This window comes from Marinobacter sediminicola, assembly GCF_031157525.1.
In the GTDB taxonomy this organism is placed as follows: domain Bacteria; phylum Pseudomonadota; class Gammaproteobacteria; order Pseudomonadales; family Oleiphilaceae; genus Marinobacter; species Marinobacter sediminicola.
In genome coordinates this window covers 400987-490916 of record NZ_JAVIXR010000002.1, presented here as the reverse complement: position 1 = coordinate 490916, position 89930 = coordinate 400987, and the positions used below count along the sequence as shown (strand labels likewise).

The 89930-nt window shown below is 54.8% G+C and carries 87 protein-coding genes and 2 other RNA genes (1 of these 89 running past the window's edge); 30 read left to right on the top strand and 59 right to left on the bottom strand.

What is annotated here, in order from left to right:
* Positions 1-236: 236 nt before the first annotated feature.
* From RG807_RS05000 to RG807_RS04990, 3 genes are all read right to left on the bottom strand, one after another.
* Positions 237-686, bottom strand: a complete 450-nt coding sequence (locus RG807_RS05000) for a hypothetical protein (protein ID WP_309043891.1) — start codon at positions 684-686, stop codon at positions 237-239.
* Positions 687-909: 223 nt separating this feature from the next.
* The gene (locus RG807_RS04995) at positions 910-1620 is read right to left on the bottom strand and encodes an SIMPL domain-containing protein (protein ID WP_309043890.1); all 711 of its coding nucleotides are present in this window, start codon (positions 1618-1620) and stop codon (positions 910-912) included.
* Complete coding sequence (locus RG807_RS04990) at positions 1617-2636, bottom strand: ChaN family lipoprotein (RefSeq protein ID WP_309043889.1); 1020 nt, start codon at positions 2634-2636, stop codon at positions 1617-1619. Before RG807_RS04990 ends, RG807_RS04995 begins: the two co-directional genes overlap by 4 nt.
* Positions 2637-2698: 62 nt before the next feature.
* Here RG807_RS04990 and dauA point away from each other — a divergent pair, with 62 nt between their 5' ends.
* The 5 genes from dauA (at position 2699) to senA (ending at position 11587) form a co-directional block, all read left to right on the top strand.
* Entirely contained in the window at positions 2699-4462 is a 1764-nt protein-coding gene (dauA, locus tag RG807_RS04985) for a C4-dicarboxylic acid transporter DauA (protein WP_309043888.1), read from the top strand.
* Between the two features lie 11 nt (positions 4463-4473).
* The gene (locus RG807_RS04980) at positions 4474-6420 is read left to right on the top strand and encodes a CASTOR/POLLUX-related putative ion channel (RefSeq protein ID WP_309043911.1); all 1947 of its coding nucleotides are present in this window, start codon (positions 4474-4476) and stop codon (positions 6418-6420) included.
* A gap of 181 nt (positions 6421-6601) precedes the next feature.
* On the top strand, positions 6602-8194 hold the full coding sequence (locus RG807_RS04975) for an isocitrate lyase (RefSeq protein ID WP_309043887.1): 1593 nt from the start codon (positions 6602-6604) through the stop codon (positions 8192-8194).
* 142 nt (positions 8195-8336) lie between these two features.
* Positions 8337-10202 (top strand): SLC13 family permease, encoded by a 1866-nt coding sequence (locus RG807_RS04970; protein WP_309043886.1) that lies wholly within the window; start codon positions 8337-8339, stop codon positions 10200-10202.
* Between the two features lie 35 nt (positions 10203-10237).
* Positions 10238-11587, top strand: coding sequence for a selenoneine synthase SenA (gene senA / locus RG807_RS04965; protein WP_309043885.1), 1350 nt, complete (start codon positions 10238-10240; stop codon positions 11585-11587).
* A gap of 8 nt (positions 11588-11595) precedes the next feature.
* Here senA and RG807_RS04960 read toward each other — a convergent pair whose 3' ends face one another.
* From RG807_RS04960 to RG807_RS04905, 12 genes are all read right to left on the bottom strand, one after another.
* Positions 11596-13176 carry a cation:proton antiporter domain-containing protein gene (locus tag RG807_RS04960; protein ID WP_309043884.1) on the bottom strand — a complete coding sequence of 527 codons (1581 nt, stop codon included), beginning with the start codon at positions 13174-13176 and terminating at the stop codon, positions 11596-11598.
* Positions 13177-13274: 98 nt separating this feature from the next.
* On the bottom strand, positions 13275-14222 hold the full coding sequence (locus RG807_RS04955) for an alpha/beta fold hydrolase (RefSeq protein WP_309043883.1): 948 nt from the start codon (positions 14220-14222) through the stop codon (positions 13275-13277).
* A gap of 108 nt (positions 14223-14330) precedes the next feature.
* The gene (gene purD / locus RG807_RS04950; RefSeq protein WP_309043882.1) at positions 14331-15623 is read right to left on the bottom strand and encodes a phosphoribosylamine--glycine ligase; all 1293 of its coding nucleotides are present in this window, start codon (positions 15621-15623) and stop codon (positions 14331-14333) included.
* A 48-nt stretch (positions 15624-15671) separates the two neighbouring features.
* Positions 15672-17252, bottom strand: coding sequence for a bifunctional phosphoribosylaminoimidazolecarboxamide formyltransferase/IMP cyclohydrolase (gene purH / locus RG807_RS04945; RefSeq protein ID WP_309043881.1), 1581 nt, complete (start codon positions 17250-17252; stop codon positions 15672-15674).
* An 86-nt stretch (positions 17253-17338) separates the two neighbouring features.
* Positions 17339-17656: a DNA-binding transcriptional regulator Fis gene (gene fis, locus RG807_RS04940; protein WP_200369728.1), complete on the bottom strand. Its 318-nt coding sequence runs from the start codon at positions 17654-17656 to the stop codon at positions 17339-17341.
* Positions 17653-18648 carry a tRNA dihydrouridine synthase DusB gene (dusB, locus tag RG807_RS04935; protein ID WP_309043910.1) on the bottom strand — a complete coding sequence of 332 codons (996 nt, stop codon included), beginning with the start codon at positions 18646-18648 and terminating at the stop codon, positions 17653-17655. The genes fis and dusB overlap by 4 nt, the downstream gene beginning before the upstream one ends.
* A gap of 227 nt (positions 18649-18875) precedes the next feature.
* Positions 18876-20102 carry a DUF3426 domain-containing protein gene (locus RG807_RS04930; RefSeq protein ID WP_309043880.1) on the bottom strand — a complete coding sequence of 409 codons (1227 nt, stop codon included), beginning with the start codon at positions 20100-20102 and terminating at the stop codon, positions 18876-18878.
* 73 nt (positions 20103-20175) lie between these two features.
* Positions 20176-21072, bottom strand: coding sequence for a 50S ribosomal protein L11 methyltransferase (prmA, locus tag RG807_RS04925; protein WP_309043879.1), 897 nt, complete (start codon positions 21070-21072; stop codon positions 20176-20178).
* A 28-nt stretch (positions 21073-21100) separates the two neighbouring features.
* Positions 21101-22447 carry an acetyl-CoA carboxylase biotin carboxylase subunit gene (gene accC / locus RG807_RS04920; RefSeq protein WP_309043878.1) on the bottom strand — a complete coding sequence of 449 codons (1347 nt, stop codon included), beginning with the start codon at positions 22445-22447 and terminating at the stop codon, positions 21101-21103.
* A gap of 18 nt (positions 22448-22465) precedes the next feature.
* Complete coding sequence (gene accB / locus RG807_RS04915) at positions 22466-22927, bottom strand: acetyl-CoA carboxylase biotin carboxyl carrier protein (RefSeq protein ID WP_298449413.1); 462 nt, start codon at positions 22925-22927, stop codon at positions 22466-22468.
* Between the two features lie 21 nt (positions 22928-22948).
* Positions 22949-23395, bottom strand: a complete 447-nt coding sequence (aroQ, locus tag RG807_RS04910) for a type II 3-dehydroquinate dehydratase (protein WP_309043877.1) — start codon at positions 23393-23395, stop codon at positions 22949-22951.
* Between the two features lie 267 nt (positions 23396-23662).
* Positions 23663-25276, bottom strand: a complete 1614-nt coding sequence (locus tag RG807_RS04905; protein ID WP_309043876.1) for a diguanylate cyclase — start codon at positions 25274-25276, stop codon at positions 23663-23665.
* Between the two features lie 223 nt (positions 25277-25499).
* Between RG807_RS04905 and RG807_RS04900 the strand changes: the two genes are divergently transcribed.
* A complete protein-coding gene (locus tag RG807_RS04900; protein WP_309043875.1) occupies positions 25500-26552 on the top strand; it encodes a DUF2333 family protein in 1053 nt (350 codons plus the stop codon).
* A 65-nt stretch (positions 26553-26617) separates the two neighbouring features.
* Here the strand turns inward: RG807_RS04900 and ppa are convergent, their stop codons facing one another.
* From ppa to rpiA, 3 genes are all read right to left on the bottom strand, one after another.
* Positions 26618-27145: an inorganic diphosphatase gene (ppa, locus tag RG807_RS04895; RefSeq protein ID WP_298449409.1), complete on the bottom strand. Its 528-nt coding sequence runs from the start codon at positions 27143-27145 to the stop codon at positions 26618-26620.
* A gap of 274 nt (positions 27146-27419) precedes the next feature.
* Positions 27420-28559 carry an acyl-CoA dehydrogenase family protein gene (locus RG807_RS04890; RefSeq protein WP_309043874.1) on the bottom strand — a complete coding sequence of 380 codons (1140 nt, stop codon included), beginning with the start codon at positions 28557-28559 and terminating at the stop codon, positions 27420-27422.
* Positions 28560-28706: 147 nt separating this feature from the next.
* Positions 28707-29387: a ribose-5-phosphate isomerase RpiA gene (gene rpiA / locus RG807_RS04885; RefSeq protein WP_309043873.1), complete on the bottom strand. Its 681-nt coding sequence runs from the start codon at positions 29385-29387 to the stop codon at positions 28707-28709.
* Between the two features lie 140 nt (positions 29388-29527).
* On the opposite strand from rpiA, the gene ilvA reads away from it, so the two are divergent.
* Positions 29528-31063, top strand: coding sequence for a threonine ammonia-lyase, biosynthetic (gene ilvA, locus RG807_RS04880; RefSeq protein WP_309043872.1), 1536 nt, complete (start codon positions 29528-29530; stop codon positions 31061-31063).
* A 202-nt stretch (positions 31064-31265) separates the two neighbouring features.
* Positions 31266-31439, top strand: coding sequence for a hypothetical protein (locus RG807_RS04875; protein WP_309043871.1), 174 nt, complete (start codon positions 31266-31268; stop codon positions 31437-31439).
* A gap of 19 nt (positions 31440-31458) precedes the next feature.
* On the opposite strand, the gene RG807_RS04870 is transcribed toward RG807_RS04875, so the two are convergent.
* The 6 genes from RG807_RS04870 to RG807_RS04845 form a co-directional block, all read right to left on the bottom strand.
* Positions 31459-32100 carry a 5-formyltetrahydrofolate cyclo-ligase gene (locus tag RG807_RS04870; protein ID WP_435404654.1) on the bottom strand — a complete coding sequence of 214 codons (642 nt, stop codon included), beginning with the start codon at positions 32098-32100 and terminating at the stop codon, positions 31459-31461.
* Position 32101: 1 nt separating this feature from the next.
* A non-coding RNA gene (gene ssrS / locus RG807_RS04865) (6S RNA) lies at positions 32102-32281 on the bottom strand.
* 61 nt (positions 32282-32342) lie between these two features.
* Entirely contained in the window at positions 32343-32639 is a 297-nt protein-coding gene (locus RG807_RS04860) for a cell division protein ZapA (protein ID WP_309043869.1), read from the bottom strand.
* Positions 32639-32845: a TIGR02449 family protein gene (locus RG807_RS04855; protein WP_309043868.1), complete on the bottom strand. Its 207-nt coding sequence runs from the start codon at positions 32843-32845 to the stop codon at positions 32639-32641. The genes RG807_RS04860 and RG807_RS04855 overlap by 1 nt, the downstream gene beginning before the upstream one ends.
* Positions 32846-32969: 124 nt before the next feature.
* On the bottom strand, positions 32970-34244 hold the full coding sequence (locus RG807_RS04850; protein ID WP_309043867.1) for an ABC transporter permease: 1275 nt from the start codon (positions 34242-34244) through the stop codon (positions 32970-32972).
* The gene (locus RG807_RS04845; RefSeq protein ID WP_309043866.1) at positions 34241-34957 is read right to left on the bottom strand and encodes an ABC transporter ATP-binding protein; all 717 of its coding nucleotides are present in this window, start codon (positions 34955-34957) and stop codon (positions 34241-34243) included. Before RG807_RS04845 ends, RG807_RS04850 begins: the two co-directional genes overlap by 4 nt.
* A gap of 173 nt (positions 34958-35130) precedes the next feature.
* Between RG807_RS04845 and RG807_RS04840 the strand changes: the two genes are divergently transcribed.
* Positions 35131-35577, top strand: a complete 447-nt coding sequence (locus RG807_RS04840) for a DUF3299 domain-containing protein (protein ID WP_410803583.1) — start codon at positions 35131-35133, stop codon at positions 35575-35577.
* Positions 35578-35579: 2 nt separating this feature from the next.
* Here the strand turns inward: RG807_RS04840 and RG807_RS04835 are convergent, their stop codons facing one another.
* Complete coding sequence (locus RG807_RS04835; protein WP_309043864.1) at positions 35580-36122, bottom strand: ZrgA family zinc uptake protein; 543 nt, start codon at positions 36120-36122, stop codon at positions 35580-35582.
* A gap of 138 nt (positions 36123-36260) precedes the next feature.
* Between RG807_RS04835 and RG807_RS04830 the strand changes: the two genes are divergently transcribed.
* From RG807_RS04830 to RG807_RS04810, 5 genes are read left to right on the top strand one after another with little or no spacing between them, the layout of a single operon-like run.
* Positions 36261-36860: a UPF0149 family protein gene (locus RG807_RS04830; RefSeq protein ID WP_309043863.1), complete on the top strand. Its 600-nt coding sequence runs from the start codon at positions 36261-36263 to the stop codon at positions 36858-36860.
* 26 nt (positions 36861-36886) lie between these two features.
* Complete coding sequence (gene pepP / locus RG807_RS04825; protein WP_309043862.1) at positions 36887-38206, top strand: Xaa-Pro aminopeptidase; 1320 nt, start codon at positions 36887-36889, stop codon at positions 38204-38206.
* Between the two features lie 4 nt (positions 38207-38210).
* The gene (gene ubiH, locus RG807_RS04820; RefSeq protein ID WP_309043861.1) at positions 38211-39476 is read left to right on the top strand and encodes a 2-octaprenyl-6-methoxyphenyl hydroxylase; all 1266 of its coding nucleotides are present in this window, start codon (positions 38211-38213) and stop codon (positions 39474-39476) included.
* Complete coding sequence (locus RG807_RS04815) at positions 39473-40696, top strand: UbiH/UbiF/VisC/COQ6 family ubiquinone biosynthesis hydroxylase (protein WP_309043860.1); 1224 nt, start codon at positions 39473-39475, stop codon at positions 40694-40696. Before ubiH ends, RG807_RS04815 begins: the two co-directional genes overlap by 4 nt.
* A 29-nt stretch (positions 40697-40725) precedes the next feature.
* Positions 40726-41652 carry a DUF808 domain-containing protein gene (locus RG807_RS04810; protein WP_309043859.1) on the top strand — a complete coding sequence of 309 codons (927 nt, stop codon included), beginning with the start codon at positions 40726-40728 and terminating at the stop codon, positions 41650-41652.
* On the opposite strand, the gene RG807_RS04805 is transcribed toward RG807_RS04810, so the two are convergent.
* The 8 genes from RG807_RS04805 to RG807_RS04770 form a co-directional block, all read right to left on the bottom strand.
* On the bottom strand, positions 41632-42351 hold the full coding sequence (locus RG807_RS04805; protein ID WP_309043858.1) for a 16S rRNA (uracil(1498)-N(3))-methyltransferase: 720 nt from the start codon (positions 42349-42351) through the stop codon (positions 41632-41634). The two genes, RG807_RS04810 and RG807_RS04805, sit on opposite strands and share 21 nt — an antisense overlap.
* Entirely contained in the window at positions 42348-43142 is a 795-nt protein-coding gene (gene tatC, locus RG807_RS04800; protein WP_298449378.1) for a twin-arginine translocase subunit TatC, read from the bottom strand. The genes RG807_RS04805 and tatC overlap by 4 nt, the downstream gene beginning before the upstream one ends.
* Positions 43139-43510 carry a Sec-independent protein translocase protein TatB gene (gene tatB / locus RG807_RS04795; RefSeq protein ID WP_309043857.1) on the bottom strand — a complete coding sequence of 124 codons (372 nt, stop codon included), beginning with the start codon at positions 43508-43510 and terminating at the stop codon, positions 43139-43141. The genes tatC and tatB overlap by 4 nt, the downstream gene beginning before the upstream one ends.
* An 11-nt stretch (positions 43511-43521) precedes the next feature.
* The gene (tatA, locus tag RG807_RS04790; protein WP_309043856.1) at positions 43522-43755 is read right to left on the bottom strand and encodes a Sec-independent protein translocase subunit TatA; all 234 of its coding nucleotides are present in this window, start codon (positions 43753-43755) and stop codon (positions 43522-43524) included.
* Positions 43756-43846: 91 nt separating this feature from the next.
* Positions 43847-44176 (bottom strand): phosphoribosyl-ATP diphosphatase, encoded by a 330-nt coding sequence (locus tag RG807_RS04785; RefSeq protein ID WP_309043855.1) that lies wholly within the window; start codon positions 44174-44176, stop codon positions 43847-43849.
* A gap of 12 nt (positions 44177-44188) precedes the next feature.
* On the bottom strand, positions 44189-44605 hold the full coding sequence (gene hisI, locus RG807_RS04780; protein WP_309043854.1) for a phosphoribosyl-AMP cyclohydrolase: 417 nt from the start codon (positions 44603-44605) through the stop codon (positions 44189-44191).
* A 2-nt stretch (positions 44606-44607) separates the two neighbouring features.
* Positions 44608-45015 carry a DUF3592 domain-containing protein gene (locus tag RG807_RS04775; RefSeq protein WP_309043853.1) on the bottom strand — a complete coding sequence of 136 codons (408 nt, stop codon included), beginning with the start codon at positions 45013-45015 and terminating at the stop codon, positions 44608-44610.
* 21 nt (positions 45016-45036) lie between these two features.
* Positions 45037-45663, bottom strand: a complete 627-nt coding sequence (locus tag RG807_RS04770; protein WP_309043852.1) for a LysE family translocator — start codon at positions 45661-45663, stop codon at positions 45037-45039.
* 200 nt (positions 45664-45863) lie between these two features.
* On the opposite strand from RG807_RS04770, the gene rlmF reads away from it, so the two are divergent.
* Positions 45864-46823, top strand: coding sequence for a 23S rRNA (adenine(1618)-N(6))-methyltransferase RlmF (gene rlmF, locus RG807_RS04765; protein ID WP_309043851.1), 960 nt, complete (start codon positions 45864-45866; stop codon positions 46821-46823).
* 1 nt (position 46824) lies between these two features.
* On the opposite strand, the gene RG807_RS04760 is transcribed toward rlmF, so the two are convergent.
* The gene (locus RG807_RS04760; protein ID WP_309043850.1) at positions 46825-47181 is read right to left on the bottom strand and encodes a potassium channel family protein; all 357 of its coding nucleotides are present in this window, start codon (positions 47179-47181) and stop codon (positions 46825-46827) included.
* 37 nt (positions 47182-47218) lie between these two features.
* Positions 47219-47680: a methyltransferase family protein gene (locus tag RG807_RS04755; protein ID WP_309043849.1), complete on the bottom strand. Its 462-nt coding sequence runs from the start codon at positions 47678-47680 to the stop codon at positions 47219-47221.
* Between the two features lie 87 nt (positions 47681-47767).
* On the opposite strand from RG807_RS04755, the gene RG807_RS04750 reads away from it, so the two are divergent.
* The gene (locus RG807_RS04750; RefSeq protein ID WP_309043848.1) at positions 47768-48784 is read left to right on the top strand and encodes a zinc-binding dehydrogenase; all 1017 of its coding nucleotides are present in this window, start codon (positions 47768-47770) and stop codon (positions 48782-48784) included.
* Between the two features lie 52 nt (positions 48785-48836).
* On the opposite strand, the gene RG807_RS04745 is transcribed toward RG807_RS04750, so the two are convergent.
* From RG807_RS04745 to ubiE, 5 genes are read right to left on the bottom strand one after another with little or no spacing between them, the layout of a single operon-like run.
* Entirely contained in the window at positions 48837-49457 is a 621-nt protein-coding gene (locus RG807_RS04745) for an HD domain-containing protein (RefSeq protein WP_309043847.1), read from the bottom strand.
* Positions 49458-49485: 28 nt separating this feature from the next.
* The gene (locus tag RG807_RS04740) at positions 49486-49815 is read right to left on the bottom strand and encodes a hypothetical protein (RefSeq protein ID WP_309043846.1); all 330 of its coding nucleotides are present in this window, start codon (positions 49813-49815) and stop codon (positions 49486-49488) included.
* Positions 49816-49823: 8 nt separating this feature from the next.
* On the bottom strand, positions 49824-51467 hold the full coding sequence (gene ubiB / locus RG807_RS04735) for a ubiquinone biosynthesis regulatory protein kinase UbiB (RefSeq protein WP_309043845.1): 1644 nt from the start codon (positions 51465-51467) through the stop codon (positions 49824-49826).
* Entirely contained in the window at positions 51464-52105 is a 642-nt protein-coding gene (locus RG807_RS04730) for a ubiquinone biosynthesis accessory factor UbiJ (RefSeq protein WP_309043844.1), read from the bottom strand. Before RG807_RS04730 ends, ubiB begins: the two co-directional genes overlap by 4 nt.
* Positions 52105-52887, bottom strand: a complete 783-nt coding sequence (gene ubiE, locus RG807_RS04725; protein ID WP_309043843.1) for a bifunctional demethylmenaquinone methyltransferase/2-methoxy-6-polyprenyl-1,4-benzoquinol methylase UbiE — start codon at positions 52885-52887, stop codon at positions 52105-52107. The genes RG807_RS04730 and ubiE overlap by 1 nt, the downstream gene beginning before the upstream one ends.
* 126 nt (positions 52888-53013) lie before the next feature.
* On the opposite strand from ubiE, the gene RG807_RS04720 reads away from it, so the two are divergent.
* A complete protein-coding gene (locus RG807_RS04720) occupies positions 53014-53292 on the top strand; it encodes a polyhydroxyalkanoic acid system family protein (protein ID WP_298449351.1) in 279 nt (92 codons plus the stop codon).
* A gap of 4 nt (positions 53293-53296) precedes the next feature.
* On the opposite strand, the gene RG807_RS04715 is transcribed toward RG807_RS04720, so the two are convergent.
* Both RG807_RS04715 and RG807_RS04710 read right to left on the bottom strand, forming a co-directional pair.
* A complete protein-coding gene (locus RG807_RS04715) occupies positions 53297-54046 on the bottom strand; it encodes a DUF8198 family protein (protein ID WP_309043842.1) in 750 nt (249 codons plus the stop codon).
* A gap of 110 nt (positions 54047-54156) precedes the next feature.
* On the bottom strand, positions 54157-55080 hold the full coding sequence (locus RG807_RS04710; RefSeq protein ID WP_309043841.1) for an alpha/beta hydrolase: 924 nt from the start codon (positions 55078-55080) through the stop codon (positions 54157-54159).
* Positions 55081-55411: 331 nt separating this feature from the next.
* On the opposite strand from RG807_RS04710, the gene RG807_RS04705 reads away from it, so the two are divergent.
* The 6 genes from RG807_RS04705 (at position 55412) to RG807_RS04680 (ending at position 62810) form a co-directional block, all read left to right on the top strand.
* Positions 55412-56827 carry a WS/DGAT domain-containing protein gene (locus RG807_RS04705; protein ID WP_309043840.1) on the top strand — a complete coding sequence of 472 codons (1416 nt, stop codon included), beginning with the start codon at positions 55412-55414 and terminating at the stop codon, positions 56825-56827.
* A 69-nt stretch (positions 56828-56896) separates the two neighbouring features.
* Complete coding sequence (gene exaC, locus RG807_RS04700; RefSeq protein WP_309043839.1) at positions 56897-58417, top strand: acetaldehyde dehydrogenase ExaC; 1521 nt, start codon at positions 56897-56899, stop codon at positions 58415-58417.
* A gap of 174 nt (positions 58418-58591) precedes the next feature.
* Entirely contained in the window at positions 58592-60373 is a 1782-nt protein-coding gene (locus RG807_RS04695; RefSeq protein WP_309043838.1) for a CotH kinase family protein, read from the top strand.
* Complete coding sequence (locus tag RG807_RS04690; protein WP_309043837.1) at positions 60370-61128, top strand: polyphosphate polymerase domain-containing protein; 759 nt, start codon at positions 60370-60372, stop codon at positions 61126-61128. Before RG807_RS04695 ends, RG807_RS04690 begins: the two co-directional genes overlap by 4 nt.
* On the top strand, positions 61112-61696 hold the full coding sequence (locus RG807_RS04685; RefSeq protein WP_309043836.1) for a DUF4956 domain-containing protein: 585 nt from the start codon (positions 61112-61114) through the stop codon (positions 61694-61696). Before RG807_RS04690 ends, RG807_RS04685 begins: the two co-directional genes overlap by 17 nt.
* Positions 61686-62810, top strand: a complete 1125-nt coding sequence (locus RG807_RS04680) for an OprO/OprP family phosphate-selective porin (protein WP_309043835.1) — start codon at positions 61686-61688, stop codon at positions 62808-62810. The genes RG807_RS04685 and RG807_RS04680 overlap by 11 nt, the downstream gene beginning before the upstream one ends.
* Here the strand turns inward: RG807_RS04680 and RG807_RS04675 are convergent.
* The 3 genes from RG807_RS04675 to RG807_RS04665 are packed head-to-tail and all read right to left on the bottom strand — an operon-like array spanning position 62807 to position 66299.
* Complete coding sequence (locus tag RG807_RS04675) at positions 62807-64165, bottom strand: sensor histidine kinase (RefSeq protein ID WP_309043834.1); 1359 nt, start codon at positions 64163-64165, stop codon at positions 62807-62809. The two genes, RG807_RS04680 and RG807_RS04675, sit on opposite strands and share 4 nt — an antisense overlap.
* A complete protein-coding gene (locus RG807_RS04670) occupies positions 64162-64809 on the bottom strand; it encodes a LuxR C-terminal-related transcriptional regulator (RefSeq protein ID WP_309043833.1) in 648 nt (215 codons plus the stop codon). Before RG807_RS04670 ends, RG807_RS04675 begins: the two co-directional genes overlap by 4 nt.
* Positions 64809-66299: a response regulator gene (locus RG807_RS04665; protein ID WP_309043832.1), complete on the bottom strand. Its 1491-nt coding sequence runs from the start codon at positions 66297-66299 to the stop codon at positions 64809-64811. Before RG807_RS04665 ends, RG807_RS04670 begins: the two co-directional genes overlap by 1 nt.
* A gap of 229 nt (positions 66300-66528) precedes the next feature.
* Here RG807_RS04665 and RG807_RS04660 point away from each other — a divergent pair, with 229 nt between their 5' ends.
* From RG807_RS04660 to msrB, 3 genes are all read left to right on the top strand, one after another.
* A complete protein-coding gene (locus tag RG807_RS04660; RefSeq protein ID WP_309043831.1) occupies positions 66529-67908 on the top strand; it encodes a class II fumarate hydratase in 1380 nt (459 codons plus the stop codon).
* An 81-nt stretch (positions 67909-67989) separates the two neighbouring features.
* Positions 67990-68640, top strand: coding sequence for a peptide-methionine (S)-S-oxide reductase MsrA (gene msrA, locus RG807_RS04655; RefSeq protein ID WP_309043830.1), 651 nt, complete (start codon positions 67990-67992; stop codon positions 68638-68640).
* 11 nt (positions 68641-68651) lie between these two features.
* Positions 68652-69077 (top strand): peptide-methionine (R)-S-oxide reductase MsrB, encoded by a 426-nt coding sequence (gene msrB, locus RG807_RS04650; protein WP_309043829.1) that lies wholly within the window; start codon positions 68652-68654, stop codon positions 69075-69077.
* 35 nt (positions 69078-69112) lie between these two features.
* On the opposite strand, the gene sorU is transcribed toward msrB, so the two are convergent.
* From sorU to RG807_RS04635, 3 genes are all read right to left on the bottom strand, one after another.
* Positions 69113-69433, bottom strand: coding sequence for a SorU family sulfite dehydrogenase c-type cytochrome subunit (sorU, locus tag RG807_RS04645; protein WP_309043828.1), 321 nt, complete (start codon positions 69431-69433; stop codon positions 69113-69115).
* 66 nt (positions 69434-69499) lie between these two features.
* Entirely contained in the window at positions 69500-70726 is a 1227-nt protein-coding gene (gene sorT, locus RG807_RS04640; protein WP_309043827.1) for a SorT family sulfite dehydrogenase catalytic subunit, read from the bottom strand.
* 107 nt (positions 70727-70833) lie between these two features.
* Entirely contained in the window at positions 70834-71817 is a 984-nt protein-coding gene (locus RG807_RS04635; protein WP_309043826.1) for a calcium/sodium antiporter, read from the bottom strand.
* Between the two features lie 438 nt (positions 71818-72255).
* Here RG807_RS04635 and mqo point away from each other — a divergent pair, with 438 nt between their 5' ends.
* Both mqo and RG807_RS04625 read left to right on the top strand, forming a co-directional pair.
* Entirely contained in the window at positions 72256-73740 is a 1485-nt protein-coding gene (gene mqo / locus RG807_RS04630; RefSeq protein WP_309043825.1) for a malate dehydrogenase (quinone), read from the top strand.
* 129 nt (positions 73741-73869) lie between these two features.
* Positions 73870-75858: a hypothetical protein gene (locus RG807_RS04625; protein WP_309043909.1), complete on the top strand. Its 1989-nt coding sequence runs from the start codon at positions 73870-73872 to the stop codon at positions 75856-75858.
* Positions 75859-75871: 13 nt separating this feature from the next.
* Here the strand turns inward: RG807_RS04625 and RG807_RS04620 are convergent, their stop codons facing one another.
* The 7 genes from RG807_RS04620 to RG807_RS04590 all read right to left on the bottom strand — a co-directional run bounded on the left by RG807_RS04620 (position 75872) and on the right by RG807_RS04590 (position 83929).
* Positions 75872-76759 carry a chemotaxis protein gene (locus tag RG807_RS04620; protein ID WP_309043824.1) on the bottom strand — a complete coding sequence of 296 codons (888 nt, stop codon included), beginning with the start codon at positions 76757-76759 and terminating at the stop codon, positions 75872-75874.
* Between the two features lie 145 nt (positions 76760-76904).
* Entirely contained in the window at positions 76905-77282 is a 378-nt protein-coding gene (locus RG807_RS04615) for a RidA family protein (protein WP_309043823.1), read from the bottom strand.
* 10 nt (positions 77283-77292) lie between these two features.
* Complete coding sequence (locus tag RG807_RS04610; protein ID WP_309043822.1) at positions 77293-78060, bottom strand: DUF3726 domain-containing protein; 768 nt, start codon at positions 78058-78060, stop codon at positions 77293-77295.
* Entirely contained in the window at positions 78057-79811 is a 1755-nt protein-coding gene (locus RG807_RS04605; RefSeq protein ID WP_309043821.1) for a hypothetical protein, read from the bottom strand. The genes RG807_RS04610 and RG807_RS04605 overlap by 4 nt, the downstream gene beginning before the upstream one ends.
* A 51-nt stretch (positions 79812-79862) precedes the next feature.
* Positions 79863-81419: a BCCT family transporter gene (locus RG807_RS04600; RefSeq protein WP_309043820.1), complete on the bottom strand. Its 1557-nt coding sequence runs from the start codon at positions 81417-81419 to the stop codon at positions 79863-79865.
* Between the two features lie 79 nt (positions 81420-81498).
* The gene (locus tag RG807_RS04595) at positions 81499-82482 is read right to left on the bottom strand and encodes a dipeptidase (protein ID WP_309043819.1); all 984 of its coding nucleotides are present in this window, start codon (positions 82480-82482) and stop codon (positions 81499-81501) included.
* Positions 82483-82489: 7 nt separating this feature from the next.
* On the bottom strand, positions 82490-83929 hold the full coding sequence (locus RG807_RS04590; protein WP_309043818.1) for an aldehyde dehydrogenase family protein: 1440 nt from the start codon (positions 83927-83929) through the stop codon (positions 82490-82492).
* Positions 83930-84033: 104 nt separating this feature from the next.
* Here RG807_RS04590 and RG807_RS04585 point away from each other — a divergent pair, with 104 nt between their 5' ends.
* Positions 84034-84918 (top strand): LysR family transcriptional regulator, encoded by an 885-nt coding sequence (locus tag RG807_RS04585; protein WP_309043908.1) that lies wholly within the window; start codon positions 84034-84036, stop codon positions 84916-84918.
* A 115-nt stretch (positions 84919-85033) separates the two neighbouring features.
* Here RG807_RS04585 and RG807_RS04580 read toward each other — a convergent pair whose 3' ends face one another.
* From RG807_RS04580 to RG807_RS04570, 3 genes are all read right to left on the bottom strand, one after another.
* A complete protein-coding gene (locus RG807_RS04580) occupies positions 85034-86593 on the bottom strand; it encodes a BCCT family transporter (protein ID WP_309043817.1) in 1560 nt (519 codons plus the stop codon).
* 114 nt (positions 86594-86707) lie between these two features.
* On the bottom strand, positions 86708-87763 hold the full coding sequence (locus RG807_RS04575; protein WP_309043816.1) for an MBL fold metallo-hydrolase: 1056 nt from the start codon (positions 87761-87763) through the stop codon (positions 86708-86710).
* A 19-nt stretch (positions 87764-87782) separates the two neighbouring features.
* Complete coding sequence (locus tag RG807_RS04570; protein ID WP_309043815.1) at positions 87783-88580, bottom strand: SDR family NAD(P)-dependent oxidoreductase; 798 nt, start codon at positions 88578-88580, stop codon at positions 87783-87785.
* Positions 88581-88720: 140 nt separating this feature from the next.
* On the opposite strand from RG807_RS04570, the gene RG807_RS04565 reads away from it, so the two are divergent.
* A complete protein-coding gene (locus RG807_RS04565; RefSeq protein WP_309043814.1) occupies positions 88721-89722 on the top strand; it encodes an AraC family transcriptional regulator in 1002 nt (333 codons plus the stop codon).
* Between the two features lie 58 nt (positions 89723-89780).
* Here the strand turns inward: RG807_RS04565 and ssrA are convergent.
* Positions 89781-89930: a transfer-messenger RNA gene (gene ssrA / locus RG807_RS04560) on the bottom strand (it continues 213 nt past the right edge of the window).

Here is an 89930-nt window from a genome sequence, read left to right as displayed (position 1 = left end):
GCCTACTTCCATTTCAATATCTCCGTAAATCTGGATGTTTTTTGACCATAGCAGATTTTCTTAACGGAGAATTTCGTGCTGGTAACTGTGCCGACTGACACCATTAATAAAATTTAACAAGAGCCAAGTGGTGACCACATAACGCCTTTGTTCAGCGGTGCCCTTGTAGCGCAGCGAAAAGGGCATCCGGTGGAGGGCCGCCAGGCCCGGAACGAACTGCAACAACTGGTTATATGTCAGTTCTGCCACTCGACTGCATATCGGTTCACCCGATCCAGATTCACAGCCCCCGCCAAGAAAAGCGGCCACATGATCCAGAGACCGATGACCATCCAAATACCAGCCTCTTGATACTTCCACGATGCGACACAAGCCGCAGCAAAAATGGCTCCAGAAACCACTTGAGTTAAGCAGGTAATTCCAGGGCCAACGCTGTTCACTACTGCATAGTAAAATCGAAATCTTTGATTCACCCCAGGCTTATAACCAGGCTTAAAATGTCCAAGACCTGACACGACAAGCTGAATCAGAAAAAGAGCCAGCAGGTAAAGAACTGTTGGGTCAGAAGCGTCGATAGAACCCACGAAATCGACCAGGCCTTTTGATCCGTTTTTGGCAACGGAGATGAAGCAAGGTACGCTCCCAAGTAGAAAGGAAGACGTGAAGACTGACAACTTTTGACTCAAACTCCGTGTCTCCCTGACATATAACAGTGGTTAGGTGGAAGTAACTTTCACGGCACAAACGTGACTTCCACAATTCATTCAGCCCCTTTCTGGCCGCTGCAAAAATAACATCTAATAACAATACCTTATGCGTGCTCAGGCTTTCAGGCTATGTAATCGCGTGACCTCTTCATTATTGCAATAACACCGAACCATGCGATCTTCCAGCTGGTCCGTGTGTAAGCTACCGCAAATAATACTCAACGGTAGAAACCACCCGCACGGTCTTTACCGGGTGCTGTTGCTCAGACACCCCTGGCGCTTGATCCCTGGCCAGTATCTGGAATACGCCCTGATTGGCCCTGCGAAGATCGCCCAGCTCGGTCTTTGCATCCTCGGCAAACTGGCTGGCGGCTTCGCGTGCGGAGGCCGTGGCTTCGGCAATCATGGCGGGTTTGATGTCGTTCAGGCCGTTGAACAGATAGGTTGGGCCACTTGGGCCGTAGTCTGAAGACAACACCACGCCGGAATCCACCAGCTCGCTTACGCCCTGTGCGGCCTGGCGAATCTTTTGAATGTCGTCGCTGCGCACCATCAGGGTTTGGCTGACGATGAATTTCTGTTCGTTATTGTTGTCCTGGTATGGGTTGGCGCGGGTGTCGGTTACATCAAGGCGCTGCAGCTCCACTGAGTTGTCACCGATGGCCTGCAGTTTCAGAAATGCCATGATGGCGTTGCGGCTGTTACGGGCTTTGTCCTGGGCCTCACTTAGGCTGGCGCCAGTCGCTACGAACCGAATTGGCCATAAGGCCAGATCGGCGTTCACTTCCCGTTCCGCCACGCCTTTCACGGTTACATAGCGATCACCGGTGCGCAGGTCTGTGAGGCCATCGCTGATGAGTGAGGCTGAAATAATGGCGCTAACACCCAAAATCAGGGCAACTAGAACTTTCATGGGGAATCTTCCTGACACGTTTCGTTGTTGGGGCGCTGGAACCTTGCGGACATCGCTTTGCGTTCGCGATCTTCATCAAGAAACTCCTGCGGCAAAGGCTGGATGAAGTAGAGGAAGTCGCCTTTATTCCTGAATTTTTCCACTGGCGCCTTTTCTGCATCCGCTGGCCATACTACCGGTGAAATCACTGCAACTGAAACATCCGGTGCCCGCTGGCGGAGAAGTGCAACGGTTCCCAGATGCTCTTCGCTGTGGAAGGTGCCGGTGGTGTGAATAATCTGTGCGTTGGGGTGCTCCTTGTGGGCACTTAATATGCGGCTGGCCATGGTGTTGTCGCGCAGTAATTGGGCCTTATAGGTGCTGAGCATACGCTCGCTCATGGCCTCGCCTGCAGCGCTGTGGCTGCTAGTAATAGCGGCGCTGAATTTGTCCCGGTAGGCAGGGGTGTCCATAAATGCATTGCCGGGCAACTGTGCGCGTTCGTTGGCTGGCAGCTTGTTCAGGTAGCCCGGCCCTGTGCGCCCGACGCAGCGCACTACGGCTGCAGGCGCATTGGCAGCCACTATGGGCAGGCCATGCTGCCGTGCGAACTCCACCAGCGGCCGGTAGGAGGCTCGATAATTATCCCAGGCACCGCTGTCTTCAAAGAATTCAGTTTCGCCGGTTTTACCATCGAGGTAGGCATCAACCGCGGTCTGGTTGTCCAGATTAAACTGTTCCATGGAGAGCACTTGTAGAGGTTGTTGGCGATAGAGGGCAGCCTGAATCCGCGATTGCAGCAAATGGGCTGCCTGATGGCCATGGTATTCGCCAATGACAATTACATCGGTATGGGCAAGCTTTTGAGCGAGGGCTTCAACGCTAAGCTGCATGCCGCTATTGGCATCTACCAAGCGAGTCTCGTAAAGAGTCTCTGGCCTCGTCTCTGTGCTGCTTTTGCTGGAATGGAATGTGGCTGCACACCCAGCCAGGGTGCCCGTTAGTAGTGCCAGTGCGGTGATGAACAAACTTTTCATGAAAAAATTATATATGATGTAAGGCCTCGCTACTTGTATGTATTTCCAGACTCGAGGCCAGTATGCCCCATCGCGCCCATCTTTTTTCTCTCCGGCTTGCCCATGCTTTCCGGGAGGCCTGCATTGACCAACCCTACAACAGCCGCCGGTTTCTGCGTGATCTCATGGCTGGCGTTACCGTGGGGATCATTGCCATACCCCTGGCCATGGCCTTGGCGATCGCCAGTGGCGTTGCGCCTCAGTACGGTCTTTATACGGCGTTCATTGCCGGTTTTATCATTGCCCTGACGGGTGGTAGCCGCTTCAGTGTCTCGGGCCCGACGGCGGCGTTTGTGGTTATTCTTTACCCCATTGCCCAAACCTATGGTCTTGGGGGACTTTTGCTCGCCACGCTGATGTCGGGTGTGCTGTTGGTGATCATGGCACTCATGCGGCTGGGTCGCTTCATAGAATACATTCCTGAATCCGTCACTCTTGGATTTACCAGCGGCATTGCCGTGGTGATTGCAACTCTGCAGGTGAGTGATTTTTTGGGCTTGCCTGTTGAGAGTATGCCGGAACATTATTGGGACAAGCTGGCGGTGCTGGCGCAGAGCTTTCCTGCTCTGGATAGCATGAGCGCTTTGGTGGCCTTGGTTACGCTTGCGATCATGCTGATCTGGCCACGGCTCAGAACCCCGGTTCCGCCGCACCTGCCAGCTGTGATTGTGGGTAGTCTCCTTGCCATATGGTTAAACGCCAATGGTGCCTCAGTGGATACGATTGGGTCGCGCTTCAGCTATTTATTGCCTGGTGGCGGCACGGGCGCGGGCATCCCGCCGTTTTTGCCGGAATTCGCCTGGCCCTGGCAGCAGGCAGATGCCAGTGGTAACGCCCTCGGCTTTTCCTGGGGCATGGTGAGGGAGCTCTTACCGGCTGCTTTCGCCATAGCCATGCTTGGCGCGATCGAATCCCTGCTCTGTGCTGTGGTGCTCGATGGCATGACCGGTAAGCGCCACAGCGCCAACAGCGAACTGATGGGGCAGGGGTTGGGTAATATTATTGTGCCGTTTTTCGGGGGTATAACTGCAACAGCTGCCATTGCACGCTCTGCCGCCAATTACCGTGCTGGTGCTGAATCACCGGTCGCCGCCATGATCCATGCCATTGTGGTACTACTGGCCCTGGTGTCGCTGGCGGGTATTTTGGCTTACCTACCTATGCCCGCCATGGCCGCTTTGTTGATTATGGTGGCCTGGAATATGAGCGAAGCACCCAAGGCGGTGCGCCTGCTGAAAACCGCGCCGCGCAGCGATGTGTGGGTATTCCTCACCTGTTTTACCCTCACTGTGGCACTGGACATGGTTATTGCCATTACCACCGGCGTTCTGCTGGCGGCGGTGCTATTCATGCGTGAAATGGCAGAAATGACCAAGGTTACAGACATCACTACCGGTAACCGGGTCAGTGATGAAAACCTGCCGGCAGGCTGGCGGGTGTTTAAAATCAATGGTCCGCTGTTTTTCGCAGCGGCGGACCGTATTTTTGGAGAGCTTGCTGAGCTGTCCCGCAATGTTGAGGGGATTATTCTGTACATGGATGGCGTTACGGTTCTGGATGCGGGTGGCCTGTCGGCCCTCAACAAACTGGTTGGCACCTGCAGGAACGACGGCACCCGTATTGTGATTGCTGATTTGCAGTCCCAGCCCCAGCGCGCGCTCGCACGCAGCGGCCTTGGGCCGGTGGAGGGCGTTTTGCAGTTTACGCCCACTCTGCGGGAAGCCCTTGAGCTGCCTTTGCTACCCATGGCTAAGCAGAACCCAACGCTCACCGGAGCCCAGACATGAAAAAAACCGCCATATTGCCGTTTCGCGTGGTTGATCGAGTAAAATTTATTGTTGAGCGGCAGTTGGTGAAGGGTGCAGGCTTCCAGCTGTTGGTGGTGGGTATTTTTATCGGTTTGATCTCGTTGATCGGTGGGCTTCTGGTGGTCCCCCAAGGCGGTGACTTCGATGATCCTGGCTCGGCCGTCTGGTGGGCGTTTCTGCGCCTGACGGACCCCGGTTATCTGGGAGATGATGTAGGTACGTGGCAACGCTTTGTCTCAACGCTACTGACCATCAGCGGATACGTGGTGTTCATGGGCACCCTGGTGGCTATTTTGACCCGCTGGCTGATTGCCAAAATGGCAGAGCTTGAGCGCGGTCTTACGCCAGTTACCCTGAAGGCGCACGTGGTTGTGCTGGGCTGGACCAGCCAAACCTTGCCTTTGCTCTCAGAGCTGCTGGGCTCATCCGGGCGTATGCGCCGGTTTCTCGAGAAGCATGACACCCAAAAATTGAATCTGGTGGTGCTATCGGAAGAAGCCTCTGCGGAACAGGTCCATGAACTGCGCAATGAACCCGGCATCGGGCGCCGTGCCCGGCAGGTTATCCTGCGCTCCGGTTCTGCCATTCAACCGGATGCCTTGCACCGGGTCGCCTGCCTTGATGCAGCGGCAGTGATAGTGCCCAGCGCGGTTTACGAAGCGGGAAGCTTGATCACCTCGGATGTGGAAACCGTTAAGGCCCTGCTGTCGATTGCCGCTCAGGCAAGGCAGTACCAGGCGCCCCTGCCTTTTGTAGTCGCAGAGATTCAGGATGTCCGCAAGCTTCCCGTGGTTGAGCGCGCCTATCCCGGTCCCATCGAAGTGGTCGCAGGTAATGCGACGATCAGCCGCCTGATGGTGCAAAACGTAATGCATCCGGGGTTGTCTGAAATATACAACGAGTTGCTCACGGCGGGCGAAGGTAACGAGATCTACGTTCGGGGTGGCGAAACAGTGGCGGGCCTGTCCCTCGGAGAGCTGGCAGCTGAGCGCCCGAATGTGATCATTCTTGGACTGCTTCGCAGCAGTGAGCAGGGTTGGGATATCCGTTTGGCAGCGCCGTCTGATACACGAATAGAGGCTGAGGATAGGGTTGTCATGATGGCCCGAGATTATTCTGAAACGGATGCGAATCCGAAAGCCGAGGCATTACCCCGGATAAATCGTGGGGAAGCGAAACGCTCTGTGCGCGGCGAAGGTCTGGAGGGGCATCGTGTTCTGTTGCTTGGCTGGAATCGAAGAGTACCCAGTCTGATGGCCGAGTTTGCCAGTTATGGCTCCGGACAACCTGTGCTGGATATTGTTTCCGCTGTACCAGTATCTGAGCGTGAACAGGCGCTCAGCCGTTATGCCAAAGGCAAACTTCTGGATGCGTACAGTCATATCGAAGCGGACTACATGGTTGAGGATGAATTGCGCCTGATCAACCCTGCCAGCTACGACACGATTATACTGCTTAGTAGTGATCGGTTGGCTTCTGGAGAAGAGGCAGATGCACGGACCATGGTTGGCTATCTTCAGCTCGAAGACATACTGGCAGAGTCGCCCGGGCGCCCTCAGTTGATTATGGAACTGAGTGATCCGGACAACCGCCAACTGCTTTATGGTCACCAGAGTGAAGTGCTCATCAGCCCGATGATACTCAGCCATATCCTTGCGCAGGTAGCACTGCGTCGGGAACTCAGAGCGGTACTGGACGAGCTGTTTACGGTAGGTGGCGGTGAGATCCGGTTCAGTAATCCTGATGATTATCCGCTGCCAGCGAGCGCCGACTTCCACGTGCTGGAAAAGGTGCTGGCTGCTGAGGGTGAAGTGGCCCTTGGCGTATTCCGCGCCACTGCAGATGCTCGTGGCAGGCATCTACTGCTGAATCCTCCACGCAGGCAGTATCTTGAGTTGCAGCCTGGGGATCGGCTGGTTGTGCTGTGCCAGTCCTGACCGCTTGTTTGGAAAAATGATCGCATCAGTCATTCATGGGGTGAATGCTGAAAATAGATCATATAAATTTCAATTATAAGATCTGAGGCATTAAAGTACTGCCAACACTGATATCCAGCCCGGTGATCTGCCCGGGCTAAAGTCATCAACCCCATTCATCAACACACCAAGGATCGAGACCATGCCATACGCAAAAGACGTCGATACTATTGCTTCAGTACTGAAGCAAAACCCGACCTGGCACGCGATTAACCCTAAGCACGCTGCTCGCATGCGCGCCCAGAACAAATTCAAGACTGGTCTGGACATCGCCAAGTACACTGCGAAGGTCATGCGTGAAGATATGGCTGCTTATGACGCCGACTCTTCCAAGTACACCCAGTCTCTGGGTTGCTGGCACGGTTTTATCGGCCAGCAGAAGCTGATCGCTATCAAGAAGCACTTCGGTTCCACCAAGCGTCGTTACCTGTACCTGTCTGGTTGGATGGTTGCTGCTCTGCGTTCTGAGTTCGGGCCTCTGCCTGACCAGTCCATGCATGAGAAAACGGCTGTTTCCAGCCTGATCGAAGAGCTGTACACCTTCCTGCGTCAGGCTGATGCATGGGAACTGAACCACCTGTTCCGTGATCTGGAAGCTGCTGAAAATGCAGGCGACACTGCCAAGGCAGAAGAGCTGATCAAGCAGATCGACAATCACGAAACTCACGTTGTGCCGATCATTGCCGACATCGATGCCGGTTTCGGTAACGACGAAGCGACCTACCTGCTGGCCAAGCAGATGATCGAAGCGGGCGCTTGCGCAATCCAGATCGAAAACCAGGTATCTGACGAGAAGCAGTGTGGCCACCAGGACGGTAAAGTAACCGTTCCTCACGCCGACTTCCTGTCCAAGATCAACGCTGTACGTTTGGCGTTCCTTGAGCTGGGTGTTGACGACGGTGTTATCGTTGCACGTACTGACTCACTGGGTGCTGGCCTGACCAAGCAGATCGCTGTAACCAACGAGCCAGGCGACCTGGGTGACCAGTACAACAGCTTCATCGATGGCGACATTATCGAGAAGGCTGAAGACATCAACAACGGCGACGTTGTGATCAAGCAGAACGGCAAGCTGGTTAAGCCCAAGCGTCTGGCATCTGGCCTGTTCCAGTTCAAGGAAGGCTCTGGTGAAGACCGCGTTGTTATGGACTGTATCGCCAGCCTGCAGAACGGCGCCGACATGCTGTGGATCGAGACTGAGAAGCCTCACGTTGGTCAGATCGCTGCCATGGTAAACCGCATCAAGGAAGTTGTTCCCGATGCCAAGCTGGTTTACAACAACAGCCCGTCCTTCAACTGGACTCTGAACTTCCGTCAGCAGGTATTCGACGCAATGAAGGAAGAAGGCAAGGATGTATCTGCCTACGACCGCGCCAAGCTGATGAGCGTAGAGTACGACAACACTGAACTGGGCAAGCAGGCTGACGAGTGGACTGCTAACTTCCAGCGCGACGCAGCCCGTGAAGCTGGTGTATTCCACCACCTGATCACTCTGCCGACTTACCACACTGCGGCCCTGTCTACCGACAACCTGGCCAAAGGCTACTTCGGTGCTGAAGGCATGCTGGCTTACGTTAAAGGCGTACAGCGTGAAGAAATCCGTCAGGGCATCGCGACTGTTAAGCACCAGGATATGGCTGGTTCTAACATTGGTGATGACCACAAGGAATTCTTCGCAGGTGATGCTGCGCTGAAAGCCGGTGGTTCTGACAACACTATGAACCAGTTCGGTTAATCGAACGGTTTACGGCTTGAGATAGACCGCTCCCGGACTTGTTCCGGGAGCATGAAAACCCCGTAACTGGAGACAGTTTGCGGGGTTTTTGTTTTTGGGCTTTGCTATATTCTGGTACCAGCCCAGTAATAGGAGAGCGCCCTTGAGTATCGAGCAAGGCATTGTGTTTGCGGTGCTCGGAATCACCCTTGCCATGTTTGTTTGGAACCGCATCCGTTTTGATGTGGTGGCTATGCTTGCCTTGCTGGCGGTTGCCATATCCGGGCTGGTCCCAACTGAAGAGTTGTTTGCGGGGTTTGGTCATCCGGCGGTGATCACTGTGGCTGCTGTTCTCGTGATCAGCCAGGGGCTCGTGAATGGCGGTGTGGTGGATAATATCGCTCGGCTTCTGGGAAAGATCGGCCATCGGCCTACACTTCAGGTGTTCACGTTGACCAGTGTAGTCGCGCTATGCTCCGGCTTTATTAACAACGTGGGCGCGTTGGCGTTACTGATGCCGGTGGCTATCTGGATGTCCCGGGAGGCAGGGCGCTCGCCCTCACTGCTGCTAATGCCCCTGGCCTTCGGGTCCTTGCTGGGCGGCACCATGACCCTAATCGGCACGCCGCCCAACATCATCATTGCCTCCTACCGTGAAGGCGGTACCTTCGGATTGTTTGACTTTGCTCCGGTTGGCGTGGCGATTACGTTGGCGGGGATCGCCTTTATTACTCTGGTAGGTTGGCGACTCACACCTCGTCGGGAAGAAAACTCTGCGAATGCCAAACTGTTCAGCGTTGGCGAATATCTGACTGAGCTTCGTCTGCCGAAAGACTCAAACCACGCGGGTTCGACGTTGCACAGTCTGCTGGAAACCGCAGGAGACGAAGTGGATATTGTTGTTCTCGCCCTGATTCGTGATGAGAACTTACACGCGGTTCCGTCCACCTATAAAATTCTGCGTGAGGGGGATGTGCTGTTGGTTGAAGCCGACACCTCCAGCTTGCAGGTGTTTCTGGACAAAACGAAGCTTGAGCTGGCGAATCAGGCTGTCGAAGATGAAGAAATAAACGACGATAAAAACAGCGAAGAACAAAGCGTTAGCGATGTGAGCGATAGCGCTGGCAAGAGCAACGGGAAGGACGACAAAAATGCGGCAGCACGGATAGAGAAAGGCGAGCTGTATCTGGTGGAAGCCGTTATTGCTCCGGAGTCGTCGTTGGTAGGGCAGACCGCCAACCGGCTGAGATTGCGGGAGCGCAATCAGCTCAACATCGTTGCCGTAGCACGATTGGGCCAACGGCTTAAGCGTCGCATTGGCGATATAAGGTTCAATGCGGGTGATATATTGCTGGTGCAGGGCTTTGAGGATTCTCTGAGCGGCACGTTGGCAGAACTCGGGTGCCTGCCACTGGCGGAGCGAGGGTTAAAACTGGGTTCTCCTCGCAACACGGTGATGGCTTCTGGCATCTTTCTCGTCAGTATTGCGGTTATTGTCTCAGGCCTTCTCTCTGCTCCCGTTGCACTGGTGGCAGCCGCCGTGGCAATGGTGCTGGTGAAGCTGATGTCTGCTTCTGAAGCTTACAAGGCGATTGACTGGTCGGTGATCGTTTTGCTGGCGGCCATGATACCTGTCGGCCAGGCGATGGAATCGACGGGTGGCGCAGCGCTGATAGCGTCACAAATGCTGGTATTAGGTGAACATCTCTCGATTGCTTCTGTCCTGGTAATGATACTGGTGGGCACTTCGCTGTTATCCAACGTAGTAAACAACGCAGCGGCTGCGATTGTGGTTGCGCCGATTGCTCTCAGCCTGGCCAGCGAATTGCAGATGCCCTCTGATGCGGTGTTGATGGCGGTGGCGGTTGGTGCCTCCTGTGCCTTTATGACGCCGATAGGGCACCAGTCCAACGCGCTGGTTATGGAGCCGGGGGGCTACGAATTTGGTGATTACTGGCGCCTGGGCTTGCCCCTGACGATCATCGTAACCATCGTTGCCGTGCCAATGATTATGCTGGTCTGGACCTGACCCTACGAAAACGAATCAAGATGGAGGCAAAGCCGATGCACAAAGCTGAATTGCTGACAGAGCTTGAGAACACGCGAAAGCGAACGCGGGACCTCATTACATCGTTAGGTGAACACCAGCTTGACGTGCCTTACCATCCTGGTGTGAATCCACCGCTTTGGGAAATGGGCCACGCTGCTTTTTTCTATGAAGTGTTTGTGTTCAGTCTTTTGGACGGCGATGCCAGCTTTGATCCTTCCATGGACGATCTGTGGGATTCGTTCCATATTGATCATCAGGATCGCTGGCGCCGGGACATGTTTCCCGGCCTCGAAAAAACGTTAAATTACTTCGATCACGTCTACGAAAAAATGGCGCATCGTATTAAAAGCTCTCAACTGAGCGATCAGGAACTCTACCTCTTCCGCTACGCCATCTATCACCAGAATATGCACATAGAGTCGTTGGTTTGGTGCCGTCAGACAGTTGGGTACGGGCCACCACCCGGAACAAAGTTCGAGCGTCCTGCGCCAGGTAACAAACCAGACGACTCATTAGGGGGTGATGCCAGGATTCCTGCGGGTGACTGGTTGATCGGCATGCCGGGCGATTCCGAACAGTATGCCGCTGAGGATTTTGCTTTCGATGCTGAAAAACCCCGCCATGCGGTGACACTGAGCGAGTTTTCGATGTCCAGATACCTGGTCAGTAACCGTGAGTTCGCGGAGTTTGTTGATGATGGCGGCTATGAAGCGCCGGATCTATGGTCCTTCGGGGGGCAGAAATGGCTGCGAACCGAAGCTGATATTGCGCTGGCTCAAGGTAGGTCGGAACCCATGCTGCAAACACCAAAGCACCCCGTGTATTGGCGACGGCATGAAGGCCAGTGGCAGGAGCGCGTGTTCGATCAGTGGCAATCACTGAGCCTCGACGCACCCGTTACCCATGTGAGCTACTGGGAAGCCGAAGCCTATTGCCGTTGGGCAGGACGGCGTTTGCCTACCGAGCAGGAGTGGGAGGTGGCTGCGCTTGGCAACCGCAAAAATGAGCCATTCCGTAAATTCCCATGGGGTAACGGACTGCCGGATACCATGCGCGCCGATATGAATGCCAGTGCCATGGCCCAGAACCCGGTGACCGATTACCAGGAGGGAGCCAGTCCGTTTGGTTGTCGGCAGATGATCGGTACCGTATGGGAATGGACCAGCAGCCAGTTTCTGCCCTATGATGGCTTCCGCACCGACATGTACCCGTTCATGTCTACGCTCCAGTTCGGAGATCACAAGGTCAGCCGTGGAGGCAGTTGCGCCACCTCATCCTGCTTGATTCGAGGAACCTATCGTCAGGCGTATCTGCCACAGAGGAACGATGTGTATACAGGCTTTCGGACCTGTGCACTGGCCTGACGTTGCGCTCAGCCTGCCTTCTCTGGCGGCAGCTGGGCCGGGCCCGGGCATTTGTCCAGAAGGTGACTGGCCAGGGCAACACCCGTTTCGCTCATGGTGAGATAGGCTTCGTCGGCACCGGCTTCGCAAATGCTCTTGGCTTCATCTGCGAACATAGTGTGTGCAACAATATAGCCTGTGAAACCATATTTCCGTAACTTTTGTGCCGCGATGAGTTTCGCCTCTATGTCGCTCATTGCCAGAATGACAGCATCCAGCGTTGGCATATGGAGCGCTTCCCAAAAGGTTTTGTCTTCGGCGTCGGCATAAACTACGTTTCGCCCCTCCTTCTGGTGCCGCATGACTTTCGCAAGGTCAGAATCCAGCCCCATCAGCCTTGCCTCTTTAACTTTTAGCCAGTCATAGGAGGCTGTGCCTGTGCGGCCCATGCCCATTACCAGAACCCGGGTGTCACCCAGAGAAATTGGTAACTCATCGGGGTGTCGTTGCTTGCTCTCGAAGGGGACAAGTCGATTGCTCAAGCGATCATACAGTGGGTGCGCAAGCCGGTTCAGTGGAGCAGAGATAAGGAAAGAGAGGGCAACTGTAATGGCCAGAGGCACCAGCCACTCCGGCAGCGCAATACTGGCTACGATCAGCCCGAATTCACTGTAGTTGGTGAGTGCCAGTGCGGTCAGAAAACCACTGCGGGCGCGCAGGCGGAACAGCAACATCAGGAAGAAGAACAAAATGCCCTTTATGGGCAGCACCAAAGCGGCCACCACGGCAAAAATAATCGCATTGGTATCCGGCAGGCCGCCTATGCCGATTTGCAGAAAGAAGCCGACCAGGAATATTTCCTTCACGCTCCACAGAGACTTCGCCAACTCCTGGCTGCGGGGGTGATTTGCAAGAATGGCGCCGAATACCAGGGCGCCCAGTTCCGAGCTAAGCCCGACCGACTGAAAGCCCAAGCCACCGATAACCAGAGCCAGCAGTAATCCCAGAAGCACCAACAATTCATCGTGCCCACTGGCGTCCAGCAATTTGTATAACAACGGCCGCAGCAGCGGTAAGCCAAAGACGATCAATGCCCACTCTGAAGGTGTCTGGCCTGCTGCCAGGCTCATCACCAGCAGTGCGATCAAATCCTGCATGATCAGAATGCCGATGGCTACCCGGCCGTGAAAGGCTCTGAGCTCGCGCTTGTTTTCCAACACCTTGGCGGCCAGTACAGTCGATGAGAAAGACAGGGCAACAGCCAGCATAAATGCTACGTACCAGCTTATGTCCATCAGCAAATAAAGGCCCGGGGTAAACACGAAACAGGTGATGGCAAAGTGCAGAAGACTGCCGCCGATGACTTCGGGGCTGATAACCGACTTGAGTTTAAGCTTGAGGCCCACAGTGAACAGCATGAGCAATACGCCCAGGTGAGCGATATGTGCCAGTACCGCTGTGGGTTCTGCAGAAATACCAATAGAAGGGCTGGCGGCGAGACCACTGAGCACAAAGCCTGCCGCCAGATACCCAACCAGTGGTGGCAGACCGATGGATTTGATCAGGAGGCCAAGGCCGAATGCAAAAGAAATCCAGATAGCTTCAGGCATGGGAGGTTCTTTAAGGGGAAAATTAGCTTCCGTGTAAGGCTACCTTGTTTTCCCTGACCGTTGAAAACAATAACGGTGGAACCTCCTGCCCAATTGACTTAGTCGACTTTTGATAGGAAGGGTTCGGCAAATTCAAGGAATAGGCGAGCAGATTCTTCTGGTGCCTCAATCATCGGTGCGTGGCCGATGCCGTCCAGTATCTCCAGCTGTGAACCGGGGATGGTCTTTTGAAAGATGGCACCGTTACGGTAGTCCAGTATGCGGTCTTCTTTGCCCCAGACGATAAGAACAGGATCTTCGATCCGTTTGATGGCGTCGCGAAAGTCCGTTGTAAAGCCAACCTCTTTAATGGCTTCAAAGATCACGTTGTTCACTTCCTGATTGGCGATGGCTTTTTCTTCCATAACCCCCAGAATCGGCCAGGGAACAAAGGGCCGTTCTTCCAGGGCAAAATCCATCAGGCGTTCGAAATCTCCGGGCTTGCTGGGGATGAGAGGGTTGTCACCTGCCAGCACCATGTCGACCATGTCGTTTTCAAAATCCAGGATGCCGGCTGGGTCGAACAGCACCGCGGTTTTAATTTGTTCTGGATGGGTAGCCGTGTAAAGGGCGGTAATGCCGCCGCCCATGGAGTTGCCCATCATATGCATCTCGCTGATCCCCAAGGCTTCAATAATGCCGGCAAGGTGGGCGACCTGCTCTTCAAAACGGTATCCAAGATCCAGTGGTTTGCTGCTTTCGCCGTGGCCTGGAAGGTCTATGGCGTAGACATTGAAATCATCTGTGAGCTCTCGGGCAATGCGTGTCCAGTTGTCTTTGTTGGCCCCAAAACCGTGTACCAGAACAATGGTGTCGCCGTTGTTTGCTTCGGTATTTCGCAGGTACGCGATTTCGAGATTACCCACGGTGATATTGTCTGCTTCGAGGCCGGCAGAGGAGCGTTCATAACCAATGGCGGTTTCATATATGCCTTGGCGGGAGCAGGCACTTAGCAACAGAACAGTAAATAGTAAAAAAACGGCAGTAAACGGGGGCGTTCTCAACATTTGGGGCGAATCCTGATTGTTTGTGTTTCTTGCCCGCTGGGCGAGTGCGTTTACACTACCCTATAAAAAAGCCCGGGCATTGGCCGGGCTTTCATCTTCAGTGTGTCGTCACGATCCTTCACGCGCGATCGCACGGTAGGCAATGTCCTTGCGATAAAAAACACCGTCCCAGCGTATTCTTTCCGCGAGAGCATAAGCCCTCTGTTGAGCTTCAGTAACGCTATGGCCCAGCGCGGTTGCGCAGAGTACCCGGCCGCCATTGGTAACGACATCGTCACCATCCTGGCTCAAGCTGGTACCGGCATGGAATGCTTTCTCACCGTCGGTATCCGTTTCCGGCAGGCCGGAAATAACATCGCCTTTGTTGTAGCTGCCAGGGTAGCCCCCCGCTGCAAGCACAATGCCCACGGCTGCGCGCTCGTCCCAGTCAGAGCTGCACTCATCCAGTTTGCCATCAATCGCCGCCTGGCAGAGCGCAACAATGTCTGACTTCATGCGCAGCAGGATTGGCTGGGTTTCCGGATCGCCAAAACGGCAGTTGAATTCGATAACCTTCGGGGCACCGCTGGTGTCTATCATCAGGCCGGCGTACAGGAAGCCTTTGTAAGGAAGGCCTTCAGAGGCCATGCCGCGCACCGTTGGGTAGATAACCTCGTCCATAATGCGTTTGTGCACCTCAGCGGTGACCACGGGGGCCGGGGAGTAGGCTCCCATGCCGCCGGTGTTGGGGCCGGTGTCGCCGTCACCTACGCGCTTGTGGTCTTGTGAGGTGGCCATGGGCAGAACATTCTCGCCATCCACCATAACAATAAAACTGGCTTCCTCGCCTTCCAGGAATTCCTCAACTACCACACGGCTGCCAGCCTCACCAAAGGCATTGCCTGCGAGCATGTCGCGGATGGCGTTTTCAGCTTCTTCCAGAGTCATGGCCACAATAACGCCTTTGCCAGCGGCAAGGCCGTCAGCTTTTACGACAATGGGCGCACCCTGCTTGCGAACATAGGCCAAGGCTTCATCTACATCGGTGAAGTTTCCGTAGGCGGCGGAAGGGATGTTCTGGCGAGCCAGGAAATCCTTGGTGAAGGCTTTGGAGCCTTCCAGTTGTGCGGCGCTGGCGCTGGGGCCGAATACGCGCAGGCCACGCTCTTCAAACAAATCTACAATGCCGGCTACCAACGGTGCTTCCGGGCCAACTATGGTGAGGCCAACGTTGTTGTCGGAGGCAAATTTGGCCAAGCGCTCAATATCCAGAGCATCAATCTTGACGTTTTCAACGCCCGGCTCGCGAGCAGTGCCCGCATTGCCAGGCGCTACAAAAACAGTGCCCACACCCGGAGACTGAGCTGCTTTCCATGCCAGGGCGTGTTCACGACCGCCGCTGCCAATTACCAGAATATTCATATCTTATTGCCCCGTATGTTTAAAAAGAGCTGTCATAAAGAATTGTAATCAGTGCCGGAAATGGCGCATGCCGGTGAAGACCATGGCAATGCCGTGTTCGTTGGCGGCGTCGATGACTTCCTGGTCCCGCATGGAGCCGCCGGGCTGAATGACCGCAGTAATGCCTGCTTCAGCGGCGGCATCAATGCCATCCCGGAACGGGAAGAATGCATCAGAAGCCATAACCGAACCCTTTACTTCCAGGTTCTCATCGGCGGCTTTGATGCCGGCAATCCGGGCGCTGTATACGCGGCTCATCTGGCCTGCACCCACGCCGATCGTGCGGCCTGAGCGGGCATAAACAATGGCATTGGACTTCACGTACTTCGCTACTTCCCAAGCAAACAGCAGGTCGTTCAGTTCGTGTTCTGTTGGCTGGCGGGTGGTGACGACTTTTACATCGGCCATGGCCACCATACCCAGGTCACGATCCTGTACCAGAAGGCCGCCAGTTACGCGCTTGTAGTCCATGGATTGGGCGCGCTCACCATCCAGATCACCACAGGCCAGTAGCCGGACGTTCTTTTTGGTTGCAACCAGCTCTACCGCTTCCGGAGCGATGGTGGGGGCAATGATGACCTCAACAAACTGGCGATCAATAATTGCCTTGGCGGTTTCTGCATCCAGTTCCCGGTTAAAGGCAATAATGCCGCCGAATGCGGAGGTGGGGTCTGTTGCAAAGGCCAGATCATAGGCCTGGAGAATATCCGCACCGATCGCCACGCCGCAGGGATTGGCGTGTTTGACGATTACACAGGCCGGATCTGCGAACGGCTTGACGCATTCCAGGGCCGCGTCAGTATCCGCCACGTTGTTGTAGGAAAGCTCTTTACCCTGAAGCTGTTTTGCGGTGGCAACACTGGCTTCCTTCGGGTTGCGCTCGGCATAGAAGGCCGCGCGCTGGTGCGGGTTTTCGCCGTAGCGCATGTCCTGCACTTTCACGTACTGGGCATTAAACGTGCGGGGGAAATCGGCGTTGTCGTTATCAGCGGTGCGGCCACCGAGGTAATTGGCAATGGCGCCGTCGTAACCTGCGGTGTGTTCGAAGGCTTTAACCGCCAGATCAAAGCGTGTGGCATGGCTGAGTTGACCATCGTTGTTATCCAGCTCTTGCAGAACGCGGCTGTAATCCGATGCATTGACCACAATGGCGACATCGTTGTGGTTCTTGGCAGCGGCGCGAACCATGGTTGGGCCGCCGATGTCGATGTTCTCAATGGCGGTAGCAAGGTCGCAATCCGGATCGGCAACGGTGGATTCGAACGGGTAGAGGTTCACCACAACCATGTCAATCGGGTGTATGCCATGCTCACCCATGATGGCGTCGTCGGTGCCTCTGCGGCCTAAAATGCCACCGTGGATTTTCGGATGCAGGGTTTTTACCCGGCCGTCCATCATCTCCGGGAACCCGGTGTAGTCGGAGACTTCAGTAACGGGAACACTGTTGTCTTTCAGGAGGCGGAAAGTCCCTCCGGTGGAGAGCAGTTCGATGCCGCGGTCGGTGAGGGCACGGCCGAATTCGACGATGCCGGATTTATCACTAACGCTGATCAGTGCGCGACGGACGGGGGTATTAGCCTGGTTTGCCATGGGGTCACATTCTTCACTTGGGGTGAACGAACAAGGGCCTCGCGAAGGGTGTCCGGGAGGCCCTCTTTCAAGTCAGGGTGTCTCGATTATAGCAGTCCGTACTGCTTGAGCTTCTTGCGCAGGGTTCCGCGGTTCAGACCGAGCATGGTGGATGCCTTGGTCTGGTTGTTGCGGGTGTATTTCATTACCTGCTCCAGCAGCGGCGCTTCCACTTCCGAGAGCACCAGCTGGTAAACCTCTGTAACGGGGGCGCCATCAAGTTGGGCGAAGTAGTTCTTCAGAGCCACTTCAACGTTGTCGCGCAGGGTAACGGTGTTGCCGCTGCTATTCACCGTTTGTAGCTGGTGAAGATCATCGTTGGCTGGGGTGTTCAAGGTGTTCTGTACCAAAGTCTCAGCGGTCATGCTGCGAATTCCTCTCCGTTTCGTAAGCCTGAAAAATACTGTTGGATACTGTCTTTCTGCTCCAGCGCGGTGTCGAACGCGTTGAAGCGACTGCGGAACTGTTTGTCCGGGTCGTGGGACTGCAGGTACCAGCCCACGTGTTTTCTGGCAATACGCACGCCCATGAGTTCGCCGTAAAAGCTGTGCAGGGCAACCAGGTGTTCGCTTAAAATCTTTTCCACTTCATTTAGCGGGGGTGCTGGCAAGTGTTGTCCGGTTTCAAGGAAATGCAGTATTTCCCTGAAAATCCAGGGGCTACCTTGAGCCGCGCGCCCAATAAGCAGGCCATCGGCACCGGTATATGCCAAAACTTCACGAGCCTTTTCCGGTGACGTGATGTCACCATTGGCGAAAACCGGAATGCCAACACTGGCTTTAACTTCAGCGATGGTGTCGTATTCGGCGTCACCGTTGTACTTGTCGGCTCGGGTGCGGCCATGAACGGCCAGCGCCTGAATGCCGATATCTTCTGCCATGCGCGCTATTGCTGGTGCGTTACGGTAGCTTTGGTCCCACCCGGTACGCATTTTCAGGGTAACGGGTATGTCCACTGCACTGACCACCGCTTCCAGAATATCTCTAACCAGGCGCTCATCTTTCATCAACGCGGAGCCGGCGGCTTTGTTGCACACCTTTTTAGCCGGGCAGCCCATGTTGATGTCGATTATCTGGGCACCGGATTCGGCATTAAGCCGCGCCGCATTGGCCAGCATTTCCGGGTCGCCACCCGCGATCTGCACAGACCTAGGTTCGGGTTCCCCTGCATGATCCATGCGGGTTCTGGATTTGCGCGTATGCCATAGCTTGCTGTCTGCTATCACCATTTCCGATACCGCCAGACCCGCGCCCATCTTTCGGCAAAGCAGCCGGAATGGACGATCTGTTACACCGGCCATGGGCGCAACAATCAGCGGATTGGGCAGCGTGTACGGCCCGATTTTTGCCGTCGGCAACATGGTTTGAACCCGTATCACAGCAGAGAATGCAAAAGTCGGAGTGGTGCGGTTGTTTAATAAATAACCGATGCCAGTTCCGAAGGGCGCTAATGATACCGCTGGGGGCACTTTGATTGAAGGGGCAAGGGAGCGAAAAAACTGATTATTTTTCGCTCTTTTTGGTTGACTTTTGTTCTACGGGGTGACGAGTGGAGTACCTGCCGGGTGGTCTACGGCAGGTTCGCTCAGGGGGTGTAGGGGCGGAAAATTATGTTGTAATTGACCGCGTCCCGGCCCGGATCACGGATGCTGATAGCAAAGCGCACGGGGGTTTCCACGGGCATTATGTCGAGTCCTTCTGCTTCGCCAGCAAGATAGTCCGAGGGGGCGAAAATACTCTGGGCAACGACATCTCCGTTCAGGTTGGAGAATGTCAGGGCAATGGCTGGGAAGGGTTGCTGAAATACTGCCCGGTTGATGATAACTGCGTCTACCACCAGCTGGTTTCGGTTGTCCGGATCGGTGCGAACGACCAACTTGCGGCTCTGAATAGCCTCAACGTCGATCAAAGGCTTCAGCTCACAACCTGCCAGCTCGCAGCCCTTTTCATAAAACGGCCGTAGTTCCGGTATTGCCGACAGCCGGTCAAACTGAAACCAGGTGACTTGCGCAACCAGCACGCCGATAAGGCCCAGCACAACCACAGTCCAAGTCAGGGTGCGTAGCCAGCTTCTATTGCTGCCACCCATGGATATCGGCTCGTATCTGAGGTCGCCAAAGGGGGCACCCGCTTCAAAGGGTTGTTTTTCAGGCTGGTGTTCGAGTTCGGGGTCGGGGTCGGGCTCGGGCTCAGCGTCTGCCTTATGCTCGTTGGCAAAGGATTCGAATGCCGGGTCAGCCTGCTCATCGACGAAAAAGCCCGGTGTTTCGTCCTGTTGCGATTCCGAAGGGCTTTCGGTTGGGGTTGCGCTGGCGTCTTCTGCCTCTGGAGTGCTCTCGGCGGTATCGGCCGGCGCGTCGTCTTCCCAAAGAATCGCTTCGGCCCAGCTTTCATCAACGTCCTCAGTCAGGTCGTCGGCGTTGGATTCATCGAGAGCTGAGGGATTTCGGTCGTCGAAACTGCGGAAGCTGTCACTCAGTTCGTCATCCGAGAACGTCAGTTTTGTTCCGGCATAGCGGCCTTCTTGAGCATCTTCCTCGGGGTTATCCGCGAAGACGAAATCGTCTCCCGATGCATCGCTTTCGAAACCGCTGGCGGACTGTCCAGTTGAAGCGCCCTCTGAGGGCATTTTGCTGCCCTTGTCAGAGGGGGCTTTCTGAGCAACGCTTGCTATCTCGTGTTCGATTGCGTTGAAAACAGCCATGCAATGACCACAGCGCACCTTTCCCTTGGCAAGGCCAAGTTGCTCATCGGTCACCCGAAAGCGGGTATGACATTTTGGGCATTCGGTTTGCAGACTACTCTGGGTCATGCTTTGTTCCTGAAAGCGACGGAGCTATGAACTGAAATACGAGTTGGGAGTTTAGTCTTTAAGACAGCCTCCGTCATCTGTCGTTGCGTCGTCCTGTGAGGCGTACCCACTCTTCACGCTGTGCCGGCTCATCCATAATAAACCAGGGCTCATAGGCAGCCATTACCGAACGGGCCTGGTAAGAAAGAATGCCCGAAAGCACCAGGTCACCCCCAGGGTTTGTAAGCTTTGCCAGATGAGGCGCGAGGCCTATTAGCGGCTGTGCGAGAATGTTTGCCAACATTACATCGGCTTTGCCGTCTGGCTCATTTTCCGGAAGGTACAGATCCAGCCTGGCCTCATCCACACCGTTGCGACGGGCGTTCTCACGACTTGCTTCCAGAGCCTGAGGATCGGTGTCTACGCCGGTAACATGGTCGGCGCCAAGAAGCAGGGCTGCCAAACCGAGTATGCCGGAGCCGCAGCCATAGTCGATTACCTGCTTGTCTGTAACATCCGCGCCATCCAGCCATTCCAGGCAAAGAGCTGTGGTGGGGTGTGTGCCTGTGCCGAAGGCCAGGCCAGGATCGAGCATCAAGTTGGCGGCATCCGGATCCGGCGCTTCATGCCAGCTTGGCACTATCCACAAGCGCTCTCCGAATTGCAGAGGATGAAAATCGTCCATCCAGGCTCGCTCCCAGTCTTTGTCTTCTACCAGGGTGACGTCTATATCAGTAAGCGATTGCTGGGTTTGCTGGTGCCAGGCATTGCGGATGTCTGAGCACAGCTGATCTATATCGCGGTCGGCCTGAAAAAGCCCGGTTACGGTGGTCTGGCTCCACAAAGGCGTGGTGCCATGGTCTGGTTCGTAGAGGGGTTGATCGGCTGCGTCTTCCATGGAGACGGCATCAGCGCCTATCTCCATAAGCAGATCTTCAAGCTGATCCGCGGTATCGGGATCAGCTGGGATCTGAAGTTGTATCCAGGGCATAGCTCTTCCTGCATTGCGATGCAGGAGGTTAGTCCCGCATCAGTTTTTCAAGGTAATGAATAGTGAAGTCTACCGTTTTAAAGCCGCCATCGCGCACCAGTTTCCGATGCAGAGGCTGATTGGTTTTAATGCCCTCAATCAGCAACTCATCCAGAGCGATTTTCATGCGCCGGCGTGCCACCTGTCTATCGTCACCCCAGGTGATCAGTTTGGCAATCAGGGAGTCGTAAAACGGTGGAACGGTATAGCCACTATACAGGTGAGAATCCACCCGCACACCGTATCCTCCAGGGGCGTGAAAATACTTCACTTTTCCTGGGCTTGGCACGAAGGTATCCGGGTCTTCTGCGTTGATGCGGCATTCCATCGCATGGCCCCGGATCTGGATATCTTCCTGTTTGTACGTGAGGGGTAAGCCGCTGGCAATGCGCAGCTGTTCACGAACAATATCGACACCTGTCACCATTTCTGTGATTGGGTGTTCCACCTGAACCCGGGTATTCATTTCAATGAAGAAGAATTCGCCGTCCTGATACAGAAACTCGAAGGTGCCGGCACCCACGTAACCGATCTCTTTACAGGCATCCACACAGGCTTTCAGGGTGCGTTCGCGAGCTTCCGGATTGATATTGGGCGCAGGTGCCTCTTCAATTACCTTCTGGTTTCGACGCTGCAGGGAGCAGTCTCGGTCGCCCAGGTGAATGCAGTTCCCGTGCATATCGGCGAGAATCTGAACTTCAACGTGGCGCGGCGTTTCAAGGAACTTTTCCAGATAAACCGTGGGGTCGCCAAAGGCATTTTTAGCCTCGGTCTGGGTGATCTGCACAGCCTTGAGCAGCGCTGCTTCAGAATGAACCACCTGCATGCCCCGGCCACCACCGCCTGAAGCCGCCTTGATCATTACCGGGTATCCGATTTTGCGCGCCACTTGCAGGGTGCGCTCGTCGTCTTCGGTCAGCGGGCCGTCTGAGCCCGGCACGGTGGGAACGCCGGCACGAATCATCGCGTTAATTGCAGAAACCTTGTTGCCCATCAGGCGGATAGTTTCTGCACTGGGCCCGATAAAACGGAAACCGCTTTTTTCGACCTGCTCGGCAAAATCAGCGTTTTCAGCAAGAAAGCCGTAACCAGGGTGTATGCCTACGGAGTCTGTGACTTCAGCAGCACTGATAATGGTTGGAATGTTGAGGTAACTTTCCAAAGGGCTGTTGGGGCCGATACAGACAGATTCATCGGCGAGGCGCACGTGCATCAAGTCGCGGTCAACCTGTGAGTGAACCGCTACAGTCTTGATGCCGAGCTCTTTGCAGGCACGCAAAATCCGGAGGGCTATTTCACCCCGGTTTGCGATCAGAACTTTTTCTAACATGGCCATGAGTAGCTATCACCGAGTTCAGGAAATGATTAACAGCGGCTGGTCAAACTCTACGGGCTGACCGTTTTCAACCAGAATTTCAGTAATCGTACCGCTCTTGTCGGCTTCGATCTGGTTCATCATCTTCATGGCTTCTACAATGCAAACAATATCGCCCGCTTTTACCTGCTGGCCGATTTCGGCGAACGAATCGGCAGTGGGCGATGGCGCACGGTAGAAGGTTCCAACCATCGGAGAACGCAGCGCGTGCCCGTTGTGGACCGGTTGCTGCGGGCTATCGTCCTGCACGGGCCCAGGTGTTTCTGGTGCCGGCGCATATTGCGGTGCGGGTGGCGCGTATTGGCTAATGTATTGGGTGCCGGAGGCTTGTTCACGACGTCTGGAGATGCGAACAGAGTCATCTCCCTCATGAATCTCAATCTCTTCGACGTCAGATTCTTCAATCAGTTCGATCAACTTCTTGATTTTGCGAATATCCATGGTCAGTCCAATCCCGTTGTGTCAGGTCTGTCGGTGAATTCGTTGCATGGCGGCCTGAAGGGCGAGTTCATACCCCTGGCTGCCTAATCCGCAGATAACGCCCACGGCGATATCAGAAAAGTACGAATGATGGCGGAAGGCTTCCCGCGCATGCACGTTGGAAAGATGTACTTCAATAAACGGAATGCCTGAAGCTAATAGGGCATCCCGCAGAGCAACACTGGTGTGCGTGAAAGCTGCCGGATTAATAATAATAAAATCTACGCCCTCTGCTCGAGCTTCATGGATTCTATCAATCAATTCGTATTCAGCGTTTGACTGTAGGTGTAACAAGTGATGACCGCGTTCTTCTGCTTGTTCCCTTAATCGCGCATCAATGTCCGCTAATGTCTCGTGGCCATAGACCTCAGGCTCGCGGGTGCCGAGCATGTTCAGGTTGGGGCCATGGAGCACAAGAATTGTAGACATGGTTGCGTCTGCCTTTGTCACTTTAGAAACAGGATCGCCGAATATATCGGCATTTTCCACCCATGGTGTGTGCTTTTATTCTTCAGATCAACACTTATTGACAATGTTGCATGCCAGCTGCTGGCTGCAACCAGAGAAGCCAGAAGCGCCAGCAAGATCTTTTTGCTGATACTAATCATTGTCGTTAACAGGGAGAGGGACTTCTATACGACGATGGTTTCATACGGGCAGCTCTGCGGGAGCTGCCCGGTCAGTTGGCTGGGGGGATCAGCTGTCTGCCAGAGTGACGCAATTGCGCCCGTGATCCTTGGAGGCATAGAGTGCGCGGTCGGCGCGTTCGCACAGGGTATGGGAGGGTTCATTATCCCAGGAAGCCACGCCGCAACTGAAGGTTACATTAAACTCCCGGTCACCGGCAGGCTGCTGGAGTTCGCCGAAACGCTCCCGAATTTCATTCAGAACATTGCGGGCATCGCTTGGCCGTGTATTGGGAAGAATGATTGCGAACTCTTCGCCACCGAAACGGCCAATGTGATCGGTTTTGCGTAGGCGCTGCTTGAGAAACATAGAAAGACTGCGAATAACACGATCGCCGATCGGGTGCCCGTAGGTGTCGTTCACCTTCTTGAAGTAGTCAATATCGATCATCGCAAAGCACAGTGGCTGGTTTTTCTGCCGTGCACGCACGATTTCCTGGTCCAGCAAGTATAGCGTATGAGTATGGTTGTAGAGCCCGGTGAGGCTGTCGCGGATCATCAGTGCCAGGAGTGAGCGTGCGCGCCGGCCACGGTTATGGAGTGTGGCAATCAGGTGCTTGGGGTCTACAGGCTTGGTCAGGAAGTCGTCGCCGCCCAGGCTCATGGCGTGCAATTGTTTGGTGACATCCTCCTCACCTGAAAGATAGATAATCGGCACGCTGTGAAACCGGTCCTGCTGCCGAATTACTCGCGCAATCTCCATGCCTGTGCAACCCGGCATGTACATGTCGAGGATGATGATCTCTGGTGAGAAGGTGTCCAGCGCGTGAATGATTTCCATGGGGTCGGTGATGATGTGGGCAGTCATACCCGCTTTCTTGAGAACCGTTTCCATGAACTTGGCCTGCGCTCTGGAATCGTCCAGTACAAGCACCCGGTATGGCTCCACAGTATTGCCGTGGGTGTAGGTTTCAATTTTTTCGATGAGCTGGCCGGGATCAACCGCAGGGTAAAAAAATTCTTCGCCGCCGCAGCGGGAAGCGCGGAGGCGGGTTTCAATAGTGCCGTCTTCGTCGCTCATGAAAATAATTGGAACGGGCGTGTCGTGCCTTTCTTGCAGCCGCTCAATGGTGGCTATGCCGGTGTTTGGGCCGCCGCCAAAGTTCACATCCATAAGGATTGTTTCGGGCTTATGCAGGGCGCAGGCCTCCGACAGTTCCTGTGCGGAATCAAATGCGGCAGCACGGAAGCCGAAAAATTCAAGCTGGCGGATTAGCCGGTTCGCCATCTCGGAGTTGGTGAGTGCGATATACACCGGGGTGCGCCGGAACTGGTGGGGTGTTTCTGTGTCGCTCTGGTCGGTTCGTCTCTGGGTGCTTCGTGCAAGTGCGTCGATGGCATCCTGAAGCTGCAGTTCGGTAGCGTCGTTTGGAGCGGCGTCGGCTGACCAGTTGTTTACAGCAGTGAGGATCTTGTTGCCCGCCTCGGCATGGTCTGCCATCTCGAATCTTTGTGCGTACCGCACCAGCTTTTCGGAAGCGCCGAGGAGTTCCTCCCGGAGCGCGGGAAACGACCCGCTGTTGGAATTAATTTTCTGCCAAGTGTCCAGTACAACCCGTGCCTGAGTTGTCACGCGGCGTGCAAAATGCTGCCTGAGTTTTTCTTTCTGGCTTGCGTCGCTCATTATTCTCCGGGCTGCCTCTTTTCATTATGGGCCGTCCTTAGGGGCGAGGACGTTTTTCCCAACTTTAGTCTGTTTCTGGAGTCTATAGTGTTTAGAGTTGTCGGCGTAGGTTGCACCGTGTAATTGTTTGTGAATTCTGAGGTGTGTATATAGAAAGCGCCATGGGTTAGGATCCATACAGACGGTAAAGCAGTCAATTAACAGATAAGGGGCTTAACGTAATATGCCAGGCAAAATCAGACAGTATTTCAGAGACAAGAAAGAAGACGCCCAGGATTATGCCGGCAACAACGGCGTGATAGGCAAGTTTGTAGCTGTTGTCTTGCTGGTGTATTTGCTGGTGACGATTGTGCTGGGGATCTATTGGAGCAGTGAACCCGAGGCCTTTTCAGTGCGCGAGCACACGCGGGCCGTTGCCAATGAGATGCAACGGGAGCCAATCACCGGTTTTGCCACAACGGTAACCATGATCCGCATAGCCGAAACGCTTTTGGATAAGCCCGGAGGCTATCTGTCCAACGATATTTTCCCTCCCGGGCTTTGGCTGGATAACCAGCCAAACTGGGAATACGGCGTACTGGTGCAGCTTCGTGACCTTTCAAGGGCCATGCGTAAGGATATAAGCCGCTCCCAGAGCCAATCTGCGGAAGATCCCGATTTGATCATAGCGGAGCCGCAGTTTCACTTTGATAGCGGAAGCTGGGCTATTCCGTCCACCGAGGCAGAGTATCGTCGTGGTATTGCAGCGCTGAAGCGTTACCTTAATCGTCTGTCCAGCCCCGAGCAGGCAAACGCCCAGTTCTTTGCCAGAGCTGATAACCTGAGCAACTGGCTTGGTGATCTGGAAACCCGCCTGGGCAGCCTTTCGCGTACCCTTGGCGAGAGCGTTGGTAAGGCATCGGTTTCGGAAGCTGTGGCCAATGTGGATGCCGACAATCCGCTAAATGAAGAAACCGGTGGCGGTGATATTAAAACCGACTGGACCAAGATTGACGATGTGTTTTACGAGGCCCGGGGCAGTTCGTGGGCCTTGCTGCATATCTTCCGCGCTATTGAAGTGGATTTCCGTAAGGTGCTACAGGACAAGAATGCTATTTCCAGCGTGAAGCAGGTAATCATTGAACTGGAAGGTGCTCAGGGTAAAATGTGGAGCCCGGTTATCCTTAATGGTAGCGGGTTTGGCGTTCTGGCTAACCACTCGCTGACGATGGCGGCCTATCTCTCGCGGGCCAATGCGGCCATTAGCGACATGCGGGATCTTCTGTCCCGGGGTTGAGGGCTTCATTCAGACATAAAAAAAAACCGGGCATGGCCCGGTTTTTTTATGTTCAATCAGGCAGATTAGTTGGAATAAGCCTTGATCGAATCAACAATGGCTTGCTTGGCTTCGGCAGCGCTGCCCCAGCCTTGTACTTTGACCCACTTGCCTTTCTCGAGAGTCTTGTAGTTTTCGAAAAAGTGCTTGATCTGCGCACGCAGCAATTCCGGCAGGTCTTCGAGCTCTTTTACGTGGTCGTATACAGAGGTCAGTTTGCTGTGGGGGACAGCAAGCAGCTTAACGTCACCGCCAGCTTCGTCTTCCATATTCAGCACGCCCACAGGCCGGCAGCGGATAATAGAGCCTGGCTCCACCGGGTGCGGGGTAACAACGAGCACGTCGATCGGGTCGCCATCGTCAGCCAACGTGTGCGGAATAAACCCGTAGTTTGCGGGGTAGAACATGGGGGTGGCCATGAAGCGGTCTACCAGCAGGGCGCCCATGTCTTTGTCCAGTTCATACTTGACCGGGGAGCTGAAGGCCGGAATTTCAATGGCAACGTAAATGTCTTCCGGCGGGTTTTTGCCAGCGGGGATGTTGTCGAATTGCATGAGACGTCCTTCCTGATCTGTGGGATTCGTTAACTGCGCTTAAAAAGTGAGCGCGATTATACGGGACTCTGCTGCTATTCGAAACTAAACCTTGGTGGGTGAGATCCATCGCCTTGATTGCAGGTTGCCCTGTGGCGGTGCTGTCTGAAAACGTGGAGCGCCAGGGATGGCGCGACCGAGCCCTACAGGGATGTATTTACGGGCGTTTTTCAGACAGCACCGCCAGAGGGCAACCGGACTCCGAAGTAGGCGGTACTGAAGGCATGCAGAAAACTTATAGTTTGATCTGCTTCGCAATCAGTTCCTTCATGATTTCCGTAGTACCCCCGCCAATCGACAGGATTTTCGTATCTCGATAAAGCCGGTCCACCACGGATTCCCGCATGAAGCCCATGCCGCCAAAAAGCTGCACCGCTTCCCGCGTGACTTTTTCGCAGATGTCCACTGAGAAGTTTTTCGCCATGGCCACTTGTTTGATGGGGTTTTTGCCAGCCTGCATCAATGCTGCACAGCGGTAGGTGTATTCACGAGCCACGTCGATTTGGGTAGCCATGTCGACCAGCTTGTGGCGAGTCACCTGGAAACCGGAAACCGGTCGGCCAAATGCCTGGCGCTGTTTTACGTACTCTATGGCAGCTTCGTACGCGAGTTGTGCGGTCATGTAAGCCATGATGGACAGGCTGAGGCGCTCCGCCAGGAAGTTGCTCATGATAGCGATAAAGCCGGCGTTCTCTGCGCCGATCAGGCGGTCTGCAGGTACCCGGCAGTCTTCAAAGAACAGCTCGGCTGTATCGCTGGCCCACCAGCCCATCTTTTTGAGTTTGTTGCCATTGGAGAAACCGGGCATGTCGCGGTCGATGAGTAGCAAGCTGATGCCAGCATGGCCTTCGCCCCCGGTTCTTACGGCTACGGTGAAGTGGTCGGCCCGTGTGCCGCTGGTAATGAAGGTTTTGCTGCCGTTCACGATGTAGTGATCGCCGTCTTTTACGGCGCGGGTTTTCAGGTTGGCTACGTCGGAACCGCCGCCCGGCTCAGTGATCGCCAGCGCAGAAATTTTATCACCACTCAGAACCGAGGGCACAATCTGCTCCCGAATCTCTTTCTTGGCCCACTTGGCAACGGGTGGCAAGCCAATGTCGAGAGAGCCAATGCTGGCAACAAAACCGCCGGATGTGGAACGCATCAGTTCTTCAGACACCGCTACTTTCAGGAAAATGTCGCCTTCACTCACTCCGCCCAAAGCCTCAGGGAAACCAATGCCCAGCAGGCCGGCGTCCCCGGCTTTTTTGTAGATTTCCCGGGGAAACTCACCGTCTTCTTCCCATTCGTCGATGTATGGGCGCACGTGGGTTTCAATGAATTTGCGGGCGGTCAAGCGGGCCTGTTCATGGGTATCGTTGAAGTAATCAGACACTGAAAGCACCTCTACATTGGCTATATAAATTGTTGATGCCGTCAGTGTTACTGATTTCCATGCCCCAAGCAAGCGCTTGGTTTGGTGTGCGCCACAATAAAAACCGGCAGAAGGTGCCGGCAGTTATTGTGGGTTGGTGCTTGGGTTTCATGTACCTGCGCGGGCGATGCTTTGCACTCCGGAGTCGGTGCCCAGAAGTAATAAGTCTGCAGGGCGCCGGGCAAACAGGCCGTTGGTCACAACGCCGACAATGTTATTCAACCGCTCTTCCACCTGAATGGGGCGAGACAGATCCATGTTGTAGATATCGAGAATGATATTGCCATTGTCGGTTGTAAAACCGTCGCGATAGACCGGGTCGCCCCCCAGCTTGACGATTTCCCGGCCGACCAGACTGCGTGCCATTGGCAGTACTTCTACCGGGAGGGGAAAGTCTCCCAGAATGTCGACTTTTTTCGAGCCGTCGGCGATGCAAATGAAGGTTTTGGCCACCTCGGCCACAATTTTTTCACGGGTCAACGCGCCGCCGCCGCCTTTAATCAGCTCAAGCTGTCCATTGGTTTCGTCTGCGCCATCTACATAAAACTCCAGCTCACCGGCGCTGTTCAGGTCGTATACAGGAATGCCGTGTCTTTTCAGGCGCTCTGCCGTTGCTTCCGAGCTCGCTACAGCACCGTCAAAATCGTTTTTCAGATCTGCGAGCATGTCGATAAAGAAGTTGGCGGTGCTTCCTGTGCCTACGCCAATAATACTGTCACGCTCCAGGCGCGGCGCGATGTAATCCACAGCCGCTTTGGCAACGGCTTTCTTGAGTTCGTCCTGGGTCATTAGGCGCTCCGGGTGCAAATCGTGTGAGTTCGGGGCCATTATAGCGCTTAAGAGGCGCCTGCTTATAGACGACCGTGGTGCAAACTTCCTACACTGTGGGTTTTCCTCGACCATTCATCCCATCAGCAACCGGAACCAACATGCCGCAACGCTACATCAAGAAGATTCTCGATGCGCGCGTCTATGACGTGGCCATCGAAACACCCCTAACTGAAGCCCGCAGCCTGTCCAAGCGCTTTGGCAACAACATTATGCTCAAGCGGGAAGACCTTCAGCCGGTGTTTTCTTTCAAGATTCGCGGCGCGTATAACCGGCTTGTTCAGTTGTCGGAAGAGCAGAAGTCCAAAGGGGTTATCTGTGCTTCCGCGGGCAATCATGCGCAGGGTGTAGCGCTTGCTGCCAAAGAGCTGGGTATCAAGGCTGTTATCGTGATGCCTCAGACCACGCCGGAGATCAAAGTGCGTTCTGTCCGGGATCATGGAGCGCGGGTAGTGCTCAGGGGTGATGCCTTTGATGAAGCCGCTACCCATGCCCAGGAGCTGGTCGCAAAGCATGGTTATACCTACATTCCGCCCTATGACGACCCCGATGTGATTGCCGGGCAGGGCACGGTCGCCATGGAGATGCTTTGGCAGTTCAGCAAGCCTATCCACGCGGTATTTATCTGTGTGGGCGGTGGTGGCCTGATTGCCGGCATGGCTGCTTACATCAAATACCTGCGCCCTGAAATCAAGGTGATCGGTGTGGAGCCGGAAGACTCCAATTGCCTGCAAGCGGCCATGAAGGCCGGCAAGCGCGTGGTTCTGGACGAGGTGGGCATCTTTGCTGACGGTGTGGCAGTAAAGCAGATTGGCAAGTATCCATGGGAAATCTGCAAGGATCACGTGGATGAGGTCATTACCGTCTCTACCGATGAGATCTGCGCTGCTATCAAGGACATTTTTGAAGATACCCGCTCGATCGCCGAACCCGCGGGTGCGTTGGGCGTTGCCGGTATCAAGAAGTACATCGAGCGGGAAAAGATCGAGAATGAAAACCTGGTTGCCACCTTGAGCGGCGCCAACATGAACTTCGATCGCCTGCGGTACGTTTCAGAGCGCACGGAAATCGGTGAGAAGCGCGAGGCCATCCTTGCGGTGACCATTCCAGAGAAGCCGGGGGCTTTCAAAACATTCATTAACGCCTTGCACAAGCGCAGCATTACTGAGTTTAACTATCGCTACGCTGATGCAGGCAAGGCAACGATTTTTGTGGGTGTTCAGGTTCAGGCCGGCGGCCTGGGCAGAGACGAGTTGGTGCAGGATCTTCGCGAAAACGGCTATTCCGTTCTCGACCTCACAGACAGTGACATGGCCAAGCAGCATATTCGCCATATGGTGGGTGGCCACGCGCCCACCATCACCAATGAGAAGGTGTTCCAGTTCGAATTCCCGGAGCGCCCGGGGGCGCTTTTGAAACTCCTGATGTCGCTGGGAACGCGCTGGAATATTTCGATGTTCCACTACCGCAACCACGGCGCCGCATATAGCCGTGTGCTGTTGGGTGCGCAAGTAGAGGATGATGAGGTAAAAGACTTTGAAGCCATGCTGGGCAAAGTAGGTTTCCGTTATGAAAACATGACGGACAACGAGGCTTACCAGTTGTTTTTGGGTGCCGGTAACGGAAAGGCATCCTGATTCTATTGATTAGCTGGTCCGGGCGATAGCTCCCGGGCTGGCTCCTCTTTATCCGCACGCCCCTGTTTTTCTTACTGAACTTTAACCTGTCAAAAATTGTAAAATTCAGAATGCGTGTTAGTCTTTCGAGCAATTCTTGGAAACAAGAATAGAGGGCTGATTTCTCGCAGATTTAACATTATTTGGAACAGGAATAAGTGTCATGGGTGGCAAGCCTGATATTATCCGGGCCATTGTGCTGATCTTTGCTGTCGGCCTTGTAATTACAGGGTTTACGTCGCTACAGGCATCGGAAGGCAGGCCCGCGACTGCAACGAAAAATTCTGTTGAGCCAGTTTCCGCGTATTCGGCCACTACCCGGTCAGAGTTCCGCTGACCCCTTAACGCACTCCGCATTACTTTACCCGATACACCTGCGAGTCCGTCACCACGCTATGCAGTGGTACGTCCCAGGGCTCAATGGGTAGCTTGTCTACCTTCTGGAAGTTGTGAGCCAGGCCTATGAGCTTCGGTGCCAGCCGCGGGCGCAGGCGGGTGAACGCGAACGTGCGATCGTAAAATCCGCCTCCCATTCCCAGTCGTCCGCCGTTTGCATCAAATCCCACCAATGGAAACATCACCGCGTCTAGCGCCCATGCTGGTCGTCTGAGCCCTTTGCTGAAAGCTGGTTCGGGGATGCCAAAGCGATTGGCCGTCAGTTCGATGCCATCGTAGTAGGGGCTGAAAACCAGCCTGCCAGGATGGATCGGGTGCAGTACCGGCAGGTAAAAGTGAACTTCTTTGCTACGGGCCCTAGCCATGGCCATGTAAGGATGTGGATCAATCTCGCCATCGTTGGGCAGATAGATGGCAATGTGCTTGGCTCTGTATAGGTCCGGATTTTTCAGCAGATTCAGAGCAAGAGAAGCCGAGGCCTGTTCCTGGTCCCGTGCTGACAGTGCACACCTGAGTTGGCGCAAATGCTTTCGTAATGCGTTGCGGGACGAGGGGGGTAAATCGAATTCGGAGGGGTGTGAGTCGGTAGTCTGGCTCAAAATAAAGCTTCCCGAGCTGCCGTTATCGAACGTGGCCCTTGAACCCAAAGTTCAAGGTCGGCGGCCGCTGTGACATATTAGGCTTTCCCCCTGCGGGGACATGCTCACAATGCCCTAGAGTAGCCACCTGGGTAAAGCGCATCGGCTCGAGGACGAGTTCGACCAGCGAACAGCCCAGGAAGTGAATCCATTATAGGGCCAGATCCGGGTGCGATTGCAACACCTATCGGGGAAACAACCATAAATCAGTGGTTTGAAGGCTCGCCGAGGGCGTTTTCCAGCTTGCTGTCCATGGCTTTCAGGAGCGTGCTGGTGGCTTCTGACATGGTGTCCCGTTCTAGCAAATCGTGGGTCATGTTCAGTGCGGCCATCACGGCGATGCGCTCGGTGCCGAATACCTTGCCGCCGGTACGAATTTCCCGCATCTTGCTGTCGAGGTGTCTGGCTGCCCGAATCAGTGCCTCCTGTGCTTCAGGAGGGCAGGCGACCAGATATTCCTTGTCGAGAATTTTCACCTCAACGGTAGTAGGTTGCTTGGACATCAATGGTGCTCCAGTGCCCGAAGGCGACCGATCATGGCTTCGATCTTGTTTTTGGCAAGATCATTTTTTTGCATAAGCTGGGCCCGTTCCCGGTTCCAGTCATCCTGCAACTGCCTCAGAGCAGCGTTATTCTGCTCCAGTTTTTGGCAGTGTTCGATCAGCTTGTCCAGCTTGTCCGCTAATGCTTGTACTTCGGACTGTTCCATGACGTGCCCAGCATAGGTTGAAGTTATTGCGACTAACTATAAGTGCGTGTGGCATAGCGGTCAATTTACACGCGTGTCATAAGTTGAAGCCTTCCGTTCTTTGACGCTTCTGCGCACGATTTTGTCACGTCTCACCGGGGCTTCCAAAGCCCTGAGAACGGCTTTGCCGCCAAGCGCTGAAGGCCGGAATAAGCGCTACTAACAGCGCGGCCAGCGGCACGGATATCAGTAGAGACCATTCTTCGAAGGTTAATGGGCGTAATTGAAGCTGAATTCCATAATTTGTCAGCAGCCAGGGGCCAAACATTGAAATCGCCAAAGCACCCAATGCCAGCGAAATTACACAGGCTCCAAGGGCAAGTGCCAGGCACTCGATAAGGTAGAGGCTTGCAATCAGGCCGGGAGAGGCACCTGTAGCACGCAAAATTGCGATTTCGTGGGCGCGTTGGGTTTGCAGTGTGAGCAGTACCGCAATCAGACCGATCAGGCTCGTCACCACTACGAATCCGGTGATGCCAAGCAGTGCCTGCTCAAACTGGCTCATCAGTCGCCACAGTTCACTCAAGGCCACGCCGGGCAACATGGCCGAGAGTGGTTCGCCCGCGTACTGGTTCAGATCACGCTGCACGCGAAACGTGAGGATCTTGCGATCCAGACCGGCAAAAACAGCGGTAATAGTTTTGGGTGTTAAGTCCCGGTTTTGTGCCTTCTCCGGGGTGAGCGTGCGACCGGGAATGGCGATACCCGATTCCCAGCCAACGTGTATAGCCTCCATGCCTTGCAGGCTGATATAGACCGCCTGATCAACCGGTGTGCCCGTGGCCTCAAGAATGCCGGTCACGGTGAAGGGGGTGTCTTTGTGATTCGAGAAGCTTGTGCGCCCGCCGCCATGGGACAGTATGATTTTATCTCCGAGGCCATGGGTCAGGGTTCTGGCAACGCCGGCACCCAGTACCACATCGAAAATTCCGTCAAACCAATGGCCGGCAGCAAGGTTCAGAGGCTGGCCCCTGCCAAACCGGAAATGCTCGGCAAAACCTTTGTCTGTGCCGACAACCCGAAAGCCCTTGTAGCTGTCGCCCAGAGAAATGGGAATCAACCAATCAATGCGCGCGTCCTGTTTAAGATCCTGAAATGTGGACCAGCGGATGTTGTTGGTGGCATCGCCGATATGGAACACCGTGTACATCAGCAGGTTAAGCTGGCCACTGCGGGCGCCGATAATCAGATCGGTATCGCTGATGGTGCTGGTAAAGGACTGCTTCACTTCCGTGCGCAGATACTGGATTCCGAGCAGAAGGGTGACGCTCAAGGTGAGGGTGAGGCACACCAGGGCCAGCACTTTGCGCCGGTGCCACAGGCTGGCACTTGCCAGTGATAATGCGAGACGAGCCTTCATGCGGTTACCTGCCCGAGTTCTAGCTGGTGATGAAAGTGCTGGGCCAGCGAGCGATCATGGCTGACGAACAGCACGGACGTGTTGCGTTGTTCAGCCATGGTTAGCAATAGCTGAATAAAGCGGTCGCGATTATCACTGTCCAACGCGGATGTGGGCTCATCCGCCAGAATAATCTCCGGCGCACCGATCAGCGCCCGTGCAGCGGCAATGCGCTGCTGCTGACCAATGCTGAGCTGAGTAACCTTGCGTTGCCAGTGGCTCTGTGGAATGGCCAGAGCCGCCAGTAACCTCTGAGCGGCGGCAGCTGGCGCCTCGCCGGTGGCAGCCTTGCGCCGATGTGACAGCCTGCAGGGCAGGGTCACATTGGCCTCGGCTGTGAGGTAGGGCACCAGGTTGAACTGCTGGAATATAACGCCCATGTGGTCTGCCCGGAAGCGGTCACGCTTGCCCGCACCCAGTTGGTGGATGTCAGTGCCCAGCAGTTTGATGGCGCCCGCAGCTGGTGCGAGCATGCCGGCAAGAAGGCTCAGAAACGTACTTTTCCCCGTGCCGCTCGGGCCATGAAGAAAGAGGTGTTCGCCCTGAGGTAGTGTGAGATCAGGGAACAGCAGTGTCGGCTGTTGGTTACCCCAGCAAAAGCTAAGATTTTTGACGTCGATCGCCGCTGGCGCATGTTCAGGAGAGTGCGCGCTGGATTCTGACTGGCTGTTCATGTTGATCGCTATCTGCCCCGTGTATTATGTCTGGCTACTATTCATGTGCACTGAAATCGTGTGCACTATAATGGCTGTTGGTTTTCCGGAGAGCTTTGTTAATGATCTCTACTTCACGTTCCTCTGCCTGGGCTCCGGTTTCGGCGGTGTTGATTCTCTTGCTGAGCTTTCCCATGCCAGCATACTCAGAGCTCCGGGAAATCGACTGGCTGGAGCTCATGCCAGCAGAAGATCTGGCCCTGCTGGAAAATATGCCCGAACTGGAGCATGAGGGCGACGGCCCCGCCTTGCTGCCAGACGAAATCATGACCGGCAGGGTTGTCCCCGAGATGGCCAGTGTTAAAGGCCGTATACCGGGTTTTGTGGTGCCCCTAAAAACCACCAACGATATGCGCATTCTGGAGTTCTTTCTGGTGCCCTATTACGGTGCCTGCATCCACGTGCCGCCTCCGCCGCCCAATCAGATCATCCACATTAAATACAAACAGGGGTTCAAGCTCGAGGCTCTCTACGATCCTGTCTGGATTGAAGGCACGCTGGTTATCGACCGAACAGAAACAGGTGTTGGTACGTCATCCTATTCAATGGTGGCGGAGGCGGTTGAGCCCTATGAGGAGTAGGGTCAGCGCCCGACCCTGAAAGAACTCTCACCTTGCCCTAAGCGAGCTGCACCCTGGCCATCCGGGCCGGCCCAGGCAATATCAAGATGCTCCAGAGCCGGGAAGTGGGCGATGAGTGGTGTGGTCAGAGAAGTTGAATTATCCAGCCCGGTGCAGTTCAGAATCTGGGTGACAGTGATATCAGCGTGCTGGCTCTCGTCCCCGTGGCTGTGCCCCCCATGATCGTGACCGCCTGCAACCTCATGCTGAACCGTGGTGGCCTGTATCTGGCAGGTTGACTCCGGAGTATTAACTAGCGGATTTTCGCCTAACCAATGAGTGACACGCTCTTCAGTCTGGTGCTGCTCAGGTGTGCGAGGGTGGTGCTCGAACCCCAGCATGTTGCCAGCCGGGGATGTGAGTAGTATTTCAACCTGGTTATCCGCGAATGCGAGTTGCATTTGCGCATGGCCGTGTTGGTGTGAGCCTGGGTTGTCTGCGGCCATCAATGGCGCGCTGGACAGTATCAAGGTGAAGGAAAGTGCGTGGTATTTTTTTGAGAACATGCCTATGTCCATTAGTGGTTAGTGTTATGTTATAACATGGTGATCTGTTGCTTCGCGAAAATCAACCAGTCAGTGCCTTGAAGACGCCTGAATGCTAGGATAGTGCCCTAACTTCTCAATACAGGATGGTTCAGGTCCATGTCAGAAACCGACACTGCGGGCGCGCCCCACGCTGCTGAATTCGAACGCTGGGCGAACGTTTTTACCGCTCACAAAGCGTTCAGTCATCCCTCCGAGCTTCATGGCGCCCTTTGTGGGCGACTGGCTGCCGGTTCCCGCATTGAGGAAGATGAGTGGCTAGCTATGGTTTGCGAACACATGGGGTTGCCTGAAAGTGCAGCCGCGGAGGCTGATGATCTGTCCGTGTTCATGAATCAAGCCTACGAACAGACCTTGGCGTTTTTAAAGTCGGCGGATATGAGCTTTCATCCTTTGCTGCCTGATGATGATTATGCAATCGATCAGCGTCTTGAAGCCCTTGTAGCTTGGGTGCGTGGCTTTCTGGAGGGCATGGCCTTGTCTGCCGGAGAGTCTCTGGGTGAAGCGCCGGAGGAAATCCGCGAGCTTATCGAGGACATGGTGGCCATCAGCCAGGTGTCTGAAGATCAGGAATCGGATCAGGAAAGCGAACAGCAGCTGGTGGAAATAACCGAATACATCCGGCTTGGAGCTCTGGCCGTGTTTACCGAGTTCAATCCGCCGGAACGGCCGGCGTCACAAGCATCAACGCTGCATTGATCATGTCTCACACTGCGGGAGAACCTATGTCGTCCATTATACCCGTCAAGGAATTTTCCGAGCGCCGACGCAAACTGATGGAGCGCATGGCGCCAGACAGTATTGCCATTATTCCAGCTGCGCCGGAACGAGTTCGTAACCGCGACGTATTGCACCCGTTTCGGCAGGATAGTGATTTCCAGTACCTGACCGGCTTCGGGGAGCCCGAGGCTGTTCTGGCGCTGATTCCGGGCCGTGAACACGGCGAGTCAGTGCTGTTCTGCAAAGAGAAAAATCCCGAAAAAGAATTGTGGGATGGGTTTCTTGTGGGGCCTGAGGGCGCGATAGAGCGTTACGGGCTGGACGATGCGTTCCCGATTGCCGATATCGACGACATTCTGCCCGGCATGATTGAAGGCCGCAGCCGGGTGTATTACCCGCTGGGCAAAGATCAGGGATTCGATACCCGGGTAATGGACTGGGTGAAGGTTATCCGCAGCAAGGTCAAAAGCGGTGCGCACCCGCCCGGTGAGCTTGTGGCGCTGGAGCACCTGTTGCATGACCTTCGGCTTTTCAAAAGCGCAAACGAAATCAAAGCTATGGCCAAGGCGGGTCAGATCAGTTCAGACGCCCATTGCCGTGCCATGAAGCGCGCCCGTAAGGGCGGTTACGAATACAACCTTGAAGCCGAGCTGATTCATACGTTTATGGATCATGGCGCCCGTTCCACGGCTTATCCGTCTATCGTCGGCGGCGGTGCGAATGGCTGTATTTTGCACTACATTGAGAACACAGCGCCGTTGAAAGATGGCGACCTGGTGCTGATTGATGCGGGCTGTGAAGTGGAATGCTACGCCTCTGATATAACTCGCACTTTTCCGGTCAGTGGCAAGTTCAGCCCTGAGCAGCGGGCAGTCTACGAAGTAGTGCTGGAAGCCCAGTACGCGGCCATTGATGCGGTTCGCCCGGGCAATCACTGGAATCACCCCCACGAAGCCGCGTTGAGAGTGCTGACCGGCGGCTTGATTGATCTAGGGCTCTTGTCTGGCACTGTTGACGATGCCATTGCAAACGAAGCCTTCAAGCCCTTCTTCATGCACCGCACCGGCCACTGGTTAGGCCTTGATGTGCACGATGTAGGCGACTACAAAATTGGCGACGCATGGCGGTTGCTCGAGCCGGGGATGGCGCTGACGGTTGAGCCTGGCTTGTATATCTCGCCGAGCAATACCGATGTGGATGAAAAGTGGCGTGGTATCGGCATTCGTATCGAAGATGACGTAGTGGTGACCAAGGATGGCTGCCGGGTGCTGACAAACGGCGTACCCAAAACCATTGATGAGATCGAAGCCCTGATGGCGGAATGAGCCTGTGAAACACTCTGATACCGATGTGATCATTGCGGGCGGCGGGCTGGCTGGCGCAACGCTCGCCCTGGCACTGGCCAAGGTTGCTCCCACGTTGAGGGTAACCGTGGTTGAGGCGTTTCCGCTGTCTGCGGATGCCTTGCCGGATGCGTATCAGCCCAGCTACGACGCGCGCTCCACAGCGTTGGCTTGGGGTTCCCGGCTAATCTTTGACGAGCTTGGGCTGTGGCCGCGGATATCGGAGCATGCGACGCCCATCCAGCACATTCATGTGTCTGACAGGGGCCGGTTCGGCGCGACCCGTCTGAAGGCCAGAGAGTTCCAGCAGCAAGCCTTGGGCTATGTGGTCGATAACCGCTGGATGGGGCTCTGCTTGATGCGGGAGCTGCTTGAAACCAATACCCAGTGGCAGGCGCCCGCCGAAGTGATTGATATGGTGCCTTCCGAGCAGGGCGTAAGCGTTGAGATAAAAGCTGGCAACGAGGCCAGCACCCTGAAGGCCAAATGCCTGATTGTTGCAGACGGCGGTCGTTCCGTGCTGAGAGAAAAACTCGGCTTCCAGACAAATCACCACGGCTATGATCAGAATGCGCTGATCGCAAACGTTTCCACCAGCGACAGCCACGAATTCACTGCTTTCGAGCGTTTTACCGATGCCGGCCCTATGGCATTGTTGCCCCATGGTTCACCTTCCCGCGCAGGCCATCAGTCTGCACTGGTTTGGACTCTGAACGATAAGGAGCTTGAAGAGGTTCTGGGCATGCCCGATAGCGATAAGTGCCAGCGGCTTCAGGAGCGCTTTGGTTGGCGCCTGGGGCGGTTTACCCGCATAGGTGAGTGCAACCACTACCCGCTGACACTGACCACTGTAAATGAGCCAATAAGGCCGGGCGTTGCACTCGTAGGCAATGCTGCCCATGCCTTGCACCCGGTGGCGGGGCAGGGCTTCAACCTGGCGCTGCGGGGTTTGATGACTCTGGTAGAACAGTTCCGGTGGGCTATTGAGCAAGGGCGATCGCCGGGCGACTTCCAGATTTTGCGCCGCTATCACGAGTTGCATAAGCCGGATTGGCAGCAAACCGTGCAGTTCTCGGATTCATTGATCCGCATTTTTGGTCACTCACTGGCGCCCGTTGCCGCAGCGCGGGATGCCGGGTTGGTGGGGCTGGATTTGCTCCCCGGTGCAAAGCGTTTGTTTGCCCGAAAAGCGATGGGCACCGCCGGTCGCCGTGCTGTCATCCATGGGCCTGTAGCGAGCGATAAGCAATGAGCGATACCAGGGTGTTCGATATTCTTGTGGTTGGCGGCGGCATGACCGGCACAGCTCTGGCGCTTGGCCTGTCACAGCAGGGTTGGCATGTGGGCTTGGTAGAGGCCGGTGAACGCGCTGCTTTGTTGCAGGCCCCGGTGACGGTCAAAAGCGTGGCAGATTTTGAGCCACGCGTCAGTGCTATCTCCATGGCCAGCCAGCAGTTGCTCGAGTCACTAGGCGCCTGGCAAGGTGTTGTAGCCGGCCGCCATTGCCCTTATCAGGGCATGACTGTGTGGGACGGCGATGGCACTGGGCGTATTCACTTCGATGCTGCCGAACTACAAGTCCGCGCTCTGGGCACGATCGTTGAAAACCGCAGCCTGGTTCGGGCGCTGTTCGAGGTTGTGGAAACCAGTGGCGTTGAGCTGATTGATGGTGTGCAGGTTGCCGGCTGCTCCCAGGATGGCGACCAGCGCAGCATTGAGCTTGCCGATGGTCGCACACTCGGGGCTCGTCTGGTTATTGCGGCCGATGGCGCCAACTCCCGGTTACGCCAGTGGGTAGGCTTGCCAACCCGTGAATGGGATTATGATCAGCAGGCCATCGTATGTACCGTGCGTACGGCTCAAAGCCATGGATACACAGCCTGGCAGAGATTTTCCCAAACCGGGCCCTTGGCGTTTTTGCCACTGGCAACGGAAAGCAATGATGAGCACTTCTGTTCTATTGTTTGGTCGCAGGACACCGAAGAAGCCCGCCGCCTGATGGCTCTGGATGATGCAGCCTTTACTGCGGAACTGGAACGGGCAATCGAAAGAGAACTGGGTGTCCTTGGGGCAGTGTCCAAACGCTTTGCCTTTCCTCTGCGGCAACGCCATGCCAAAGATTATATTGCGCCCGGTTTTGCATTGGTGGGCGATGCGGCCCACACCATTCATCCGCTTGCGGGGCAGGGTGCCAACCTCGGGTATGGGGATGTTCGGGTGTTGCTGGAGGAGCTATCCAAGGCTAAGCGCACGGGTTTGAATCCAGCTCATGAGCTGGTTCTTGCGCGCTATCAGCGCCGCCGCAAAGGCGAAAACCTGGCCATGATGGTTGCCATGGAAGGCTTCAAGCAGCTGTTTGGTCGTGATGAGTTGCCACTGAGATGGCTGAGAAACACTGGAATGCGCTGGCTTGACGGCCGGGGCCCGGTAAAGAACCGTATTGCTGCGGAGGCCATGGGCCTTGATATTTAAACGATCAACACACTAAAGGATTTACACTTATGGCAGGAACCAGTCTTCTCGCACTCTTCGACGACATTGCCACGATCCTCGACGACATCTCCATGATGACCAAAGCGGCGGCCAAAAAAACTGCCGGGGTATTAGGAGATGATCTGGCACTGAATGCCCAACAGGTAACTGGCGTGCGAGCGGCGAGAGAATTGCCTGTAGTCTGGTCTGTTGCCAAAGGCTCATTCGCGAACAAAGCCATACTGGTGCCGGCTGCTGTCGCAATCAGTTTTTTTGTGCCTTGGTTGGTTACGCCCCTGTTGATGCTTGGCGGTGCGTTTTTGTGTTTTGAGGGTGCTGAAAAAATCATTCACAAATTCTTCCACTCAGAGGAAGAGGCGCAACGGAAAGAAAAGTTGCTGAAGGCATTGAAGAAACCCGAAGTGGATTTGAGGGTTGTAGAAAGGCAAAAAATTAAAGGCGCGATACGCACCGATTTCATTCTGTCGGCAGAAATAATCGCCATCACGCTCGGAGTGGTAACGGCTGAGAGCATAGGTATACAGTTTGCGGTGCTGGCAGTGGTCGCTGTGCTGATTACCGTCGGTGTATACGGTTTGGTGGCCGGAATAGTGAAGCTGGATGACGGCGGGCTTTATCTCACCCAACAAGAGAGCGCAGTAGCCCAGAAGATAGGCCATGGCATACTCTGGTTTGCGCCTTACTTGATGAAAACCCTGTCCATTGTCGGCACCATTGCCATGTTTTTAGTGGGTGGCGGTATTTTGGTGCACGGCGTAACCCCACTTTATAACGCCATCGAGAACTTCGCTGCAGGGTTTGGTGGTGTTTCTGCAGTGCTGCTCACTACGGTTGCTAATGGGCTGATTGGATTGCTGGCGGGGGCATTGTTGGTGGCCGTACTTACACCACTGATTCGGATGTGGGCATCCAGATCAGAGACAAGCGTCGAATAAACGGCTTACGAGAACGGGAACGGCTGTTTCCACCCGAAGAATGCGAGGCCCAAGGTGAACGCTTTGGCAGCCGGCCTCTTCAAGTTTACCTACTTCGTAGGGTGTGAATCCGCCCTCAGGGCCTATGCACAGCGCTGTTGGCCTGTTCAGGTGGGTAGGGCAAGGGGTGGCCGTGCCAGGGTGCGCAACCAGGGCCACCTTGCCTTGCAGCAAGGCAGGCAGTTCATCTTCCACGAAGGGTTTGAACAGCTTGCGGATATGCACCTTCGGCATCGTTGTGTCTTTTGCCTGCTCCAGGCCGAGAGTAAGGTTTTCCCGCAGATTCTCATCTGACATCCAAGGCGTTTGCCAGAAGCTTTTTTCCACCTTATAGCTGTTGATCAGCCAGATATCCTTGACCCCCAGTGTGGCGCTGGTTTGCAGAACCCGGCGGAACATTTTTGGCCGTGGCATGGCCAGAATGAGTGTAAAGGGGAGTGGTGAGGGTGGTGCCTGATCCAGAGTGACAAGCAACTCAGCTTCCGAATCAGTGAGCGTTACAACGACTCCCTGCCCCATCAGACCGTTTACACGGCCAACTGGCAGTTGGTCACCTTGGGTAGCGCCCAGCACAGATCGGATGTGCTCGAGCCTGCGGCCCCGCAGCACAACACGGTTGGGCGCAATAAAATCCTCATCAAACAATAAGGCGAGATTCATTGAGAGGAAGACTCGTCCGTCTCTACTACTTCGCGCACCGCCAGCCTGCCAAACAAAATGCCCAGCTCGAACAGTATCCACATAGGAACCGCGAGAAGTGTCTGGGAAATGATATCCGGGGGTGTCAGCATCATGCCGATTACAAAACAGCCCACCACTACGTAGGGGCGTTTTGCAGCAAGGTCTGACGGCGTAGTCACGCCACTGAGAATCAGCAAAATCGTCGCGATGGGGATTTCAAAAGCAATCCCGAATGCAAAGAACATTTTCAGCACGAAGTTCAGGTAACTGCTGATGTCTGGCAGCTCAACGATGCCCTCCGGGCCGATCGCTGTAAAAAAGCCGAACACCAGCGGGAATACCACGTAATACGCAAACGCCGCACCGAGATAGAACAGGATTACTGAAGTAAACAGCAGTGGAAACGCCAGGCGCTTTTCATGGGCATAGAGCCCGGGCGCAACGAAACTCCACAGCTGGTAAAGAATCACAGGGATAGCGGCGAATACCGATAAAAACAGGGCCAGCTTCAGGGGCGCGAAAAACGGCGAGGTGATATCCGTTGCGATCATGGTCTGGCCTACGGGCAACAGTGATCGGATAGGCTCGGATAACCAGAGATATAGCTCATTGGCGAATGGATAAATGACGGCAAAACAGATCACTACCGCCAAAACCATCTTCAGTAATCGGTCGCGAAGTTCCAACAGGTGCGCAACCAGAGGCATCTCCGGTTGTTCAGGTGTGGTGTTCTGATGACCCGGCTGTTCTCCATCTGTTTTTGAATTCATGAAGGCTTATCCGACGGTTTTGGTGCGGCGTCTGGCTGATCTGGCACGCTCTTTTGCTCGCCCGCTGATTTGCCGGCAGGTTTATCCGACAGGATCATGTGCTCGTACTTTTTGGCTTCGTCCAGAGCGCCGCGCACGGTCTTCTTTACGTCATCAAGGCCCACATCACCAGCTTCGCTCAGTTCTTTTCTCAGCTCTTCGGCTTTCAGTTGGCGGTCCAGCTCAGAGGTAAACTGGGTGACCATACGGCGTGCACCGCCAACCCAGCGCCCAGCCGCTCTTGCAGCCGTGGGGAGCCGTTCGGGGCCAAGCACCAGTAGAGCTATAACGCCGCAAATCAGCAGCTCAAGAAAGCCGATATCAAACATGGTGTCTGGTCTCAGCTTTTGGTTTTTTCCCTGGGCTTATCTTCAGTCGCCTGACGCGCCTGTTCTTCCTGAGTACCTTCCAGCGAATCCGGGTCGCCTGGTTTGCTGTCTTCGTCATTCATGGATTTTTTGAAGCCACGAATGGCTCCACCAAGATCGGTGCCAATGTTGCGAAGCTTCTTGGTTCCGAACAGCAGAATCACAATGCCCAGAACAATAAGAAGTTGCCAGATGCTGATGCCCATTACGGGATCCTCGTTTCGATGTTTTCGTAGATTAACATTATACGTTACCAGAGCAGGGTGGCGGAAACCCCCCGTTAGGGGTATTACCTGCTCACTTGCTCCTGGACGCCTTTTCTTCCAGCCCGGAAAGGTCGAACCGGCTGCTCAACTCATCCAGTATATCCTTGGAGCTCAGGCCCAGGTTGGAGAGCATAACCATGCAGTGAAACCAGAGATCCGCTGTTTCGCTGATGACTGCGCGAGTTTCCCCCGAGTGTTCCGCATCCTTGGCTGCCAGCAGTGTTTCTGTACACTCTTCGCCGACCTTTTCCAGAATCTTGTTCAGACCTTTGGAGTGGAGGCTGGCGACGTAGGATTTCTCAGGGTCGGCTGATTTACGGGCTTCGAGAACCCGTGTCAGATTTTCCAGAACATCACTCAATACATCCACTCCTCAGTTGCTGCCATAAATGGCATCCGGATCTTTAATGACGGGTTCAACGCCCACCCACTGGTCGCCCTTCAATGAGCGGTAAAAACAGCTACGCCGGCCAGTGTGGCATGCAATGCCGCCTTTTTGCTCTACTTTTAGCAGGATAACGTCCTCATCACAGTCGAGGCGGATATCCTTGACCACTTGTTGGTGTCCGGAAGTTTCGCCCTTGCGCCAGAGTTTACCCCGTGAACGTGACCAGTAAACCGCTTGACCCTCTTCGGCCGTGAGGCGAAGGGATTCCCGGTTCATCCAGGCCATCATCAGGATATCGCCCGTGGCTGCATCCTGTGCAATCGCAGGAACCAGACCGTCCGCAGTCCAGCGAATGGTATCGAGCCAATCGAGGGTGCCTAGATTATCAGATAAGTCTTTCATTTTTATGAATCCTGAGCATTTTGTCGCCGCAAACCCGACACCATGGCCGTCGCAGCGAACACGAGCGTGAGCGCGACAAAGGTAATGGTAATTTGATACCGGCCATTCAGAGTGTTGATCACGGCCTCGTAGGGGGGCTTCGGGTTGACCAACAATGGCACCTCGTCTCCTGTTTGTAGTGATTTAAGGCGCCCGAGAAAGTCCAGAATCCCTCGTCTTGTCGCAAACTGATGGGTCTGGCCCTGAACACTATAACTGATAGTGTAATCCCTGTACTGATGGGCGGTTACATGGCCAATAGTCGGCTGCGATTCAAAATGCTTTGAGGTTTCCCACACAAAAGACAGGGTACAGACAAACAGTAGAAGGACGAATATCCGGGTCAGCGCAGCTCGTGGGGATGCGTTCATGGAGTTTTGGCCTTGTATGATTTATAGCTTTGCACGAAGCAGGTTCAAACCAAGCCCGATGTACACAAGCCCAGTGACTTTGCTTATCACTTCAAACAGACGCGAGTCCGACCTGGCTGCGTTTAAAAAGCTGGCAGTAAACGCGACGAGAAAAAGACACCACAAAGTGCCGCCCAGCACAAAAACACCGCCTAAAAACAGAAATACAGTGGCGCTGTTGTTGGCCCCGGACGCCACAAACTGCGGCAGGAACGCGAGAAAGAAGATAGCGATCTTCGGGTTCAACAGGTTGGTCAAGAAGCCTTGGTAAAAAAGCTGTGAACGCTTCTGGGTAGCTGTTTCAGAGGATGTTGCCAGCTCGTTCTGACGGCGGCAGGCTTGGACGCCAAGATAGATCAGGTACCCGGCACCGATAACTTTAACTGCTGTAAATGCCAGTGCAGAAGTTGCCAACAGCGCGGAAAGCCCGATTGCCGCAAACAGGGTGTGCGCCAGTATGCCAGTGCTTACACCGAATACCGATAACAGCCCGGCAACGCGCCCCTGGGATAGGGTTCTGGCTAAAATGTACACGGTGTCTGGCCCTGGCGTTATCCAGAGCAAAAAGCTCGCGCTAAAAAACAACCAGAACTCATGGGCCTGCAACATCCAAGGCTCCTGCCGGAATCTGTGACTTTACCGCCAATATACCCGCTAAAACGACAATCTATCCAGAGCGGAGCGTATTCATTGAAAGAGTGGAGGGAACTCATTCATTCCTGAGCATCCTCAGCTGTTATAATCTCCGAAGCCGGTACCTGCATAGACACAGGCACCGGCTTTGATTTACACATCCCGGAAATAAAACTGTGAGCAGTTCCCAGCGAAGTAACAGGCATCAGGCTAAGCCTGGTGGAAAAGGTTTACACCCCAGAAATCTGCACAAGCAAGGCTACGATTTTCCATCCCTCATAAAAAGTCACCCGGCAATAGCGCCCTACGTTAAAGCAAACGCCTACGGTAACCTCTCCATAGAGTTCGCAGATCCACAGGCAGTAAAATTGCTGAACGCAGCCCTGTTGAAGCACTACTACGGCATTGTTGATTGGGATATCCCGGAAGGGGCACTTTGCCCACCCATTCCGGGGCGAGCAGACTACATCCATCACGTAGCTGAGCTCCTGGGAGAGTTCGAGCCTTTTGCGAATCGGGTCAGCACCCAGCCGGAAATCACCTTGCTCGATATAGGCACCGGGGCCAATGGTGTATATCCGATACTGGCATGCCAAATGTACCGATGGCATTGCGTTGGCAGTGATATAAACGCCCGGTCGCTTGAAAACGTGGCCGGGATTATCGCCAAGAACCCTACGCTAAAAGACCGTTTCACCCTGCGCATGCAAAACGACAGACATAAAATCTTCGACGGGGTTATTCGAAAAGGGGAGCTTTTTGATGTCAGTGTGTGCAATCCCCCCTTCCATGCTTCACAAGATGAGGCGCTCAAGAGTAGTCAGTTAAAGTTGCAAAACCTTGCCCGTAATCGCGGTGAAAAAAGGCCCGTGGCTGCCTCACAAGCTCTGAACTTTGGGGGGCAGGAAGCGGAGCTCTGGTGCAAAGGTGGCGAACAGATGTTCCTCAAAAAGCTCATAAAGGAAAGCCGGGTATTTGCAACTCAATGCCGCTGGTTTACCAGCCTGGTGTCGAAAGCTGATAACGTAAAGCCTTCCACGAAATTGATTCGTAAACTCGGGGCGACCGATGTGCGAGAAATAGAAATGAAACAGGGGAACAAGGTCACGAGGGTGTTGGCCTGGACATACACCTAGATTATCCGGCAAACCCTTGGCCGACACTTCTCAAGACTTCAGGGTCAATATGGATCTCAAATGCAGTAGAGGCTGTCTTTACCGCAATCGCCACAAATAGACCTGTGAGCATAATTCCGCACCAGGCAATGACTATCGAGAGGATTTTCGACGATTTTCGTAACGGGCGAATGTCCCCGTAGCCTACGGTAAACGCTGTTATAAACGCCCAATAAAGCGCATCGAACCTCCCCCATGATTCCAGGCGGCCTACAACCAACCCGAAACCAACGATAAATACGCAGATCGAAAGTAAAATCGGGAGTGAAAAGTACATTCCCCAAAGAAACAACTTAAAAAATGTGATCGAAAAATCCATAGTTTATCTGCTTTGATTAAAGTCATTGGGCTGCAAATCAAATCCAGCGCCGAACACGTGCTTTGTAAGAAGTATATTCGGATCCGAAGATCGCATCGAGGGCGCGTTCTTCCGGAATGATTTGAAATCGGGTTATATAAAGCGTAAATGCGATAGGACCGAGTAAGGCCCAAGGAGAAGAAAGAAATATTGCCCACCCAAACAGCACCAGCACCATGCCCACGTACATGGGGTTGCGCGTAACCTTGAATACTCCGGATGCTACCAGGAGAGACGCCTTTTCGGGTCTGGTTGGGTTGATGGTGGTTTTCATTCTGCGAAAAGAGATTACGCCAACCAAGCTGATGCAGCCGCCGAGTAATGCGACTGAGATGGCTGCGACTACTCGAGTAGTGTCGTGAAATTGAAGTGACGGCGTCACCACATTTATGCCCCACATGATAAACGCCACAATGGCGGTAACTGCGGGAGGGGGGATTCTCAGCTCTAATGACGACATGCTTGTGATATAACTCCTAGCGTTTGCTCGAACTATGTCATATCCGATGAACAAAGATAATACTTGGAATACGATACCGGAGCCTCTATGAAGCGCGTGATCATACCTAAAGCTGGAAACAGCAGCGTACTGACACTCAAGGAGTTTCCAAGCCTGGCGGTTGGCCCAGGTGAGGTGCGAATTTCGGTTAAAGCCTCGGGGCTGAACTTTGCCGATATTATGGCGCGCCAAGGTTTGTATCAGGATGCCCCAAGCTTTCCCTTTACGGCCGGGTATGAAGTGTCAGGTGTGATCGACTCCGTTGGCGACGGTGTCGAAGAAAAGTGGATGGGTAAGCCTGTAATGGCTTTGACCCGGTTTGGCGGCCATGCCTCTCAGGTAGTTGTTTCGCTCAACCAGATCTTCGAGAAACCAGGCCGGCTCTCCTACGCGCAAGCGGCAGCTATCCCCGTGAACTATCTGACCGCCTGGCAAGCGCTTGTTATTTGTGGCGCGCTGCAACCGGAAGACACAGTTTTGATTCACAACGTTGGGGGCGGGGTAGGCCTTGCTGCCCTGGATATTGCGCAACACATTGGTGCCACTACCATTGGGACAGCGAGCCCTGGAAAACATGAATACTTACTGTCTCGCGGGCTTAACCACGCCATAGATTACCGAAATAGCGACTGGTACACAGAGCTGATGCACCTGACCGATGGGAAAGGCGCTGAGCTGATTCTCGACCCGTTGGGTGGAGAGAGCTGGCGTAAGAGTTACAAGGCTTTGCGCGCGTCCGGGCGCTTGGCGATGTTCGGAATTTCGGCTGCATCTGGCAATGGCATTGGCAGCAAATTGGCGCTGGCGAAAACCGCAGTGATGATGCCCATATTCCACCCCATCAGTTTGATGAACGAAAACAGGTCTGTGTTCGGTATCAATATGGGGCGGCTTTGGCATGAGCCTGAAAAAATCCGCGTGTGGATGAATAAAATCATTGCCGGTGTGGAGGAGGGTTGGATCAATCCCACCGTCGCCGAGTCCTTCAGCTTTGAGGATGCCGCATTGGCCCACGACTATATCGAAAACCGTGCCAATATCGGCAAGGTGGTGTTAACACCCTAGTTTTGGAGGCAGGATTGAAGCGTGCCTTTGATCACCAGAGGGAATGCCGGGACTATGCGCGCCCTTCCAGCTTGGACACCGCATTTGAAAGGTTCTCTCTGGCTTGGCGCTCACTCGCTTCCGGGAATATCCCTGACGTGTAAATCTGCGGGCGCTCTATAAATCCCCGGAGCACAGCGGCACGCTTCTTTCGGTAGATGAACGCCGGGACGAGCCTGTATTCCTTGCGTACCCCTTGCTCGAAAATCTCGTAGCGTTCCGGAGCGGCCCCCAGAATTGACAGGTCTATATCCACAAGAATCGATTCGTCACGGGATTGGGTAGGAACATCATGCTCCGTGACGATAATGAGCCTGTGAACACGATCGATTTCTTCAGCGCTTGCGCCGGACTCTGCCAAAAACGAAGCTGCCCAATCGGCGCTTTCCAGTTCATTTTTGCTGGATAAAGGCTTGTAAATGGCATCATGGAACCAAAGTGCAAGCTCTACCTCCCGCGGATGCTCAATCTTGGCCGAGCAGTTATCCAAATGCCGAAGGCACGCAGAAACATGCTCCAGCGTGTGGTAGTGCCGGCCCTTCTCAGAATAGGCGTTGATCAGGGAGTCGTAGGTTTCCTGATGCGAAGAAAACCGCCAAGCAGCCATCAGTTGCGTCCACCGATCAGTATTCATTGTTGCTCCTCGGAGAAAAAGCTCGTGGCTATTGGGCACAGGGCTGCAAAGAAAACAGGAAAAGCCCGAACCAGACATTCGCGAGCAAGATCAAAACTTTAATCGCATCTCTGGCGAATGACGGGATGTCGCTGGATTGATAAAGATAGCCGATGACGACCCACTGAATAAACAGCCACACATATGTGAGGTAGAGAAAACCCGTGTGGCATGCTGCATTTGGCGATGTGTAATAGGTGTAAATCCAGGCAGCCGCTGTTCCTGTGACCATAATCAGGAAAGCCGCGGTAGAGAGCAGGTTTCGCCATTGTGGATAGTCGGTGCTTAATAGCTTCTCTTTGACCTGCTTGAGTCCCATGGTCGCTCTCAGCGGCTACCACGCCAAACCAACGCCCCGGCTGCTGCAAGCAACACCCAAGACCACACTGGCGCGTGTTCTGCCCACTCACGGGCTTCTGGCTGGGTTCCGATAACAGCTGCGGCAACCAGTGCTATCGCTGCAATCCCGCGGCGCCAGCGGCGGTCGCTTCTGAGCTGTTGTTCGCGGAGCAGTGCCAGGGTGTCCTGGTTCTGTTTCTCGGTGGGGCCGGCGCTGCGGAGTTGTAGTAATGCGTCGTGAACCAGTTGGGGCATTTCAGGGGACTGTTCCAGCCACGAGGGCAGGTGGGTTTGCAGGGATTTTATCAGGCCGCTTGGCCCTATCCGCTTGCGCATCCAGCCTTCCAGATAAGGTTGGGCCGTGCTCCAAAGATCCAGTTCCGGGTACAACTGGCGGCCAAGGCCCTCTACGTTCAGCAGGGTTTTTTGTAATAGAACCAGCTGCGGCTGTACTTCCATGTTGAACCGGCGCGCAGTCTGGAACAGGCGTAGCAGGAAGTGACCGAAGGAAATGTCTTTCAGGGGCTTCTCAAAAATCGGTTCGCATACGGTGCGGATAGCCGCCTCGAATTCATTTACCCGTGTATCGGGTGGTACCCAGCCAGATTGGATGTGAAGCTGCGCCACTTGCCTGTAATCCCGGCGGAAGAAGGCCAACAGGTTGCGCGCGAGATAGCTTTGATCGTCTGGCGCGAGGGTGCCCACAATGCCAAAGTCGATGGCGATGTATTTCGGGTCTGCGGGGTTGGAAACGTCTACAAAAATGTTTCCCGGGTGCATATCGGCGTGGAAGAAGCTGTCCCGGAATACCTGGGTAAAGAAGATCTCGACACCTTTTTCAGCCAGCACTTTCAGGTTTACGCCCGCCGCTTCCAGTGCAGGAACGTCTGCAATGGGGATGCCGTAGATGCGTTCCATTACCATGACGTTCTTGCGGGTGTAGTCCCAGTCGATAAAGGGAATGTAGATCAGCGAGGAGCCTTCAAAATTACGGCGTAGCTGGCTCGCGTTGGCGGCTTCCCGCTGCAAATCCAGCTCGTCGTGGATGGTTGAGTCGTAATCTGCAACGACTTCTACCGGGTGCAGTCGCTTGCCTTCGGTCCAGTATTTCTCAAGGAGGTTGGCCATAAAGTACATCAGGGCAAGGTCTTGCCGGATTACTTTGTTGATGCCTGGGCGCAGTACTTTGACCACCACATCTTGGCCGTTCAACAGTGTCGCGGCATGAACTTGTGCGACGGAGGCCGAGGCTAGAGGCTCTGCACTGAATTCCTTGAATAGCTCCGCTACTGGTGCTCCAAGGGAGGACTCAATAATGTTGCGGGCCACGTCGCTGGAGAAGGGCGGAACGCGATCCTGGAGATGTTTGAGGGATTCCGCCATGTCGTCTGGCAGTAGGTCGCGGCGGGTAGAGAGTATCTGGCCGAACTTGACGAAAACCGGGCCAAGTTCTTCCAGAGCCAAGCGCAGGCGATCACCGCGGCTGAGCTTTGGTTGCGGAAAAAGATGCCAGGGCGCCAGCAGAAAAAACACCTTTAAAGGTGCGGGAAGCTCCGCGATTGGCAAAAATGTGTCCAGCCGGTAGCGGCAGAATACCCAGGAAATGCGAATCAGGCGTTGCAGGCGGGTCACGGAGTCTCCGGTTTGTCAGTAGTGCCGCGGCTTTCGATCTGGCTTATGCGTGCTGCCAGGCGTTCAGTGCGAAGGTTCAAGGCATCTATGTCCTCGAACGTGGCTTCCAGTTCGCGGCGGCCGGGCAGGGCGCGGCTTTCCTCGTGCACATACTCTTCAATGTTGGCGTTCAGGGAGGTGAAGGCCTGGCGGCTCCAGCTCACTGAGCTGCGAATACGCTTGCCGATGAAGTGGGCTGGCACATCGCCTATGTGCCTTGCCATGGCAGCTTCCCAGTCCGGGTTTAGCTTATCCAATGCTCGTTGGAATTGGTGTGCCAAAGCAGTGTCACCGTTAACGCTCAACCGGTTGTCGGTGAATACACGGTCATCGCCTGTGGCCAGTGCAGCAAACGCCAGGGGCTTGCCGCTGATTTCCAGTGCGGGGTCTTCGACTGGCTGGCTGCGTACCTGCACTTGATTGCCCATTCTGTGCAGTGAGCAGGTAAGGGAAATCGGGTGGGTGATGCGGAACTGTACCGGCCCTTCAAGAGCGCCCAGCAGCGCCTGCTGACCAGCAGGATCCAGTTCAAGCGCCTGGTTCAGTGCCCGCTCGATTATGGCGGTGAGCGCCGTAAGCAGGGTCGGGCCGGGAAACATCAGGGTTTGGTTCCCACGTGCAGGGCAACAATACCGCCAGTCATGTTGTAGTACTTGCAGTTCACCATGCCTGCGCTTTCCATCATGCCTTTGAGCGTGTCCTGGTCCGGATGCATACGGATGGATTCAGCCAGATACTTGTAGCTCTCGCTGTCGCCGGCAATGAGCTGGCCCATCAGGGGCAGAGCTGTAAACGAGTAGGTGTCGTAGGCTTTACTGAGCAGCGGGTTGGTGGGCTTGGAGAACTCCAGCACCATCAGCTTGCCGCCGGGTTTGAGGACTCGCATCATGTCCCGCAGAGCCTGATCCTTGTCGGTTACGTTGCGCAGACCAAAGGCGATGGATACGGCGTTGAAACTGTTATCCGGGAAGGGCAAGTGTTCCGCATCGGCTTGCACGTACTCAATGTTTCCGGCGTAACCACGGTCGGTCAGGCGGCTGCGCCCAACCTGCAGCATGGAGGCGTTGATGTCGGCTAGAACCACCTTGCCGTCGCGCCCAACCAGGTCAGAAAACTTCATGGTGAGATCACCGGTGCCACCGGCAATGTCCAGAACCTGATGCCCCGGGCGAACACCGGAAAGCTCAATGGTAAAGCGCTTCCACAACCGATGAACGCCCATGGACATTAGGTCGTTCATAAGGTCGTATTTTCCCGCCACGCTGTGAAACACTTCAGCTACCTGGCTGGCTTTCTGGCTCTTGGCCACATTGCTGAAGCCAAAATGGGTAACCTCGTCCTGGCCGTTGCCGGCGGTGGCTGGCGTTTGTTGCTCACTCATGGGGCATGTCCTGTCAGAATCTGAACTCCGTATTCTAACGCTTGACGGAGTTGCTACAAGGGTAGCTACACGTTTAATACCGCCTTACACTGTAAAACCGTTCAATTTTGAAGAGAAAACTGATTCATGTCTGTAATTGATGTACATCGCGCTCACACTCTTGATAAAGAACATGCTCGTGAAGCTGCAGAAGCGCTTGCCAAGGATCTATCCAGCAAGTTCGAACTTGATTACCAGTGGGAAGGTGATCAGCTCAAGTTCAAGCGTTCGGGCGTTAAAGGGCATCTGAACATTACCAATGACGACCTCAACGTGCGTTTGGAGCTGGGCATGTTGCTGCGACCATTCAAATCAAGGATTGAGCAGGAGATTCACAGCCAGCTGGATCAAATTCTGAAGGCCTGATGCTTCAAAGGTCACCCGGGAGTGTAAAGGGTTCGGGGTGGCCGTTGAGAATGTTGTCCATCACCCGCTGCTCACGGGTTACCAGCCGCTCAATCAGCAAGTCCACCTTGTCCATTTTGCGAAATGCAGAGTAACCCCGATGCAGGAAATTGTGCAGATCACTCAGATCGGCCATCTCCGCGGGCGCCCGGCTCATTGAAAGTAACCAGCCTAAGGTTCGGTTGCGCACATAACGATCCAGCTGCTGCCCGACGTCGGCGACTAACATAACCTGTCTTCTGCGCTGCTCCAGCTTTTGGCTGGCGCGGTAAACGTCGCAGTATTGCTCAGCGGTGATCGTGTGTGCAGGTATCTGGCGTTCATCAAGCAGCTCAGCCAGCTCAAGATCCAGCTGCTGGGTAATCAGATTCAGTTCGACCAGCCCGGCAAGTACTTCAAGTTGCTGGTCTGGCAGCCACTTAACCATCTTCGGGAATACCCGATCAATGTTGTCGTCCCGGCGGGTCATGCCGGTGGGTGCGTAAAGGTCGGTGAGCAGAAATTCCAGGCCGTCGTGATAGCCAGGGTGCTGGTACAAGTCCTGATGAGTTGCCTTCAGGCGCTCTGCCTGCCAGTCGGCGACAACGAAGGTGTTATCGAACAGCCGATGGCCTGCCTTATGGTGGCGAAAGTCGTGATATTCCAGCAAAAGCTGTTGCAGGCGGCGGGCGCTTTCTGAGCGCGCGTCTGTGCCAACAAGGCGCTCACGATACATGGTGCCAACTCCGGTGGATCTGCGTAAAGACGATTAGTTTACCGGAGGGGATGCCCAAGTGCAGCAAGCCCGACCGGTTGCCGGGCGCCAGTTCATGGGGTTGTCTGGTGTTAGCCTTGGGCGGCTGAAGGCAGAGACTCAAAGCCCGGTAGCCATTCCTTGCTGTCGAGAGTGACGAAGTGGCTGGGTGCCTCGGTTTCAATGATGCGCATGGTGGTTGGGCTACTCCGCGCGCTGGCAAGCATGGCCTGCCGATCCAGAATGCGATCCACTCCTGGTATCAGGAAGGTTCCGTGGCGTACATGCTTGTACACATCGGTGTCGGTGCGCTGCATCCAGTCAAATATGTTCTCTATGTTGCGCACAATGGTCAGGTGGTCGCGGGTTGAGTAAAACAGCTTGCTTAGCAGCTGCTTTTTGCGCGGATTCATTTTTCCGAAGAAGGTTTGGCCGTAAGCAGATGAAGGCGCACTGTTAATCAGGCGGATCAGCCAAGGCCACATGCCGTGGCTGACGGGCTCGAGCAGGGTGGTTACCAGAGGGTGAATTTTGCCCTGCGGCAGCGCTGGAGCTTCAAGAACGACTTCAACGTCTTCGTATAGCTCGGGGCGTTGTTTTATTGCCTCAAGCGTGACTGCTCCTCCCCGGGAATGGCCGTGAATACGTACATTTCGGGTGCTGGGCAGGTTCGAAAGTGCCTGGTTCAAGATGCAGGCATCATATTCAATGGTGCCTTCCAGGTGCTTGATCGGCACTTCCCATTCCGGGGTTTCCGGTGTTACGCCGTTTACCGGAATGTGGTAGTTACTGCAGGTAAGCAGAATCAATTCTGTAGTTGGTGCGTCGTAGGTCTGGGTGAAATAGCAATGATTTTCCAGAAAGCCATGCACGCCGATAACGGTGTGCTCTGCTTCGCCACTGTGATTGCGAACAGAAACCGCCCCTTCGCCAACGCGGTATACGCGCCCTGAGAACATCTCTGAATAGGCGCTGTCGATTGGCCTTATGAGCTTGCGAATGTGGCTTGCTTTCATACTGCATCTCCTCCCAGCACGGCGGTTGCCTGTTTTTAGAGCTTGGTCATTGGACCTAGGTTGCGCTGGTAACCTTGTTGTACATGGGTTTGCTTTGATCTTTATTGGCACTGTTACCGCAGTTTTTGCATGCTTTCGGCCAATAGACAGTTGAAACCTAATATTAATAACTATTACATCAAGCCTTATAACCAGTATAGGGTGAAGGTATGTATCTGTGTAATATTTTGTAATCTTGAGCGGCGTGCAGCTTTGTGGAGCCAGTAGTGCATGTCTGGCACAATGCCTGACTCTGTGTTTTTCACTTCACCACTTCCGGGGATGTTCGGGTTTGAGTCACGAGCAAACGCATCTCATGCTGCCTGCGGATTCCGCCTGGCTGGCCTTGGAGTCCCCCAAAAACCCCATGACCATCACCGTCATGTTTCGGGTCGAAGGCCTGACTGCGCCCAGGCTCCGGGAGTTTTTGCAGGTTTACTGGATGGCGTGGGAGCGTTTCAGGTACATGCCGGTCAAGCGTACACCAGCCTGGTACTGGGTGCCCGACCCGGTGTTTGACCTTCAACACCATCTGGATGTGGTACTTGATCGCTTCACGGAATCGGATCTTCAGGAGTGGGTTTCCGAGCGTCTTAATCAGCCTCTTCCTGCCTATCGCCCCATCTGGAAATTCTGGTTGGTACCGAATGCCGAAGGTGGCGCTGCATTACTTCTTCGAATACACCACTGCTACGCCGATGGGGTTTCGCTCACGGGCATTTTCGACCACCTGTGTTCGGCCTCGCCACAGCAATACCCTGCAATATACGGAGCCCGGCACACGGAAGGTTTTTCCCCCTGGGTATCGGCCGCCAAAAGCCGGCTTGAACAGTTAGTTGGCGGGGGCAGGGCGCCCGAGGCGGACATGGAAAACCAGAGCCCTGAGCTTGGCAGCAATGAGGCCGGCTACGGGGACTTATTGGAGAAACTGGCGCACAACGGGCTGAAACTGATTAACGAACTGAGTGATTTTCTGGCGGAGCCGGAGGATACACCATCGGATCTGAAACGCCCGCTGCTGGGTCAGCGCCATTGCCGGTGGTCCGAGCCGGTACCCTTCGACCAGTTCCGGTCAATCGCCAAGGCGACGAACGTCACCATTAACGATGTTCTGCTTAGTTGCGTAGCAGCTGCGGTTCGCCCCCGTCTTGGGCTTTTGGGGCCGGCGCTGGAAGACGCCATATTGCACGTAGCTGTTCCCGTGGATATTCGTAATCGCCTGCCGGACGATTTACAGCCAGAGCAGGGTGCCCTTGGCAATTATTTCGGCACGGTGTTTGTGCCTCTGCCCATTGATGGCGAGAGTGCACTGGAGCGGCTTTATCGCATCAAACAGGAAACCCGCCGCCTTAAAAAGAGTTGGCAGCCCGGCATAGCCTGGGGATTGTCTTCCTGCGCCCCTCTTATACCAGACGTATTGCGACAGCCACTGTCAGATATGTTCTATCGCAAGGCCAGCGCTGTGGTATCCAATGTTCCCGGCACCCCCGAGGCGCGCTACATTGCCGGTTGCCGCATTAAAGAACAGATGTTCTGGGTGCCCCAGGCCGGGGATATCGGGCTGGGAGTCAGCATTGTCAGCTATGCCGGGCAGGTTCAGTTCGGGGTAGTTGCAGATGAAGCGGTGTTGTCAGACCCCCAGGGGTTTCTTGACGACTGTGTGCAGGAGCTGTCGGAATTCCCCGGAGGTTCACCTATTGTTGTTTGAGGTCTACAGTGAATGAGTAAACGCGCATGACCGCGTTGTCATTCACAACCACAACAAAAGGTGACGACCATGATTTATGCACAACCAGGAAAAGACGGTTCCGTCGTTTCATTCAAATCCCGTTACGGAAACTACATTGGTGGTGAGTGGGTTGCTCCGGTTAAAGGGGAGTATTTTGAAAACATAACCCCCGTGACTGGCGCGACTATCTGCGAAATTCCCCGCTCTACCGCTGAAGATATTGATCTGGCTCTCGATGCGGCGCACAAGGCTGCACCGGCCTGGGGCAAAACGTCTCCGGCTGAGCGCTCCAATATCATGCTCAAGATAGCCGATCGCATTGAAGCCAACCTGGAGACCTTGGCGGTTGCAGAAACCTGGGATAACGGCAAGGCCATTCGCGAAACCCTGAATGCTGATATCCCTCTGGCCGCAGATCACTTCCGCTATTTTGCTGGCTGCATCCGTGCCCAGGAAGGGCAAATGAGCCAGATTGACCAACATACAGTGGCCTATCATTTTAACGAGCCCCTCGGGGTGGTTGGTCAGATCATTCCCTGGAACTTCCCGATACTGATGGCCGCCTGGAAGCTTGGGCCTTGCCTTGCTGCCGGCAACTGCACCGTACTTAAACCGGCAGAACAGACACCGGCCAGTATTTTGGTACTGATGGAAATCATTGGGGACCTGCTACCGCCTGGTGTGATCAATATTGTGAATGGTTACGGCATTGAAGCAGGTGAGGCGTTGGCCACCAGCAAGCGCATCGCCAAAATCGCGTTCACAGGCTCTACACCGGTGGGCTCGCACATTCTCAAGTGCGCAGCTGAGAATATCATTCCGTCAACGGTGGAGCTGGGTGGCAAGTCCCCCAACCTCTATTTCTCGGATGTTATGCAAGCCGAGCCCGAGTTCATCGATAAATGCGTGGAAGGCCTGGTGCTGGGCTTCTTCAACCAGGGCGAAGTATGCACCTGCCCATCCCGGGCCTTGGTGCAGGAGGATATGTTCGACGAATTTATGCAGAAGGTGGTTGAGCGCACCAAGGCCATCAAACGGGGCAACCCGCTGGATACCGATGTGCAGGTAGGTGCACAAGCCAGCAAGGAGCAGTACGACAAGATCATGTCCTACCTGGATATAGGTAAGCAGGAGGGCGCGACGGTGCTCACCGGGGGCTTCAAGGAAGAAATGGAAGGCGAATTCAAAGACGGCTTCTACATTCAGCCCACCCTGTTCAAGGGTGACAACGACATGCGGGTATTCCAGGAAGAAATCTTCGGCCCGGTTGTGGGTGTAACCACATTTAAAACCGAAGAAGAAGCCGTGGCGATAGCCAATGATACCGAATTCGGGCTGGGGGCTGGTGTGTGGACCCGCGACACCAATCGCGCCTTCCGTGTGGGGCGTAACATTCAGGCTGGTCGGGTCTGGATGAACTGCTACCACGCCTACCCGGCACACGCTGCCTTTGGCGGTTACAAGAAATCCGGGGTTGGCCGTGAAACCCACAAAATGGCGCTGGAGCACTATCAGCAGACCAAGTGTATGCTGACCAGTTACGACATCAATCCGCTTGGCTTTTTCTGAGCCAGCAATAGCAAACAGGCCCATACACAGGTGTGGGCCTCGGTTGCGCTGACCATCCTGCCCTGAAACGCCCCACGTAAGACATTCTTACAGACACCTGCACTCCCGCCGGGGAATACTTCTCCTAACCGGCCCTGATACCGGATTGATTACAAACATCTGAGGGAGAAGCAGATGAAAACAAGAACGAGTATGCGCGGCAATGGCTGTAAACCGACCCGGCACCTGGTGGTGGCCATGTTCGCGTTGTTTTTTGCCGGATGCGGGGGTGACACAGAGGTGTCCAGCCCATCCGGTTTCGAGGCACCGAGAGAGCCAGTAAACCTGGGCGGCGATGGGGATCTTTACGCGCCGAACCGGTTGCTGGAAGTGAATATATCCATGGCCACCAGCGAGTTTGAACAGCTCCGTGCGGAAGGCCGCACACTGGCCAGTACAGCACGGGAATGCCTGAGCGATTACGAATACACCGAGTTTTCAGCCAGCGTCACCATCGATGGTGTTGCTATGAAGGATGTGGTGGTTCGCAAGAAAGGCTATATAGGCTCGCTGAGCCCAAGCATTCCCTCCCTCAAGCTGGATTTCAATGATCTTTGGGATGGCAGGACGTATCAGAACAGCTCCCGGATGACCCTTAACAACAATCGCCAGGATCCATCCAATGCCCGGCAATGCCTGGCTTATGAGCAGTTTAACCAGGCTGGCATTGCTGCCCCTCGGTGTAATTACGCCCGGGTTCGGGTAAATGGCGAGGATCTGGGCATCTTCACCAACGTAGAGCCCATCAAAAAGCCATTTCTTGCGCGCGCCTTTGGCAACGATGAAGGTAATCAGTATGAAGCACAGACGTCGGATTTTGGTACCTGGCTGAGCCAGAGGTTCGAGAAGAAGACCAACAAGACAGAAAACGACCGCAGTGATTTGCAATCGGTTACCGATGCGCTGGCGCTACCAGACGACCAACTGATGAATGTGCTGCCGCAACTGGTGGACGTGGATGAGTTTATCCGTTTCTGGGCAGTGGAAACCCTCATCGGCGCCTGGGACTCTGCTACAGGCAATGCCAATAACTTTCATATCTATCGATCCCCGGCTGACGGTCGCTTCCATTTCATTCCCTGGGGTGCAGATACCGCCTTTCGTGGAGAGCACCCGCTGAAACCGGGCACCGGGGTGCTGTACAGAAACTTTTCTCTGGCCGACCGCCTGTTTAATCTTCCGCAATACCGGGCTCAATACGAAGCTGAATTGGAGGATTTGCTTGCCAGCCAATGGAACGAGAGTCAATTGCTGCAGGATCTGGAGCAGATCCGGGCCCTGACGGGTTCCTCTGAGGCCAGTGTGGCCAGCCTCAAAGCATTTATAGCGGGCAAGGGCGAGCCTGCCGATGACAGTTATCGCATGCCACGCAGAGTTGCACTGGAGCAGGCGCTGGCGGAAGACCCACCTTCTGGCACGGTATACCGGCTTGCGGATACCCGGCCCGATTGCAGTGCGCCGGGTACCACACCTTTAACCGGCAGAGTGGCTGCGTTGAATGGCACGGACACTGGAGCTTTCCAGTTCAATCTGCCGAGTGGGCAACCTGTAACGGCCAGCCTGACCTTTGCGTCCTTCGGTGTGGATAGTCTGGTTTACTCCGTGGACACTGAGTCCTCACCGGAAGTTATTAGCTTGTTGCTTATTGGTGTGGATGCAAGCAACGCCTATAAGCCCTACGTTCTGCAACTGTTTATCGAAGCATCAGACTATGTGCCAGGCACCCATGAATTTCATGGTTTTGCCACCAACGCCTTGCTGTTCGAAGTGGATGAGAGTCTGCCTGGCGATGTGCGCACCTTGGCTCTTGGGGCAAAGGGCAAGGTCACTTTCATCAAGGTTGGCACAGGTGCCAGCGCAGGCGATGTTGAGTTGACGCTGGATGCGACACTTGAGTATGGGCCTGATGTGCAATGAATATGGCTGTTCTCAATCCTCTGGCAGGCTTTTGTGGCCACGGCCTGGCCGACCAGATGCGGGTTGCGTTGATGGACCGGGTCGATGCCAAGTTTGTGGTGCGGCCTGGGGCTCTGGAGCAGTGCCTGCAGGGCCTACCAGGTGCCTACACGATCCTGGATATGGATGGATGCCGGCGCTTTGGCTACGACACCCTGTATTTTGATAGCCCGGACCGGCACCTGTTTCTGGACCACCATAATGGCAAGCTCAATCGGCTCAAGGTTCGGCTAAGGCACTATCGCCATAGCAAGATCATGTTTCTGGAAGTGAAAAAGAAAACCAATCGCCAGCGCACGGTAAAAACACGGGTGCCGGTTACGTTTGAATCCTTCGTGGATGGCTCGGCCACAAGGTTTCTGAAAGAGCAATCAGGCCTGCCGGTTGCAGGGATGCAGCCGGCTCTTTTTGTGTCCTATCAGCGCATTACCCTTATTAGCACCCAGAACCCTGAGCGGATCACGATAGACACTCAGCTTGCCTTCCACTCCCCCGACCGAACCCTGTCTGTTGACCTGCCTGGCGTGGCCATTGTGGAAGTAAAGCATGATCGTCACTCAGGGTGCTCCCCCATGCTGCAAAGCCTGACCAGGCAGGGCTGCCGCCCGGTGGCATTCAGCAAATACTGCGTGGGCAGCAGCCTGCTCTATGGGTCTCAATTGAAAACCAATCGCTTCAAGCCGTTGCTAAGGAGTCTTTATGGAATCTGCAGTTGATCTCCATTTTGTGATCCGGCTGATCATCAACACGGGTTCAGTATTTGTTCTGATTCGGTGCTATTACGCCTTTTCTCGTCACAGGGAGAACGCGGCCTCTTTCATTCTGTTTGGGGTGGGTGTTTTCCTTGTTACCTCGCTACTGCACTCGGTTACGGTGACCATGGGCTTTGCGTTCGGTCTGTTCGCAGTGTTTTCAATGCTGCGCTATCGAACGGAAGCGCTGGGCATCAAGGAAATGACCTATCTCTTTCTGGTGATTGCCATGGCGCTGCTGGCAGCCGTAGGCAGTATGCAGCACTACGAACTGGCGGGGCTGAACCTGCTGATTATTCTTTTGGCACGGCTGCTTGAAACCCGGGTGTTACTGCCCAGGCACGGCGAGAAGGAGGTTGAGTACGAAAAAATTGAGAATGTGCACGCCAGACAGCAGGCAGTGTTGATTGCAGATTTGCGCGAGCGCACCGGGCTGGATGTGTTTCGGGTGGATGTGGTGTCCATCAGCTATCTGCGGGATACCGCTATGCTCCGGATGCATTTTCGTCTGGAAGGGCGCAATGCTTGCTGACCTCCGCCGGACCTGGCTGATAGCAGGGTTGACGTTGGTTGTTTTGCTTCCGCCACCAACGTTGAGGGCTGACCCGCTGGAACTGGATCTTGGTGGGTATATCGCCGCCGGAGTTGACCGGTTTGGGCCTTTTTATAATGAGGAGGGTGACCCTGACACCACCAGGGGCATCGTGCGAAATGCCAAACTGGAACTCGAGATGGAGTGGGGGAGCAATTGGGCAGCAGAAATAGACGGAAGCTATAAGGCTCGGGGTGATCGCGAGGAAACCGAGCTGGGTGATGCCTATGTGCAATACCAGGGCGCAAATGGGTTTGAGGCAACGCTGGGCCGCTTCAAAGAGCCGTTCGGGCTTGAGCGTCTTACTGGTTATACCAACATCAGCACCAGTGAGCGCTCGATGGTGACATCGGCTTTTGCGCCAGGCCGTTCGCAAGGCCTGGCGATTGGGCAATTGAATAAAGCCAACACCTGGGTCTTCGGCGTGTTCACCAAAGAGCCGGAAGGGGAGCAGACCCATTCAGTGACGGGCCGCTACACCGTTGCTCCCGTTCAGAATAATCGGCGCACATTGCATTTCGGCATCGCCGCATCCTGGCGCGATTTGAATGGCGCTCGGTTTCAGGTCAAGGATAGAGGCGAGGTGTTCAGTGCTGACAATATCCTGCGCAGTCCGCGCTTTGATGCCCGGCACACTGCCGTGGGAGGGCTGGAAGCAGCCTGGTCGTCAGGGCGGTTAACTGTGGTGAGTGAGGCGATGGCGCAGCAGGTTGAACGTGAGAACGGAGAGCGCTGGCGGTTTAGCGGTGCTTACCTGCAAGCAGGTTTTTTCCTCACCAATGACCACCGCCGATACAAATACGGTGAGTTCAAGGGCCCCGATTCGCCGGGGCCGGCGGGGGCCGTTGAATTGGTGGCTCGCTATAGTGCGGTCGACTTGCAGGACCGGGATTTAGGCGCGCGAGCGGCGATTGCGCTGGTCGGGGCAAACTATTACCTGGGTAACCAGTTTCAGCTTCGGCTGAACTGGCTGGTACCAAAGGTGGAGGGCACTATCCTCGCACCAGACCCGACAGGCAATGCGTTCACGCTGAGAGTGCTTTTCCGGTATTAGTGTGGTGACTGAGGCAGAGTAAGGATAACTTCTGTCCACTCACCCGGCTCGCTGCAAATTTCCATCTGGCCGTTATGATGGCGCATGATGGTCTGACAGATACTTAGCCCGAGGCCAAGATTGTCCGGTGTCCTGTTGGTGGAGTAGAAGGGGTCTGTCAGCCGTTTGATGTCTTCGGGTGCTATGCCATGGCCATTGTCCCGTATGCCTATAGTCAGGTTCTCACCCTTTGACGTAGCCGTTATGTCGATGCGCCGCGACGCCCGCCCCTTTTCCAGTGCGGATGCCGAATTCAGCAACAGGTTTACAAAAACCTGGGTCAGCGCCGACGGATAACAGGCTATGGGCATATTTTCCGGAATGCCAAGACGCACATCCGTGCCCCTGAGTTGGTGTTTGCATAAGCGCAGAGCCGTTTCAAAGAGAGCGCCCAAACCGGCTGTCTCTATACTGTGATCCGGCTCAGGCCGCGAGAAATCGATCAAATCAGACACTATGTCAGCGATGCGTTTCTGGTGCAGCGCTGCGTCGTCCAGTGCTTCTGACAAGTCGCTGTCCCGGTTGATGGCACTGGCGTAGTCCACGGCCTGGCTGGCGCAGTTCAACGGGTTCATGATTTCATGCAGAAGGCCTTTTGCCATATGGCTCAGGGCCTGATGCTTTTGTTCCTGGGCCAGCCTGCCTTCGGTTATCTCCAGCGCATGCAAGGTCCGAGATAGTGTGCGGTTGCGATCTTTGAGCAGGAATTGCAGGGCTAAAAGATTGCGCAAGAACATGCGAAAAAAGTGAGCCGATACCGGGGCAATGAGTAGGCACATCAACACCAGCCAGTTGGTGAGTATTGCTGTTAGCGCGCAGCCAAACTCACTGGCCGGCACAGCCAGTGCGGTAGCCGCCGTCAACAGGCCCAGGTTAGCCGCCAGTATGATGATGGTATGGACCATGGACAGGGTGATGATCCCTACGGAGCTTATGAAGAGAAGCAGGCCTACGATAGGGGGCAGCGAAGCACCGGTTACGATGTAACCCAGATAGCTGAATAGTGCCATGTGGAAAAACACCAGATAGACAATCAGAGGCGAGGTTCGCCTTAGCCGTGTAAAACGGTGGACGGCTATCAGCCCCGCAAGCACTGCGGTGTAAAACAGGTGGGTACCGTTAATGCCCGGCGCTGTGGGCGATAGGGCAAGCCCAGACAGGAATATGAGAGTCCCGATGAAGGTGATGCCCAGAGACACATCCGCAAAAAGTGGCAGCACCCGGAACCTGGACTGGCTGCGATAGAAGCGCTCGTAACGTCGCTGTTGGTGTGCTGGCAACTGTCGAACCTGATCCATGCCGGAGAGCAGTGTCATGCCGCGGCTCCATTGTGGTGGCGTTTCATGAACAGGATCAGTTCTGGCAGGCGCTCGAACCCGAGCTTGACGAAAATTCTGTCCTTGTAGGAGTGCACCGTCTTGCAGGACACCCCTAACTGTTCGGCGATATCCTTGATGGGAATCCGGCTGGCTATCAACCGGGCGACCTCTCGTTCACGGCCTGACAACGCATTGTAGGCATTCAACATTCCTTGCGATGGCGCGTCCGGCTTTTGCCAAGCCCCCACGTACACTTGCCCGTTGCGGATGTAGAACAGGGTTTTAACCAGATCCTGAATGGGCTGATGTTTCGATACAACCGCCTTGATGCCAGCTTCGAGATAAATCGCCAGCCGGTTGGCGCTGACCGGGGTATCTGAAATCAGCAACACCGCAAGGGCGGGGTGTTCGCTCAGTGCATGTTCCGCAATGGTCAGGCCATCGTTGTCTGGCAAATTCTCTTCAATAATCAAGACGCCAGGGCGGGCAGATTCCAGGCTTTTCAAGGTGTCGATTCCGGTTTCGGATTCACCCACCAGATCAATTTCGTTGTGCAACAGGAGCTGGAATAGCAGGCTGTCCCGAAACAGCCGCTGGCCGATGGTTACGTAGAGTCTTAGCTTGCGGTTACCCTGCGACATCAGGCCACCGTTGCTTTAGCCAGCGGCAAGGAAAGCACAAGCTCGTAGGATTGGGCAGCGCCGTTGATTTGTAGCTCACCGCCCAGCTGGTGCGTGGTTACGAAAAGCAGGAGAAGCGCCACCTGTTGCTCCAGTAATGGTCGGGATAGCCTGGTCAGTGGTGCTAGCAGGTGTGCATAGAGCTTCAGCGGAGCTGTGCTGGCCAGTACCAGTTGATTGTCCGAGGGCTGGCTCAGTTGCAGAGTGCGCCAGTCCTGCCCGGAAGCAGCTAAAAGCGTTGTGAGCGTCTGGCAGAGCACCGACAGTGTTGACGTTGCGTTGTGGTGTTCATCTTTGGCCAGCCCGGCGCTTTGCAGTGCCGCGAGAACAGACGTTTCATCAAGCTTCGTGCTGGCAGAGGCTGTTACTTGCAATCGTGTTAGTTGCTGCTGTACCTGTTCACCAAATTGCTGAACCAGGTCCTTCTCAAGGCTGGTTTCCAGGCTAGCTCTCAGGTGTGATGAGTTGGCCGCCAGGCAAGGGATGGCATCCACCGCCTGTAAAAAAAGCGACATGGCCGGTGCGCCAGCGGCGGAATTTACAGGGGCTGAAAGATTTTCCAGAAGCCGTGCACGGCGCTGTCTGCGTAGCTCCGAAAATTGGCGTTCCAGTTGAGAGAGCGTGTTTTCCCTCGCCGACGCCAAGGTCAGGTGTCGCGATACGGCCTCTTGAAAAAGGGGTAGCAATTCCGTCGCGCGCCAGGGTTTTTTCTGGTAGCGGAAAATCTCCCCCTCGTTCACAGCATCAAGCGCCACGTGTACTTCGCCGTAGGCCGAGGTGAGGATGCGGATCGTTGCCGGGTGTGATTGTTTGAGTTCATCAATGAGTTCCTTGCCCTGCATGCCCGGCATTCGCTGGTCTGTCATTACGACAGCCACTGTTCCGCTTTGTGAGCGGATGGTTTCCAGGGCCTGCTCGGCACTGTCGGCGCACAGCACGCGAAAATCGTTCTGCATGCGCTCCAACTGGCGGGCAAGGTACTTTGTGGCCGTCGATTCATCATCCACGATCAGGACGATCGGTGCTTCAGCAGCAGGCACTGAAACCACGCCCTGCAAACTGGGTTTACTGGCCAGCGCAGAGGTCAGAACGTGGGAACGTATGAGGTCCGGGTCCACCGGCTGTTCAAAGCAGCGATCTACCAGCCGCTGTTCCAGCAAAGAAACCAGCATATCCAGCGGAACAGTGTCGCTGATCAGGATTTTCAACAGGTCGGGGTGTGTATCTCGCGCATGCACCAGCAGCGGGGGGCTGGCTTGGATCGGCGACTGGCTTGCTAAAACGAACAATGCGTTTGGTGGCGTTGGGCAGTGTTCCAGGGCCGAGATAGCGGCTTGATCCGTTGGAAATGCATCAATGCGCAGGTCGTTGCCGAGCTCGTCTTCAAACGTTCTGCGCGCATTTTCGCAGTCGTAACGAAGGAAAATGTGTGGTTCTTCCGTAATGGCCATCGTGGGTACTGTCCTGAGATCTCACCTGACAAGAAGATTAGCAATCTCAGCAGGCTTTGCTGTAGGAAATTCCTACAAACGTGCCGGGAGTCCGCTGGTCGTCGGGGTTATGTGACCGCATCGGCGTTTTTATCGTGAGAAAATATGCCGAGCTTTAGTTGATACACTGACCCGGTCGTGCCATACAGATGCATAACCTGATGCGTAAACGGATGGATAGGAGGGAGTGATGAGCGAGTACAGAACAGAAACCGACAGCTTGGGCGATGTCCACGTGCCGGCTGACGCTCTTTGGGGCGCCCAGACTCAGCGTGCCGTTGATAACTTCCCGGTTAGTGGCCAGCCCATGCCACCGGCTTTTATTGCGGCGGTCGCCCGCGTTAAACAGGCCGCCGCAGAAGCCAATGCCAGCCTGGGGCTTCTCGACAATAGCCCTTGCGATGCGATTACCGACGCATGCCAAGCGCTCATTCGTGGAGAATTTGCCGACCAGTTCCCGATTGACCGTTACCAAACTGGCTCGGGTACCAGTACCAATATGAATGTGAATGAGGTGATTGCGGCTATCGCCGGCAGAAATGGCGTGGAGGTGCACCCTAACGATCATGTGAACATGAGCCAGAGCTCTAATGATGTGATCCCGACGGCTATTCACGTGAGTTCAGTGATAGGCATTCGTGAGCGGCTCATTCCCGCACTCACGCACATGTGCGGCGTTATCTACGAACGGGAAGCCCAGTTCTGTGAACAGGTGAAAACAGGCCGTACCCACCTTATGGATGCCATGCCGATTACACTCGGGCAGGAGTTGCGCACGTGGCGCGAGCAGCTACTGGCGGTGGAAAAGCGCCTGGATGGCGCAGCAAATGAACTGCTTGCGGTACCTCAGGGTGGCACTGCCGTAGGTACCGGCGTGAATGCCTTGTCGGAGTTTTCGGGGCAGTTTGTGAAATTCCTCAAGGCCAACACCGGATACTCGTTCCGCTCTATGGAACACAAGTTTGTAGGTATAAGCGCAGTGGATGGTCCGGTTGCGCTGTCCGCCCAATTGCGCGGGCTGGGCATTGTGCTCACCAAGATTGCCAATGATTTACGCTGGATGAATAGCGGCCCGATTCATGGGTTGGCGGAAATCAGCCTTCCAGCCCTGCAGCCGGGTAGCAGTATTATGCCAGGCAAGGTAAACCCGGTGGTGCCCGAATCAGTAGCCATGGTTGGCGCGCAGGTGATCGGGCTCGACAGCGCCAATGCGATTGCAGGGCAGTCTGGCAACTTTCAGCTCAACGTTATGCTGCCACTTGTGGGAGCCAACTTGCTGGATATGATCCGCTTGCTCACAAATGCAATGAACATGCTGGCGGACAAAAGCATCCGGGGCTTTACTGCTAACGCCGGCACGCTCGACGCCAGCGTTGGCCGCAACCCGGTGCTGGTAACAGCACTGAATCCGGAGATTGGTTATAGCCTGGCGTCGGAGATTGCCAAAGAAGCGTACAAAACGGGCCGCCCGGTTATTGATGTAGCCGAGGAGAGAAGTGGTCTTGATCGAAAGCACCTGGAAGAGCTTATGGACCCACTTAAACTGACGCGCGGCGGAGGCGATGATTGATGGTAAAATCATTGATAAACTGATCCATTTGCGTCCACAATCGGTACACTAAAGACATGTACACTCCTAGCAGAGGTCCTTATGACATCATCTTGCAGCATTCCAGGCCTGACGGTACCCCGTAGCCGTTTTCCTGAGCCGGAGCAGGATCTGCCAGCTGGAGACAGTGAGCAACGAGTGGTTCTTGCCGGTGGCTGCTTCTGGTGTGTGGAAGCTGTGGTTCTGGCACTGGATGGCGTTACGCGGGTTGAGTCCGGCTATGCTGGCGGATCGGCAGGTACAGCTAACTACGACGCCGTGTGCTCTGGCACCACTGGGCATGCAGAAGTTGTGAGCGTGCATTACGACCCCGGCCGGATCAGCTTCGGAGAGATACTCAGAGTGTTTTTCTCGGTGGCTCATGATCCAACCCAGCTGAATCGACAGGGTAACGACCGAGGTACGCAATACCGCTCTGCAGTTTTTTATGAAACACCGGAGCAAAGGCGAGTAGTGGAAGCCTACATTCGCCAGCTTGATGAAGCCGGGGTGTATCCTGATCCTGTTGTAACAACCCTGGAGCCACTGGAGGCATTTTATCCGGCTGAGGCACATCATCAGAATTTTGCGGCGAGGAATCCGTACCAGCCTTACATCATGGCTGTAGCCGCACCTAAACTGGAAAAGCTGGTTGATGGTTTCAGTGATCGACTAAAACCGGAGTACACCGATTCCAACGACAACCTGGCTTGAGGAGATAGGTAATGAGCAGTTCTGCTGCAGGTTATGACCTGACACCTCTCACAGAGGCACAGATTCAAGAGAAAGCCGCGAGCCTGACACCGGAAGAGCGTCAAGTATTGCTGGATCATGGAACAGAACACCCGTTTTGTGGCACCTTGCTGGATAACAAATTGGTGGGGGTTTATCACTGCCGGCTGTGTGATCTTCCGCTGTTCAGTTCAAACGCGAAGTTTGATTCCGGAACCGGCTGGCCCAGCTTTTTTCAGCCATTCGATAAGGAACACATCCGCTACATTGAGGATACAAGTCTGGGAATGTCTCGCACGGAAGTGCGCTGCCCCCGTTGCGACAGCCACCTTGGGCACGTATTCCCGGATGGTCCACCTCCAACCGGGCAACGCTATTGCCTGAACTCCATTGCCATGGTGTTCCAAGAAAACGCCTGAGTACTAAGAGGCAGGGGTAATCCCTGCCTCGGATTCTATTTTCCCCCGCCTGTTACGGTGGATACATAGTGTGCCACCGCTTTTATCTGTTCTGTCGATAATGACTCATTGAAGGCTGGCATAACGCCAACACCACTGGTAACCGCATTGATAACCTGCTCCCGCGACGGTTTCAGGTCGTCCAGATCTGGCCCGATAGCACCTGCTGAACCCGCGTCTGCCAAGGTGTGGCAAATAGTGCAGGACGGCTGCGCCACCTGAGTAAATATCTCCTTTCCTCTTTTAGTCTCGTCGGCGTACGCCAACGATGCAAAGCCCATAAATGCCAGGGCCAATAATACGGCAGGTTCTCTCATATATTGAATCCCGTAGAAACCGGGCTACCGTTTATCCCGGGCAGCCCGTATGCAATTAGCTGCGAACTAACTGAGAGTGACGGTAACCCCGTGGTCGCTCCAACCATTGTGGCCATAGCCACGTTCGTTTTCGGTACGGCCCTCAGGTTGTGTGTTGCCATCTACATCACTAGCCTTGCTGACAACACGGTGTTTGCCGGCTGGCAGATCAGCTGCAATTACGAAGGGGCGCCAGGCATAGGGGCCAAGATCTGGGCCCAGGAAGCGTGCTTGCTTCCAGGTTTTGCCACCATCTACGGACACATCCACTTTTTTCAATGACACGGTGCCGCCAAAAGCTACACCATAGATCATGGTCCGCCCGCTGCGCCCATCTTCCAGAGGTGAAGTTACCCAGGATTTGACGTTCATCTCCCACATGGAAGGCTGATCGGCTGCGCCTTTTACACCTACATCCCGAATGCGGTAGCCAGAGGCTTGAATCTTGGCATCGGTTTGGTTTTCGCTAAGGGCGACATTTTTCACATACTTGACGTTATTCACACCGTAGTAGCCCGGTACCACCATTCGCAGTGGGCCGCCGTGGGTGTGGGTCAGCGGTTCGTCGTTCATTTCCCATGCTAAAAGCGCACTGTTCATTGCTTTGGTGGGCACCGAACGCTCAACAATGATGGTTTTAGGATCCAGGCCGTCCGGCAGGGATTCCCCGCCGCTGCTGGTGATGTATTTTGCGCCATCTGCAGGGCCGCCCAAAGCTTCTACCACATCCTTCAGAGGCACTCCCGTCCACATTACGCAACCTGCAGCACCGACAGACCATTGAGTGCCGCTGGCACCGTGAGGGAAGAAGGCGCGGCCGTTACCGGAACATTGAAGCACTGACGCGACAGTGGTAACACCCATTTTTTTCAGCTCACCCACCGTTAAGGTGCGAGGGTTTTTGACACCCTCTATGTGCACCTCCCAGGCATCCGGGTCGTCAGTGATTGAGGCAGGAGGGGCGGGAAGGTTGTTGCGAACAAACAGGCGGTCGCTAGGTGTAATCACTCCATTACCAATAGCACCACGCTCGGTCTCCATAGTGTTGGCGCTATGTACTATCAGTGCATTGCGCTCTTTCCAGGCTGCGTAATCTGGCAGTGATTTCGGTTCGTCTGCCTTGGCGAGGGGGGAGAAACCAAGCAGGCTTACGGCGGCCATGGCGCCGGCGCTCCCGAGTAGAAGCGTTCTGCGGGTTGGGTTTTCAAGACCTGATTTGGTGAGGGGAGGTTGTAGAGCTGCTTCCTGTTTCATGGTCCGTCTCCGATTAGGGATTGTTGTTGGACGGTGGGGACTGCTCTTGTGAGGGGGTATCACCTATAAGTTATAGGTGATGGCTAATAAATGAGCAAATGTTGCAGTCAGCTTGTACTGGCAGCAACCACTGTAGAGAGCAGGTAGCCGGTATAGGCAACGTAAACCAGCAGAAGAATGGAACCATCGAAGCGGCTGATAAGCTTACGCCAGCCTGTCATACCGAAGCCCATAAGCAGCAAGCCAACCGTTAGGGCCAACATCAGAGTCCAATCCCGATAAAGCACTTCGGGGGCTACTGACAGCGGCTGAATGACCGCAGCCAACCCGACAACGGCAAGCGTATTGAAGATGCCAGAGCCTAGAATGTTTCCCAAAATCAGATCGTGTTCGTTCTTTCGCACGGCGGCCAGGGCCGAGGCCAATTCCGGCAAAGATGTGCCAATTGCTACGATGGTCAGGCCGATCACCAGATCGCTGACCCCGAGACTTTGAGCAATAGTAACAGCGCCCCAAACCAGCAGGCGCGAACTGACAACAAGAAGGATGAGGCCAACGATTAACCAGATGATGGCTGATTTCATCGCCATCAGATCATCGGTCAGTTGAGCGTCGGTTTCGCCAGCCAGAGTGTCGCCTTTGCCTCGTAAGCCCTGAAAGATCGACCAGCCCATTACTACCGCAAATACACCCAACAGCACCCAGCCATCAAGCCGCGAGAGTTCGCCGTCCAGTAATTGCGCACCGGCAATCAGGGTGAGAATCACCAGCAAGGGAAGTTCTTTGCGGATAACCTGGGAGTGCACAGCAATAGGTGCGATGACGGCCGTAAGGCCAACAATCAATGCAATATTGGTGATGTTGGAGCCATAACCATTACCCAGAGCGAGTCCTGGGTTGCCATCAGCCGCAGCCATGGCGGATACGGCCAGCTCGGGTGCCGAGGTGCCAAACCCTATGATTACCATACCAATAAGCAGCGCGGGCATGCCCAGATGCTTAGCAACTGCTGCAGCCCCTTCAACAAACTTGTCTGCACTCCAGACCAGTAACACAAGGCCGGCGATAATAGCGCCAATAGCCATAACCATAGATAAGCCCCAGTCATGTTGCATCTGAAAAAAGCAGGCACTTGAGCCCTCCATGGAACAGGAGACACAAGCACCAGAACGGTGTGCAAGATACCGCATATAGGCAGTTGAGGTCAGCCCCTTTCTGTTGGAATAGCGTGATCACAGGTGCACAGCGGCATGCTGCGAGCTGCATCAGGATTATTACCTATGATTCAGCGCAAGCCACCGTTCGTATGCAGGGCAAACAACCGTTAAACTAACGTGCAGTTTACGCACAGGTCCGGGTTCCTTAATAATCGCAATTTATATTTTTGCGAAAACCCGGATAATTACGCGCTCATTCAAAACGGACGCACAAGGCAGCGCCATATACCTCGCGACTTGCCTGCGCCTGTTAGATCCCTTCTTTGATCTTGAAGGGGTGAAAAGCTCAATACTAGCTAGGATGAAAAGCCAATGGCCGCTAAACAGGCAGACGTAGTGCTGGTCGGGGGTGGCGTCATGAGCGCCACTCTCGGCGTAATGCTCAGGCAGCTGGATCCGTCCCTGAAAATTATCATGCTGGAGCGTTTAGACCACGTTGCCCATGAAAGCACAGACGGGTGGAACAACGCAGGAACCGGGCACGCAGGATACTGCGAGCTGAACTACACGCCCGAGACCGAAGATGGCGATGTAACGATCGAACGTGCGCTTCAGATCAACGCGCAATACGAGGTTTCCCTTCAGCTTTGGTCGCATCTCGTAGAGCAGGGCCTGTTGCCCGAGCCCTCAAAGTTCATAAACCGCACGCCGCACCAGAGTTTCGTTTGGGGCGAAAAAGATGTCTCTTTCCTTAAGCGCCGTTATGAGCTTCTGAGCGGTCACCACCTGTTCCGCGAAATGGAATACACAGAGTCCCCGCGCGAGCTGGAAAACTGGATGCCCCTGGTTGTTGAAGGCAGAGACCCAATGCAGCGGGTTGCCGCAACGCGTATCCGTCATGGCTCAGATGTGGATTTTGGCTCGCTTACCCGCAGCATGGTTGAGTACCTGCAAAGCCAGCCTAACTTCGAGCTGATGCTTGGTTGTCCTGTGCATTACATAGACCAGCGCGACAATGGCCGTTGGAAAGTTCGAGTTAAAAACCAGCACACCGGTGAGCTGACCAAACTGGAAACCGGGTTTGTATTCCTGGGTGCCGGCGGTGGCGCACTGCCGCTGCTGCAGAAATCCGGAATTGCCGAAGCTCGAGGCTATGGTGGTTTCCCGGTTAGTGGCCAGTGGTTGGTATGCCGCAAGCCTGATGTTGTAAAACAGCACCATGCCAAGGTGTACGGTAAGGCACCCATTGGTGCGCCGCCCATGTCGGTACCGCATCTGGATACTCGTATTATCAATGGCGAACCAGCGCTGCTGTTTGGCCCGTTTGCCGGCTTTACTACCCGTTTCCTCAAACAGGGCTCTATCTTCGATCTGTTTGGCTCGGTGCGCACCAGCAACCTCAAACCCATGTTGTCGGTGAGTAAGAGCAACATGGATCTGACCCGTTATTTGATTGGTGAGGTGTTTCAGTCTCACAGCGATCGGGTAGAAGCGCTCCGTAACTTCTTCCCCGAAGCTGAGGAAGAAAACTGGGAGTTGCGCAATGCTGGACAGCGCGTGCAGATAATCAAGCAGGCGGAAGGCGGCGGCGGAAAACTGGAGTTCGGGACTGAAATCGTGGCCTCGAAAGACGGTACCCTGGCGGCCCTTCTTGGAGCATCTCCGGGTGCGTCTACAGCCGCAAACGCAATGATCAGCGTTATTGAGCGCTGCTTCCCGAAGAGCATTCAGACGCCTGAATGGCAGGAGCGTATGAAGGTGATGGTGCCTTCCTACGGTCAGTCGTTGGTGAATGATGGGGCGTTGCTGGCGAAGGTGCGAGAAAGAACACTCTCTACCTTGAAGCTGAACGGATAATCGCTGAAACATCCGGACGATCGGGATATCTATGTATAATCGGGCGATGCACTAATATCTAAGAGGTTTGGTGCAAGCCTCGAGGAACATCGTTTGAACGATCACCCATCGAACCATGCAGACCCCGCAATGGATCTGCATGATTTGGCGCACAAGCTGGATGACGCTGTCCGTGCCATGGACAAAAGCGAGGGTTTAGCCAAATTTGGCGAGCTCTCGCTTGTATTCGACCTTGTACGCCAGATACTCGTGCAGCCGGAAGGCTGCGCATTCGTTGAAGCGCGTGCGGAACGTCTGGAAAAAGCCGGTGTATTTACAGGCTCGGACTGGGCAGAGCCCGCCACCTTGCTCCCCTCATTAACCACCCATTCGCTCCAAAGCCCGAACGCAGATACGGTGATAATCGAAGCACTTAGTGAGCTTCGTTTGCTGGCGGTTGTTCGTGGCGCGTATGTGCACCCCTTGGTGTCTGCTGAGCAGGCACACCATTATTTGACGCAAGTTCTGGCAGTCAACCTTGGCCTGCTGTTCGGTATGGCCGGCGAGGCAGAGCGCGAGCAAGGCAAACTGGCACTTATCAGTCAGCACGTTGTGCAGCACGTAGCCGAGCATCTTGGCTACGAGCACGTTATAGACAGTCTGATTGAAGAGATTTGGCGCATTCTGCAGCAGCGCCCGATTCAGGTGGGTGAAGTGCGCAAGATGATCACCCAGATTGCCATTTGCCGGGCTGAGCCGAATGTTGATCTTGGCAGTGCGGGGCGTGGTGCGGACCGGTTGATTTCCAGCTTGTATGGGCCAACACGGGCGTGCAGCGAAGACCCGGGTATTGTGGTGTACCAGCAGCGGCTGGAATCCATGGATGGCCCAACGTTACAGAACGAAGCCACCGGGTTTGCCCGCTCTATGCACGATACCGGCCTGGTATCGCCCTACCATGCCTGCTTTGTGCGCTACATACTGGAGGGGCAGGATTACCTGCTCAGCGAAGCTCTGGGGCTTTCAAGTACCGGCCGCGATTGCCTGATGTGCTATCGGGAGCTGGTGTGCGCCCTTATCACCGAGGGTGTTTTCCCCGAGACAGCGCAGGGCTTGTATGGCCTTGCACTGATGCTGGAACGGGGCATTCTTTACCAGCCACCAGTGGCGCCCGCACTCTGGCGTCAGGCCCGATTGAACCTCTGCCCGCATGCCCGTGAACGCTTGCAGCTTGCCTACGGCTATCAACCCCAGACAGGTGCCTGGTTGATTCAGGGTGTGCTTAATATGCTGGGGCAACCTTTGGGCGTAGGGCAGGGGAATAACCCAACCTGTCAGTCTGCCCGGGCTCTCTCCATGTGGGCCTACAACGACCCTGACTACCTCTTGCAGATGGTTGCCTGGGCGGCCAGAGACAACGAAGTGGTCATGCATTTTGAAGGACAACCGGTTTCTTCAGCACAGAGTCTTGGCGGTGTCGCTTCGGAAGTCACTCTGGACCTGGATCCGGTCTCATTGGTAGTGGTGCCGCATCTTGACCGGATATACGGTGAAATGGGCCGCATGTGCATAGGGCGCGAAGGCGACCCGCACCGCTGGGTGAACCCGGAATTCCATGGCTGGTCTGCCGGGCGAGGGTTTGCCATCAATGTGGATGTGGCGACCGGTAACCTTCACGATCTTGAGGGGTTTATCCGGCACTTTTATGCCAGTTACCACCCCTACTACAACGGCAACCAGCCCCTGATACACCCGCAACCTGTAGGAATTGCAGTAACCGACAGGGCCGCGCGTTTCATCGGCTGGCACGCGATTACGATTCTGAGGGTAGCGCTGGATCCGGAAGGCGAGATGCGGGTGTATTTTTATAACCCCAATAACGACAGTGGCCAGAGCTGGGGGGATGATGTACACGTAAGCACAGAAGGCATGGGGGAGCGGTTTGGTGAGGCTTCTCTGCCCTTCGAACAGTTTACCTCCCGGCTATACATCTTTCACTTTGATCCGCTTGAGCGGGGCGAGCCGGCGGATGTCGGTGAAGAAGAACTGCAGCGGGTGATGGCGCGGGTCTATCGCAGTTGGGGTGAAGGCCGAGTGCCGGTCAATTATCTTCAGGCTGAACCACCTCAAACGGAATAGACCGGCCTTTTTGCTATTGCCGAGGCTGGCAACCCCGGAGCATGGCGTGTAGCAATTCGTCTGCATCAAACTTGGTTAAGGCCTCGTTAGCGCCTACCTGGTTGGCGTAGCTCAGGCTCATTTCACTGTTCAGCGATGTGTGCAGAATGATGAACGGCTGTTTCAGAGTTGCCCTGTCCCGCACGTTAAATGTCAGCTCGTAGCCGTCAAGACCGGGCATCTCGATGTCACTCACCAGAATGTCGATAGGTCGCCCGAGCTCGTTGTCGTTCAGCAGGATTTGCAACGCATCGTCACCGTTGGTGGTTACTTGATAGGAGATGCCCTTGGCGTCCAGCACATCAGACAGCTGCTTGCGAGCAACCCTGGAGTCGTCCACCAATAGAATGTTCAGGGCTTTAAGGGCTTCGCTTTGTACGTCAGTGAGCGCAACATCGCGGGTTTCCAGTGATTCCGGGTATACGTTCGCCAGCAGCAACTCGACATCCAACAGCTGAATGATATCGCCTTCCACATCCAGCAGTCCGGTTATAAATGCCCTGTCGCCCAGTATGGACGGTGGCGATTTTACTTTTTTCCAGTCCGTTTCGATGATTTTCTGCACACCACGCACCAGAAAGCCTGTTTCCTGCCGCTGAACGTCCGTGATAATGATGGTCGCCGTTTTTTGCTCGTCTGCAGTTAACGCCGGATAGCCAATTGCCGCCGCCATATCAATTACCGGTACGGTCGCGCCTCGGAAACTGGTGGCCCCAACAACAGCAGGGTGGCTGTGAGGCATTCGGGTGAGCGGTTTGAAGGGCAGTATTTCGCGGATTTTCAATGTGCCAATCCCGAATAGCCGCGTGCCGGATAGACTGAATAACAGCAACTTCTGGGATTGTTTGGCTTTACTGGACATAACACCCGGATCCTTGAAAATAGCCCTCTCATATAGCTAAAGTGATATCGAGGGCAGATCAAATTCGATACGGGTAACGATAGCAAGCTTACAAGCTGTTATCACCTGAAAAGTCAGGGCTTTGATGGCCCTGAGCGTTCGAGGCTTAAGGTACAACCGCATATGCGAGAATTTCTACAAGCATTTCTTCCCGTGCAAAGCCCGACACAATAATAGCCGCCCGATTTGGGTAGGGCTCAGATACGAAGTCGGCGTACACCCGGTTCACGGTGGCAAGGTGTTCCCTGTCTGTTACGTATATAACAACCTGGGTCAGGTCGGATACACGGCTCCCCGCGCTTTCGAGTGTGTGCTTCAGATTGGCCAGGGTCTGGATAATCTGAGGCTCGATACCGCCATCCACAACCTTTCCTTCTGCATCAATGGGAATCTGTGCCGTAAACAGCATGCCATTGCCCACGGTTGCCCAAGCCAGAGGGGACTTGGAAGCAGGTAAGTCTGTTTTAACGGGATACGGGTTCATCAGTGACTCCTTAGTCGTTATCGGTTGTTCCGGCGCCTGCGCCCTGACGTGAATCGTCGGACGCTTCCACCAGCATGTTCGTTGCCAGTACTTTGAGCCGCTCCCAAAGCGCAGTGTCTACTTCGATGCCATCAACGAGTGATCGTTCATGCCAGTCCAGCATCGCAGCGCGATTTTGCAAAATCAGATCATTTGCCGGCGCTTCTGGCTTAAGGTTTGGCAGAAGGTCTACGTGGTTCACCATCACCAGTGTTATGCCATCGTTGGGCTCGGTATCGTCTGGCGTGGCGGGCAAGCCGTACATGCATATCTCCGGCTCTGCCTCGCCTGATTTAAAGCTCACGAGAATTTCCGTCAACGGCTCGTGAGAGTTGCGCCAGAATGCGGTAACACTCATGTCACGGCGGGCGATGCGGGAAAGGTATCCCACGATCAGCATTCGGTTATGGCAGTGGCGAATTTTCGTAACCGAGAGGCCTCTGGCTCGGCATTTTGCATAGCCCAGTTCAATTGCCAGGCTGGCGTGGCCCAGAATCGTCTTGTTCTGGGCATCTACAACGCACAAATCCGCATCCTGATAAATCAATTTGGGTGGCTGGGATTTATCTTCGTTAAGCAGAAAATCCAGCCCTTTCCCCAGAGCCGCCAAGCCATTAAGGCCATGGGCTTCCATCCAGGCCACCATGTCAGCTGCATCGCTGGCGTCGCCGTCGTCAAAGCCAATGCCAATGAACGCTTTTCGGGAGAGCCCATGGAGCTCGTTGTATGACACTTTCATAGTTTGTCACCTCGGGCTTTCTGGCCGTTCTCTATACCTTCGAGGCCAGGTTCCAGAGGAAAACCCCAGTCATCCAGTTGGTGCAACGAAAGATTCGGATCGTTCAGTTCACGGGGCAGTGGCGCTCCCTGAAACAATGTAATGCGTACCCAGCGGTCAGACTTTGGATCAAACCGGCTGGCGCCAAAAAACGACAACTTGGTTCGTAACAGGTGCATGGGTTTCATGCCTCTGTGCCAGAGGTTTGCCCGAATCTCACCGTAAGGTGTATCTCCGATGGTCTGAATGCGGCGCACGCATTCCTTCTGCCCCGGATTGGCCATGAGGAACTCCACCACAATGGCATTCGGATTGTTCTCCAGAAACTCATCGAGCTTTGTAAGGCAGCGGCTAATCCGTGGGCCAACCGCGAGGGCCAGTTCCTTCTCGGCGCCAGACTCCGTTCCGCGAATGCCTAACCTGGGTTCTTCTTTTTCGACGGAGCGATACCAGAACCAGTAGTTATCATCAGGGCAGTCCTCGCGGTAACTGAGAGCCCAATCAAATTTCTCGTGAATCAGATCGCGCAGCTTCCTGGCTTTCATGTCTGGCTTCAGATCCATGGATTCCTGGCATCCCAGTTCGTCATCAATGGGCTCAACCAATTCCGGGTACAGCTCTATCAGCATGGTGTTGATGAGTTCCTGGGCTTCCAGGGAGCAGTGATTTCCGGCCCAGCTTATAAGCTCTTCATAAAGCCCTTCGTGCGCTTGGGTACGGTCGAGCCACTCAATGACTTCGATGACTGACTTGGCTGTTTCCCGATTGCGCAGGGTCTGTTCTTCATCTTCAGTGATGGTCTGCTGCAAGTGTTTCAGAGCGCGAGCCATCAAGGAACGAAGCGCTTTGTGGGTTTGTTCATTTGCAGGCTCTGCGCGGGCAAAAGCCAAGGCGCGCTCCCTACCGTAAACCCACTGTTGAATCAGTTGCGGGTGGTTGATAAGAAACGGAGCCATACCAAGCCCCGTGGAGTTGCCAATGCCCAAATAGCGTTGCAGCTCCGGGTGCAAAGGCACGGCCTGATCGGGTGACTGTACCTTTGCCAGATGATTCAGCTGCTCGATCGAGAACTGACGTAGCACGTAAACGGCCAGCATCTGGGCTGCAAATGGGCGATTGAAATCCGGATTGCGTTCAAGCCGCGCAAAGTCGGCAATGCCAAACTTGCCGTTGCCATAAACCGCCGTGGTTCTGTAGAGGTAACCCACAGCTGTTAGCCAGGCGGGATCAGGTTGTTTTCCCGCCGCAAGAGCCGCCAGAAACTGGCTGAAATTGCGCAGGCTTCTGTTGGCCCGTGAGAGCACGAGTACCCTCGGGTGCTGGCGGCCGGCTTCCTGCAAGGGCACGTTGGCCGCCATTTGTTCCAGCAGCGAGCTTTTTGCTTCGCCTTCAACCAGGGCAAAGGTGACATCCCATGCTTCCGCTATTACCCGGTCGGACCGTTGTTCTGGCTCCAGATCCCTGGAAAAAATCACACACTCGTAGTAATTACCCGGTGTTGTGATGCGGTAGATCGCCAGGCCGTGGCCCTTTGAATCCAGATCAAACACCGTATTGGTAATCTGCCAACTTTCAGCGATCATTTTTCGCATTAGCGATCTGACAAAGCTGAGCCGGCTGGCAAACATGCTGCCCAGCCGTTCCAGCTTCATCACCTCACTTGCAGGGCGTAGGTTGTCTTGTGGTGCGGATGCTGAGGTTGCTGAAATCATGATCTCACCCTTGCCCTTACAGGCATATCTACAGGCTAGTGTTCAAAGTTATCAGGATATGAGTTTCTGCTCTCGTGCCATGGCATAGGCCGCTTTGGGCCCAAGCCACAGCGATGGCAGCAGTACCAGCGACACCGGAATAGCGGTGATCACAATAAACTGTTGAAGCACACTGATCTGCCCGGCGCCCATGTACAGCAGGATGGCGGCCATGCCTGCCATCGCCAAACCCCAGAAGGCCCGCACAAAGGTATTTGGCTGATCGTGACCGGAGTTTACTACGGCAATGGAGTAGCTCATGGAGTCACCGGTGGTTGCGACAAAAATGGTGGTCAGCACCAGAATTGCCAGCGCCATGAATGCGCCACCGGGAAGGGATTGGGCGACCGTGAGAGTGGCCACATCAAAGCGGAAGTTGTTCAGCGCGTCGGTGAGATCGATCACGCCGGTCATCTGGTAGTAAATGCCTGAGCCACCCAGCAGGGTAAACCAGATGGTGGTGGCAATAGGCGCCATAACCGCAACCGCCAGAATCATTTCGCGAATGCTGCGGCCGCGAGAAATGCGGGCCACGAAAATGGCCATCAGCGGTGCATAACCAATAAACCAGGCAAAGAAGAATACGGTCCACCACTGCATCCACCAGCCGGGCGCCGTTTCAGCGGTCATGGTGGCCATTTCCATGAATGAAGACACGTACTGCCCCATGCTCTGGAAATAGGTGTTGGTGAGGAACAGCGTTGGGCCAAACACGAAAATGATGGCGGCAACAGCCAGCGCCAGGAACACGTTTAGCCGGCTCAGGAACTGTATGCCACGGTGAATGCCCGTTACGGCAGAGGTCACGTAGATAATTGCGAGAACGACAAGAATGGCCATTTGCGTGGCGAGGCCGTCGGTCAGACCGAACAACTCACTGAGCCCAAAGCTCATCTGGGTGGCTAGAAAGCCGATGGGGCCCACGGTTCCGGCAACCACCGCTATTACACAGCAGGCATCTACTACACTGCCCAACCAGCCGCTCATGATGCGCTCGCCGAACACGGGATACAGCAAGGTTCTGGGCTGCAGCGGCTTGCCTTTCACATAGTGTGCATGGGCGAGAACAATCGCAGATAAGGTGCCAAGAACCGCCCAAGCCAGGAAGCCCCAGTGCATAAAGGACTGAGCCATAGCATTCGAAACCGCAGCTGCGGTACCAGGTTCTGTTGTATACGCAGGAGGTGTCACAACAAAGTGATAGATGGGCTCACCGGCCGCAAAGAACACGCCGCCGCCGGCCAGCAAGGTGCACATAATGATCGAGAGCCAGCGGAAGGTGCTCATCTCCGGCCGGTCGAGGTTGCCGATCTTGGCTCTGGCAGCCGGTGTGCAAGCCAGGCCCATGGCGATAAAGAAGGTTGCCAGCAGTAACATCTGGAAGTAAGTGCCAAACACTTTGGCAGTCCACGCAAAGCCGCCGCCAATCAGATCGGCCACGCCTTTGAGATCAAACAGCGAGAACCCGACAAACAGAACGATAAAACCCACGCTTAGCGTAAGGACAATGGGGTCGCCAAGTTGAGCTATGGAGTAGTCTCCACCGGCCTTGATGTTGTTGTTTTTCATGATGCCTACCTTTGTTGTTTTTGCACCTTGCTCTATCTGTGCTGTTTGGCCATCTGTGCATGCTGGTATTTCAGGATCATTACAAAGGCTTGGTACCGATTTTCAGTTGGTTCAGCCAGTTAAGACCCATGATTTTCTCTATCTCTGTCTCGTTAAATCCTTTTTGTCGCAACCCCTCGATAATGGCAGGGAAGTCGCGGTTGTCCTTGAACCACGACAGAGGCCTGGGCCATCCAGCGTTGTTCTTGTTGCCTTCACCAAAGTCCATTTCTTTCGACCAGCGGCCGTTCCGCATCCAGTCCAGAACCGACTGCGGCTGCCCTTGGCACAAATCCGTGCCAATGCCGATGTGGTCTATGCCCATCAAATCCGCGGTATCGACCACCATGTTGCAGAAGCTTTCGAGGGTGCAGTCCGGACCGTCTTTCAGGTGAAAGGGGTACACGGAGAAACCAAGTAACCCGCCGCTTTCCGAAATGGCCTTCAGCACGGCGTTAGATTTATTCCGCTTCGCCGGGTGGAAAGATGCCGGGTTGGCGTGGGAAATAATCACCGGCCGACTCGAGAGTTCAATGGCATCCAGCGTGGATCTTTCCGAACTGTGGGACATATCGATGATCATGCCCACACGGTTCATTTCCGCGATGGCCTGACGGCCAAACCGGCTCACGCCACTGTCTTCAGCCTCATAACAACCAGCGGCCAGCAGGCTCTGGTTGTTGTAGGTGAGCTGCATGATCATCAAACCGAGGCGACGCATCACCTCAATCATGTCGATGTCATCTTCGATGGGCGAGCAGTTCTGGGCGCCAAAAAAGATGCCGATTCGGCCAGCTTCCTGTGCTACCTGGATATCCTCGGCTTCATAGACCGGCATGATCAGGTCGCTGTGTTGTTCGAAGCGCCGGTTCCAGTCACCAAACCGTGAGAGGGTTTCCCGTGTGTTTTCGTGGTACACCAGAGTGGCATGCACAGCGGAAACACCGCCGGCACGCATCTGCTCGAATATCTCCCGGGACCAGTTGGAGTACTGAAGTCCATCAATGGTGAGCATGGAGTTCATCCTCTTATCAGGCCCGCACGTAGCAGGTTTTCACAACGGTGTAGAATTCGCGGGCATACTGACCCTGCTCACGGGGGCCGAAACTGGAGTTTTTGCGGCCTCCAAACGGAACGTGGTAATCCGTACCTGCGGTTGGCAGATTCACCATCACGCAGCCGGTTTGTGCCCGGGCTTTGAAGTCTGAAGCAATTTTTAATGAGTTGGTGATGATGCCGGCTGTCAGCCCATATTGGGTGTCGTTCAGGGTGGACAGCGCGGTTTCGTAGTCGGGTACCTTGATGACGCACGCAATGGGGCCGAATACCTCATCCCGGTTGATTTCCATATCATTAGTGGTGTCGGTGAAGAGCGTAGGCTGCATGTAGTAGCCATCGGTTTTGGTGTCTACTCTGGAGCCACCAAACGCGAGTGTTGCGCCGTCGGCCTTGGCGCGCTCAATCCACGCCATGTTGGATTCCAGCTGACGCTTGTCTGCGATGGGGCCAATCTGTACACCTTCTTCAAGCGCGTGACCGACCTTGGCCTGCTCAAGCCGTGCCTTCAGTTTTGATACAAACTCATCATGAACAGCTTCTGTCACGATCAAGCGCGAGGATGCGGTGCACTTTTGCCCACTACCTGAATAGGCACCGTTGAATGCGGCTTCTACTGCAAGGTCGAGGTCTGCATCATCAAGCACGATCAGGGCGTTCTTTGAGCCCATTTCGAGCTGGCACTTAACCAGATTGCCTACGGTAGCTGCTGCAACTCTGCGGCCTACCTCGAGGGAACCGGTAAAGGTAATGGCTTGTACATCCGGGCTGTTGATCAGTGTTTCGCCGGTTTCGCCACCGGAGCCCATCACCAGGTTAAAGGTGCCAGCAGGCAGGTTTTGCCTGCTGATAATTTCTGTCAGGGCCCAGGCGCTGGCAGGAACCAGGTTGGCGGGCTTGAATACCACCGCGTTGCCAAAGGCCAATGCCGGGGCAATTTTCCAAACAGCGGTTGCCATCGGGAAGTTCCATGGGCTGATGATGCCCACAACACCAAGCGGCTCACGCCGAACGTCGATTTCCACGCCAGGGCGAACAGAATCTGCACGCTCGTCAATCTGGCGCAGCACTTCGGCAGCGTAGTAATGGAAAAACTGGCCAGAGCGATAAACCTCGCCTTTGCCTTCTGGTAAAGGCTTGCCTTCCTCTCGGGAAAGCAACTCGCCCAGTTCATCCTGACGGGCAATCAGCTCGTTACCAATAGCCATCAAAATGTTATAGCGCTGCTCAAGGCCGCTTTGGCTCCACTGGACAAAACCGCTTTGAGCGGCACTGATGGCCTCTTTGGTTTGCTCGTTGGTAGCCTGATCATACTCGCCGATAACATCGCTGAGATCAGACGGGCTGGTGTTGGTGATGCTGCTAGCCCCGGTTACCCATTGGCCATTGATATAAAGCGGATGCGAAGTGGACATGACGACCTCCTTATTTACGATGCATGCATACTAGTCAAGATGTAATAATAAGAATAATCAATTATAAAGATTGAGCGATAAGGAGTGCTTATCAGGTGAGTGCAATATTGCCAGAGCTGAAAATTCAGCAGTTACGCTATGTGATCATGGTTGTGGAAGAGGGGAGTTTTCATGGGGCATCCCGGCGTTTGCACCGTACCCAACCAGCCATCTCTATGGCCGTGCGTGAACTGGAAAACCGCCTTGGGCAGAACCTGTTTGAGCGTGGCGCACAAAACAAGTTAACGCCGTTTGGTGAGTACTGCCTGCCAAGGTTCCGTGATCTGGTAGGCCAGCATGACCGCACTGCAAAAGATGTGGTGAGCCAGGCTGGTGGGCAGCAGGGCCACATACACATTGCCACCGTGCCCTCGGTGGCCAGCCGGATTATGCCGTCGTTCCTGGCGGAGTTTATTGAGCAGTTTCCCGGTCTCAATATCAGTTTGCATGATGAAAACGCCCACTATGTTTGCCAGATGGTGGCGCACGGTGAGGTTGATCTGGGAATAACCAGTCTTTGGCAAAATACGGACGATTTGGAATACACCCACCTCTTTGAGGACAAGGTTGGGGTGGTGTGTCGTAAGGATCATGCCTTTGCTGCGGCAACGTCGCTGGATTGGCGCAGCTTGCAGGGTGAAAAGTTGATTCGGAACGGAACATCCCGGCTATTGATGGGCACTGAGGCTACGGAGTTGGTGGAGAACAGCGCCTTTTACATCTCCAATATGATTTCACTGATTGCCATGCTGGAAGCAGGTGCGGGTATAACAACCCTGCCAAGATTAGCCTTCCCGGAACACAGCACTAACCTGTGCTTTATCCCGTTAAGTGATCCGGATGTTGTGCGCAGAATTGGATTGGTGCAGGCAGCAAACCGCACGCTCAGCCCGGCAGCTCAAGCTATGCACTCTTTTGTTCTGGAGAAGTTGCAGTATGACGTGGTGTGACGGGGCAGGGTGCTGATGTGCTTGCCCCTCCCGCAAAGCAAAGCGCTTGTCGGGAGGAGCAAGAATGTTTCACAGCCCGAGAGCGACGCTCCCGAGACTGCTGATTGGTATTTGTTTATTCAGGAATCAGCTTCTGTTCCCGCGCCATGGCATAAGCAGCCTTGGGGCCGAGCCACAGAGAAGGCAGCAAGATCAGAGATACCGGAATGGCCGTGATCACAATGAACTGCTGAAGCACACTGATCTGCCCCGCACCCATGTACAGCAGAATGCCTGCCATGCCTGCCATTGCCAAACCCCAGAATGCGCGCACAAAAGTATTCGGCTGATCGTGGCCAGTACTCACAACGGCAATGGAGTAGCTCATGGAGTCACCGGTGGTGGCAACAAACACCGTGGTCAGTACCAGAATAGCCAGAGCCATAAAGCCGCCGCCTGGCAGAGCCTGGGCAACCGTAAGAGTTGCTATATCAAAGCGGAAGCTGTTCAGAGCCTCAGTCAGATCTATCACGCCGGTCATCTGGTAATAGATGCCTGAGCCGCCCAACAGAGTAAACCAGATGGTGGTGGCAACTGGAGCCATAACCGCTACGGCCAGAATCATTTCACGAATAGTTCTGCCGCGAGAAATACGGGCAACAAAAATGGCCATCAGTGGTGCATAGCCAATAAACCATGCGAAGAAGAACACGGTCCACCACTGCATCCACCAGCCCGGGGCGGTATCCGCCGTCATGGTTGCCATAGCCATGAAGGAGGACATGTACTGCCCCATGCTCTGGAAGTAGGTGTTGGTAAGGAATAAGGTAGGGCCGAAGACAAAAATAATCGCTCCGATCGCCAGCGCCAAAAACACGTTCATGCGGCTCAAAAACTGAATGCCACGGTGAACACCGGTTGCTGCTGAGGTCACGTAGATCATAGCCAAGCCAATCAGGATGGCCATTTGTGTTACCAGGCCATCAGTCAGGCCAAACAGTTCACTCAGGCCAAAGCTCATCTGGGTCGCGAGGAAACCGATGGGGCCAACAGTGCCGGCCACAATGGCAATTACGCAGCAGGCATCCACAACACTGCCCAGCCAGCCGCTCATAACGCGCTCACCGAATACCGGGTAAAGCAGTGTGCGTGGCTGCAGAGGCTTGCCCTGTACATAGTGTGCGTGTGCCAGAATGATTGCGGCCAAGGTGCCCAGCACAGCCCAGGCCAGGAACCCCCAGTGCATAAAGGACTGAGCCAGTGCATTGGAAACTGCTGCAGCAGTGCCCGGCTCTGACGTGTAGGCTGGCGGTGTTACTACAAAGTGATAGATGGGCTCGCCAGCCGCAAAAAATACGCCACCACCGGCCAACAGCGTACACATAATGATAGAGAGCCAGCGGAAGGTGCTCATCTCTGGCCTGTCGAGGTTACCAATTTTAGCTTTCGCCGCCGGTGTGCAAGCCAGACCAATAGCGATAAAGAATGTGGCCAACAACAACATCTGGAAGTAAGTGCCAAACACTTTGGCAGTCCAGGCAAAACCGTTACCAATCAGCTCAGCTACGCCTTTGAGATCGAACAGAGAAAAGCCAACAAACAGCGCAATAAAACCAACGCTGAGCGTGAGTACTACCGGGTCGCCAAGCTGAGCTATTGAATAGTCTCCGCCTGATTTGTCGTTACCCTTAATCATAAACTAAACCTTTTTTAATAAATTCCGGCGCGGGACAGTGCCATAAAACCCCTCCTATTACCAATATGACCACGGGCTTTCTGCCCCTGATGGCGCGCGTTTGGCTGCCCCGCCTCAAGCGGGGACGTGCAATTGACCATGCCGAGCTTCGCCCACATAAAACGCTGGCGATGTGCCGGGGAATGCCCAGAACGGAGTCATCTCAGAGGACGGGAATATGTTCGGAAAGCGCGGGTCTCGCTGAGATGGCCCGGCAATGGTTTTTTCCTGAACCATGGAAATGTACTGGTCAACTGAGTTTTCGAGCGTGTTGCCGTTGATGATAACTTCGGTGCCTATGGTCTTTGCATAGGCCGCCACGCCGCTGGCAGCAGAAAGATGGGGTGCGTATGAATCCACACTCACGCCGTTTTCACTGGTCACCCACAGGCCTTCATCTGTGTGTACCACGATGGAGTGATTGCCTTCAGTGTGGCCAGGGGTGTGTACCAGCGCCACGCCATCACCCAGCATGATCGAGCCGTCAAACTTGATGATCTTGTCGTCGGCAATTCCGGCAATGCCGCTGGGGCAATACCAGTCCGCTTGATACGGGTTCAGATCCTGAGCAGATTCCCATTCGCGCCAATGCACCAGTAGTTTGGCATTGGGGAAGATCGCCTGCTCCGTATCCGTGCCGAGCCAGCGGCGCACATCCTGAGTGTGTAGATGGTCGTAGGTAATGTAATCGATGTCTTCTGGCTTCAGGCCAAGGCTGGCGACAATATCCGGCGCCGTACTCTGCCGATCAACAATCATGTTCGTGAAAAAGCTCGGGGTGTTGTCCTGCAGGCGGCGGAAGAAAGGCGTCTCACCGTTGCGCTCATAGTCTGATGGCGACACCAACATGGTTTTTACGCCGTCCTCGGTATCAAACTGCACCACGAACACACGGTTCTGTATGTGAACGTACTCTACAAAGCGTTCCCGTGAAAACGCATTCCGTAGCCCGTAGCGGGCAGGGTAAGGCACTTTGATCAGATCAAACGAGCGGAAATAACGCGCCTTTGGTCCCGCCAACATGGTTTTACGAAAGCCCTCGGCAGCCGCGCGGGTGTCCTCGACTCTGGCCTGCTGGCCGTATGCGCTGCGTGATCCGTCAAAATCCTTGATCTGTTTGAAAAGTGTCATCGGGTTCCCCTTCTTGTTCTCAACGGAAGTTGTCGGATTCAAAGTTCTTGCGACCGCGCTCCATGGCGCGGCGGGCCATGCTCAAGAAAAAGGCGGGCACGGTATTGGACAGCCTGCCGAGAATCTCGTCTTGCCAGGGCAGATAGTACTCCAGAGGTTGCTTACGCAGGACTGGCCCCAACACAGCTCTGGCAACTTCATCGGCAGACAGTGCGCGGCTGCTGGCAAAGGTCATGGCTGAATTCTCGTCGCCCCGCTGCTGATCCAGCATCGCCGTTTTAACCGGGCCGGGCCCGACAAGCGACACTGCAATGCCGCGGGGGCGAAGGTCACCTGCGGCAGCGATACTGAAGCCCCGAACCGCAAATTTGCTGGTGGCGTAAACGGCGTTACCCGGCAACGGGCACAAGGAGGCCAGAGAGCCAATGTTGATGATGTGTCCACGGTGGCCGCTGGCCAGCATGTGGGCTGCGGCTGCATTGGTGCCAAAAATCACGCCTTTTACATTCACATCGAGAGTCAAGTCAACATCGTCGCTGGATAGCTCTCCAGTGCGACCACTGCGAAGCACGCCTGCCACGTTAATCAGCACGTCTACTTTCCGCTTGTCATCGGCAAGGCGCTGGAACATGGACTGCCACTGTGCGTCTTTACGAACGTCGAGGGTTTCGCAGCGTACTTTTTCATGATTCGCCCAGCGCCTGGCAAGGCCATCGGCGTCCATATCGGCTGCGATGACACTGTGGCCACCCTGAATGGCCTGTTCAACTATGCAAGCGCCTATGCCACAGGCTGCGCCCGTTACCAATAACAACATCGAAGTTACTCCGTGACCGGAATGGTCGTAAGTGTTCGGCAGTTTTTGAGGATAAGGGTGACAAAGTGCCTGGTCACATGCTTGACACAGACTGCCACGTTTTTAACACTTTACGCCAGCCTACCGATGTTGAGAGTGATATGACCCTTCGCCGCCGATCCATTCCGGCCAGCTTTGCCCTGGCGCTCTACGAGTATCTGGATCGCAAAGGTATCCACAGCGACCAGCTACTGAAGTTGCCCAGGCCGCCTCAGGACACCTTGTTAAATGCCGAGATGCCCATCGACGTTTGGCGTCAGCTACTTGAGCGTGCAGCTGTTTATTTGGACGACCCGCGATTGGGGTTGCACCTGGGGCAAACCATCATCCCGCGCCATGCCGGTGTGCTGGGCTATGTGATCATGGCGTCGAAAACTCTTGGCGAGGCCATCGCCCGCTTCCATCAATACCAGCGACTGATCTATGACGTTACGCCACTGATTGTGAGAGAAGAGGGCGGCGAGATGGAGTTGGTATGGGATGCGCAGCATGGTCGCCCGGGCCCGCTGGTAGACGAAACAGCCGTGACGGCCCTCGTCAACTTTCTCCGTCGCCTTACTTTGCCTGATCTCGCGCCGCAGCGGGTGGACTTCATCAACCCCACGCCAGAGAGCAGCGCGGCCTATATGGACTATTTTGGCTGCCCCGTGCGGTTCGAGCAGCCTGAAACAGTGATCCGAATTCCCGCGAGCGCCTTGGCGCACCCCCTAACAACCTCAGACCCGGCCATGTTAACCATGCTGGAGGCACAAGCCGATTCGTTGCTGGCACGCCTGCCACGAGAATCCCCGTTGGTTGACGATGTGCGCCGGCGAATAAGCAGACTGTTATCTGATCAGCATTTGGATATTGCGGCTGTTGCTGAATGTATGGGTGTCTCTACCCGCACTCTGCAACGCCAACTGGCGGCAGAAGGCACCAGCTTTCTGAAAGAGGTAGGAGCAGTGAGGCGTGAAATCGCAGAGCGCTATTTGCGAGAGACAAATCTTGGGTTAGTCGATATTGCGCTGATACTGGGCTATTCAGAGCACAGTGCCTTCACACGCAGCTTTATTCGGTGGACGGGGATGTCGCCGAATAAGTATAGGCGGCAGAGGAGTTGAGTTGTGGTTATAAATAGTCATAAAAAAAGCCCCTGAAGTCAGGGGCTTTTAGGGTAGTTGGTGGAGACGGCGGGAATTGAACCCGCGTCCGCCAGCACTGTGCCTTGAGATCTACATGTTTATGTCCTTCTATTGATTTAACCTCGAACGACCCGAAGGCCAGGGTGTAAGAGGCGAGTTCTTTAAATCTTAGCCGTTAGACAGTGAA

Coding starts and splice junctions, on each gene's coding strand:
- RG807_RS04995 (WP_309043890.1), bottom strand. CDS start 1,620: ATGAAAGTTCTAGTTGCCCTGATTTTGGGTGTTAGCGCCATTATTTCA.
- RG807_RS04990 (WP_309043889.1), bottom strand. CDS start 2,636: ATGAAAAGTTTGTTCATCACCGCACTGGCACTACTAACGGGCACCCTG.
- dauA (WP_309043888.1), top strand. CDS start 2,699: ATGCCCCATCGCGCCCATCTTTTTTCTCTCCGGCTTGCCCATGCTTTC.
- RG807_RS04975 (WP_309043887.1), top strand. CDS start 6,602: ATGCCATACGCAAAAGACGTCGATACTATTGCTTCAGTACTGAAGCAA.
- senA (WP_309043885.1), top strand. CDS start 10,238: ATGCACAAAGCTGAATTGCTGACAGAGCTTGAGAACACGCGAAAGCGA.
- RG807_RS04960 (WP_309043884.1), bottom strand. CDS start 13,176: ATGCCTGAAGCTATCTGGATTTCTTTTGCATTCGGCCTTGGCCTCCTG.
- RG807_RS04955 (WP_309043883.1), bottom strand. CDS start 14,222: ATGTTGAGAACGCCCCCGTTTACTGCCGTTTTTTTACTATTTACTGTT.
- purD (WP_309043882.1), bottom strand. CDS start 15,623: ATGAATATTCTGGTAATTGGCAGCGGCGGTCGTGAACACGCCCTGGCA.
- purH (WP_309043881.1), bottom strand. CDS start 17,252: ATGGCAAACCAGGCTAATACCCCCGTCCGTCGCGCACTGATCAGCGTT.
- fis (WP_200369728.1), bottom strand. CDS start 17,656: ATGACCGCTGAGACTTTGGTACAGAACACCTTGAACACCCCAGCCAAC.
- RG807_RS04930 (WP_309043880.1), bottom strand. CDS start 20,102: ATGACCCAGAGTAGTCTGCAAACCGAATGCCCAAAATGTCATACCCGC.
- prmA (WP_309043879.1), bottom strand. CDS start 21,072: ATGCCCTGGATACAACTTCAGATCCCAGCTGATCCCGATACCGCGGAT.
- accC (WP_309043878.1), bottom strand. CDS start 22,447: ATGGCCATGTTAGAAAAAGTTCTGATCGCAAACCGGGGTGAAATAGCC.
- accB (WP_298449413.1), bottom strand. CDS start 22,927: ATGGATATTCGCAAAATCAAGAAGTTGATCGAACTGATTGAAGAATCT.
- aroQ (WP_309043877.1), bottom strand. CDS start 23,395: ATGTCTACAATTCTTGTGCTCCATGGCCCCAACCTGAACATGCTCGGC.
- RG807_RS04905 (WP_309043876.1), bottom strand. CDS start 25,276: ATGAGCGACGCAAGCCAGAAAGAAAAACTCAGGCAGCATTTTGCACGC.
- RG807_RS04900 (WP_309043875.1), top strand. CDS start 25,500: ATGCCAGGCAAAATCAGACAGTATTTCAGAGACAAGAAAGAAGACGCC.
- ppa (WP_298449409.1), bottom strand. CDS start 27,145: ATGCAATTCGACAACATCCCCGCTGGCAAAAACCCGCCGGAAGACATT.
- rpiA (WP_309043873.1), bottom strand. CDS start 29,387: ATGACCCAGGACGAACTCAAGAAAGCCGTTGCCAAAGCGGCTGTGGAT.
- ilvA (WP_309043872.1), top strand. CDS start 29,528: ATGCCGCAACGCTACATCAAGAAGATTCTCGATGCGCGCGTCTATGAC.
- RG807_RS04875 (WP_309043871.1), top strand. CDS start 31,266: ATGGGTGGCAAGCCTGATATTATCCGGGCCATTGTGCTGATCTTTGCT.
- RG807_RS04860 (WP_309043869.1), bottom strand. CDS start 32,639: ATGTCCAAGCAACCTACTACCGTTGAGGTGAAAATTCTCGACAAGGAA.
- RG807_RS04855 (WP_309043868.1), bottom strand. CDS start 32,845: ATGGAACAGTCCGAAGTACAAGCATTAGCGGACAAGCTGGACAAGCTG.
- RG807_RS04850 (WP_309043867.1), bottom strand. CDS start 34,244: ATGAAGGCTCGTCTCGCATTATCACTGGCAAGTGCCAGCCTGTGGCAC.
- RG807_RS04845 (WP_309043866.1), bottom strand. CDS start 34,957: ATGAACAGCCAGTCAGAATCCAGCGCGCACTCTCCTGAACATGCGCCA.
- RG807_RS04840 (WP_410803583.1), top strand. CDS start 35,131: ATGCCAGCATACTCAGAGCTCCGGGAAATCGACTGGCTGGAGCTCATG.
- RG807_RS04835 (WP_309043864.1), bottom strand. CDS start 36,122: ATGTTCTCAAAAAAATACCACGCACTTTCCTTCACCTTGATACTGTCC.
- RG807_RS04830 (WP_309043863.1), top strand. CDS start 36,261: ATGTCAGAAACCGACACTGCGGGCGCGCCCCACGCTGCTGAATTCGAA.
- pepP (WP_309043862.1), top strand. CDS start 36,887: ATGTCGTCCATTATACCCGTCAAGGAATTTTCCGAGCGCCGACGCAAA.
- RG807_RS04815 (WP_309043860.1), top strand. CDS start 39,473: ATGAGCGATACCAGGGTGTTCGATATTCTTGTGGTTGGCGGCGGCATG.
- RG807_RS04810 (WP_309043859.1), top strand. CDS start 40,726: ATGGCAGGAACCAGTCTTCTCGCACTCTTCGACGACATTGCCACGATC.
- RG807_RS04805 (WP_309043858.1), bottom strand. CDS start 42,351: ATGAATCTCGCCTTATTGTTTGATGAGGATTTTATTGCGCCCAACCGT.
- tatC (WP_298449378.1), bottom strand. CDS start 43,142: ATGAATTCAAAAACAGATGGAGAACAGCCGGGTCATCAGAACACCACA.
- tatB (WP_309043857.1), bottom strand. CDS start 43,510: ATGTTTGATATCGGCTTTCTTGAGCTGCTGATTTGCGGCGTTATAGCT.
- tatA (WP_309043856.1), bottom strand. CDS start 43,755: ATGGGCATCAGCATCTGGCAACTTCTTATTGTTCTGGGCATTGTGATT.
- hisI (WP_309043854.1), bottom strand. CDS start 44,605: ATGAAAGACTTATCTGATAATCTAGGCACCCTCGATTGGCTCGATACC.
- RG807_RS04775 (WP_309043853.1), bottom strand. CDS start 45,015: ATGAACGCATCCCCACGAGCTGCGCTGACCCGGATATTCGTCCTTCTA.
- RG807_RS04770 (WP_309043852.1), bottom strand. CDS start 45,663: ATGTTGCAGGCCCATGAGTTCTGGTTGTTTTTTAGCGCGAGCTTTTTG.
- RG807_RS04760 (WP_309043850.1), bottom strand. CDS start 47,181: ATGGATTTTTCGATCACATTTTTTAAGTTGTTTCTTTGGGGAATGTAC.
- RG807_RS04755 (WP_309043849.1), bottom strand. CDS start 47,680: ATGTCGTCATTAGAGCTGAGAATCCCCCCTCCCGCAGTTACCGCCATT.
- RG807_RS04750 (WP_309043848.1), top strand. CDS start 47,768: ATGAAGCGCGTGATCATACCTAAAGCTGGAAACAGCAGCGTACTGACA.
- RG807_RS04745 (WP_309043847.1), bottom strand. CDS start 49,457: ATGAATACTGATCGGTGGACGCAACTGATGGCTGCTTGGCGGTTTTCT.
- RG807_RS04740 (WP_309043846.1), bottom strand. CDS start 49,815: ATGGGACTCAAGCAGGTCAAAGAGAAGCTATTAAGCACCGACTATCCA.
- RG807_RS04730 (WP_309043844.1), bottom strand. CDS start 52,105: ATGTTTCCCGGCCCGACCCTGCTTACGGCGCTCACCGCCATAATCGAG.
- ubiE (WP_309043843.1), bottom strand. CDS start 52,887: ATGAGTGAGCAACAAACGCCAGCCACCGCCGGCAACGGCCAGGACGAG.
- RG807_RS04720 (WP_298449351.1), top strand. CDS start 53,014: ATGTCTGTAATTGATGTACATCGCGCTCACACTCTTGATAAAGAACAT.
- RG807_RS04715 (WP_309043842.1), bottom strand. CDS start 54,046: ATGTATCGTGAGCGCCTTGTTGGCACAGACGCGCGCTCAGAAAGCGCC.
- RG807_RS04710 (WP_309043841.1), bottom strand. CDS start 55,080: ATGAAAGCAAGCCACATTCGCAAGCTCATAAGGCCAATCGACAGCGCC.
- exaC (WP_309043839.1), top strand. CDS start 56,897: ATGATTTATGCACAACCAGGAAAAGACGGTTCCGTCGTTTCATTCAAA.
- RG807_RS04695 (WP_309043838.1), top strand. CDS start 58,592: ATGAAAACAAGAACGAGTATGCGCGGCAATGGCTGTAAACCGACCCGG.
- RG807_RS04690 (WP_309043837.1), top strand. CDS start 60,370: ATGAATATGGCTGTTCTCAATCCTCTGGCAGGCTTTTGTGGCCACGGC.
- RG807_RS04685 (WP_309043836.1), top strand. CDS start 61,112: ATGGAATCTGCAGTTGATCTCCATTTTGTGATCCGGCTGATCATCAAC.
- RG807_RS04680 (WP_309043835.1), top strand. CDS start 61,686: ATGCTTGCTGACCTCCGCCGGACCTGGCTGATAGCAGGGTTGACGTTG.
- RG807_RS04675 (WP_309043834.1), bottom strand. CDS start 64,165: ATGACACTGCTCTCCGGCATGGATCAGGTTCGACAGTTGCCAGCACAC.
- RG807_RS04670 (WP_309043833.1), bottom strand. CDS start 64,809: ATGTCGCAGGGTAACCGCAAGCTAAGACTCTACGTAACCATCGGCCAG.
- RG807_RS04665 (WP_309043832.1), bottom strand. CDS start 66,299: ATGGCCATTACGGAAGAACCACACATTTTCCTTCGTTACGACTGCGAA.
- RG807_RS04660 (WP_309043831.1), top strand. CDS start 66,529: ATGAGCGAGTACAGAACAGAAACCGACAGCTTGGGCGATGTCCACGTG.
- msrA (WP_309043830.1), top strand. CDS start 67,990: ATGACATCATCTTGCAGCATTCCAGGCCTGACGGTACCCCGTAGCCGT.
- msrB (WP_309043829.1), top strand. CDS start 68,652: ATGAGCAGTTCTGCTGCAGGTTATGACCTGACACCTCTCACAGAGGCA.
- sorU (WP_309043828.1), bottom strand. CDS start 69,433: ATGAGAGAACCTGCCGTATTATTGGCCCTGGCATTTATGGGCTTTGCA.
- sorT (WP_309043827.1), bottom strand. CDS start 70,726: ATGAAACAGGAAGCAGCTCTACAACCTCCCCTCACCAAATCAGGTCTT.
- RG807_RS04635 (WP_309043826.1), bottom strand. CDS start 71,817: ATGGTTATGGCTATTGGCGCTATTATCGCCGGCCTTGTGTTACTGGTC.
- mqo (WP_309043825.1), top strand. CDS start 72,256: ATGGCCGCTAAACAGGCAGACGTAGTGCTGGTCGGGGGTGGCGTCATG.
- RG807_RS04625 (WP_309043909.1), top strand. CDS start 73,870: ATGGATCTGCATGATTTGGCGCACAAGCTGGATGACGCTGTCCGTGCC.
- RG807_RS04620 (WP_309043824.1), bottom strand. CDS start 76,759: ATGTCCAGTAAAGCCAAACAATCCCAGAAGTTGCTGTTATTCAGTCTA.
- RG807_RS04615 (WP_309043823.1), bottom strand. CDS start 77,282: ATGAACCCGTATCCCGTTAAAACAGACTTACCTGCTTCCAAGTCCCCT.
- RG807_RS04610 (WP_309043822.1), bottom strand. CDS start 78,060: ATGAAAGTGTCATACAACGAGCTCCATGGGCTCTCCCGAAAAGCGTTC.
- RG807_RS04605 (WP_309043821.1), bottom strand. CDS start 79,811: ATGATTTCAGCAACCTCAGCATCCGCACCACAAGACAACCTACGCCCT.
- RG807_RS04600 (WP_309043820.1), bottom strand. CDS start 81,419: ATGAAAAACAACAACATCAAGGCCGGTGGAGACTACTCCATAGCTCAA.
- RG807_RS04595 (WP_309043819.1), bottom strand. CDS start 82,482: ATGAACTCCATGCTCACCATTGATGGACTTCAGTACTCCAACTGGTCC.
- RG807_RS04590 (WP_309043818.1), bottom strand. CDS start 83,929: ATGTCCACTTCGCATCCGCTTTATATCAATGGCCAATGGGTAACCGGG.
- RG807_RS04580 (WP_309043817.1), bottom strand. CDS start 86,593: ATGATTAAGGGTAACGACAAATCAGGCGGAGACTATTCAATAGCTCAG.
- RG807_RS04575 (WP_309043816.1), bottom strand. CDS start 87,763: ATGACACTTTTCAAACAGATCAAGGATTTTGACGGATCACGCAGCGCA.
- RG807_RS04570 (WP_309043815.1), bottom strand. CDS start 88,580: ATGTTGTTATTGGTAACGGGCGCAGCCTGTGGCATAGGCGCTTGCATA.
- RG807_RS04565 (WP_309043814.1), top strand. CDS start 88,721: ATGACCCTTCGCCGCCGATCCATTCCGGCCAGCTTTGCCCTGGCGCTC.